The sequence below is a fragment of the Candidatus Poribacteria bacterium genome, assembly GCA_026702755.1.
Classification (GTDB): Bacteria; Poribacteria; WGA-4E; order WGA-4E; family WGA-3G; genus WGA-3G.
In genome coordinates, this window is the sequence record JAPPBX010000001.1 from 1 (window position 1) to 115,343 (window position 115,343).

Below are 115,343 nucleotides of genomic sequence, written 5' to 3' on the forward strand. Positions count from 1 at the left end.
AACCGCAGTCGCTACGAAGCCGAAGCCCCAACCTTTAGGTTGTGGGTGCTATCACATCCTTGGCAGCGAAAGAGAAAACGGAGAACGTTCTCTGGATGTTGAGGTATTTTATGCCGGTGGCATCACAGCAATCGACAAACTGCCGGTGCGTTGGGGTGAACTCAAAACAGAACACGCAACCCAACCTTAGCGTCAAATTTGGCAAAAGATATGGCTCGTGAGATGGAAGGCTATGAGAATTCCAAAAACATTTGCGTTCACTGTTTCTAACCTGATAAGTTTCACTGTTTCTCTGTTTGTGTCTTGGATTTCATTCTCTGCATTAGCTACGCTCTCAGACGATCCATTCATATATGGCACATGGCCAGATGTGATTGCGGCAGCCTCCGTTTGGACAGCTCTTGCACTCATCATTGGAGAAATTGTTTCCGATTTCGCATATGAGGTATATCCAATTGCCATATTCTCCGCCCTCCTTATCAGTTTCTGCAAGGTGCAGGGTCACTTAAAAGGAATTATCAAAGAACGCCAGATTTGGGTCCAATGGTATCACCAACAACGGGATTCAATAACACAAGGAAACATCCTTCAAGAGATGCCATTTGTATCCGAGAACATAGAGAGCATTTCCTATTTCAGGAAAGCACAAAGGATTCTGTTCCGCCTGATTCGACATCTGATGTCCTTTGTCGTTCACTTTTCATGCTGGTTTTCTGTTTTTTCTCTGTTAGCTACGATCATACAACCGAACAACGGAATTGTAGAAGCAGCACATTATCTCGTGAGGTCCTTTCCTGATATTGCCATCCCTGCTGTTATACACGCGTTTCTCTCCAGTTATCAAGGCACAAGAGGTAGTATAAAAGGAACTAACACGGAGCGACAAACGTGGATGGAGTGGTATGACATGTGGATGAAATGGCATCAGAGACAACACGGAGCGAAAGCATACGGATACACCCTCACCGAGGCACCCCCACTACCACCATTAAACGCTTACTAACCGCCATGGAAACAGCGTACGTTCGTAGGAGGCACATACCACGAAAATCCGACAAACGCTGCTATTCATGCTTTGGAATCCGATCCCTCTCATTGCTCATTTAACGTGGTGGTTTCTGTTTGCTGCTTGGGGAGTCGTGGCAGATGATCCATTCATAGAAGGAACGTGGCCCCATACAGAAGCATTTCTAATCCTATAAATCTCTGAATCCTGATTTTGACAACTGACAACCATCCCGCCAAAAAAGATTGACTTCTCAAACGGAATAGGATATGATAGGGCAAATTGTAAATTTAAAGGAGCCACAATTGAGCAGACCAAATATCCTATTCATTATGTCTGACGACCACGCATCACACGCTATCAGCAGCTACGGGAGTCGGATTAACCAAACACCAAATCTCGACCGTATCGCAGACGGCGGTATGATTCTTCAAAATTGTTTCTGTGTCAATTCCATCTGTACACCGAGCCGTGCGAACATTTTGACGGGTAAACACAGCCACCTCAACGGTGTTAAAACATTGTCGGATCCTATTGATGGTAGAAAACCGAACGTCGCGAAGATGCTCCAAGCGGATGGCTATCAAACAGCAATGGTCGGCAAATGGCATCTTGGGCATGGCGGTAATGCCGACCCAACCGGTTTCGACTATTGGAATGTCTTACCGGGACAAGGACTCTATCATGATCCAGTAATGATCGAGCCGGATGGCAGAAAAACACACCAAGGTTACACTACGGACATCATCACCGATTTCTCGTTGGAATGGCTACAGAATCGTGACAAAGAACGCCCGTTCTTTATGATGTGTCATCACAAGGCACCACACCGACCATGGGATTCCGATGAGAAGCACGCCGACATGTTCGAGGATGAAGATGTCCCGATGCCGGACAACTTTTTCGACGATTACGCGAACCGTTCAAACGCTGCAAAGGATGCGAAGATGCGCGTCTTCGGTCACATGAGCGAAAGAGATCTCAAGATAGACACACTCGGTCCACCACCTGAAGGGTTATCAGAGAAAGAGCTGGCGAACTGGCAGTATCAGCGGTACATCAAGGAGTATCTCCGCTGTGTCGCCTCGATTGACGATAACGTTGGACGGATGCTTGATTACCTCGACGAAGAAGGTATCGCAGATGACACGCTCGTCATCTACACCTCGGATCAGGGCTTCTTCTTAGGCGACCACGGTTGGTATGACAAGCGGTTCATGTATGAAGAATCCTTACGGATGCCCTTTCTCATCCGCTACCCCAGGGAAATTCAATCCGGTAGTTCATCCGACGCAATGGCGTTGAACATCGACTTCGCAGAGACCTGGCTCGACTACGCAGGATTATCGATTCCAGATGACATGCAAGGCACCAGCCTACGTCCAATTCTCAACGGTGAAACCCCAGACGATTGGCGAGCCTCAATGTATTACCGCTACTGGATGCACCTCACGCATCACTATGTTCCCGCGCACTACGGGATACGGACGCATCGTTATAAACTTATCTATTACTACGGCGAAGCACTCGGCACAACAGGCTCAATCGATGAGCCGAAAGAACCGGAATGGGAACTCTTCGATCTTGAAAAAGATCCGAATGAGATGTGCAGTGTCTACGACGATCCAACTTATGCAGACATCGTCACCGAATTGACAGCAGAGTTATACCGACTCAAAGCAGAAGCAGGCGATGAAGAATAGTTAGCATACATGTTTTCATTATTGGCAAGGGAGATAATCTTTGACTTTCAGCAGTCAATTGTCAATTACTTACTCGTTTTGGCGGTTAGGATCGTTCTATCCGCTACACAGAAATTCTGGCTGACCGCTGACTGCTAATGGCTGATTGCTACAAAAAATGGAGGCAGAAAATGGTAAACCAAAGTCCATTGAGCAAAATTGAACCCGGTATGAAAGTTACGGCGCAGATGTCGCCGGAACCGAGTGAGGCAGACCTGCAGCTCGCTAAGCAGATGGATGTTGAATATGTAGTCCTTTGGACAAACGGCGAAAATGCGAATTACGACTATTTCATGAGTCGCCGCGAGATTTTTGAGAACGCGGGACTCAAAATCTATGGGTTTGGCAATAGCGATGTTCACAATCAGGACGGGATCGTGCTGAACTTGGAGAACCGAGACGCGAAGATTGAACAGTACAAGCGGTATATCCGAGACCTCGGTAGAGCAGGGATTCCGTATACGACCTACGCGCACATGGGCAACGGTATCTGGAGCACGGAACGGGAGACAACTCGCGGCGGTGCAAGCGCGAGGGCATTTAACCTTGAGGCAGCACAAGAGGGGCATTGGGGAGGCAAACTGTATCCGATGCCGCTTTCACACGGTCGCGAATTCAGTGAGGAGGAGATCTGGGATAATTACACCTACTTCATTAAACAGGCAGCACCTGTCGCTGAGGAAGCCGGTGTAATGATCGGTATCCATCCCGATGATCCACCGGCGGTGCATCTCGCTGGAATTCCGAGGTGTATCTTTAGCAGTTTTGAAGGCTACAAACGCGCCCTTGAAATCGCTGATAGCCCAAATGTCGGCATGTGTTTCTGTGTCGGATGTTGGCTGGAAGGTGGCGAACTTATGGGCAAAGATGTCATTGAGTCTATTCGTTATTTCGGGGAACGGAACAAGATTTTCAAAGTCCATTTCCGTAACGTCGATCAACCGCTCCCGCATTTCGTTGAAACCTTCGTTGATAACGGCTATCAGGATATGTATCACGTGGCAAAGGCACTCCGCGAAGTTAATTTCAACGGTGTGCTGATTCCCGACCATATCCCATCAATGGGGGGTGATGGTCGTATCGGAACAGCCTATACGATCGCCTACATGAACGCGCTGGTGAAGCGAGCAAATGAGGAGGTCGCTGCGTGAGGGCACCTGCACGAGTCATTTTGCTATTGCTCAGCCTGCCGCTGATTGTGCTGGCAGACACGCTCGCTTCCGACTGGAACGATTTTCTCGGTCCAGAACGAAACGGCAAGTCTCAAGAAAAGATAGACATCGGCCCATGGGGAAAAACAGGTCCCGCAGTCGTCTGGCACAAGAAGATTGGTGTTAGCTACGGTGCACCTGTCGTTGCCGACGGACGACTGTTCATGTTCGCGCGTCATGGTAACATGGCGCGCCTCACTTGCATGGAAAGCGACACCGGTACAGAACTCTGGCGGTTTGAGTATCCAACGGACTACGAAGATATGTACGGCTACAACAACGGTCCGCGCTCTTGTCCTGTCGTTGATGAAGAACATGTTTATACTTTCGGTGCCGAGGGAATGTTGCACTGCTTACGTGTTTCGGATGGAAAATTGCTGTGGAAGATAGACACAGCAGCACGCTTCAACGTGGTCCAAAACTTTTTCGGTGCCGCCTCAACACCGGTTGTTGAAGGCGACTTACTCATTGCGCAAATCGGCGACTCTCCACCAGGAACTCCAAAGGACCCCTGGGCATCAAACGGCAAACCACCGCCGAACGGCACCGGGATCGTCGCTTTCAACAAAAAGACAGGCGAAGTGGTTTACGAAATCAGCGACGAATTAGCGAGCTACGCCAGCCCTATCATGGCAACAATCGACGGACGGCGTTGGGGATTCATGTTCGCGCGCGGTGGACTCGTCGGTTTTGAACCAGCAACGGGAAAAATCGATTTCTCCTATCCGTGGCGCTGCTCGAAGATCGAATCTGTCAATGCTTCGTCTCCAGTTGTTGCTGACGATCTCGTCTTCATCAGTGAATCTTATGAGATCGGCAGCTCCGTCCTCCAAGTGTATCCAGGTGGCTACAAAGTCATTTGGAAAGACTCACCGCGCAGCCGAAACAAATCAATGCGCTTGCACTGGAACACTGCTGTCCATCACGAGGGTTACCTCTATGGTTGTAGCGCAAGACATTCCAGTGGCGCGGATATTCGGTGCGTGGAATTCAAAACGGGTAAAGTCGTATGGGCACAACGCGTTAACGAACGTGCTTCGCTACTCTGGGTGAATGACCACTTCATCTACCTCGGTGAGCGCGGACGTTTGATGCTGCTCAAATGCACGCCAGAAAAGATGGACATCCTTTCTGAAACAATCCCAAGAGACAAAAATGGGAGACAATTTATAGAATATCCTGCCTGGGCGGGACCTGTGGTGTCAAACGGATTGCTATACGTCCGAGGCGATGATAGGTTAATCTGCTTTTCGCTCACTGCTCAAAAAGACTGAGGCTAAGGCTTCCACAAAGTCGCCTCAATGAACCGTTCACCGTCAGGTTCCTCATCAAAATAGTAGGCGGTCACTATGGTTCCATCAGGACGTTGAACCGTACGGGGATATCCGACATCATGATCACCACCATTATCGCGCAAGACAATCTCTTCCCCCCACGTCTCGCCAGCATCACTACTTAACTTCGCACATATCCGATGAGGTGCATCCCGATACCCGTAAATAAGACACAGCCGTCCATCGTGAAGGAGGGTGAGCGTTGGTGGATTCCCGCCGCGTCCTGTATTTTCCACAGGTCTATTCACATAATCCCACGTCTGCCCGTTATCATCTGAGACGTAGAGATCAATCCAGTTCTCCCATTTCTCCCAGTCGGATGGGGAATCACCACCAGCGCGGCAGCGAACCGCCACCAGAATCTTTGAATCAGATAACCGAACACTCGCAGGCATAATCGCGAACCCTTCGGGTTCCGGTCCAATCTGAGACAGCAATGAAAAGGATTCACCACCATCGGCTGTCTGAGCACAGAATACTAAGCCTTCCTCACCGTCCGATTTCGATGCCGTGAGAAACAGCATACATTCATCTGCGCTTGAAACGAGATAATCCGTCCGCGCAGCAATGCCTGTATAGTCGAACATCGGCAGTCGGAAGGGACCATTCCAACTCTGGCACCGATCCGTAGAGGTATAAAACCACGAGTATGAGCCAGCCCGCAGCCCGGACCTGCTGCACATCATCGCAAAATCTGGATGCGTGAAATTAACGCGATGCGGTGTATCGAACGCAGTCTCCGCTTCCGATCTATGCCGTTCTTCTACATGTTCATCTGCTGAGAGCGTGCCTCTCGCAGGCAGACGACACGGTGTTTCCGAAACACTCCATGTCTCACCACCATCGAAACTTCTCGCCTGCATCCCTATAAATGGCTTATCGCGGTCGCGGCGATGGAACCCCGCATCCGATTTATGATACCCCACAGTAAAACCGACAACGATCTCATTGTCCCATGCCCAAATGCCGTAATTCGCTGGCCAGCCAGCATAGCGGCCCGGTTCACGATAGATTGTAACCTGTTGCATCTTCGTTTTAATTCTCCCATCTTTATGATATAGATTTGCAAATGATACTTTAAAAAAAGTCTACAGATAAGTATAGCACCGATACACCTTTTTCACTACAAAAAACTTGACGTTTTTCGGCATTACGGTTAAAATTTAATATAGGAAGAAGTAAGCACAAGCAACGCGTCGTGCTGGATATACATAATGGATCTTTTTTGATAAGCCTTCCTGACTGAACCGCAAGGGAAAAGAAAAAAATGCGAAACTGGTTGAAAATTGTCATCATCCTCTGGTTCTGTTCGCCACTGTTGGGAATCACCGACGAAAAATCTGGTGACCACAGCACTTATATCCAACATGTAGAGCAAGCCTTCCTTTTCATGTTCCAAGGCGATAATCTCGGAGCTATCTCCGAGTTTGAAGCCGCATTGGTAATCGAACCCGATCACCCTGAAATTTTGCACTATCTCGGCATGGCAAATGCGCAAGAAGAATTCTGGAACAAAGCCGCCGAAAGCTGCCAACGCTCCTTAGCACTGGTGCCCGACAACATTGAGGCACTCTACTCACTCGGTGTTGTTTATTTTAAACTCGATCAGTGGGCAGACGCAGTAGAAACACTCCAACGAGTTATAGAACTTTCACCGAAACACGGACGCGGCTATGAAATGCTCGGCAAATCACTGGTAAAACTGCGTCAGTATGCGGAGGCTATTCCAATCTTGCTGCAAGCACTCGCACTGACACCGCGGTCCCCAGGACTCTATTATGAACTCGGCATGGCACATCTCAATTTAAAGGCATATCCAGAAGCAATAGAAAACTTCAAACAGGCGATAGCGTATGGACCCACCGGTTACGCTGAGCCGTACCATGGCCTCGGCACCGCGTATTTCCGCTTAGGCGACAGAGAAAAAAGCAGAGTCGCAATGCAAACCTATCAACAACTCCAAAAGGGATTTGCTGAATACGAACGCCTCACACGTCTCACACGTGCAGAACCGAAAAACCTTGAGGCATGGACGGCGTTAGCCACACTCCTAATGGACCAAAAAAGTTTTGCCAAAGCAGTTCCAATCTTTCAGAAATGCATCGAACTCTCGCCCGACAACGCCGACTTCTATCACGGACTGAGCCGTGCCTTCATGAATCTCAACTATCCGAAGCACGCAGCAGAAGCCGCCAGAAAAGCCATTCAATTGATGCCCAACCAAGCGATTCTCTATAACACCCTTGGTGGTGCTTATGCGATGCAAGGCGACTCACAAAAAGCAATTGGTGCCTTTCGAAAAGCGGTTGAACTCGACGGCGAGCAACCCTACTATCACCTCAACCTTTCAAGACTCTATCAGGGCATCGGCAACCAAAAACTCGCGCAGGAACACCAACGCGTCTATGAATACCTTTTATCTCAAAAGAAGAAGTAGCTACTTCGGCATTATCATCCTGCTCTTGAGTGTCGGTATCTGTTTCGGGGCATTCGCGCAGGACACAGAGGAACTCATATTAGTCTCCGCAGGTACCTTCACGATGGGCAGCGATACCCGCGCCGCTGATGAAAAACCGATGCACAAGGTCTACCTTGATGCCTATTACATCAGCAAATACGAGGTCACAAACGCCGAGTATTACGAATTCTGGAAACAGCAATTAGAGACCACCTCTCCAGAAAAAACGCCGCCACACACCCCAGAAAATTTCACACATCTTCCACAGATCGGCGACTGGCCCGCACGCGCAAAACAGTTCCCGAATCATCCTGTTGTCGGTGTGTCGTGGCACGACGCAAACGCTTACGCCGCTTGGAAAGGCATGCGACTCCCAACAGAAGCGGAGTGGGAGAAGGCTGCACGCGGCTATACCAATAGAACATGGCCCTGGGGAAACGCCTTAGAACCGTATGCGAATACCACTGCCAAGGATGACGGCTACGAGAACAGTCTCGCCCCTGTGGGCAGCTTCCCGAAAGGCAAAAGCTACTATGGCGCAATGGATATGGCGGGCAACGTCTGGGAGTGGACCGCCGATTGGTACAGCGATGTCTACTATTGGCACAGTTCACAAGCCGCGACGAAACGTCCCAAGCGGAATCCAACGGGACCGGCTGTCGGCAGCTGGCGCGTTATCCGCGGCGGTTCATGGATTGACACGATCGCCCGATGTAGCACCACGTTTCGGTTCTATCTCTATCCTAACCTAAAAACCTCCTTTGTCGGCTTCCGATTGGCAAAGACTGCCGAAAAAACGAAAAGTAAGCCATGAAACCTTGTCCAGTGATACAATGCGAATAAATCAAAATCTGAAGTCGTTTTTACCATCCCTTTTAATTTTTCTGCTAACCGCAGGCAGTGTCGTCTCGCAACCTCCTACCTTCGTGGATGTCACCGAAGAAGCAGGCATCCACTTCAAACACAACAGCGGCGCAACCGAGCACAAGCATATCATCGAAACAATGGGGTCAGGTGGGATCTTCTTTGATTACGACACCGACGGCGATGTTGACCTCTATTTTGTTGACAGTGGTAACGTCCCCTCAGAGAAACAGCAAGCATCTGGTAACGTCCTCTACCGAAACGAAGGTGATGGGCGTTTCACGGATGTTACTGAAATCTCAGGAACAGGGGATACAGGGTACGGGATGGCGGCATCTGCGGGGGATATCGACAATGACGGCCATCCCGACCTCTATGTCGCCAACTTTAGGCAGGACAAACTCTACCGAAACAATGGAGACGGCACCTTTACCGACATCACCGAAGCTGCAGGTATTGATAACACCCTCTGGAGTATTGGTGCTGTCTATCTCGATTTCGATGTCGATGGGGACTTGGATATCTTCATCGTCAATTATCTTGTGTATGAGACCTCAATGCCAGTGACAACCTACAAAGGTATTGTCGGTTACGGGCATCCGCGCAGCTACGAAGGCACTCCCGATGTGCTTTACCGAAACAACGGTGATGGCACCTTCACCAATATCTCGGAAATGGCGGGCGTGACAAACCCCGTCGAGGGCAGGGGTATGGCAGCCGTCGCTTGGGACTACGATCAAGATGGATTGCCTGATATTTACGTCGCCAATGATACCAACAGAAACTTTCTGTACCATAATAACGGTGATGGCACCTTCACGGATGAAAGTACTTTCATCGGCGTGGGATATGACGAGAGAGGTGTCGCCGAAGGTTCCATGGGAGTAGACAGTGCTGATTATGACGGCGATGGATGGTTCGATCTAATCGTTGCGAATTCGGAGAAGGCAACCCTCTATAAAAACGAGGAGGGACTTTTCTTTTTCGATGCAACAGCGGACAGCGGGTTGGAACAACCGACACTGCCGTTCATCGGTTTCAGTCCGCTCTTTCTGGATTACGATAACGACGGACACGTCGACATGTTCTGTGCGAATGGAAACCCACAAGATGTCGTTGAACTATTGGTGGACCATGACACCTACGCCCAACGCGACCAGATGTTTCAAAACAACGGCGACGGCACCTACAGCGATATATCAGAAGCCGCTGGGGATTACTTCTCAAAGGAATTCGTTGGTAGAGCCGCTGCGACCGCCGACTACGACAACGACGGCGATATGGATATCGTCATCATGAATTCCAATCAACGCGCGGTCCTGCTTCGGAACGACGGAGGAAATCGGAAAAACTGGTTGGGCATTAAACTGGTCGGCACACAGAACAACCGAGACGGGATTGGAACTAAGGTCACACTCACGACAGAGGACATGACACAGATAAGAGAAGTAAAAAGCGGTTCAAGCTACGCATCGGGCAGTGATACGCGCTTGTTGTTTGGCTTAGGCGAGAGTCAGCATGTTAAGAAGGTGTCCATCGTCTGGCAAAGCGGCACCTTACAAGAATTGGAAGACATATCCGCCAACCAGATATTGACGATTGTAGAATCGGAAGAGTAGGGCGATTTCAAAACACACTCACCAATAAACGTAGACAACAAAAAACCCGCATCCAGTCGGATACGGGTTCCTTGTTAAATAATAAAGATTACTGACGCTTGAGATCCGCCCACCGAACCGCCAGTTTACCTTTCGGTTCAACCGGTGTCAGGACATCCAAGAACTGGTTATCCAACGTGGGGGCGATGAGAAGGTCGGTATCAGCGGCATCAAAGCGGAGGTTGACGTAATCCGCGCCGCCCGATTCACCACATTTGAAGTGCAAGAAATTCTCACCCGCCTTAAAATTAACCTCTGTCGGTGTCAGGACTTCCCGAACACCGCCTGTCCATCTGGACTCATCATACACCTGCTCACCGTTAATCCAAATTTGGGCGTGATCGTCATGTGCGGGGTACATTGTCGCTGTCTGTGCCTCCGGTGCAATAACGACAATAATACCGTGCCACGTGATTTCCCCCCCATCAGCAAGACCGTGGCTTGTGGACATGTTCAGCTGGTCTTGTGTATTGATGTCAACAATCGACCAAGCGAGCGCGCCACCGTTGTCTGGAAGGTTCACGACAGCATTCGCTGTTTTTCCGGCACCGTCGCGCGTGGAAACGGAAGCGTTTGAAATCAAACCACCGCTGCCTTCAGCGAGGTAGTCGATACCTGCAGATGTGGTAAAACCACCGGTATTGGTGACGAGGTCGAGCCCCCACCATTTTGCAATCCAAGTATCACCTGCTGGCTGCCAATTTTGCGCAAACGCCATCGGCGAAATCATGACAACGCAGGCAAGTGCGATAAAGATTGTGAATTTTTTCATAGCTATGAAATCTCCTTCTTTAAAAAATATACACAAGGTTCAGAATTTTTGAGTAAGAAGCGCGCTTCTCAAAATCCCATCACCTCATCAAATTTTACTTTTGGTGATAGCAGTACTGCGTGCTAATCACGCATTTTAAGGCTGACGTTCCATCGGTAAACCGATACCGATGTCGGTTTTCGCCAGCGGTGCGATTCCTCTTTTGATCCTTCGCGAGGTAGTATACGTCACCCGGAAGAAGTTAATAGAAGGCACTTTAAATAAATTATAGCACTTTTCACATATAAATTGCAAGAAAAAAGTGCAAAGCAACCGATTTTCTATAAAGTTTAGCAGAAAACACCAATTCTGTCAACTTTAATTTGATCAACGCCGTTATGTATGATATAATAACTCGAATTCTGGAAAACACCAATTATCCCTTTCTCCACACATACTATGGAAACGTATTTTGATCTCTTGGGTTACGTTTTATGAAAACAATACGGTTGTTAGTTTTTGTCATACTGAATCTGTTCGTGCTAACCTTAAGCATTTCTCCGCTTTTTGCAAAAGCACCGACAACGCCTAAAATCCTGTTTACTTCTACACGTGATGGTGGTCAGCGCGATGTTTACATCATGAACCCGGATGGCACTGAACAGGTGAACTTGACACAACATCCCGCAGAGGACCTCGAAGCCGTCTGGTCCCCAACAGGCGAGAAGATTCTTTTTACCTCTGATCGTGGCCGTGCGCGTGATCTGTACGTGATGAATCCAGATGGCTCTAATATCCGACGCGTCTTCAAGTTTAAGACAACGAAGTGGAGAACAGACCCGACGTGGTCCCCCGATGGCAAACAGTTCGCTTATGAGTCTATAGATTGGGGTCGTCTCAAGTTCGCTCTCGACATTGCGATCCTTGGGGAACAAGACTCGGAAACTCTTGTGGAAGGTAGTTTTCCGGCATGGTCACCGGATGGAACGGAGATCGCCTGTTCTGTAGCGGAACGACTCACATTAATCAATGTCCGCACAGGAAAACAAAAACAACTCCTACCCAAAAATGTGGAGCCTTTCCAACGCTTCCCATCTTGGTCTGCTGCGGGCGACAAACTCGCCTTCGCTTGGAATAAACACCGGGTGCCGCCTCCCGATGCGGATAGGGCTGTGCACGCGGAATGGAAGGACAAAATAACAATCTATATCATCAACCGCGACGGCACTGGACTCCAGCAGCTTATCGAGGAAGCCGGTCCCTATGCCCAATATCCAGCACTATCGCCGGATGGAAATGAAGTCCTCTATACACAAGAAATTAAGGGAGATTTCCAAATTTTCAAACTTGATTTGAACAGCGGGGTTCGGACGCAGTTGACGCATATCATCGGGTGGAATACCGGTGGGGATTGGTTTGATCCGGCATACGCATTGCCCGTAGAGCCGCAACCAGATTTGTTAACAACGACCTGGGCAAAAGTGAAAAAGCAATAGACGTAAATAATTTGTAGGGGTAAGTTTTGTGCCTACTCCCTTGCGAAGGATGTCGTATGAAAATAACGCGATTGTTAGTTTTTGCTATATTGAATCTGGTCGTGCTGCCCCTAAGCATTTCTCCGCTTTTCGCAAAAGCACCGACAACCCCCAAAATCCTGTTTACCGCTGTCCCAGACGATAATTATGAAGTCTACATCATGAATCCGGACGGCAGCGAACAGGTGAATCTAACGCAGCATCCCGGAGCAGATTTGAGTGCTGTCTGGTCACCAACGGGTGAACAGATTCTTTTTATCTCCGATCGCGATGGTGTTCGAGACCTATATCTCATGGATCCCGATGGTGCCAATGTGCGCCGCGTTTTTAAGAAGGAAGCTTATAGAGGCAGACCGGCGTGGTCACCCGATGGCAAAAAGATTGCTTACATGCACCTACGTTGGGACCTTAACGAGTATCCTATCTATATCGCTACGCTCGGAGAACAAAAAGAGAAGGAACTCATTATGAATGCTCATGATCCATCGTGGTCTCCAGATGGGACTGAAATCCTCTGCTCTTATCTTGTCCGACTTACTATTATCAACGTCCGCACAGGAAAACAAAAACAACCTTTATCAAGGAAAGTAGCGGATTGGCAGCTCCAACCGTCTTGGTCGGCTACGGGTGACAAAATCGCTTTTACGGGACATAGGGATCCTCCATTACCACCGGACCGCAAGCCGGGAGATCCCTTCCCTCCTGGATGGGAGGAACCGCAGACAATCTACATCGTCAACAGCGACGGCACTGGATTCCGACAACTCGTTGATGAAGCGGGTCCGAAGGCAACACACCCCGTGATATCGCCAAATGGAGAAGAAGTCCTTTATACACAAGCAGTTAATGGCTTTTTACAAATCTTCAAAGTAGACGTAAACACCGGCGTTCGGACCCAGTTGACGATTGGGCAAAGGAATCTTGGCGGGGATTGGTTCGATCCGGAATATGCTTTGCCTGTAGAACCACAACCACACTTGCTAACAACAACCTGGGCAAAAGTAAAAATTAAACAGAATACCCAATAATGCGAATGGGATTGAGGGATAAACAGTGCTAAATCACAACGGAAAAAACACCATGAACCGTTCCTACAAACGACAACGTTCCATGCGCGCGCTGCTCTTTGCAGCCGTTATCCACCTTTGCCTCGCCATCGTTTTCACGTTCTCATTCTATACACAGAGACAGCATAGAAACGAAGACATGCTGGCGGTGGAGTTAATCGACCCGAAAGACGCACCGGAAAAACGTCGCACTCTCAAACCGCCGCCACCCAAAAAACTACGGACACCACAGCAGACAGATCCTTCTACCGAATCAAGCCAGCGACATCTCGACCTGATGGCTTCCGCGAATTTAATCGATGAAACCCTGCGCCAATCCGAGGAGGAGCTCCTCCACAGCGCAACCAAATCCGTGTCCGACACCGAGACGACACTTCCGGATGTCACAACAGCAGCGAAACAGTACAACAGCCGAGAGACACCGATCTCAGAAGAAGTAGCGAGTCCTTTTGAAACCACCGCCGGTGCAGGTGTAGATAGTCCACGGCAACGCGTCAAAGGGGACAGTAGCGGTGGATTTCATAAACTGGAATCCACGGGCACTTCTGAAATCGGCACGATTGGCGACGGAGATGGCACCGGTGACGGCGAAGGAACCGGTAAAGGTGATTCTACCAACCCCTTCGCTAAGGCACTCAAGCGCGTCGCTGACCATATCATTGGGACACGAGAACTCGATAAGGTGAACGTCGTCTTTGTTCTCGATACGAGCGCAAGCATGCGTGACAACATACAGCAAGTTGCAGCAAATCTGTACGCCATGACCGATGAGTTCGATCTCGTCAATTTAGAGTACCATCTCGGCATGTCGGAATTCAGTGTCCGACGGCAGGGTCAAAATCTGGAGATCCGTTCCCTACTGCCCGATGTTGGCATGCTCCGCAGACGGATGCAAAAAGCCACGCTCAGCGGGGACGAGCACGCGCTTGACGCGCTCGCAGATACGCCCTATCGTATCGACTTCCACGCCGATGCCGACAAATACATCATCCTCGTAACCGACGAACCCGCAAGCACCGCTTTTAAAAAGGATGGTGCTTATGACATGATGCGGGCAAAGGTCATCAAGGAATATCAACTGCAGGAGGTCCGCGTCAACGTGCTTGGGCATCCAGAACCGTTCCAGCAAGAGTTGGCGGAGCTGACGGGTGGACTCTGGCAGCGCATCCCGGGAGACATCGGTAGTGCAACGACGCTGCCAAGTGATCGGGTCGCCAACGCAGGATTTCTCAAGGTATTTCGGGATATTGTCACCGACCTTCGCCGAAACAGCGGCAAATTACTCTTTAGCATGGAGTCTCAATTCGAGGTGCTACTTGAGGACGGCGATATCCCCATGCAAAAGTTGCTACGCGAATTCAAGCGAAACGGCATCTCTTTATCCAACGGTGGAAGTCTGTTTAATAATGCCAAAGTCTGGGAGAAAGAAAAGGGCGATCTGTGGGTAATCACTGATTATGTAAACGGTCGCACTTATACCATCCGCAAAACCGGTGACAAATTGAACGTCTATGCCGGTGTCTTTCCTGAAAGTTGGAATACCTCTGAGAATCTCACCGCAATGCCACAACGGCACGGCAGGCGATGGCTCATAAACGACCAGCACAACAAACGCATGTACACCATCCGAAGCGAAAAGAACCGATTGAACATCTACGACGGTGCAGCACTCAGCGCATCGCCTGACAAGGCTGTAAGGGGATTTGAACCCATCGTGGACATCGTTGTTATGCTTGACTATAGCCGGAGTATGGGCGGCAAATCGCAAGCAATCATGCTCGGTTTGAGCACGCTTATCGGTAGATTAGACATCCTGCCCATCAAATATCGGATCGGACTTATCCGTTTCGCAGAGGCGACAGATGCCATCAAGGTCATCAACGGCGCAGTTGTGACGCAGATGCCACTCAACGAATCGATGCTGGAAAGCTACATGGAGGACCCATTTGGTGGAGACGAGCATCTCATTGACGCGATTGTGGAAGGTGTTCCGAAAGTGAAATTCAGTCCGTATGCAAGCCGATTCTTGCTCATTTTGACAGACGAACCGACGACAGGCAAATATCCACCCGAACGCGCAATCAGTCTATGTCAATCGTTAGGCATCCGTGCCTACGTTATCGGACATCCGCGGGCTACGGATTTCCAGAAAGCCCTCGTCGAACAGACAGGTGGACGTTTCTTCACAATGCCGAAACATCTAAGCAAAACCTATCCAAATCAATAAGTTGTCAGTCGTTAGTTGTCAGTTATCAGTTAAAGAGAATGTTGATGTCTTCAAAAACCACTATGAATACAACAATCCACACACACATAGAACACCTATCCAACCAACTCATAAAAAGATCCGATCTCCAATCCAGCACCGATTGGGTGAAACAGGCACTTTTCACCGTGCCGCGCCACCACTTCATCGAACAATACTACGACGACAAAGAGCCCGACGGAATCGTTCAAGTCGAATCCCCAAACCCGATGCCGGAACAACTGGAACAAATCTACTCCGACAGAGGCATGATGATCCGAGAGGAGCCACACAGTGCAGCGTCCCAACCCAGTCTTATCTTCGGCATGCTAAAGGACCTCCAACTGACCCACGGACATAAAGTCTTAGAAGTTGGAACCGGAAGCGGATGGAACGCAGGACTGATTGCGTTCAGCGTGGGAGACGAAAGCCTCGTCTACTCTGTTGACCTCCAAGCCGATTTGGTAGAGAAAGCGCGACAACATCTGAGCTCTATTGGATTTAATCGTGTCAACCTGAGAGCGGGTGATGGTGGACTTGGATGGGACGGCGAGACCTTCGATCGAATAATCGTTACAGTCGGTTCCGCCGATATTCCGCCAGCGTGGATTCAATCCTTGACAGACGACGGGATTTTGGTGATGCCACTTAAGACAAACGGGGTGGGAGACCCAATCCTTCAACTCCACAAACGGGGCGACAAATTGACAGGAAAATTCACACAATGGGCGGGTTTCATGAACCTACAAGGCAACTTCAAGTCCGATTCCGAGAACGCTCTGAAACCATCTTCGGATCCAGCCGTAGAAGCCTTATTGCGAGAGGAACCGACAACTGTTCCATTTCCGACAGCCTTTGGAACCGATTGCGCCTTTTGGCTCCGTTTAAACGGAGTCCCGATGCAAACGCTTTCGGAATACAAAGGGCAACACGGAATGCACGTTGCCCTGCTGGATAAAGAATTGCCTGCCTTGTATGTTCCTCAATCCGTATACTCCACTAAGACCGGAAAGCGTATGGATGTCTACGGCAATCCACAATTTGTGGACCGCTTCATCGAAGGAATAGAGGAATGGGTGAGTCTTGGAAGCCCCAAACTCACAGACTATCACATCGAACTCATTGATCCTGCCGAGTCAGACGACACGGCATCTTATCATTACATCAACCAGAGACCGAATGCAACACTGCGGTTCTCTTTGAAGAATGCTTCAATATCACGGGATTAAAACCGATCCAAAAGTTAATAACCGAAAGGAGATAACACTATAATGTCAACAACTTCTACAAGTACACAACAACACCGAGAAATGGCAACCGAAGAGGGACCTGTCGCCGTGGCGATCGTCACCGTCAGCGACACACGCACCCCCGAAACCGATAAAAACGCAGCATTCCTACGCGAACAACTCGCCGCAGAGGGAAACAGCGTCACCGCGTATCAAATCATCAAAGACGAACCCGACCAAGTCGCATCAGTATTAGACGAAATGGCGGAAAGCGATGCACAGGTCATCCTTTTCAACGGTGGCACCGGCATCGCCCCGCGCGACACCACATTCGATATTCTCAATCGGAAGTTGGAAAAGACACTTCCCGGATTCGGCGAACTCTTTCGGATGTTCAGTTACGATCAAGTCGGTGCAGCAGCGATGCTTTCACGAGCGACTGCAGGGGTCTACCGCGGAAAAGTGGTTATTTCTACACCCGGTTCAACCGCCGCGGTGCAATTGGCATGGGAAAAGCTGATTGGACCGGAACTGCAACATCTGGCATGGGAAGTCGGACGTTAACCCCATCCCTGCTCTTTGTAGGAGGGAACTCCGATTCCCGACTCTTGCTATAGGTGGGGAAACACCATAGCAAAAACACTCCGATTCCCGACTTTCCGTTTGTGTTACAAGCGTCCGGTGTGGACTCTGAACCTCGCCGAAGTTCAATCTAATTTGCTTCTGGTACGGCAGCTTCATCTATCAATTCACAGTATCCAGCACTGAAAAGGTAGCCGTCGTGGCGGATTGACCATGTGCGTTTCTGTTCATCCGCGCCGGTTTCGGGATTGGGCCACAAGTATTCAGTCCAGTGTCCTGTTCCAGTTGCCATAGCGATCTCCATCCCTAAAGGTCTTTTTCCATAGAGTAAATTCTCTGAAAAAACTCCATAATGTTGCGTTGAAAATAGATCTATGAACTTTCTTCCCTACGATTGGGTTGCTATTGGATATTTAGCACTTACAGGTGTACTTATCCTGATTTTCCACAAAAATGTCGCACACTACTCCCTCTATTTGCTCACACGTGTGCTCTGGATTGCTGGTATTGTATCACTAACGTTCGTCAATGAACAGATGCCGTTTCCCTTGCAATTTCTACGCGATTGGTACCCACTGTCCACCATCGCAATTTTCTATTTCGAGATGGGAAAATTGACACAGATGATGTTTCAACACTATTTCGATGAAACAGTGATCCACTGGGAAAAACGGGTCTTTAAAGGGATGCCAAGCCTTGAACTCAGCGATCGGTTTCCATCCATAATCCTATCGGAGATTTTACACCTCTGCTACTTTAGTTACTACGTCATTGCCGTGTTTTTAGCGGCATGGCTCTACTTCGGCGGGAGGATAGGTCCTTTTCAAGAAACAGTTTTCGCAGAGACACTAACCTTTAATCTGAGTCTGCTTTGCTATCCGTTTCTGCCTGCCACCGGTCCGCGCTACCTTTTTGAAAAGATTCAAGGGAAATTGTCCAAGGGTTTCTTCTTCAGACTCACACATTCAATTGTCTCAAGAGGTTCATCGAAAGGCACAGCATTTCCGAGTTCACACGTCTCGCTATCAGTGATTGTGCTGCTTTACGCCCTCCGTTACGATAGTACAGCGTTTCTGATTCTACTGCCAATGTGTATTGGATTAACCCTCGGCACCGTCTACGGTAGATTCCACTATGCGATTGATGCACTCGTCGGCGCAGCGTTGGCTGGCATCGTCTTTGGCATCACGACCACAATCATTTAGTCTTCATAGGAATTTTGGTATAAAAAACTTAAAGATGGCCTCTCAGAGCACTGATTTTTCCTTGACAGTTTTTTGGATAATATATAAACTTAACGCAGATAGTTGAATGCAAGTGCTCTTCACGGAAACACATCCTCCAAACATTCGACACCTTACTCAAGAAACCTTACTCAAGAAAAAGGGAAAAACCATGAAAAAATACGTTGTACGAATTACGCTACTCCTTCTCATTTTCGTAACCGTTTTTGTTGGGTGTCAGGCAATATCGAATCTCGAAATACGGAGAGAGTTGGGCTTTGAAACACCCATAGAGAAATATACCGGACCCCAAACCGTTGAAGGTCTTATGGAAGCGTTTGATGCGAGATACAGTTCACAAGCAACAAAATGGGCTACCGCTTCAGAGACATCTTCTGGCAAAAAACGCCACCTTGAGTTTACACTGGAACATATAGATGCCGAATACCCTCGTGAAGAATGGCTTCAGATGCTTCTCAATAAAGGGGGCACGATAGAGAATTTCGAGGCTTATAGTGGATACCTCAACGTCCGCTCGGATATGATCTTGAAAGAATTTCACACCGAAAATGACTGGGAGATCGTTAAAGCGAGTTATATTGACACCTTGATCCAAGAGTTCCAACATGAGCATCAACTCATCACTGAAGCGAACCGAGTCCATCCAGAAACAGAAGAGTGGGTTGTGATAGGTGAAAATGCGTTGCCCCAAATTCCGGGGAGAATCTACGTACAAAAAACGGAGTCAACGGCTAACATTTGGCATACGACGCGCACCACAACAAAATCGAAGAACGGAGAGCATATTTCGACTAAGGGGCCCGAACTCTCTGAGAAACAGAAGCTTGATCTTTTGAATACTGGTGTGCAACCAGCAGGCTGGGAAGTCGTGTACGTGGATGAAGATGGAAACCCCATCCGCTAAGACAGATAACTAACTGATAAATCGGAGATTTGCATGTCCAACCAACTGGCAATTTCAGGCGGTACACCTGTCCGCAACATAGAAAGCGAACCGTGGTCCTCATGGCCCCTCACAACAACTGAAGAGTGGGAGTCAAAAGTCGAACCGCTGCTTCGAGAGGTATACCTGAGTAGTAATGAAGGCTCAGGAGGCGCGATGATTGAACGTTTCAACGAACAATACGCCCAATATTCCGGAACAAACTACGCCCTCTTCATGCCGCACGGGACCGATTCAATCAGTGCTGCTTTAGCCGGAGCACTGGACCTCGACGGATTTAGCGATGGAGGTGAGGTCATCGTGCCAAATTATACGTTCGTAGCGACTGCGAGCGCAGTGTTGGAACGTCGATGCACCGTGGTGTTTGTGGACATTTCACCAGAAACGTTTACGATTGACCCAGCAGGTGTTGAAGCGGCTATTGGTCCTGAAACTCGTGCGATTCTCCCCGTCCATCTCGGCGGTCATCCAGCAGATATGGGGGCATTACGTGAAATTGCCCAACGCCACCAACTTGCGATTATTGAGGACTGCGCGCAGGCACACGGCGCAGAATATCAGACGAAAAAGGTTGGTTCTCTTAGTGATGTCGGTGCGTTTAGTTTCCAAGCCTCGAAGAATTTGACTTCCGGCGAAGGTGGCATGGTCACAACGAATGACAAAGACATCCACGACCGAGTCTGCGCCTTCATGAACGTCGGACGTGCTCCCGGTGGTGCAAGATGGGAATATCCACGACTCGGTTGGAACTACCGCCCCTCAGAATATCTTGCAGCGATATTGCAAGTGCGCTTGGAACTGTTGGAGGCACAAACCGATCTCCGCAACCGAAACGCTGCTTATCTCTCCAACGCTCTGGCGACAATTGAGGGTATCACACCGCCAGAACTCGCGCCATGGGTTACCAAACACGGGTATCACCTCTACTGCCTGCGGTACGATTCCAAAGGCTTCGGTGGCAAATCGCGACAGGAATTTGTGGACGCGCTCTCTGCTGAAGGCATTCCGTGTTCCATCGGTTACCGTTCTCCACTTTCACAGGAACCAGGAATGGCACACGTCGCGGAGAAATATCCTCACCTCATTCGATCGTTGCCTTGTCCAAATGCAGCATCAGTCTGTGAACAGAGCGTGTGGCTTTTCCAGAACCTCTTCCTCGGCTCGACAAGAGACATGGATCAGATTGCGGAAGCCATTGCTAAGATTCATCAGGCATGGCGTTAATCTTCTCCCTATGTTTAGCACAAAGCGTGAAGGATTGGGCAAATCTCGTCAGGGATTTTGATGCAACCACAAAGCAGCAAACCGCTCCTTGTCTACGATAACGCCTGCGATTTTTGCCGATACTGGATCGCTCAGTGGCAGCATATCACCGGCGATCGCGTTGAGTATGCGCCGTATCAAGAGGTGGCTGCGGAATTTCCCGATATACCCCTTTCAGCATTCGAGAGATCAGTTCAATTGATTTTCCAGAATGGAACAATTTTGAGCGGTGCAGAGGCTGTGCTGCGTGCCTTGAACAACGGCTTACTTCTCTGGTGCTACTATCACCTGCCCGGGTTCGCAGGCGTGTCGGAGTGGGCCTACCGCTTCGTCGCACAGCACCGCCTGTTTTTCTCGGCACTGACGCGCTGGTTTTGGGGGGCACACACTGAGAGAACAACGTTCTATCTGTCGCGTTGGCTGTTTCTGCGAGGACTCGGTTGTATCTACCTCATTGCCTTTTTGTCCTTGTGGGTACAGATTCACGGGCTTGTTGGCAGCAATGGCATCCTACCAGCAGGGCAGTATTTGGAGGTTGTCCGTCAGCAAATCGGGACAGAAGGTTACTATCTCGTTCCAACACTGTTCTGGTTGAACACGTCAGATGCCTTTCTCCATTTCCTGTGCGCTGGTGGCGTTGTTCTGTCTCTGGTCTTAATCGCAGGCTTTGTACCAACATTCGCCTTAGTCGGTTTGTGGGCGGTTTATCTGTCGCTCGTGACAGTCGGACAAGTTTTTCTGAGTTTCCAATGGGATGTCCTGCTCTTGGAGGCGGGCTTTCTGGCGATCTTTTTCGCGCCACTGCAACTGCGTGATACATTTACACGCACGTTCCAATCCTCCACTGCGTTTTTGTGGCTGTTACGTTGGCTCCTGTTCCGCCTGATGTTTGCCTCCGGGTTTGTTAAACTCGCGAGTGATGAGGTGTGGCGAAACCTCACTGCCCTCAACTTCCACTATGAAACACAACCCCTGCCGACGTGGCTCGGATGGTATACCCATCAGTTCCCGGAATGGTTTCACAAAGCCTCAACTATCGGTATGTTTGCGGCTGAGTTGGTCGTTCCGTTTCTGATTTTCGCCCCGCGACGTGCTCGAACTGTGGGATGCATCGGATTGATAGTGCTCCAAATACTCATCATCCTGACAGGAAATTACTGCTTCTTCAACCTACTGACAATTGTACTGTGCTTCTTGCTCATCGACGATGTGATGTGGAAAGCACTTCTTCCGAAACGGCTTATGCCGACCATCCACACAATTGAAAAACCGCTTCGTCAATATAGACGTATCGGTATAGCGGTAGCAGCAGTGCTTCTCTTTCTGTTGAGCAGTATCCGATTCGGCGGACAACTCTTTAGAGAGGCACAACTTCCAGATGTTGCATGGATCGCCCCATTTCGGAGTGTGAATACCTACGGACTGTTTGCGGACATGACGGAATCGCGTCCAGAAATTATCGTTGAGGGTAGCAATGATCGGATAACGTGGAAGCCTTACCAATTCCGATGGAAACCGGGAGACTTGACGGTTCCGCCTAAATGGGTTGCTCCACACCAACCACGACTCGATTGGCAGATGTGGTTTGCTGCCCTCCAAGGCAGCTATCGCAACACACCATGGTTTCTGAATTTCATGGGAGCGTTGCTACAAGGCAAATCTGAGGTGCTACGGCTATTAGCAGAAAATCCGTTTCCAGACTCACCGCCACGTTATGTCCGCGCGACCCTTTACGATTATAGATTCACGGACCTCACAACAAAACGTTCAGAAGGCACGTGGTGGTCCCGCGAATGGAAAAGGATTTATTGCCCAGCAATTTCACTCCGATAGGAAAGTAACAGACACACCAATGTGTTATCCAATTTCACGAATTAAATAGGAGAATTCATGCCCAGTCAATTTTTAACGGTTGCCTTAGAAGCAGCCAAAAACGCCGAAGAAATTATCACCGCTTACTACACCGGCGATGCCATGAAAGTTGAAATGAAAGCCGATGAAACGCCGGTTACACTCGCCGATAGAGGCGCGGAAAAAATCATCCGTGAAACCATCAAACAAGCGTTTCCAGACCACGGATTCTTAGGTGAAGAGTATGGAATCGAAGAAGGAGATTCCCCTTATGTCTGGATTATCGACCCGATTGATGCCACAAAAAACTACATCCGTAAAATCCCGATTTTCGGCACGCAGATTGCGTTGATGAAAGGCGAAGAACTTATCCTCGGCGTTTCCAATGCCCCACTTTTAAACGAACTCCTCTATGCGGAAGCAGGCGAGGGTGCTTTCCTGAATGGTGAACCGATAACCGTTTCCAATGTGACGCACCCCGAAGACGCAATGGTATGCCACGGTGGGCTGAAGTGGTTTGTAGAAAAAGGCACCTTTCCCGGCATCTACAACCTTATCAACGATGCTGCACGCTCCAGAGGATTCGGAGACTTCTACATGTACCACCTTGTGGCTTCTGCAAGAGCGGATGCTGTCGTTGAAGCGGCGATTAGTATTTGGGACATCGCTGCCATCACTGTTATCGTGCAGGAAGCCGGTGGAAAGGTAACCGATATACAAGGACAAGCGGTTACAAAGAATACTGCTTCATTGGTAGCGACAAATGGCATGCTGCATAACACCGTTTTGGACTATTTTAAAGATGCCTAACAGCGGACTTATGATAAGTTTATGTTCTTGTCAGTAGTGTTTAGCAATTGACTACCAAAAAGGGCGCGTTCGCGGAAGGCCGCTCCAATCAATTTCAGTACCAAAGGCCAATAACATCTCTACTTTTTCTGTCGGTTGGAGCATGCAACTGAGGGAACGGAGCGGATTTTCGTATCTACTCCCCTCAGCGGTTTTCCACGCGCGCGGGGCAGGAATCGCTGCTTGCACCGATGCAATAACCGCCATCGGGTCTTCATCTGGCACCATCGGGTCACGCACCAAGCCTTGCGGATGGTATTTTGAGGGTTTATCCCATTTCGCATAACCGACGATGCTTTTGCCGCGACGCAAAACACGATACTGCTTCATATTGAACTGATGCACCTCTGGATATTCAGGATTCCAATACACAGGAAAATTCTGGTCTGCCCATCTTTTTTTAATGTCATGCAGAACATCAAAGTCTTCAGGATTCACCGATGTCCATTTGAGTTCGGAAGCATCGGAACGTGGCGAGAGTTGCGTGCGTACCTCCCTTGTAACCTCTTGACATCCGACCTTCCGATATAATTGATACGCTTCTCTTGTGTCCGTATCAAGAATACACCCTCGATAATTTTTTCGCTCAAAATATGGATTCAGTTCCCGCATCAATCGGGTTGCGATACCTTGACGACGCATATCAGGGGCAACATACATAACTGTTACCATCCCAAAATCTTGCGGTTTACCCTCAAGATACATATAAGTTTCTGAGCCGAATACATGTCCAACAACTCTTTCATTGACGAATGCTAAACGAACGCCTTCTGGTTCGAGGTATCCGTCGTTAAACTTTTTTTGGTAGTAATCTCTGTTGATATTGAAGGGCCCTGTTGACAACAACTCCCAAACTGCGTCATCGTCACCGGGTTGCCAATGTCTGTAAGTAATCGGACTACGCATGTGTCTCCTTTATTTTTTATCATAAATGACTCTTTTACGAACTCTTCATCAATTTCACCACCAAGCGGCTCGGTGGTGTTCTGTCAAATCAATTTCCTGACCGAAGGATGAAAGCATTATAACGGTTGTTGTGGGTTCAAATGTGCAACCGTATGCACGAAGAGGTGCCTCATACCTTCCGCCTTCCGCTGTTTGCCAAGTGCGGGTTGTCGGTATTGCCGATTGAATTGATGCAATAACCTCCATCGGATCCATATCTGGTGCAATAGGGTCACGAATTAACCCATGTCGATAATATTCTGAGGGTTCATCCCATCTTGCATAACCGACAATGTTTTGATCCTGACGTAAAATACGGTACCCACTCATAGTATACTGATGTACTTTTATGCTTTGTTGATGGCAGCTAACAGGGAAATTCTGTTTTGCCCACATCTCATCTAACTGAGGTATAGCACTTAAATCGCTGAGATTCACTTCCGCCCATTTGAGTTGTGATGCATTCTGATTTGGTGGAAGTTGGGTTTGTAAATCTTGTGTCAATTGTTGGTAACCAACTTTCTGATACAATCGAATCGCTGCCTCTTCATCTGCATCAAGAATGCTGCCACGATACCCCTTTCTTTGGAAGTGTGTATGCAAATCCTGCATTAAGCGAGCAGCTATCCCTTGGCGACGCATATCTTGCGCAACAAAGACAGCACCTACACTTACAAACCTCTGGCACTTGTCTTCAATGAAAAATGAACAGGGCTCACCCCACACATGACCTACGACCCTTTCATTGATAAGTGCTAAACGTATCCCTTCTGCTTCAATATCCTTATTTCTATAGATGTTCTCATCAACTTGCTCAGCAGGTAACAATAATTCCAAAATAGCATCATCATCACCGAGCTGCCAATGTCTGTAAATAATCTTCTGCCGCATAGTCTTCCTTCCGGACGAAATAGTTTTCATTTATACACCAAAACGGATGCACTTTGCTGGAGGACGCGAGATATGATTTCCTTGAATAATTCAAGAGGATGTGTTATACTACATATCAAGCCTTGTGAAGGCGACATGTTTGTAGGAAGGAGAAACACACCAAAATGCACCTTGACTTTCAAAACGTGCTGGATCTGTCTTATGTGGTCGATGAAAATAGTCCATGTGAGCTGCCGATTGATCCTGCCAAAATTTATGACCAAGCGACGTTGGAAAAAGATGGTTATTTTGAAAGCCGTATTGACACGTCCGGACATTACTCTACGCACATGGATGCTCCCTGTTTAATGTATCCCGGTGGGGCAACTATCGCAGAAATTCCAAAGGAGAAACTGACCGGACACGCTGTGTTGATGGACTTTTCAGCGATTAAAAAACCGAACGACGCGGTGACCGCCGAAGATATTAAGGCGTGGATAGCCGAAAATGGTGAGATTCCAGAAGGCAGCATCGTCTTTATGCGGACAGGAATGGATAGATTCGTCTATCAGGACAACTTTAACCGAGAGTGGATCGGCTTCAGTGAAGACGCTGCTGAACTCCTCGTCGAAAAAGGCGTAAAGGTTATCGGGACAGACGCGTGTAGCATCGACTCGGTGGCAGGGCATCCACCCTTACACGACGGTTTACCTCCAGCACATCTCGTTTTTCTTGGAGCCGGTATCCCGCACGTTGAGGATTTGTGTAATCTAAGTCAACTGCCGACACATTTCTATGTTGTAATTGCACCCCTAAAGTTAGCACGGAGCTCCGGGGCACCGACACGTGTGTTCGCGTTTGTATAGGAAACTTAAAGATTAGATATATTTCTCCTTCAGACAGGATTACAACACGGGAACCTCATTTGATTCCAAAAGAAATGACACCTAATATCCCTGAACCGATCTTAAACCTGTTACATGAAATCGGTGAAGTAGGTGGAGAGGGAACCTACCTTGTCGGTGGATTCGTCCGAGACCTCCTGCTCAAACGACCGAGTCTTGATATCGACATCGTTATAGAAGGAGACGCAATCCGAGTCGCAAATGCGATATGTGACAGGTGGAACGGGACATTAGAGGTGCATCCACAATTCGGCACCGCAACCGTTACACCGGAAAATGTTAGCCTTCCGAAAGTGGACTTCGTGACGGCACGCCGTGAAACTTATCAAGACGCAGGCACGTTACCTATAGTGCAAAGCGGGACTATCACTGACGATTTACATCGGCGGGATTTTTCAATCAATGCGCTTGCAATGCGTTTAGATACAAGTGCCTTCGGTGCCATCGTCGATAAGACCGGTGGATTAGAAGACCTCAAATCCGGTATCGTTCGGGTACTCCACAAGCAGAGTTTCATAGACGATCCGACGCGTATTTTTCGTGCGGCTCGGTATGCCGGACGCTACGGTTTTCGGATCGCTGAAACTGACACAATTCTGATTCAGGAAGCACTACCCGTATTAGCACGACTTAGCGGTGAACGGATACGGAACGAGATTGACAGACTACTTCTTGAAAAGAATGCATCAGAGATTGTAGAACATCTCACACAACTCGACGTATGGAAAACTATCTCTGAAGGGTGGAATATATCAACGACGTTTGCATGCGATTTTAAGAAAGCCGAACGGGCGATAGCTTGGGCATCTACACACCTTACGGATGAAGAATTTCAACCCGAACTCGTGCGCTGGATGGCATTTTTGGGAACCGGAACGCCAATCTATCAGATCGAGGCACTCAGTTTAAAACTCGTATTGGAGCATCAACTTCAACGACTCATAAGCCGGGCGAAAGCTGCAAAACATCAGGTGTCGCTCGAAAAAGTGACACACGCTGCCTTTGCGAAACTCGGAATTCCACTATCAGAGAACGCGTTTATCGAATATCAAAAAGGAAAATGGTGCATTGTTGATACCGATAATACGATAACCTACGTATGCGGCGATGGGCATCTTTATCGAGTGCAAACGCCACTCACTGCTTACAGAGAGTTGGAACAAACACTCGCGCCTGTGAAGGAAACAGCAAGACCGAGTGAAATATACCAACTGCTAAAACCCTATCCAACTGAAGCACTGGCACTCGGCTGTGTAAATACGACCCTGCCAAAATGGAAACGGGAGAAAATAAAAGACTACCTTTTTGTTTTGCGAAAGACCGAACCCTTTATCACAGGAAAAGACTTGATTACTTTGGGGGAAAAACCGAGCAAGAATTTTGAAACTCAACTTTGGAAATTGTTCGCGGCACAATTAGACGGAGAAATAAACAAAAAAGAGGAGGCATATTCCCGCTTACGAACTTTTGTATAGCAAGATTTGGCTTGCAAGCGGTGCCAAATAGATAATGTCTAATTTCGATCCTTATGTAGCAATCCTTAGAGTTACCCAGTTCATTATTCTGTTAACCTTTCACGAGTGGGGCCACGCCAAATCAGCAGATATGTTAGGGGATCCGACAGCGCGCGATCAGGGACGGATGTCATTGAATCCGGGTGTACATATTGATATTATTGGCACCCTGATCCTCCCACTGCTCGGTACACTTTTTGGGGGCGGTTTCTTTGGTTGGGCAAAACCGGTGCCGGTTAACCCTTACAATTTGAAAAACCCAAGAAGAGACCTGATGCTTATCGCCGCTGCGGGCCCATTCATGAATATCGTTCTCACTTTTGTGATTTTGGGAGCACTCAGTATAGTATTGGAATTTACAGGTTTTAATCCGCGTCAATCTCCACTACATGATGAAATTAACAGGCAAGTCATTATTACAGCGTTGATTAGTGTGTTTCTCGCAGCATTCAATATGCTCCCACTTTTTCCGTTAGACGGTTTCAGTGTTGTGAGAGGTTTGCTCCCGAGAGAAGCAGCATTCCAATTTGAAAAATTGAGTCCGTATGGCATGCCGATTCTGATGTGCCTTATTTTTCTTCCGGGTATCTTCGGTATACCAAATATTGTATTTAATTTCCTTGGCGATGTCAGTTACGGCACGCTCAATTTGATAGCAGAAATCGTGGGTCTACGATAGGCAAAATTACCATTCTACCTTAAAATTCGGAAACACATATCCACAAATACCACAGAGACTACCTTCACTAAAAAAGATAAAAATGTTAACTGAAACGACTCCAACTTCTGACGCTACAGTCCCGATGTACTCCGTGAAATTAGATGGTTTTGAAGGACCATTAGATTTGCTCCTCCATCTGATTCAGAAGGAGGAGATGGATATCTATGATATTCAGATCGCGCAAATTACGGATCGGTATCTGGAGTATGTCAATTTAATGGAGCAGCTGGATCTTGATGTGGCATCCGAATTTTTGGTGATGGCAGCGACACTTCTGCATATTAAATCGCAGAGCATTCTTCCGCAACTCACTCCAAGTGCCGAACACGCAATCGGCGACCAAGAGCAACTCGTTAAACAGCTCTTAGAGTACAAACAATTCAAAGAGGCTGCTCAAGTCTTAGATGTCTACGCTGAACGACAGACATGGGTCTATAATAGAAGTCCTAAACTGCATGCCGATTTAGATGGCACACGTGAATTCGAGATTAAAGCGTCGCTGTTTGATCTGCTTACCGCTTTCAAGACGATAAATGACCGCGCTGCAGAGGTAGACCCCGAAGAGTTGTACGAAACAGTCGAAGAAGAAACAATCACCGTTGAAGACAAAATCGGCTTCATAGAGAGGCAGTTGGAGATCGCAGACCAACTTTTATTCGATGAACTGTTTCCGTTATCCGCAAGCAAAGCGGATTGGATTGTTACGTTCCTCGCCATTTTAGAACTTATTCGGATAGGGAAAATTGTCACCGTTCAAACCGACCACTTTGAGAGCATTTACATCGTTAAACAGGAACATCAAGCGTCTGCGCGCGAGGTCGCGCCGCCTCCGACCGTAGAAAATCCTCGTTCAGAAGAACGAGACTATTAGGAACTTTGTTTATGGATTCTGAATATGTTACCGCTGTCGATCCGGTAGAGGAACCGGGCCCAATATCGATGCCAAAACCTAAATCAATTTTGGAAGCGATTCTGTTCGCTGCGAGCGAACCGATTTCGGTGGACCAGTTTCAAGCAGTGCTGCCGGAGTTAGACAAGCGCGCTATCCGGAGAGAACTCGACGAACTGCGCCAAGACTATCAAGAAATGAGACGCAGTTTCCGCCTTGTTGAAATAGCAAACGGCTATCAAATTTGCACGCGTCCACAATACGCGGAGTGGATTCAGAAGTTTTATACTCGACAGGTTCGCGTTACGCTCTCTCCATCTGCCTTAGAGACGCTTGCAATTGTTGCCTACAAACAGCCTATCACACGTGCTGATGTCGCAGCACTCCGCGGCGTAAATAGCGATAGCGTCCTCAATTCACTCCTTGAAAAAGGGCTTGTTTGTATCGCTGGCAGAAAGGCGGGTCGCTCACTGCTCTTCTCAACCACAGACGAATTTCTCCAACAATTCGGATTGAAGGATGCATCTGAATTGCCTTCACTCGATGAAATTGACGAACTCCTCAATACACCTAACATGGGCGAACCTACCGAAAGCCTACTTCCAGAAATGATGGAGGAGCGCGCAGAATAATGAACTACAATTCATGGTTCCAGTGCAGCGAAGGATGTGATGAAACGTATCCGCTCACTGAAGTTATCTACCGGTGCAAAAACTGCGGCGGGCTTTTAGAAGTCCAACACGACATAGATGTGCTGAAACAGCGTAGTGCTGCGGACTGGAAATCGCTCTTTGAGCACCGCTACATGAGCACACAATATCCGTACGGTAGCGGTGTATGGGGAAAGAAGGAACTCGTTTGTCCGAACATTGATGATAAGAACATCATCTCTATGTGTGAGGGTGGCACCAATCTGTTCTGGGCAGAACGTTTCGGGGCACAACTCGGCTTAAGGGACCTGTGGATTAAGCAGTGTGGTAACAGTCATACCGGTTCTTTTAAAGACCTTGGTATGACCGTTCTGGTCTCAATGGTAAAACAGATTATGTCTGAGTCTGGAGACCTCCGCGCTGTTATGTGTGCTTCTACTGGTGATACCTCTGCCTCTTTGGCAGCGTACGCCTCCGCGGCAGGTATCCCAGCAATAATTCTCTTACCGAAAGAGAAGGTTACGCGTGAGCAGCTCATTCAACCCATCGCCAATGGTGCGTTGACCCTTTCGCTTGAGACGGATTTCGATGGATGTATGGAAATCGTCCAAAAACTCTCTGCCCGAAAAGATTTCTATCTTGCGAACTCCATTAATTCTATCCGCATTGAGGGGCAGAAAACGATTAGCATCGAAATCGTCCAACAGTTCGATTGGGAAGTGCCTGATTGGATTATCATCCCAGGGGGGAACCTCGGCAACGTTTCAGCACTCGGACTCGGTTTTCTAATGATGTTGGAACTCGGTATCATCGACAAACTTCCGCGGATTGCTTGTGCCCAAGCCGAACGCGCAAATCCGCTCTACCGAAGTTATCAGACAGATTTCACGGAGTTCCACGCCATCACAGCACAAGCGACACAAGCCACAGCAATCCAGATCGGCAATCCCGTCTCAATCCACCGTGCTATCCGAACCCTGCGACGGTTCGATGGAATTGTTGACCAAGCAACAGAAGCAGAATTAGCAGACGCTGCGGCGAAAGCCGATAGAACAGGGTTATTTAACTGCCCACATACCGGAGTAGCATTGGCTGTCCTTAAAAAAATGGTTGAGCAAAAGCAGATCCTCCCCGATGACAGGGTCATCGTTATCTCCACAGCCAACGGACTCAAGTTCCCGGATTTCAAGGTCGCATATCACAACTTCACACCTGATGAACCACCACCCCGTTACCTAAATGCCCCAGTTGAATTAGAAGCAGACTATGAAGGCGTTCTGAAACAGATTTCCACACACCTTGATGTATAATGTGCTGCTTACAGAAGTGTCCTTCTGCACTAAGACCGTAGGGGCGATCTCCTGAGGACGATAGCACGTCTTCTAATCAGCATCTGCGGACCTCAACGACACATCCAATAGAGCACCTTCTTTGAAACCAACGCAAGAGGTATTGGTCAGAATTTGCAAAAAATATGCCAAATATGGTATAATCTAAATGTTAGTTTACTAACTTAAGCCAAAATTAATAAACAATAGGAGTGAATGAATGTCAGAACAGTATCAGCCTAAGCCTGAACATAAATTTACCTTTGGATTGTGGACCGTCGGTAATCCAGGACGGGACCCATTTGGTGATGTTGTCAGGCCCCCCTTGAAACCCACATACACTGTCCAAAAATTGAGCGAATTGGGTGCTTATGGTGTCAATTTACACGATAACGACCTTGTTCCTTTCGATGCCACAGCTGTCGAACGCGATAACATTGTCAGCGAATTCAAAAAGGCACTCGCCGATCACGGCATGAAGGTGCCAATGGCGACAACGAATCTTTTCTACCACCCAATCTTCAAGGACGGCGCGTTTACCTCTAACGACCCGAAGGTCCGGGCGTTTGCAATCCAGAAAACCTTGAACGCTATTGACCTCGGCGTAGAATTAGGTGCGACCATTTACGTCTTTTGGGGTGGACGCGAAGGCGCAGAAGTAGATGCCTCTAAAAACGGACCGGATACCGTCAAATGGAACCGCGAGGCGATGAACTACTTCACGCACTACGTCAAAGACCAAGGGTATGATCTCCGATTTGCGCTTGAGGCGAAGCCGAATGAACCGCGCGGCGACATCTACCTACCCACGACAGGGCACATGCTTCACTTTATCGAAACGCTTGACCACCCGGAAATGGTCGGCGTTAATCCCGAATTCGCCCATGAAACGATGGCGGGGTTAAACTTTCTCCACGGTGTCGCACAAGCTTATGAAGCAGGCAAACTCTTCCACATCGACCTCAATGACCAGAAGATGAGCCGTTTCGACCAAGACCTGCGCTTCGGTTCCGAAAACATCAAAGGTGCGTTTTTCCTCGTTAAATTCCTTGAGGACATGAACTGGGATGGCAGCCGCCACTTTGATGCTCACGCGTATCGCACTGAAGATGAACAAGGGGTTTGGGACTTCGCTGCAGGATGCATGCGGAGCTACCTGATTTTGAAGGAAAAAGCACGCCGTTTCAACGAAGACGCGGAAATTCAGGGGATTCTTGCGGAACTGCAAGCACGCGATCCCGAACTTGAAGCACTCATGGCAAACTATAACGCTGAGAGCGTCGGGAAACTGAGAAAGATAGACTTTGAACCGGACACCCTTGCACAAAAAGGACTTGGATACGAGAAATTGGATCAACTCACATTTGAAGTTTTGACGGGAGTCAGGTAATCTAAGGCTCCCTGGAAAAAAGTTGGAGCTTCGCCTATGAATACGCTTATTATCGCTGTTTTGAGTTTTGTCGGCTTCATCGTCGCCTATCATACGTACGGTAAATGGTTAGCGAGAAAAATTTTCGGATTAGATGCCCAAGCAACGGTTCCGAGTCAAGAACTGAGAGATGATGTCGATTACGTCCCCACCAAAAAAGAGGTCATCTTCGGGCATCACTTCACAAGCATCGCTGGCACAGGTCCGATTGTTGGACCCGCAATTGCCGTTTTTTGGGGATGGTTACCGGCATTGCTGTGGGTCGTCCTTGGGTCCGTTTTTATAGGTGCTGTTCACGACTTTGGCGCGCTCGTGGTTTCGCTACGTAACCGTGGGCAGAGCGTTGGCGAAGTTGCGGGTCGAATGATAGGACCCCGCGCAAAATTTCTCTTCCTTTTCGTTCTCTTCATGGGCTTGACGATTGTCCTTGCTATCTTCGGTTTGGTCATCGCCCTCATTTTCTCCTATTATCCAGAATCTGTGCTGTCGGTCTGGGTGGAAATCCCGCTCGCTATCGCCATCGGTCTCTGGATCTATCGCAGGGGTGGCAATATCCTGATCCCATCTATCGTTGCACTCGGTATCATGTACATAGGGATGGCAGTTGGGGCATACATTTTACCGATCGACTTAAGTCAATGGCTCGGCATTCCACTCCTTGGACAAACCTATCTGAACGTTGTGGTGATCTGGACGCTGGTGCTTTTTGTCTACTGCTTTATCGCTTCCGTACTACCAGTCTGGACACTTCTACAACCCCGCGATTTTATTAATAGCCACGAACTTGTATTAGCACTGCTCCTACTGGTGCTTGGACTCGCCGTAGCAGGCTTAACCGGCAGAGCAGATTTAACGGCATCCGCCCCTGCTGTTGCCTCAGACATTCCACCGGATGCCCCACCGATCTGGCCCTTCCTCTTCATTACGATTGCGTGTGGTGCCGTCAGCGGTTTCCACTGTATGGTGAGTTCTGGGACCTCCAGCAAACAGGTTGCCTCTGAGAGCGACGCGCAATATGTAGGATACGGGGCAATGCTACTCGAAGGTGGACTTGCCGTTATCGTTATTCTCGCTTGTTGTGCTGGCATCGGTATGGGGATTTTTAATCGCGCTGGTACTGGTGCAAATTACAGGTTTGAACCTATTGTCAAAGCAGATAGTGCAGTCCCTGTTACGAATCATGATGCTTGGAAAGCGCGTTATGCTATCAAAACGGAAACGAATGCTGATGGAACTACCACGGTCGTCAGCGGTTGGGTAAGCCACGGACTCAAGGCAAAGGTAAGCGCGTTTGTTGATGGGGGTGGGAATTTCCTCGCCTCCCTCGGTATCCCGCTTAAGATGGGGATTGCGATTATGGCGGTCCTCGTTGCGAGTTTCGCTGCTACAACGTTAGACACAGCCACCCGACTCCAACGGTATGTTATCTATGAACTGGCACAAACGGTTAACTTCAAGCCTTTGATGAACCGTTATATAGCAACTGCGTTTGCATTAGTGCTCGCTGCTGCAGTTGCCCTGCTACAAGGACCGAGCGGTCCCGGCAGTGGTGGTTTGACGCTTTGGCCCCTCTTCGGCGCAACGAATCAACTCTTAGCAGGATTAGCCTTCATGGTCATCGTCTTCTACCTCGTCCGTCGGAATAAACCGATCTGGTTCGCAGCCCTTCCGATGATTGTCATGCTCATCATGCCTGCGTGGGCAATGCTACACCAGATGTTCAATCCGGAAACAGGTTGGCTCTTTGAAGGCAAGTATTTGCTCTTCGGATTCGGTGTTGTCGTGGAAGCCTTACAGATTTGGATGATCGCTGAAGGTGTCATCGCATGGAGAAACGCCCGCGGGAATTACCCGGAACTACCGCCGTTGGAAAGCGTTGCTGCCGATTAACTTGCCGATAAGTAGTACCGTCTCACTGGTCAAAACCTCTCACAAGGATAACTGAAACGAAGTGTTAACCAATCGAATTTCCGAAAGCCCTCTACTTTTACGAGAAGGCTGGAAAACGCTAATGTCCCTTCAAGGGGAAATTAAAAAAATAACGGACCAGTTGAAAAAAGGAAATATGAATCCCGGAATAGGAAATAAACCAATTGGCAACGGAATTACCGAATCACGAACCCGCGGCGGTGCGCGGGTCTACTGGAGAATCAGAGGCGGTCAGACTGAAATTTTAGGAATTTCTGGCAAAGACAATCAGCAGAAGGTAATCAACGAGGTTTTACAACATTTTGGAGATAAATAAAAATGGATAAACCTTACGTAACTATTCAGCGAAATAATTATAAACTAACGATCTATTGCGGAATCACACCTCTGGATCCCAACAATGATAACGTTGATGTTCAAGTCACTTTTCCGAACGGTGAAAGTTTTTCCGCAGTCTTTTTTACTCTTCAGAATATTGACACTTTGATGAAAGACTACGAAAAGACTGGAGAAGGTGCTAATGGCTTGTATTTTTGGACATCTGATATGCTGATTGTTCAAAGACTTACGGAACAAACTATCTGTGAAGCAATTGACAATTTGTTAGCAGAAGAAGAGTTTGAATCTGTTTTTTCAAAAGATCAGGACTCTACGATTATTTCTCCCAAAGACGGGGCTCGGCTCTTCAAGCAGTTCGATGAATCTTTATAGAACTCCTATTTCTCAGAAATCCACTGTTTTTATGTAATCGGTTTTTCAGCAGCATCAACGCCGGGAACAGCGTATCCGTGCTGCGCGAGTGCAAGGCATAATTGTCCTGACACACAACTGATGTCTAATTCACCGGTCAAACCTCTCAAACCAACTTACATGACAGATCAATTTTTATATTGAAGTCACGCTATGCCAAGTTCAACATTTTCCTTTAACGTGCCCAGCGAATTTGAATCCACAGAAGTTCCGATCTATTTCACAAGCGAAGACAATTCCCCCTCTGATGCCCACATTGACGTGTTTGTCAATAAAGTGAAACTCAGGCTTTTTATTGATACTGGACACGGGTATGGCACTGTGAGTCTACCACCATCTGTTTTGAACAGATTAGAGGTCATATACACAGGTGGCACCAAAGAAAACCACGATTTCAAAGGGCAGAAATATGAGTCACGCCAGTACCTTCTACCCAAAGTCGAAATCGGATCTCTCGTTTTGGACCAATTGCCAGGTTACGAATTCTTCTCAAGATACGATGACTTGGGCGGGCTTATCGGTTTAACGTTCCTAAATCAATTCAACGTCCTCATTGACTATCCAAACAGAAAATTCGGTCTGTATCGGAAAGATTTCTATCCAGATTACCTAAAATCGCAAGGTTGGACGAAAGTTCGGTTAGTTCCACCACTGAGCTTACCGGTTAAACTCAAAGACTATGAGGAAACCTTCATTTTCTGCTTAGATACGGGAGTTGTAGCTGTTGACGAGGAGAGGCATTCCTACGGGATGATCCGTTCTGCGTCGAAACTCGGTAAGTTGCTACAGCAAAACGAAACCCTTGAACCCGATCCAAGCGACGTTGAAGTATTGGGAAAATTTAGTTCAAATCAGTTCCGAACACCTTGCAATTACCCACTCGCGCCGATGGATTTTATGCTTGTGGACTATGAATATCCCAAGAGGGACGGTTTTTTAGGGCATAATTTCTTTTCCAAGTATTCAGTCTTTATCGATTTCACTCAGGATGAACTCCATCTCCGCCCACGTAATAACTAATTTGGAAAATCCGTTCTTACGGAAAATTTGGTTGATAGTAGCGGAGGGCACGTTGACGTAAAGCGGAGCAAAGGCTTACGAAGACTCAAAATGAGGAGGAAACTCTAATGAATGAACCTTGGATTAGCAATATGGGAATGGTAGGCGGCATACTCGATTCATTGCTGCCCCCTTTGCAACTCAGGATCGCCTTCTGGAGATTCCGACAAATGCTCATCAAACCAAGTAAGTACCCGCTGCCAATAGTCAACCACATTCGGATAACGTCCTCGTTGCGGTGTATGCCCTTCATTCTCATATCGTGCTAAAACTGCCTTTTTTCCGAGTCTACGTAAACCGGAGAACATTTCCCCTGCCTGCGGGACAGCATCGTCGTCTAATGCACCAACAATCAATAATAAGGGTGTTTCCACCTTGTCAAGGAAAAAGATCGGGGAGTTTTCAATATATCGTTCTCGGAATTCCCAAAGGGAACCCCCCATTTTGCCCTGACTCCTCTCCGCCCAAGTGATCCAAGGGCTATCTCCGCCTTCTGTTAAATATCCATATAAACTAATCAAATCGCTAACCGGTGCACTACTGACAGCAGCCGCAAACCGAGACGTTTGCGTAATCAATGCATTGACACAGTACCCTCCGTAACTGTGCCCCATCACTCCTAAACGTTTGGCATCAGCAATTCCCATGTCAACTACCGCATCTATACCAGAGAGAACACACTCGGTTAATTCCTGAATCGGTGCGTTGGTTTCCATAGGCATATCTGGGAGAAAGACAACGTAACCTTGCTTCGTGAGCAGAAAATTATGTCCCGTACCATCTGTTCCGAAATCGTTGCCCCTATGTGATAGAAAAGAACCACCATAAACCTGTGTGATTAACGGGTAACTCTGTCCTTCAACATAGTCTGCAGGGAACAACAATGCGCCTCTTAACTGTTTTCCAACGGGAGTCTGCCAAGTAATACTCTGAAAAGTACCGAGAGGTGTCTTTTCAATGCCGGAATTTAGGCGGGTAAGTTGTCTTGGGTTTTGAAAGTCAGCATCCGCTATCCACATCTCGGACGGATGACTTATATCTTCAACACTATAGAAAATATTACCCGTCTGAGGTGCAACATCCATATTTCCCTTCCTATTATACACCCGCGTTTCTTCAACCAACCTTGTGATTTTCCGAGTTTTCAGGTTGATGCGATGAAACCCATGTTCTGTCCCCCTCAATGTCTGAACGGACACCGACTCAGTATTGTCTGGTGACCAGACGGTATCTGCTTCAGCCTGTCGAACAAGCCGAACGACACGTCGGTCAAATCCATCTGTTAGTTTCTCAATGGCTCGACTGGCGACCTCAATGCGCCAAAGATGCCCTCGGGCAACACAGAACAGGTGTTGGCTATCTGTACTCCATAAAGGTGGGTGTGAACTGTTTGCCAGTTCAACATCGGTATCCTGAGTGAGGTTTACTTGACTACCATCAACCGTCGAAATGAGAAAAAGCTCCGATTTTGATGCTTCGGTTGAGCCGGGATACCCCTCTGTTGTATAAGCAATATAGCGACCATCTGGAGACCAACTAAACAAAAGTCCATGGAACTTAAGTGAATCCGCAATCAACTTTGGCGGAGTGCCATCAAGCGGAAAAAGATAAAACTCGTACATTCCTTGAGCGTTTTCTAATTTCTCAAATCCCCGAAAGTTCACAACCCCGACAGTTGCACCATCAGGTGAAAGACGAAGACCAAATGGATGGAATCCTTGCGCTAACGTCTGGACTTCACCCGTTCCGATTGTTATCACGCCTACATCTGAGCGAAACCAATGTCCCCATGAGGGCCACCATAGTTCAGATTCACCTTCGGGGTTTTCTTTGTTTATAGGTGTTTCCTCAGGAACACAACTCGCAAAAACTGTAACAGATACCGCTTCTCTGTCTGGTAGTGTTTCTTCCATCACCTCTGTTTCCGGTTGCAGCTTGACAACGATCCGCGTCCCATCAGGTGTCCAGAGCGGCGGTGGACCGCTCTGCGAAAACGGTCGAATTGTGACCTCACTCGCGAGTCGCGGCTCATCTTCGCCCCTTTCCCATACCCACAACTGTGCCTTCCCATGCTTATCCGAATAAAAAGCCAGTTTCTTTCCATCCGGTGACCATGCAGATCTATAACTTGTCCCCCAATTCGGTGTGAGATTTCGTGATTCTCCGTTCTTAACAGTAGCAAGCCAAATTTCACTTCCTTCAAACCCCTTGTTCAAACCTGAAGGTAGGAAACGTTCAGATATCCTCCTTGCTTGATGTCTACGATAATTCTGAACAACGACAGCAAGCTGATTGCCATCAGGCGAAACAGCAATTGAATGAGAATTAGAGAGAAGTTCCAGGCAAAGAATATCATTAATACTCTCCCGCATATCGTTATACTGCACCATTCCATCCTTGTCGATCAAATCAAATTCTCTAGCTCGGTGAGAAGTCCGTAATATCTGTTAATTCTGATTCTGCTATCAAGAGCGGCATACCTCGCAGTACACCACGGTTCGGCGTACATACAAGATAGGTCATCGACTCAAGTATCGCAACCACAAATTCTTTGTTACGCGGGTCCGGTTTCCCCACCTCCACATAATAGTCTTTGCCTCGTTTCTGATAGGCAATACTGAAAATACGTCGATCTGAGACATCCCAGTCCAGCGTCTCTTCCGCAAATTTCTTGACAGATTCCCAGACTTCCTCTGCTTGGGCATCGTCTTTCGCTTTAGGAATAAAAAATTTTGTTTCCGTCGTCATTTTGATTCCTCTCAAAAATCATCTGGTACAGGGAACATTGTGATTTAGAAATTCTGAAGTGATAGCACCTATGCCTCAGCTAAGCAGCTACTTTTTCGGAAAAGTAGCGATCTAACAATTCTTCCAAATCAAACAGAGAACCATTTAAATGGACAGGATCAATTGTTAATTCTGTTGCCTCAAGGACAAGATTATCTAACAACTCTGATGTAATAACAGTATTATCCAGATCAAACAGATAATGATTTAATTGGACAAAATCTGCGTTTATTTTCTCTGCAAATGTGGTTCCTCTTCGGTTCACTGCGCTAATGCGATCCTCAATTTGCGATGCAAGCAACCGCTTTCGCGTAGATTCCACTATTTCCTCAAAGATACCCTCCTCTTTGAGAAAATCATCAAAACTGTCTCCTTCATACTTATTCATAATCAACCTTTGTGGTAGTACGAAAGAAGGCGAGGCATAGAGACCCCGCCTAATAATAAATCTTGGAGCTACCAGAAGCAGGCACTATGCTGGCAATGCCTCAACCGCCTCAAAGAAATCAGCATTCGACGCACTAAACCCGTACTGCTGTTCCACCTCCCGAATAGCGATTTCCGTTGTGAACAGGTTATCGTAAGTATCCGGGAATTCCACGCCGGTTGTGGCATCACGAAACAGGATGATATTATACCCGTACCGTGCCATCGAACGGATACCGTAATCTCTCCCCAAGACACACCAATTCGTTGCGAAACCAGCGAAGAGCAGATGCAAGATACGCCGCTCCTCCAAGAGTTCATGCAACTGCTGCCCGGTTGCGATGACGAACTCTTCCGGTTTCACATCAATCGCAGGGGAGACAGCAAGTTGCGATGCGAGTTTGTCCCAATGGATGCCGATACCCGGCGGCTGGCTGCGAGGTCCCTGATAAACGGCGTAGTCCCCCGCACGGCTTCGGAAATCGGAGGGGGGCCATGCTGAAGGTGTAGACGGTTCAGGCGGTTTGTGCCGTTCGAGTTGCGGATATTGCTCCGCTACCGACGGAGAAGGGGCATGAACGATCGTCAAACCCGCTTCCCGTGCAGCATTTATCACAGGGACAACGCACTCCTTCGTTATCTGCGCCGCGCGTTCTATCCAGCTTTCAATGAAATGCACGTTCCACAAATCAACGAGGACCAAAGCGGTCTCATCAACCGGTAACGGCATCTCAAATTCGCGCCGGATGAAAGCAGTTTCACGGCACGGCACATCTGCTGGCGTACTATCCTGAAAATATCGGACGCGTAAATTTAGCGTTTTCACTTTGGCTCCTGAAATAGCGATTCGTCAAGTTCAGCGTTTATTGTGACACTACTTATACGAGTTTCAGTGAACTGTTCACCCTCTACATTCTGCACAACATGATAAGGGATTTTGACACCCTCAACATCGCGATAATCGTCCATGACGGCTTCCTTATTCAGTGCAACACCCTGTTCCGTCTCGCGGAATTCCATTTTCACTATATAGTGGGTCTCTTCACTGATAAAGACTTTGAGTGCTTCACCCGAAGGCTGTTTGACAAGCAGAATGGCAGTGGGTTTTCCCATTACCTCCTCCGTGCCAGCGTGTTGGACCGAACCATTGTCCTGTATCAGATTTGCAAGTAGCCAAATCGGCTCTCTGAAAATGCCGTCCTTCAAGGAAGCCGTCATTTCCGGAGGCAAGGGTTGCGGTCCCATAGGGGTCAGTGCAAATCCAGAAGTGCCATCAAAGGCAACACTCATTTCTCCTTGGGGCATCTTGATATCTTGACGCAATTTGTCCGGATAGACTTGGTATATTTTTACATCAAGGTTCATCGGTCCCATTGGTGAATTAGCCGCAGTGCGCCCCTCTACAACAATATTTTTCACTGCTTGCAACTTCTCAAGACCACCGTGTGCCTCGACTGCCATTGCGACGATCTCTTTGGCTTTCGCCATGTCGCCTTCACTCGCTTCAGGCATCGGTTCCGCAGGTGGTGGAGGTGCGGGTTGCTCTATCTCAATCACGTTAACTTCCCCGAACTCATCAAGCGGTCGGTCAAAATTGGCTTTGTTTCCGACAGTAACAATCGTGAGTGCGTCCGGATGGAGATACTTCTGTGCGACTGCCTGTACATCCTCCGCTGTGACCTTAGCAATGTTATCGGTAAAGGTTTCAAGGAAGCCTGGGGCATAACCGCGATAGTCGAGCATCATCTGCTGAAAGGCGATCTGTGCACTACTCTCAAACCCAAAGACAAACGAATTGATGAGTGAATCTTTGGTACGCTGCAACTCTGCTTCCGGTACAGGCGTATCTCGGAGACCTTTGACGACATCAACAATGAGTGAGATCGCTTCTGCCGTTTTCTCGGTACGGGTTTGCGAATAAGCGAACCATTCCCCCGGATTCGTGTAGTAACTCGTTTGCATTATGCTACCGACCATATAAGCGAGACCGTGTTTCTCGCGCACTTCCCTCATCAAGCGAGACGTGAATCCGCCTTCACCGAGTATATCGTTCATGACCCGAAGTGCAAAGAAGTCGGGAAAATCAGGTGTGCGCTTGATGCCGAAATGCCCGATTAACATCACTGACTGCGGGAGATTCTTGAAAATATAATTAACGGAGGGTTTCGGGGTAGGATCCACGGTTGGAACATCAGGAAATGCAATAGCTGCGGGTTCCCAACCCTTAAACACTTTTTCCAACTGTGCGATCAAGGTTTCCGTTTCAAAGTCACCGGTAATCGCGAGCATCATGTTATCGGGGTGGTAATATTTCGCATGAAAGGCTTTGAGATCATCAACAGTGATACTTTCTATGCCCGCCATTTCGGTATACCACCCGAAGGGATGGTCGATTCCGTAAAGCAGCGCAGAGAAGTTGCGCCACGCGAGTTGAATAGGGTTATCGTTGCGGCGACGGATACGTTCGATCGACTGCTGCTTGCGGAGTTCCAATTTGTCTTCACGAAACGCGGGATTCCTGAGCACATCCGCAAAGATTACCAATCCTTTCTCGATGTCTTCTGCGAGTGTTGAGAGATTAATCGTGCCATACTCGCGGGACATGCCGACTTCAACAGAAGCCGCCATTGATTCTAATTCCTCGTTCAGTGCGTCCGGTTCACGCGATACCGTGCCACCTGTTCGCATAACGGTTGCGAATATTGATGATAAACCCACCTTATCCGCAGGATCGTAGATGTCACCGGTTTTAATCAAGCCGCTGATGTTGAAAAGCGGTAACTCGTGGTCCTCAAGGAGGTAAAGCACCATCCCGTTCGAGAGCATCCGTTTCTCTGGAACAGGCGGTTTAAACTCAATCGGTTCAAAGGTAAGTTCTTCGTGTGGTTTCGCGAATGTAGACGGAATACCCCACACGATAAGGCAGGCAATCAGCGTCGCGATGCCCAATCCGGTAAAGGTTTGTTTCTTCATTATTCGCTGCCCTCCGTATCTTCACCGGCGGGTGCTTCTGCCTCTTTTTTAACGAGTGTACCGACGGTGCGGTTGCTTTTCGTGAAATAGGTTTTTGCGACTCTCATGATGTCCTCTGGCGTAACTTTGTATATGTTTTCACGCCATTGTAGAATATAACGCCAATCGCCAGCGATCGCTTCAAAGAAGGTGAGTTGACGTGCCATACCAGCGTTCGAGCTGAGCCCTCGGATGAAACTGGCATCCACCTGTTTGAGAATCCGTTTGAACTCTTTCTCAGCAACGGGTTCGGTTTTGAGCCTTTCAAGTTCGGCGTAAATCGCTTCTTCAAGGTCGACAGTTGTGTGTGGCGATCGTGGTGCACCATCTATGACGAAAAGATTGTCGTAGCGCGCCCCCGGATACCCGTTCAATGAATCAGCAGAGATGGCTATCCCCTTCTCAACAATGTTTTTGTAAAACCGAGAGGTGCGTCCATCGGAAAGGATCGCGCTGATAAAATCGAGTACATAGTCGTCGAAATGTGGAATTGTCGGTTTATGGTATCCAATCATGATTTGCGGTTCGGCATCAAATTCGACTTCCACACGACGTTCACCTTCCTGTGGCAGTTCCTTAGTTGTCACTTCAGGAGGGAGCGGCTGTGACGGTATATCACCGAAATGCTTCTCAATGAGCGAGATGGTCTCGTCTATGTCGATATTCCCGATAATAGCCATGACAGAGTTATTCGGGGCATAGTGGATACGAAAAAACTCTTCCGCCTTGCGCCGATTCAGCATGGCAATATCCGAGGGCCATCCGATAATTGGTATGCCGTAAGGGTGTGCAGTGAATGCAGTCGCCATAAACTGTTCATAGAGTTTACCACCCGGTTGGGTATCAACACGCATCCGGCGTTCCTCTTTGACCGCCTCGCGTTCTACATAAAATTCGCGTAGAACAGCGTTCTTAAGCCGATCTGACTCCAGGGTCGCCCATAACTCTAACTTGTTAGACGGCAACTCCACAGTGTAAATGGTATAGTCAACCGAAGTTCCAGCGTTGAAGCCCGTGCTACCGTGTTGCGTATATATTTCGGTGTATTCGCCGGTGACAATCCACTCTTTTGCGAGTTCCTGTTGTGTTTTGAGTGCCTCTTCTAACTCAGCTATCTTTTCTGCATCTGCTCTGGAGCCTTTTGCGCGTTCCATATCAAGTGCGTCGCCTATCCGATCAATTTCGGCAAGCACTACCTGTTCTTTTTCATAGTCTCTCGTGCCGATTGTTTTAGTGCCTTTGAACAGCATGTGTTCGAGCATGTGTGCGATACCGCGTGTATCATCTGATTCATCCACGGAACCGGCTTTAAAGAGGATGTATGGTGCGATCGTAGGAGACGTGTCGCGTTTGATCATCAATAACTTCAGACCGTTGGGGAAAATGTGCTCCACCACCCGATCTCCGAGGTCTTGCGCTGATGCTATCCCGTGTAAAGCAACGAAGAATAGAATCAGCAAATAACGTATCTGTTTCATTTTTTATTGCGGCACCTCGTCTCAGATAGAGACCCGATATTGGGCAGCGCCGCTTCCTTTCCTTTCAAAGCCCTCAGTTAGAAAACAGGGCTGTTGGCATTTTCAAGTATCAATTAAGAAAATAAAAAAATAAGGAATACAATAGAAAACGGAAAAGAAGCCTCAACTACGGAATTGAGGCTCCTCCAACGCTTTATTCTTTCGGCAAGTCACCGAGTAAGCCAACAAGGGCAAACCTGATGTGCGACGAGAGTGCAGAGTTCTCCGCGCGAAGGTCTGCTCCTTCTTCATCTGGATACATGACATGTGCTGCCACCGCACGTTTCACCCATCGCTCTGCTCTATCATCGTAAGGGATATACTTTTCTTTGGGTGCCGTGCACGCAGGACACTCTTCTGGTGGGCTATCTGCTTCCTTCCACAAATAACCACAGGCTACACAAACAAACATTGCAAAGTCCTTTCTCTATTTTGAAATAAATTGAAGTTATAGGTTTTAAAGTTACAATCAACGACTGCATTTTAGCAGATTACACTTTGAGATACAAGTTTTAAATTCCGAGATTTTATTTAAAGCCTCAAGCCGACTTTGCCGCCGATTGCTCCTTCAGTTCAGCAATCTGGTCACGTAAGGCGGCGGCTTCCTCATAATCAAGGTCCAACGCTGCTTTTCGCATCTGCCGTGTTAAGTCCGTAATTATCGCTTCAATATCTTGCGGTTCAATGGTTTCTGCCACAATAGGCGGCTTTTCAGACTTCTTGGTCTTATACTCGTCGCTCGATTCAGCGATAAGCTCCTGAATTGCCTTCTCAATTGTCGCGGGTGTGATGTTGTTATCGGTGTTATACTGGAGTTGAATATCACGTCGGCGCTGCGTCTCTTGTATCGCCTCTCCCATTGCCTCCGTAACGCTATCCCCGTACAAAAGCACCTCACCGTCAACGTTCCGTGCAGCACGTCCAGCAGTCTGAACGAGGGATCTAACAGAACGGAGGAAACCGGGTCGGTCAGCATCTAAGATCGCAACGAGAGAAACTTCAGGGAGATCAAGCCCTTCTCGAAGGAGGTTAATACCGACCAGCACATCAAAAACACCCTCACGAAGTTCGCGCAGAATACGCGCACGATCGAACACGTCAATCTCAGAGTGCATATAGTCAGCACGGATACCCGCTTCCGTTAAATACTCGGTCAAGTCTTCCGCCATCCGCTTGGTGAGCGTCGTGACGAGGATGCGTTGCTTATGACTGACACGCTCTTTAATCTTGCCGATGAGATGGTCGATCTGTCCTTTCACTGGATGGATCGTAATTTGGGGATCAATGAGTCCTGTCGGACGGATAATCTGCTCAACAATTTGCGTGCCGCTCTCCATTTCATAGGAACCGGGTGTCGCGGAGACAAAGATCACTTGGTTGACGCGCGCTTCAACCTCGTCGAAACGGAGCGGACGATTGTCCAGTGCGGAGGGCAGACGGAAACCATACTTGACAAGCGTTTCTTTTCGGGATCTGTCGCCACGATACATACCTCGTAGCTGCGGAATCGTCACATGGGATTCATCGATAAAGAGCAGAAAATCATCGGGGAAGTAGTGCATCAGGCAGTAGGGCGGATCTCCCGGTTGTAATCCAGAGAGATGTCGAGAGTAATTCTCAATACCGGAGCAGTAGCCGACCTCGCGCAACATCTCCAGATCGAAGCGAGTGCGTTGCTCAATGCGTTGCGCTTCGATCAATTTATTCTCTTTTTCAAATTTCAGAACCCGATCCTGAAGTTCAAGTTCAATATCAATCAACGCTTGGTCGAAGATTTCACCGTCGGTCATGAAATGCTTGGCGGGGTAGATTTCAAGGAAGTCCCGTTGTGCCAACACCTCTCCGGTTGTGGTATCAATTTCATTAATTCGATCAATTTCATCACCGAAGAGCTCAATACGATAGGCATTTTCGCTATAAGCGGGAAACACCTCAACCACATCGCCGCGGGCACGGAACACCCCTTGCCAGAACTCAACATCGTTGCGGACGTATTGAATATCAACCAAGGCTCGCAGGAGGGCATCGCGTCGGACGACCGCTCCGACCTCTATCTGAACTCTCTGATTCTCAAATTCATCAGGGGATCCGAGACCGTACAAACAAGAAACACTCGCAACGACGATAACATCGCGACGTGAGATTAAAGACGCTGTTGAGGCAAGCCGCATCCGTGTAATCTCCTCGTTGATGCGGACATCTTTTTCAATAAAAGTATCGGTCGCTGGAATGTATGCTTCCGGCTGATAGTACTCGTAGTCGCTGACGAAGTAGTGAACGGCGTTATTTGGGAAAAATGTTCGGAATTCGTTGTAAAGTTGTGCGGCAAGCGTCTTATTGGGTGAGATGACGAGTGTTGGCAATTGTACATTCTGAATCACATTCGCCATCGTGTAGGTTTTTCCTGAACCTGTCACGCCGAGGAGTGTTTGTGCTTTGTCTCCACGTTGGAGTCCTTCTGTGAGTTCGTCAATGGCTTGCGGTTGGTCGCCTTGGGGTGTGAAGTCTGAGATTAGTTCAAACTGCAGGGCATCCGATTCCGAGGCATCATCTTTTGGATCGTCAATCTTTGTCAGCAATTCCCAATTCTCTCTCATGTCTTGCTCCTTGTGAATTTTTCAATCGTCTTTACAATTCGGGCTTGCAAGCAGTGTCCATATTAAGGCTACAAGAAATTTGTATGGCAGATGTACGGCTTATATAGTATACCGTACTCCATCAAAAATGTGTAGAGAGATATTGGCTGTTTCAGAGGCATTCGGTTTTCAGCCACCAGCAGTCAGCAAAGAGTGATTGGTTGTCAGATGCGCAAAGGCGAGGATACAATCCTCGCCAGCGGCAGGAGAGGCACTTCTCCGAAACGAGCATCGAATCGCGCAACGGGCAAATACAATCCTCACCAGTGGCGGGAGAGGTGCTCCTCAAGGTCCCGGTGCGGTTAGGAGACCGCACCATAGGTGTCAATTTAGTGATTTTCACGGAAACCTTTTGAGGAACGTCTCCTCAAATGCCGCCCCTACGGGGAAACCTTATCTTTCTCTGATTCCCATTTCTACACAGATACCATCCCTACGGGATTCAAGAGGTTTTTGAAAACTTCAAGGTTGCTGTGTAAAATCCGGTTGGGTTAGGAAATCACACCATAACTGTCAATTTTAGGAAAATAGACGTGTTTTTTACGCTAAGGGAAGTGTTCTGAAGTGCGAACACCAACCCTATCGCGGAAAAAATCTTCAATGAAGACGTGTTCTTTAGTCCCGTAGGGACGGCATCTATGTAGAAATGCGTTTACCCCAATGCTTTAGCCCCGTAGGGGCGGCACCTGTTTAGATCCTGATCTGAAATGATGTGCGAAATCCTTAAATTGACACCCATGGTGCGGTTAGGAGACCGCACCTATCGATTTTAGAAAACGGATGGGCACCCACAAGGGATGCCCCTACAAAACAATCCTACATGTTATCTGTGAAGATGACAAAGTTCTTTTGGTTGTTGTCCTTCGATGAACGGCTCTCTGCTAATGTTCTCCTCCGGACACTTGCCTGCGCGTCTAAGACGACCACTCACTTTGTCAATCTCCGCGAAGACAATGCCTTCAGGAACAGGAAATTCCTTCTCGGGTCCGCGGGCTGCCTTAATCATGAATTCCGCCCAGATCGGCAGTGCCGCCCACGCCCCTTGTTGATTGTAATTCGGTCGATTCGCTCGATTTTTATCAAATCCGACCCAAACACCGACAATCAAATCCGTAGTATAACCGACGAACCAAGCGTCCACATATTCATTGGTTGTTCCTGTTTTGCCAGCGGCGGGTCGAGTCAGTCCCATTCTTATAGCGCGTCTGCCGGTCCCATGTTTAATCACATTTTCCAAACACGAGGTAATCTGGTACGCCACTTTTTCATCCAGCACGCGGTCACGTTGAACCTGAAGTTCATCGGAGGAATAGATAATGTTCCCGTCTGTGTCCACGACGTACTGAATGTATATCGGCTCCACACGGACACCACCGTTTGCGAAAATTCCATACGCCGAAGTTAACTCAAGAACTGTCATTTCAGCTGCACCTAAGGAGAGTGCAGGGAATGGATTCAGTGGACTTTTAATGCCCATCCTTTTTGCCAAATTTATGACGCGATTTAGCCCCTCCCATGTACCGTTCTCAGCTATAGGTGTCTCCAACACTGCCTTCGCCGTTGGCACGTTAATGGAACTCGTGAGAATGTCGCGTATGATGACCGGTCCTCTAAATCTCCCTTCCGTATAATTGTCTGGAGCCCACCATTGTCCAGGAAAAGGCACCATCCCCCACGGTTCATCAATAATAACCGTTCCGGGTGTTACAATTGAAGGTTCTTCTAACAAGGCAGCAAAAACAATCGGCTTAAAGGCGGAACCGGGTTGCCGCCTTGCAGTTCCAACGGCGCGATTATAGAAACTAATCTGATCTCCGGTGATGTTGTAATCTCTACCGCCTACCATCGCTTTAACGTGCCCCGTCCTCGGTTCAAACGCAATGAGTGCCCCTTGCAAGTAATCATCAATCAGATTAACGCCGTTTGGATTCTGTTTACTATCATCATAATCCGGTAGACTCGTTGGACCGTATGTCTCATCCATCACGCGGAGGTGCTTTGCTGTCCCTTTCTCTGCAACAACCTGCATGGTCATGTCTATAGTTGTGTAAACCTTCAATCCACCACTATACAAATTATCTTTGAGTTCAGGAAGGTCCCTGAGTTTTTCATGGACCTCCTGCAGAAAGTGTCCCGCTTCCTTGAATGCAGTTCTTGTCCCTCTTTGGTGCAGGTTTTGTGGAAAGAGCGGCGCGTCTCGGCTCGCGCGCCATTCAGATTCAGTAGGGATATAGTTTTGATCAAACATCGCGTCAAGCACGAGGTTACGTCGATTTCTGGCTCGTTCCGGGTTGAAAAACGGCGAAAACGCGTGGGGACCTTTCGGAAGTGCTGCGAGCAACGCGCACTCGTGATAGTCTAATTCCGAGACCTCTTTCCCGAAATAACCGAGTGCTGCTTGATGAACGCCGTGATACGTTTTCCCACCATACATGGATCTACCTAAATCAACATGGTTCAGATAGCGCTCAGAAATCTCATCCTTAGAGAAGGCTTTCTCAATTTTCACCGCCAGCAGTATCTCTCTCGCTTTTCGGACATAATCTCTTTTTGACCGCTGATTAAAGAGATAAATATTCCGTGCTAACTGTTGCGTTAGTGTGCTTGTACCAGACAAGCGTTCTCCATATAACACCGTATTTCTAAACGCGCCAGTGAGGCGTATAAGGTCAATTCCCCAATGTTCATAAAATCGTCGATCCTCAATTGCCGTGAATGCCCCTATAACCTTCTCAGACATTTGCAGGAGCGGAATTAGGCGGCGTGTGGAACCTTCATCGTCAGCAAATTCGTCTAACTTCTCCGGTTCAAGGTAGAAATTTTGGCGCACAGAACCATTTTCATTCCGGATAGCGGCAATTTCTCCGTTCTTAACTGAAATTTGAACGTGCCCTGCCTCTACATCAAGATGCGGATATTCAAAATCCCGTAGATGGATACGCACAGTTCCGTTCGGTTTTTTTTCAGCCTTTGGATCCCAAGATACAGGTGCATCCAAAGATACAGCATACGCCCCCGGTGGGCTCAACTTTGGAATGATTTCCGAGACCTTTTTATATTCCAAACGTTCTAACTTATCAAGCAAAAATACAACTTTATCTGTCTTTTGCACTTCACACACTGAAGAGTAAACCTCCAGATGTTGTCGCCACGTCTCAACATCAACATCGTATTCAAGTCGATCTAAGTCAATGTCGCGTACATCTTCCCAACACGCGAGTAGCATACCACCTGCAAACCCGATGCCAGCGAAAACCGCTATAAATATGAGAATGCATGCACTCCAGAAGAGGGTTAGCACTGCCTGAAAACAGTGGTATAAGAATCGAAGCATCTGTTTCTTGCTCCTTGTGTGATATTTAATAGAGAGATTGCGGCTTGAAGGTAGAATTTATTTTTTTAAGGTGTTCTATCCACGCTCGTCTTCCGAACGCGTTTAATTGTACACCCGATTGCTCTCGTTTTTTTCGATGCCTTCGGAATATCTTTTCCGGCGATGACTAAATCCAAAGCGTCTTTGAGATAGTGTCTCGTCGGTTCCTTTGGACTGTTGTCAATGGCACCAGCATAGCGTAGCACACGTTTCCCATCGAGAAGAAAGACTTCAGGGGTTCTTCTCGCCCCGAAATAGTCAGCAATTTTGTTTTCTGGATCTTTTAGCACAGGAAATTCAAAACCGTGCTTCTCGTTGTACGCCGAAATCTCCTCAATCTTCTCCTGTTTGTTTGAATTGATTCCAATAAACTGTACTTTCTTTTCGCCATAAGTTTTAACCAAGGCAACAATCCGCTCCACATAGTCTGTCGCTATTGGGCATTGTGTAGCGAGAAACAGGACAACTGTAGCAGGTTTATCCTCGCTCAGCTTATAGAGCGTATGAGATTCGCCATCAGCATCCTTGCGCGTAAAATCTGCAACGATGGTATCAAGCTTCACCTTCTCTGTTTTCTCTTTCGCCAAACCTACACCCAAGGTTCCGATAACGAAAGCAATGAGCAGACAGACATAACAAAAAGCAACGCGGTGCTTCGCGAAAAAATGTGTAACAAGATTTAGCCTTCGCATTTTGTAGATTTTCCTCTAATTAAGACGTTAATAGCACTGGTCGGTTTCAATTTTCTGATTGAAGGACACGCGAACATGCCGATAGAAAATATTTGATTTTTTTCTTGCTTTTTTAAACTAAATATAGGATAATATATAAATATAAACTGATATTCACTACGGGAGATCAATTCATGGCAAAGCATTTGACCGATAGACAACGCGAGATTTTTAACTATATCCAGCGGCGTATCAAAGAGGGCTATCCACCAACGATACGCGAGATTGGTAGCGAATTCGGCTTCTCTGAAAAGGCTGCACATGATCATCTCAATGCCCTTGAGAAAAAAAAGTATATCGAACGAGAAGATGGCAAGCCACGCGCGATTTCCATATTGAAGGAAGCGGACCCGAAACTCGCCACCAGTAAATGGTTAGAAGGACAAAACGCAAACCCAGTTTTGTCGGAAACGCAACGCGATATTACGGAGATTCCGATTTTTGGGCGCGTAGCAGCAGGCACCCCCCTCCTCGCATCACAGAATATTGAAGGCACCCTTCCGATGCCGACACGCATGCTAAACGATCACGAGTGCTTCGCACTCCGTATTATTGGATCCAGCATGATCGGCGTTGGAATCATGGAAGGTGACTTTGTGATTGTTAGAAGGCAGCCTGATGCCGACCCGGGCGATATTGTCGTAGCAATGGTTGAAGACGAGGCAACAGTGAAACGCTTCTTCGTTGACGGCGATCAAGTCCGGTTACAACCGGAAAATCCGATGATTGAACCAAGCGTCTTCAACACGAGGGACGTGATAATACTCGGTAAAGTTATCGCGCTTCACCGAGAAATGTAGCGACACACGCTTATTCCCGCAATCTTAATCCGATGGGCAGAACGTGATTTCTGCCCATTACCTTCCAAAAACTCTATTTCACATCCAAAAAATCGGTCAATTCGTGTAGATGAGAGAGTTGCACATCTACCATGGACGGATCCGGACACGCTCTGGGTTGATCTCCAACGAGCCACGCCGTCCACATCCCCGCGTTCTTGCCGCCAATCATATCTGCGGAGTAACTATCTCCAACGTAGATGGCATGTGCAGGCGCAACCTTCAATTCTGACAATGCCGCTTCAAAAATGCGAGCGTCCGGCTTTGCTATCCCTAAAACAGTTGAATCTACAATCACCTCAAGCAAAGGCGTGAGTCCATATTCATCACACCAACCGCGAGTATTCCCAAAGTTATTACTAATCACAGCAAGTTGATAGGTGCCGTAAAGCGTCTCGAACCACTGACGATTTGCTGCGAGGATCTCAGTGGCACCCGCGCAAAACCACTCAACGTACTCGTCTTTCATTTTCTCACTCAATCCGAGTCGTTGGTAAATCCCCGCTGCAATCGCATCGGCAGTCTCTCGCAACGAACAACGCGCCGCATGTTCAGACGCAACTGCACCGATCGGTAGCATTGAACCGTCTTGGTACGACCACTCAATAGACGAATCACCGAGTGCGAATTCTGTTATCGTCGCTCTATCGGCCTCGTCAAACGCTTCACGCGTAATTTCTGGATGCCGCTCTTCGATAAACTGATACGTTCGCTCCAACCAATGGATACCGTTTCCATCTAAGGTTCCGCCGAAATCAAATACTAGTGCGCGGATATCCTTCATTCAGTGTTCCTTTTTGTAATTTTGACGTTAGGTAACATGTGTCTTGTGCCGTAATTTTATCTCCAATGCATTTACGACTTCACCGATGCTAATTTCCTTCATGCAAAGATAAGGCACATCTGTTCGCTGACAGGTCCGTTTATAGCACGGGCGACACGAAACGGATTTCTCAATGACTTCATGCCCACTACTATAAGGACGATGCCGCACGGGATCGGTTGGACCGAAGAGTGCGACCGTCGGTGTTCCAACCGCTGCAGCGATGTGCATTGGACCGCTATCACACGTCAAACACACCTCACACCTCTCCAATAACGCTCCGAGTTGCAGAATCGATGTCTTGCCGACAAGATTAATTATCGGGAGTGATGCAGACACGCCTTCCGTGAACGACTCCTCCGTAGGTGATCCAGTTAATACAATTCTGGTCTCTGGTGCGAGATACCCGATCTGTCGGATAACCTCGGCGAAATTCGCCACATCCCACTGTTTTGTCTTCCATGTTGTGCCGAGATTGACGGCAATAAGCCGATCTTGGGGCGATACCCCCTCACGATCCAAGAGACTTTCAACAAACTGCCGGTCGGTATCTGTGTGCCAAAATTCTAAAACATCCGAAACAGCGTCAACATCCAGCAGCTGAAGCACCCGTAGATATCGACGCACCTCATGGACGGTAGTATCGTCTTTGAAGGATCTCGTCAGCAGCATGCCACGCCCACTAATACCCGTCCCCACGCGAATTGGTACTCGGGCAAGAAACGGTAGGAGCGCGTTTCGGAACGAAGTCGGATGCAACACAACAGCAACGTCAAAAGCCCTATCCCGTATCTGGAATACCGACCTTACTATCGATCGGTAGCGTCCCGTCGTCTTGTCATCAACAATGCAAGCGTCAACATAAGGATGGGTCTCCATCAAATCCACGACGCGAGGACGTAAGAGGAGTTCGAGATGGGATTCGGGATAGGCCTGCTTCAAGGCACGCAACGCGGGTGTCAGCAGTACCATATCACCGATCCAACCACCTGTTTGGCACACCAGAATGTTTTGCATTACAGCACCAACGAGAACGCCAAGATTTTGCCTTAGAAAAAGAACGGGTTCGACCAGGCTTTTTTACCGGTTTCGTCTGTCACTTCAACACGAACGTATTTCGCACCGTTCGGAATGCTATACGTCGCCTCAGTCAAGAGTTCACCGTCTGGCAGGAGGATTCGTCGACCGCGACTACACTCCGCTTTAAAAACAATCGATTGTGCTGGCGAACACTTAACCGTTAACTCGTTATCCTCTAACGCTAGATCTTCAATTTCGGGTCCGAGTGTAGAATAAAACGCGCCTGTTCGGAACGCTTTCATGATGCTCTCAATCGTCAACTCTTCCGCTTTCACCATGATCCACCCGTGAAAGCAGTCGTGTTCGGTTCCGTGTGCATCATCTGAAGCGATGCCGAGAACAGGTCCACCTCTATCCAACAAGTCATCCCATGCCTGTTCCGAGAAACCTTTGCCGATGCCCATACACGTGTCGTTGTAGACCTCAATGGCGAAGTACCCGCGTAACGGTAGGTAATCGGTAATCGTGTGTCCGGACCAATACGGATGACACAAAACGGCTTCACCGCCCTGCGCTTTAATCTCATCAAGCACTGCGTTCGGGTGCATCTTTGCGCAATTGATCGTCTCATGAATGTTAATCGCGACAAAATGATAGGTCGCACCGCCATAAGGGTTTGATGGATGAACTTCGCTCCCAGATATTGCCAAAAAGTCTGGTGTACTGTAAGCACTCACATCGTTTACCTTACGGTGATCTGTTAGGACTAAGAAATCGTAGTCCGCTTCACGGTAGGCTGCGAACCGGTCCGACATGGAAAGCTGCCCATCGGATTCCGTACTATGGCTATGTGTATTCCCTCGATACCATTGCCCCGGCTGGCGGAAAGGATTTGCGTTGAACATTGGTTGCTCCTTGTTCGGTGATGATGTGTTCACATCTTTACGGATGATGCATTACTCCACTGGATGGACTTCACACGTCCATATCTATTTTACCATATCCAAAATTCACTTGTCAATAATTGCTCAAATTTCACAGGGTTATTCAGTTTTCCAGAGAAAAAGCGTCAAGTCCCCCTGATAAGGGGGATTTAGGGGGTTAATATCAACGAAAAAACCGAAAACTAAAGAACCCTAAAATTTCACAGGATTATTCAGTTTTCCCGTAAAATATGCGAAAAGTCCCTGATAAGGGGATTTAGGGTTCTTTTGGACAAAAAACCAAAAAATAAATAGACCTACTTACCTTAGAAAAAAAATGGGTTCGACCAAGCTTTTTTACCGGTTTCGTCGGTTATTTCAACCCGAACATACTTGACACTTTCCGGAATGCTATAGGTTGCCTCCGTCAAGAGTTCACCGTCGGGTGGCAGAATTCGCTGACCTCGACTGCATTGTGCTTTAAAAACAATTGATTGTGCTGGCGAGCATTTGACTGTCAACGCTTTATCATCTAACGCCATATCCATAATTTCGGGTCCCATTGTAGAATAGAACGCGCCCGTCCTGAATGCTTCCATGATACTTTCAATCGTCAACTCCTGTGCCTTGACCATAATCCATCCGTGGAAGCAATCGTGATCGGTGCCGTGTGAATCATCAGAAGCGATGCCGAGAACGGGTCCGCCTCTATCCAGCAAATCGTCCCACGCTTGTTCTGAAAATCCTTTGCCGATCTCCATACAGCCATCATTGTAGACTTCAATCGCGAAATAACCCCGCAGCGGTAGATAATCCGTAATTGTGTGTCCAGACCAGTAGGGATGGCATAAAACGGCTTCGCCACCTTGCGCCTTAATCTCATCAAGCACAGCGTTCGGGGGCATCTTTGCGCAATTGATTGTCTCATGGATATTAATCGCGACAAAATGATACGTCGCACCACCATAGGGGTTTTCAGGATGCACCTCGCTTCCTGATATCGCCAGAAAGTCCGACGTGCTGTAAGCACTCACATCGTTTACCTTACGGTGATCTGTTAGGACTAAAAAATCGTAGCCTGCTTCACAGTAGGCTGCGAATCGATCCGACATGGAAAGTTGACCGTCGGATTCTGTGCTATGGCTATGTGTATTTCCTCGGTACCACTGTCCGGGTTGGCGGAAGGGATTTGCGTTGAACATCGATAACTCCTCATTCTGTGATGATATGTTCACGTCTTTAGGCGGTGATGTATGAATCTATTGGATGGATCTCGCATGTCCACATTTATTTTAGCGTGTCTATAGTCCATTGTCAATAATTGTCCGATTGGTAATCAGCCTATGCAATTTTCGATTTTCAATTATCAGCAGGTACGGATTGGTGAGGGGCAACCATAATTGTCTGAATCAGGATTTACAAGATTAGAGGATTTTCAGGATAGGGACGCTTCTTGATTGCCGGAAGCATTCAGTTTTCAGTTAGATTGATTTGTATTCCCGGTCCTCTTCTGTAGGAGCGATCTCTGGATCGCGACGCTTTTGTGGATTAGTAATTACCTCAGTTCCTCTTTTCTTTCCTCAGTCATTTCTTTTTCTTTCAATGTAGAAAGAATTATTGTTAAAAGACAAAAATATGCGAAAATTACTTGACATTATGCGTATAATGTAGTATTATATAATTGCCAGTGGACAAAATTCGGGTTCACCCGTGTGATTGGAAGGCCACGGCCCAGCACAATCCTATATCCCTGGCTTTTTTATTTTCTTTCCCTTAAGGTTTCTGCTGTGAGCGGCTTATTTTGTGTGTAATAGACACCATAATGTGTCTCGCGTGTGTCGTCCATATCGTGTACAAGTCCAAAAGCCTGCCATAGATATACCAAATATCGGTCTTCACCTCGCTCATAAAGCCTCTGTAACGCCCAGATGAAATAATCAACAGCCTGCAAACCGGCATGTTCTTTTGGAGTCGCTGCAGATACCTTCAAGGATACATTGGTTAGTATACTACTGGGTAAATTGATCTGATTTTGTAGCAAATCCGGTGCAAATTCAATTGCTCGACGCAAAGAATGCGTGCGCCCAGATTTGCCGCGTTTTGAGAAGATAATATCGTATCTACTACGCTGGCGTAACCTTTCCTTGAACAACCGACCTGTTAGATAATCATAAAGTTCATTCGGATGATAGCGATAAGCAAGTTCCCGTTTGTTGCGTTGGCGCACATATTCAAGGACACTCAATTTATCAGCAACAACAGCGAAAAAACGTAATCCTTCGGTGTCACGTAAAATCTGAAAAACATCCCTGCGGACTTCTGGTAAATCATCTTTAGCGTGGAATGCGAGTGCTGTTTTACGCTCGTCTGGTTGCATAGATGGTACACGCTTGAAATAAGAATCGCTCATAAGTTGTGCCCGCAGCTCATCAAAACGAACCTTTAATGCCACTGGATCCGGTACATCCAACAAACCAAGTATGAAAAATCGGGAACATCCTTCTGTCCCAACCAATACCTTCCCAGTTCTGGAAAAGAGAGTGCTGTCACCGCCTTCATCTACAAAGTAATGGCGGATCGAAGGATGTATTTCTGGGATTTGTTTACTTTCCATAAAATGTCTTATTCAACGCCCATCTTCCTCACTGACGGCAAAATCTGTGTCCCTTATTTCAGAACAGAGTATGTCGTAGAAATTGGCAAAGAAGTTCGGATTGGTTTTGCGGAGTGTGGTGGCTTAGAAATGGAGTTTCCAAGTTAAAACAATTTATTTTAAATTTACCATGCATCAGGCGAGAAATCAAGGAGATATCCCGTTTTGCTGGGGAAGAGTCCGCGATCGGGAGAGTGCTTCTACAAAAAATCGCGATCGGGAGGTCGCTCCTACAAGCGGATTGGATGCCTATAGCACTGAAAAATAAAAGATTGACAATATCACGTCTCTGTGATATAATTTTGCAAACGCAAGAGACTAAAATTCATAAAATAAGAATATGAAAGCGCAGACCTTCATATTCCATCTCTGCAGGAGAAAATCTTATGAAATCCTACAGGCAAATCGTTGAGGAAGCCAAAACAGAAATCCCAGAGGTAACCATCGACGACGTAAAAGCCGAACAGGAAAAAGACAGCGATTTCGTGTTACTGGATGTGCGTGATGAAGACGAATATCGCGCCGGTTATATCCCTAATGCGGTTCATGTCACACGTGGCATGCTGGAATTTTCGGTTGAAAACTATATTCCCGATCGCGACCAAAAGGTTGTCATTTACTGTGCGGCGGGACTCCGTTCTCTCCTCGCTGCCAAGTCGCTTCGTGAGATGGGTTACACGGACACCGTCTCCCTTGCTGGCGGATATCGCGATTGGTCAGCAGCGGGTTACCCCACTGCTCAAGATAAACCGATGTCGCACGAGCAGCTCGATCGTTACAGCCGACACTTTATGCTCACCGAAGTCGGAGAACAGGGACAAGCGAAACTATTGGATGCCAAGGTGCTACTCGTCGGAGCAGGTGGTTTAGGTTCACCTGCAGGGGTATATCTCGGTGCCGCTGGTGTCGGACACATGGGCATTATCGATTCCGATGTCGTAGAGTTAAGCAATCTACAGCGTCAGATACTTCACCGGACAGAAGCGGTCGGCACACCGAAGGTACAATCCGCGACGACAACAATTAAGTCGTTGAACCCGGATATCGACATCACGCCGTATAACCTTCGGTTAACTGCTGATAACGTTGAAGAAATCTTTTCGGAATACGATCTGATTGTCGATGGATGCGATAATTTCGCCACCCGTTTTCTCGTCAACGATGCCGCTGTGTTGATGAATAAACCGATTGTTCACGGCAGTATTTTCCAATTTGAGGGACAGGTATCACTCTTTAAACCGCACGAGGGACCTTGCTACCGATGCATGTATCCAACACCGCCGCCACCGGGTATGGTGCCCAGCTGAAGTGAAGCCGGTGTCCTGGGCGTGCTCCCAGGCGTGATTGGTGTCATGATGGCAACCGAAGCAATTAAATACATTATCGGTATCGGCGAACCCCTTATCGGTAGGCTCATCCTCTATGACGCACTCAGCATGACCTATCGCGAGATGAAAATTAACCGAGATGAGAATTGCCCACTTTGTGGCGACAACCCAACCGTTACCAAACTGATTGATGATTACGAAGCAGCGGCGGAAAATCCAGAAACTTTTGCCCCCGCCGCTGATTAACCCTTAGCAATCGATCTTGTGATCGAGAGGACTCCGAAGAGGCACGTATATGCTACCTTGCCCTGATTGTAATAATCCGTTGACGCAGTTTCCGATTGAACAAAACGACACAGATCTCGTCAGTTGCGACGGCTGCTACGGGGTCTGGCTTGTTTATCCGGGTGATGATCTTGAGCGTGTAGATAACGTCACTTTTGATGACCTTGTTGAAGCATACGGCACCGAGTATCCGATTGATGTTGACCCAAGCACGGTCGAACTCCCCGAAGAAGTCGAAGACGCGCTGATGTAACTGAGAGAATGCACGCTGCGTTCTACAACAGTAGAAGTAATCTTCAAATCGTTTAATGAATGCGCAGTTTGTCTCTGTTTGAGATTTTGCGCTCTTTCACGCAAAATGTAGAAAAATGTAGCACTTTTTTCTGCAATCTGCTATAATGGTTTTTAATCTACTTTTTAAGGAGGTTTGTTGTTAATGCGAACTACCATTCTACTGACAATGTTGATCCTTATTGTTTCGCCCGCATTCGCACAAAAATATATAAGTTGGGAAGCGGAAGACTTTAACGATTCAAACGGCACGAAATTTGAAGTCTTTGATGTTCCGTCCGATCAGCCGGGCAACGCAGGTGAAGGCGTAGACGATTACACCGTCGCCGAAGCGTCCGGCGGTGCTTTCATCGGCTCAGCGAACGGTACTGGAAACGATGGCGGTGATTGGGTAAAATATGAATTCTCAGTCGACGCAGGTGATTGGCACTTCTGGGGACGTGTTATCGCTCCGTCAGTTGCTGATAACTCTGCTTACTGGGCACTCGATGCCGCCGATGGTGATGTTGCTTCGACCAATAACGCCACCATGAATATCTGGGATTTCTTTGAAGCAGGGGAACTCCGGGAAAACTATACGACTGACTGGGTCTGGTTCCGATTGAATTCGCGCGACGGTCCATTTGAAGGATTCGAGCTTGTTCAACACAACGAGGATCCGGTTCCCGTGGAACTGGATGCCGGTGATCATACACTGCACATCGCCCATCGCGAAGATGGCACATATATCGACCAAATTTTCGCGACAACAGATGTCGAATTCGATCCGAATGAAACCGATCCACAGACTGCCGTTGAACCGCAAAACAAACTTACGACAACTTGGGGTGCGCTCAAAGGCGGATTCTAAGTAGAACAAACATTTAAAAGCACCCACGCGTTGGGTGCTTTTATTTTTTTTAAACTAACTGCTACCAACAGCGCGGGATATACGGAAACATTGAAAAACGACTGTTATTTCTCGCTGAGTGCCAAGACAGAAATCCTCCTATTCGCCTGCCTGATACTTATCAGCTGCACTGCGATACCGTCCGCGGCTGAAACAACACTCCACTTTACGGATCAGACGCAGCAAGCCGGTATCCACTTCAAACACACCAACGGCGCATCCGAACAGAAATACCTCCCAGAAACGATGGGATCCGGTGGACTCTTTTTCGACTACGACAACGATGGGCATCTCGACATCTATCTCGTCAACAGCGGTACTCTCAGTCGCACGCCACAGCCCCACAGACCTCCTGACCATACGAATGTTCTCTATCGCAATCAGGGGGATGGAACATTTGTCGATGTCCCAGTAGGTGCAGGACTTCAACAAAACAAGGGTTACGGGATGGGATGTCTCGCTGCAGATTACGACAACGACGGCGACGCTGACCTCTACCTCACCAATTTCGGTAAAAACCAGTTATACCGGAACAACGGTGACGGCACCTTTACCGACGTTACATCGCACGCGGGTGTCGGGGACGGCAACTGGAGTGTCAGTGCCTCCTTCGGCGATTTCAACCTTGACGGATACCTCGATCTTTACGTAGCGAACTATCTGGACTATCAACTTGAAGCAGCTCATGCCTGCTTTCTGGAAGGGGTTCACATCTACTGTGGTCCGCACGAATATCCGGGTGCACGTGATACGCTTTATCGAAACAACGGCGATGGCACTTTCACGGACGTTACAACTCGTGTGGGGGTTAACAACACCGGTAAAGGGTTAGGCGTACTCTTCACAGATTACAATGATGACGGTTATCCAGACATCTTCGTCGCTAATGATGCCGTTCCTGATTTTCTTTATCGCAACAACAGAGATGGCACCTTCACAGACATGGCTGGCACGGTAGGTGTCGCCTATAATTCAGAAGGGCGGGCAACCGCCAGCATGGGTATCGCCTCTGGTGACTACAATAACGACGCGATTGGAGACTTTTTTATTACCAATTTTTCCTTAGAAATTAACAGCCTCTTTCACAACGACGGTGATGGTTTCTACACGATGACAACATTTGAAGCGGGACTTGCCGATTCAAGTTTTTCACAACTCGGTTTCGGAACCCAGTTTCTCGACGCGGACAACAACGGTGCGCTTGATCTTTTCGTCGCAAACGGGCATGTATGGGACAACGTATCAGATATTACGCCATCGCTCTCCTACAAACAGAAGTGTCAGATTTTTAAGAACACAGGAGACGGGCAGTTCAAAGATGTATCCGAGACAGCAGGTCCATTCTTCAAGCGTCCTATTGTCGGGCGCGGTGTAGCCATCGGCGACTATAACAACGACGGTGCAATGGATATTCTCGTTACACGTTGCGGTGAAGTCCCCGTGTTACTGCGAAATGATTCCCGAACACACAACTGGGTAAAAATCCGACTCGTCGGGACTGAAAGCAATCGTGATGGTATCGGGGCGAAAGTCTGGGTCCAGACAAACGAAACAATGCAGTTCAGAGAAGCGATTTGTGGTGGAAGTTACGCCTCTGGTAGCGAACTCATGCTCCATTTTGGTATCGGCACACACGAAACAATCCAATCCATCAAAGTAAAATGGCAAAACAGGCACACCCAAACACTGGATTTCTCAGACAGTCCGGTAAATCAAACTATACACATCACTGAAAACCCACCGAATTAGATTTAATTCCTACTTAACAGGCAATAAACTTCGTCTTACAAGTGATGTGTTGTAGTAATGCGATTCATCGCACGTTCTAAAGGTATCTATAACGGGCAATAAATTGCCCTACTACGAGCGGGCGGACTTGAAGCGTGAAAAACTAAATAATCCTACATTTCGGTTGACATTATTTGACACCCGCGCGTATAATAGTAATACAATTAGATTTGATGATAGAGGCAGACTTGGAAGCCTCAATTTTTTGACTTTATTTAATATGTGAGGAATAATCGATTGGCTCAACAGAAAGCAACTAACATTACGTGGCACGACGCAGCTGTCACAGTAGAAGACAGAGAAAAATTGTTGAATCAGAAAGGCTGTGTGATTTGGTTTACAGGTCTTTCGGGTTCAGGGAAATCAACATTAGCGAACGCAGTCGAACAATTATTACACCAACAGCGGCACCACACCTATGTCTTGGATGGCGATAATGTCCGACACGGATTGAACAAGAATTTGGGATTTTCACCCGAAGACCGCGAGGAAAACATCCGGCGCATCGGTGAAGTGGCGAAACTTTTTGCGGATGCGGGAACCATCGTCATGACAGCCTTCATCTCACCTTATCGTGCCGACAGGGATCAAGCAAGGGAACTCATTGCTGAGGGCAGGTTTGTTGAAGTTTTTGTCGACTGTCCGCTTGAAGTCTGCGAAGAACGCGACACGAAGGGCTTATATAAAAAGGCACGCGCTGGAGAGATTAAGGAATTTACCGGTATCAGTGCACCTTATGAACCGCCTCCGAACCCTGAAATCACGGTGAATACAGCAGAACTTTCCCTTGAAGAATCCGCGCATGCAGTCGTTGCGTCCCTTGTAGAAGCTGGCTTAGTTCCGGCTGGAAACTAAAACGCGAGAAAAGGTATATCGCGCAACGCGAACGGTGCCGCACCGAGAACATAGAAATGGAAGCAATCATCAGGAACTTCAATGAAAATGGGTTCGCTATTCTACGCGGCATTTTGGAGCAGGAAACGCTTGACGCTATCAAACACGAATGCGAGGCGTTAGTTGCCGAACTCGCGTTGCAGCGGTCTGCTGAAGGTAAACTGACGAATACATATCCCGACACTCCTTTTGAAACCCGCCTGATTCGGCTCTACGAAAATTACCCAGATGAAAATCCGACGATCTTTCGTCCTGAACTGCATCGGGAAGGGTTTTTCGGCGTGTTCGCACATTCTACCCTACTTGAACTCGCGGGTATCATCCTCGGTCCAGAGATCCGATTGTATCCGAACTATTCCGTCCGTCCAAAGTTACCCGCAAACAAACGAACTGAGGTCCTATGGCATCAAGATGCTGGCTATACTTCAAAAGAAGCAGATGTCTTACGGATGATGAACGTCTGGACCCCTTTAGTACCCGTCAATGTTGAAAATGGGTGTATGGAATTCATTCCGCAGAGCCACAAGTGGGGCGTTGTTCCGCACGAACAAGACGAATACTATCTCCGCATCCACGATGATTATATCAAGCCGGTTGAAGGAGATGCGGTACGTATTGAGATTGAGCCGGGAGATGTCGTTATTTTCAGTAATCTCTTATTTCACCGCGGTTTGCCGAACCGTACTGAATACATACGCTGGAGCTTAGATTGGCGCTATCAAGATGCCAGGCAACCGACGCTCCGGACAACACAAGGACATTTACTGAGTTCACAACGGACACCGGACGCGGTCGTCAAAGACGCTAAGACGTGGGCAAAACTCGAATTTTCCTAAATTAAAAACGAGCGCGTGAAACTTGGAACGAAGTGGAAAGCGGGTGTACGAAGAAGAACGATCTCGTCTGAACTTGCCACACCGAACCGCAAGGAAAATTAAAAGCATGAAACTAATTCAATTTCATTTACCCAACTTAGGGAAGCGGGTTGGGATTGTCACCCGCGATGAGGAAGTGATCGACGTAACCAGCGAGGAATCACCGGGCGTATTAGAAGTCCTGGAACTCGCAGATAGGGAACAGGTGAGCATTGGGGTCATACTTGCCGATATCCAAGAGAGAGTAGCAACCCCCGCACCGATCCAACTCGGTACACTGCCAGGTACAGGAAATGAATCTACTGAATCCGACGGGCTTACGCTCAAGAAATTAGATGTTGCCCCCGACGAAAATGTTCCACACCTCTTATTCCCGATCGATTCCCCTGAAGTTTGGGGATGCGGAGTAACCTACAAACGCAGTGCGGATATGCGCGACGACGATAGCGAACAGGATATCTACAGCCGCGTCTATTACGCCGACCGTCCAGAGATATTTTTCAAAGCGACTCCGGCACGTTGTGTCGGACCGAACGGTTTCATTGGCATTCGGAGTGATTCCACGCTAACAGCAACCGAACCAGAACTCGCCTACGTCCTCGGCAGCGAAGGAGAAATCATCGGATACACCCTCTGTAATGACGTATCCGCATGGGACATTGAACGCGACAACCCACTCTATCTCCCACAATCCAAAGTCTTTTACGGATGCTGTGCACTTGGTCCTATGCTTGTTACACCATCTGAAATAGACGATCCGTACAATCTGGACATGCAGTGCACCGTCCTTCGCGATGGAGAGACACTCTATCAAGGTGATGTCAACACGTCTCAAATCAACTGGAAATTTGAAGAACTCACCGAATTCCTGATGCGTGATAATCCAATTCCGTTTGGGACCGTTGTTTCGACAGGCACTGGCATTATTGTTCCGAACGATCTACCGCTCGCCGCAGGGGATGTTGTCCAGATAGAAATCGACGGGTTCGGCACGCTGTCAAACCCCGTTAAGCAACTTTAGGAGACAAGACATAATGAACAACAGGACCGAACCTTTCATCGGTATGCACAAAACTGAATTAGACACACCGGCACTGCTGATCAACTTGGATAAAATGGAAGCTAACATACAGACGATGGCGGACTACTTCACCACAGTGAACGCGTCGCTGAGACCTCACATGAAGACGCACAAAACACCGATTATCACCCATAAACAGATCGCAGCTGGTGCCATCGGCGTTACCTGTGCGAAACTCGGTGAGGCAGAAGCAGCCATTCACGCTGGCATTCGAGACGTGCTGATCGCCAACCAAGTTGTCGGCGCACAAAAGATTGCACGCCTCATCAACCTCGCGAAGCACTCGGAGATCATGGTTGCAGTCGATAGCCCACAGAACGTGCAAGCCATTTCCGAGGCAGCTGCCGCCAAAGGTGCAACTATCAGAATGTTGGTGGAGGTGAACATCGGCATGGATCGGTGCGGGGTCGAACCCGGCAAACCGACGTTGGAACTTGCGGAATTGATATGCCAAAGTCCAAACCTGAAATTTGAAGGCTTAATGGGCTATGAAGGGCATACCGTCTCCAAACCGGACCGAGCGGAACGGGATGCTGCAGCACGGGAAGCCATGCAACGTTTGGTAGACGCGAAACACTATGTCGAAAAGCGGGGGGTGGAGGTACTCATCATGAGCGGTGGTGGCACTGGAACCTTTAACATCACGGGAAGTATCCCAGAAATGACAGAAGTTCAGGCAGGCTCTTACGTCTTCATGGATTCTACCTACGGAAATGTAGAAGGTGTTGGCGAACAGTTCGACTGCTCGTTGTCGGTTTTGGCAACCGTCGTGAGTCGTCCAGCCCCTGATCGAATGATTGTGGATACAGGCTTGAAAGTCCTCGCAAAAGAGTTCGGCGTTCCCCAGCCTCTCGGTATAACAGGCGTAGAGATGACAGGGCTTTCCGAGGAGCATGGAAAGATGCAGGTGTCCGATGTAAACGTTCCCCTCACACCGGGGGATAAAATTGAAATTCTACCATCCCACTGTTGTACGACAGTGAATCTTCACGACAGATATTACGGCATCCGTAACGGGATTGTTGAATCCGTTTGGGAAATCGCCGCGAGAGGAAAAGCACAATAATGATTACGACAACCACGAATACAATTGAAGGCAGACCGATTCGAGAATACTTCGGACTTGTTACAGGCGAAGCGATTATGGGGGCGAACGTTTTTCGCGATTTTATGGCAGGTCTCACGGATCTTGTCGGTGGACGTTCAGGCACTTACGAGAGTAAGTTTGCGGAAGCCCGTGAAACAGCCCTCCAAGAACTTGAAGATGAAGCGCGACGCAAAGGGGCTAATGCTGTCGTCGGTATTGACATTGACTATGAAGTACTAGGTGCCAGTAACGGCATGCTGATGGTGACGGCGACCGGAACCGCCGTTAAGATTGGATGAACTCGCTTCGGATCTACTTAAATATCTGGGAGGCTTGGCTTGTGGAATCCCATAAGCATATTCCACGATGAACACAGGAGGCAAAATTCAATGCGAACATCAACCTTAAATTGTAAATTACGCACCATTTGGAAACCCTACTCCCTGTTTAGCTTACTTGTTGCGAGTGCCCTCATACTGCTCCAGGTCCCTGCTGAAGGATACATCGCAAAACGATATACCGTCAGACAAATTGTTTCCGAAAGCACCAACGTCGTATTCGGAACCGTTACTGAGGTTAATACCAAGCGAAAAACAGCGAAAGTCAAGGTCGAAGAAAATCTCAAAGGCACCAGTGAATTTCAGGAGATTAAGATTCGACTTGATGTCTACAAAGGAAAAGTGGATCACAGAGAAGAGGCAATGCGTCTTATAAAACAGGATGCACCGATTATCATCTTTTATCTCCAAGCAGGCAGACGAATTGATAGCCTCGCACACATAAGTGGGAAATGGTTTCAAACCCAAACCACAAAACAGCGAAACGAATGGGGGTGGTGGCTGTTCACACACACTGAAAAATATCTCAATAACGACAAAGTCTCAAGACGCGATTCAACACAGGATTTTCAAGAAGAATTGCGTACGATGCTCAGTGGAGATGCCCTTCAACTCCTACTACTCAAAACAGACAGATATGAGTCAGAACCGCGTGCTATCGCTGAACTCGACGCTGTCGCGGATTTTGGTTTTGTTTATCACGCAACAACCGACCGAAATTTACCAACACTCCGTGAAGCAGACATCCTATGGCTCGGTTTCCGTGCACTCTCCGAAGGCAGATACCGACTCAACAGGGAACAAGAGAGAAAGATTAAAGAATTCGTAAAGAATGGAGGCATTGTCATAGCCTCTGGACAAGATAGCGATGACGACCGCCCATGTGAGACAGGGTGGCTACCTGAAGCCCTCAACGGTGTAGAAAGCCCACACCGAAACGATTTCAAACCGACGGACCATGCAGGCGACCTCTTTAAGGCACCTAATCGTATCCGCTCCGGGCAACTCGCGCTTGATGATACATGGAACGGATGGAACGAAAAATATCAAGTGCTGGCAACGACCAACAATGGGAAAGAAATTGTCGTCGCCAAACTGAAATACGGAAAAGGAATTTACCTCGTCACCAGTCTCCGCAACGATAGGAGCGCACAAGTCTCCAAAAATCGTCGGATGCTTGAAAATTTGGTACATTTCGCCACAGGATTTTTGGAAACGTCCAAGTAACACGCTGAGGTAATTACAGATGAGAAAAGCAGAATTAAAATGGCAGTCAGCCATCAGCAGCGCAGCGGTCGGTTTCCATCAGCAGTCAGCAGTCAGCAAGAAACTGGAATGGAAGGCGGGAAGGATGGAAGGGAGGAACGGAGAAAAGAATCTTCCAGTCTTCCAATCTTCCAACCAAATGCTGAAAGCCGAAAGCCGAAAACCGAGAGCCAATACAAAATTGCTGCTCATAGTAAGCCTCCCTCTTGTTTTTTTGGCTTCTGCAAACCCCGCGCATGCGGTTATCCCGCAGCTGCTGGGACCTCTTACAGCACTGTTGAGTATCGTCCCACAAATTCTTGCCTTCGTTGGGGTTGCGCTCATCACCGCACTTGTGTTTGCACGGGACACGACCAAAATGTTTTTTTACAAGTTCCGTGACTTCGCTATTGCTCACAAGGTTACCACCTCTATTTTCAGTGTAATTGTACTCGTGGGATTCCTATGGGGAACCTACAGCCTGATCAGGATAGCGACGAATCCGACAACACATTCCCTTGAGGCAACGGTTCAGAACACAGACGCGGGAAGTACACATCTCAACAAAACATGGGCAACTTTCCGAAGCGGAAAAAACCGGACAGGACATGCAGACACACTCCCGGGTCCAACAAATGAAACACCGGCATGGGTTTTCAGAGAGGAAGAAGCCATGGCGGTTGACTTTTCTTCGTCGCCAGCAGTTGTTGGGAATCGCCTCTATATCGGTTCATCACACGGTTCAATATTTTCGCTCGGTGGAGCAACCTACTGTATTGATACAGAAACACAGAAGGTCCTCTGGCGACACGCTTCATCTATCCCAATCTTTTCATCCCCTGCAGTCGCTGGCGGTAGGGTTTATATCGGTGAAGGCTATCACCAAGATAGCGATTGCCGCCTCCGATGCCTTGACGCGAAAACCGGTGAACTTATCTGGTCCTTCCAAACAGCAAGCCATGTCGAATCGACCCCTTTCATCAGTCAAGGCAAACTTTATTTTACAGCAGGAGCGGATGGTGTCTATTGTATCGACGCATTGGAGGGACAAGCAATATGGCACTATAAAGACGTTCATGCTGACATGTCCCCCGTTGTGCATAAAGACAAGGTTTACTTCGGCACAGGCTATGGGGATTATCGAATCTACGCTGTTGATGCCCAAACAGGTGCTGAAGCATGGTCAAAGCAGATGCCGTATCCCGTGTGGGGCAGTCCAAGTACCGATGAAAATCTCGTCTTTTTCGGACTTGGGAGAGGCAATTTTTCGGATAGCGCGCCCATCCCCGCCGGTAAGGTCGTCGCGCTTGACCCAGAAACCGGCGACATCGTATGGGAACATGAGGCAGAGGATGCAGTCATGACAGCGATTGCTGTTCAGGACGGTTCCGTCACCTTCGGTTCGCGCGATGGATACGTCTATTCTCTCCAATCAACAGACGGAAAACTCAACTGGAAAACGCATCTTGGTGGTCCCGTCGTCTCCTCACCGGCTGTGACGATGGACACCGTCTATGCCGCAACAAAAAACGGATATATCTATGCCCTCTCTATTGACGACGGAGAGGTGCAGTGGGAATTTAACACGAGGATTATTACCCGAAATATAGAAATCTATTCATCACCAGCGATTGCCAATGGACTGCTCTATATCGGTTCAAGCGATCGGTATATTTTCTGTTTGGGTAGTGGCGATGCAGGCAAAGTCATTGGTAATCGGTAACTGAGGAGAAAGAAAAATGAAAAAATATGTTTTGACTGCAACAACTCTATTCGTGCTGTTCGCAAGCACAATAGCAGATGCACAGTGGCGAAGTAAAACCCATGACGAATATAAAGCCCTCACAGGGGTTGATGTTAAAATCGATGGTGACCTTGGCGAATGGGACGGGGTCCTTGATACCGTCAAAGGTACTGATGGAAAACCTTTTTGTGGTGTTGAATATGAAGGCAACGTCTTTCAGGAACACGGCGGTGGAAAATGGAACGGTGCCAAGGATCACGAAACCTGTTTCATGATTGTATGGGATTCAAAAGCCGTCTATATCGCTCTTATTGTTACTGATGACGAGCATGAACACGCAGCAGCTGCAGCATGGAACGGCGATGGCGCACAACTCGCCTTTGAAATGAGTGGCAAACGGAGCGCCGGGCTGCAGATGTGGCTCTACAATGTCGGCTTAGATGACAAAGGAAAGGATATACTTCCTGGGGCTTTAAATGAAAAGCCAGGCGACGCAGGTGTCGTCCCAGGCGACGATATCGCTGTTGTCCGAAACGAAGGTGAAAAGAAAACCTACTACGAACTCAGATTCACTGCTAAAGAGTTGCAAGTAAAAGGTGATAAATTCAGTGCGGGAGATAAGTTCGGTCTTGGCATTTGTGTCAATGACGGGGACAAAGCCGCTGGACAAGGTGGTCAAAAGGGATGGAGCGGATGGTATACCCATTCCATTGTTCACGGAAAGAATTCCGAGAAAACTGGACTTGTCACGCTTACTGATGAAGTTCTCGCTGTTGAAGCAGGAAATAAATTAGCGACGACATGGGGTAAATTGAAATCCATCCGATAACAGGACAAGTCTACAAAAAAGCCTCCAAAAATTTTGGAGGCTTTTTTCTTGACCTGATTATAGTAGATTCTAAAAATAAGTTTACACTTCGCCACGACACAAACCCCCACTACTGCTGGCGAGGATTGTATCCTCGCCTTTGTGTTGGTGTATAAATAATTACGAGATCTACTATAACCTAATGATCATGGTCATGATGGTCCGATTTGTTATAGTGCAAGCGGAGCAGATCGACACCAAAATCGTCCTCAATGTGTCGCCACACGGAATGAATGTGGTTCGCATTGTTCTGGGTGTTGTCATACTCGACAAAGAAAAACGGACCGTGCAACCTATAATAGTGCGGTGTCTTCGGTGTTTCACCGCCTGCCCATGCGAAATGAATATCGTTGACGCTTCCCTCGCGTAGTTTGCGAAGCTCAATCTGTGCGATTTCGTCAGGGAGACGGTCAATGTATTCATGAACGAGATCCATCAAGAGTTGACGTTGGTGTGTCTCCATAGATTCTGCGGCTAATCCTTCAACAGCCTCAAACTCAACCTTAGGCACATCACGCGTTAAAATATCAGAGGGTGCCTCAGCATTGATGATCGTTTGTCCCTTCTGCGTGTTATTTAGACTCGTAAGCAGTTGGCGAGCCGCATCCTCTTCGGCGGAAAGGACTCTTAATCCCTTCTTCTCACCTTCGGGCACCTCTGCTGGGTTTGACCCAAAGAAAAATGGATTCGGCGAAATAAGTTCACGATTGACGACAGTAAAGTTAAGCGAGACGTGGTGTCCTTCAGCGCGCCATCCCCATGCCCCATTACCGGTTGGATCTCCGAACACAGTGAAAAAATATAAACTTGGGTCGCGCATAAGTCGGGCTTCCCCAGCGGCTTTCTCAATCTCACCAAGTGTCGTCTCCAAATTTATAATGGCGCGGGCTTTCTGGTATCCTTTCACGCTTAAGCCACTTTCCATGAGCGCGAACGCTGCTTCCTGTTGCTTCGAGTTTAGTTCTTTAAGAGATACGCCTTCCCGCTCCCACATTTCAATCGGAATATAGTGCCACCGGAACCGCTCGTTTCCGTCAAATGGGAGTGCCGCCTGTTCGCGTAACGGGGGTGTCAGTGTGTCCAGAAAGTTCCCCGCCGCTTGTGCCATCCGCGCTGCTGTTTCCGAAGCGGGGATGAACAAAGGCTTCCGTTCGGAATGAGTATGTGTGTGTGCCACAAAAAATACCTCCATTAGTGTAGGACTGCAGCATACAGACAGCATCCTACAATTTACAGGACTTACGCAGAAAGCGAATATTCGGATGGAAGGATGGAAGACAGGGAAGGATGGAACCCGCCATCCACGCTTCCACCCTTCCAATCTTCCGATGCTGCAGGAAAGGATTTTGCGTAAGTCTTGAATTTAGTTAATTCAGTTTATTTTACGAAAATTTATTTTAAACCAACTACACCTGAAAATCAAGCGTTTTAACCAGATGTTTTGGCACTGCCTGAATAAAAATTGAAAATTCTTGACAACGGTCCACAAATTCTGTAAACTTATTCAAACGACTCTCGTTTAAGAAAGTATTTAGCATGCTATCGTCTGCCTCTTGTATCAGGTAAGACACAACTTTCAAACCGATAGTCAAAAGTCGGGAATTATGGACAAATTGATTGACGATGAAATGTTAGTCTCTCAGTTCCAATCGGGTCGCCAAAACGCCTTTGATGAGTTGATGAAACGTTACAAATCAAAGATTTTCTCGTATCTTCTGCGCTCAGTCAGAAACTATGAGGACGCTGAAGATATCACCATCGAAGTCTTCTTTAAGGCGTACCGCGCGCTGGAGACTTGGCAACCGAAAGCCAAATTTTCAACGTGGCTTTACAAAATTGCGTCCAATCTCGCTATCGATTACCACCGTTCAAAAACGCGACACCCCGTCTATGCATTGGAAGACATGGAAGTTCCTGAAGCGAACCTCGTTGCGAACGATTTATACAGTGACCCGGTCAAACAATTGGAAGATCAGGAACGCGGGCGTATCATCCGCGAGGCAGTCGATCAACTCTCGCCGAAACAGAAAGCCGTCTTTATGCTAAGTCGATATGAAGGCTTGCAACTTAAAGAGGTCGCTGAAACCCTCGATATGGCAGAAGGGACCGTGAAGATTCACCTTCACCGAGCCGTTAAACGGCTGCAAACGTTATTACGACCCCTCTGGGAAAACAATGAAATCTAAATTAAAAAAGAAAGGAGAAGAACTTATGCCTAAATGTATAAAATCCGAAGGGCAAGCCATTGATTATGTTTACAAACTTCTGTCGCCAGAAGAAGAGGAGCCCTTCGAGGAACATCTCAAGAACTGCCCGGACTGTACCGAAGCAGTTCAATCCTACGACACTGTGCTTCAGCTGACAGATAAGGCACAGGCAGAAGTAAACGTGCCTGAACTTGCCCTCCAAGATATTGAAATGAATGTGTACAAACGGCTCGCAGCGACACACGAGCAGACGCTATTTTCACGCATTCGCTCCCACATTGCAAACATCAGGTCGCCCTTCGGTTGGTATAAAACCGCTGCGGCAAGCAGTATCGCCGTCGCTTTGATTGCCGCTGTCATATTCATTGGAAAACCATTTCAACCAGAACCGACGTTGCAACTGCCCGAAACGCAATCCGCTTATGCTCGGATTGAGCAATACCGTCAGCAGGACATCCAACGAAATCTGGAAGAGGCATTGATTACACACCACCTGCGAAATGATTCATGGGAAACAGAAAGCCGACTTCACCGAATGAAAGAACAAGCTCAGGGCACAAATTGGACGAAGGTTGCGGATGCACATCTTCAGAACCTCTCTTCAAACAATTAAATCTGGGCGTTACTCCAAATATAAATGCAGAAAGCCGAAGCCATCCGATAGCGAATAGCGGACGGCGGACAAATTATGCCATTCAAGGCATAATTTCATTCCGCAACGGTTTCCATTGAAGTTGAGAACTTGCTTTAGGTTCAAAAAGGTTTGAGACTTCACCGAAACCCATCGCGAAACGAAATGGAGAGATTTAACCATCAACTTGCCTCCGTTATAAATGTTAAAGCACGAGTTGATGGTTAACAGGAGGCAATAGTCAGAAAAAGATGGAAACGCGAAGTAGACTTATACTTCTCCCATACGTGCTTCTAATTCTTTTCTTGTGTCCGTTTGCTCACGCGCACCTTGACGAGGTGCACACCTTAGTTGAGGCGGGAGACTATGCGGAAGCCAACAAGAAACTTGAAGCACTTGCCGAATCGACGAAAGAGATTGAGGTGAAAAGTTGGTGCTACTACCATATCGGCGAAATCTATTATAATTATACGCACCAGTACACCAAGGCGGTTGAGGCTTACAACACAATTCTGAATCTTGAAGAGGAGGGACTTCCGCCAGAGGAAGTCTACCTCGCCATCATCAAAAAAGGCGATGTCCATAGCCGCATGGGCAACTATCAGGAGGCTATCCAAACCTACGATAAACTGATTAAACTTGCCCCAGCCTCACACTTTGTGCACAAAACCGGCTTGCAGAAAATTAGGGACATTAATACCGCGCTCGCTGACCTCAGGGAGCAGCAGCGCATTATGATCCAGTACAAAGGTACGCCACTCGCTGCTATCGCTCAATTCCAGATAGCTGAACTCTACCGGAACCCTTCCCAACTCAATCAACCCGAAAAGGCGATAGCAGAGTACGAGTCCCTTTTGGAAGCGCATCCCAACGCAATTATGGCACCAGAAGCCAGATGGCGCATCGCACACGTCCGGCATACCGTTCTCAACCAATCAGCCCGAGCGATGGCAACATACAGAAAAGTCATTGACGATTATCCGACCAGCAACTTCGCTGCGGAAGCACTCTTCCAAATGGCAAACATCCATCGTAAAACTGGGAAGTATTCGTTGGCGATTCCTATATTTGAGAAACTGAAACAGAAATATCCCAACTTCTGGAATATGCACGCTGTCCTCTACTGGACAGGTGTTTGCTATGAGAAAAGCCTGAACCATCCGAAAGCGATAGAGGCTTTTGAAACGTTCCTTCATGCCTATCTACCACAACTCGACCCAGGGTATTTAGGGCAGATCTCTATGCATGATAAGAGTATACCTGAAGTAAGCACAGAAATTGGTAAGAAGATTGAGCAACTCGCAGAACAGATGGCGGAAGTGGAATTAAAACGATTGGAGACTGCACACGCAGATCGAAACTTTCCCGAGGCGCTCAATATCGCACGAAACCTCATTGCGAGGGCACCGCATACACCTCAGGCAGAACAAGCGGCGGAACAACTCCCCACACTGCAACAACTCACAGCCATCGAAAATCTGCGTGAGCAACTTCAAAACCGAGAGCTTACCCCTATAGAAGCGGCACGCGCACGGTTGCAAATCGGTACCATCTACGAACGGAAACCCTTGCAGGACCATCCAAAAGCAATTGCGGCATACCAAGAGGTATCAGAACATCACCCCGATTCAATCCATGCTGCTGAGGCACTCTACCGTAGTGGGCTTATCTATGCGGATCAACTCTCTGTCCCCAACGAAGCGATCCAGTCTTACAAATGGGTTATCGAAAAGCATCCGAACACTTTGCAGGCGATGATGGCAAATTTCCAACTCGGTGAACTCTACAGAAGCCTGCACCGCTACAACGAAGCCCTACAAGCCTATGAAACCACGATTGGCTATCCAGAACGGGATCGGTATCTCGCAGGGGGATATAAGGACAGTTTCGCCGATAGAGCACAGTTTCGGATTGGACGCGTTCATTACGATGACAGACGTTACAACGAGGCTCGCTTTGCTTTCGAGGAGTTCATTCAAAATCGGCTCCAGTCCCCACGTCTCGCTGCTGCTTATGTCTACCTCGCCGCCATAAACGAAAATCAGGGTCAAACCGCGCAAGCTTCCTATTATTACGAAAGAGCGGAAGAGCACCTCACGGATAATTATATCCAAATGACGATGCTCATAGAGGAAGTCAGTGATCTCGGAAATCTGCAAACTACGGATCCAGATGCGGTGATGCGATCACTCGAAAGCAAGCGAAGACAGCTTAAATAATTATCAGTCGTCAGTGGTCAGTGTTAACGAACCCTCACGCCGCTGGCGAGGATTACTGAAAACTGCAACCAGTCCTCAGACACTCCTCAAAGCACGTGGTCGTCTTTAATAATCCCCTTCGCTTCCAAACCAGCAAGCACATTCTCAGCACATTCAAACGGGATGTCGAGTCTCTGGCTGAGACGCTCCGGGTCGAGCTGTCCGCCATAGGAGAGGTGGAGCCAAGCGAGTATCTCGTTGCGGGTGAGGTCCTCGTGCTTGGCGATTTCCACAAAATGCCCCATCTTCTTGAAGGCATCGCGTGTGCTGGTGACGATGATCTCAAGGTAAATCACGACCTGCTCTCTGTTGAGTTTGTATCGGATGGCTGCCTGGATGAAGCCGGGGATGTCAAGGTGATACCTGAGTCGACTGATTTCTCTGATAGGTAAAGCTGGCATAAGAAAAATAAAATCCTTTCGATTGGTTATCGGTTATCAGTTGGTTTTCCTCGCAGTGAGAGTTGCCGGTTCAGATACAGCACAACTGGAGCTACACTCACTTGAAAAGGGAGGTTATCTTCAAGAAAGCAGTGGAGGAAATACAATCTTTCGCAGACTCCAAGAGACTACAAAAAATTCCGAAATTGACACCTATGATTATCGGCGGTGCAACCCCCACTTTTTAGGATTTTTCAGGCGTGCGTCTCCGATATGGATCGGGTGCCCCTCGGATGTCTGCCATTCTGAAAGCAGATTGTTCTGATGGGGGACAGTGGCTTTCTTCGCGGGAGCAGTCGATGCGGGTATCCGCCCTTCTGAAAATCCTATCCTGCGATGTGTATCGGTGGTTTCCTTCGCAGTCGGTGCAGGAGACGGTCTTCTCACAGGGAACCGGTTCGCATGTGAGGTGTTCAACCAGAGTGTCGCGTTGAGTTTTAGTGTTCTTTGCTGCCCTTTTGTTGAAAGGATTACCTGTTTGAGTTGGATGTCAACAACTTCGGTATCGGTGTCAAGTTCCTCACCAATGGTGACGATGCGTGTTGTGTTTCCTACGGTTGTTTGTAGAATTGCCTGTGGCGGTGTGTCTACGTTTGGGGACAATATCGTGCCGAGTAAGCGATAGGGTTCTTTCGGACGTGGCGGTGTCCAACCGAGTGGACGGAACAGGTTGTTGTCTATGATAGTCCGGTAGAAATCCGATTGCAAGGGGGGAAGAGTGGAAGATGGCAAGCGGACGCGCGACGGCGTGCGGTGCTGATCACTGAGGCGCGGGGATGACTGTGGTGTTTCCTTGATGATAAAGGTTTCCGTCGGTGGCGAGGGAAAACTCACCACAACGACAATAATGCCGAGTAAAATGAACGCGCCAGTAATCAAAAGACCTCCGGCGCGTTTGTTGAAAGCGTAACGTTGTTTTTCTCTCATCGTTGCTAAGCAATCACAATCGACGGCACTGAACCCCGCCGCGATAGATGTCCGAGATAGAACGAAGGGTTCCGTCGCAAGGGACAGGGACTGCGGCACCTCTGCGGCGACCCGTCCACACGGGGTGCCAAGTGTCTGCTGTCGTGTGAACGGGATCATCCATATCTCCCGCAGTATAGGTAGCGGTCGTCGAATCCGAATCCCTGAATCCGTGTTGTTATTGTTACGGGCTACCGCTAGTAGGGTGCGCAACAGCAGTAGTTATGACCACAGTCGGGACCCGGAACACCCGATGACGATCTCGTCGAGCAGGAACCGGTGTCCGTGCAATAGTTATAGGTCTCATTGTTTGAACAACCGTAACCGCTACTACTACTTCCCGAACTGCTACTGCTGCTCGAAGACCCCTCACTACTACTCCCACCGTTGTTACTGCCGGTATTACCCCCGTTATAAGTCGGGCTCCCGGCGGGTGCGCAACAGCAGTAGTTATGTCCGCATTCACCGGGAACACCCGATGGTGATCTCGTCGTGCAGGTGCCATTGTCCGTGCAATAGTTGTAGAGCGGATTGTTTGAACACCCTGAACTGCTACCACTACTACTTCCCGAACTGCTACCGGTATTACCCCCATTATAAGTTGGACTCCCGGCGGGTGCGCAACAGCAGTAGTTATGACCGCATTCACCGGGAATACCCGATCCGCTGCGGGTCGTGCAAGAACCCGTGTCCGTGCAATAGTTGTAGAGCGGATTGTTTGAACAACCGGAGCCGCTACCCGAACCGCTACTTGGACTGCTACCACTACTACTACTCGAACCTATCGTAAAAGAGGTTGTATCGGTAATTGTCGATCCATCAAGGCTGATCCGTCCCGAACCCACACCCACACCAAAACTACCACCACTGAACGATAGGGAACTACCACCAGCAGAAACAGCCGCATGACCTCTGCCTGTCAGCGTCCGAGAACCGCTGCTTGATGTGGTATAAGTCCTGCGGGCTAATGCCGTAGTGAATTCCAGCTCTGGGAAAACGAGCAAGAAACGCACCCTTTCAACACTGATACTCGGGTTGAGTTGGAATCCTGTGTCCAGCGAACCTGACGCGCGGACACCTACCCAACCTTTTCCATACGTCTCAGTTTCCGCTTCTACCTTCAGATCATAGCTTGCAGTCTGCGTCGATGTACCTGAAGTAACGACATTAGCTCTTCCGGGATCCGCCGTCGCTGATGCAGTGACCTCGGGGCCCGTCATCCGTATATCGGCGACGGCAACAAGTGCGAAAAATAAAACAAACAGAAACAGAAAACTTCTATATTTCATGGGATTATCTCCTTGATAATGTTTCGCGGATTTCCGCGATGATTGTGTCAAAAACATCATAATCGATAGGGAACGATTTCGGCGGAGGCGGAACTAACTCGTCCTCACGGTCACGCATCCGCTGGTACACCGCCTCTTTTTCTTGGTCAGTTAACGGATTACTTGACGGATAACTCAAGTGCGCCGTTATCGTCGGTCTGGGACCTTTCGTCTTTTCGTAGAGTTCCTGTTGCCAAGCCAACCCTAAGTTCACTTCTTCCTGTGAAAGCCCGTAACGTTTGATGACAGATGGACGATCTATTGCGATTAAACAACCATACCTTGCCAACTCTATGTCGGTCAGTTGATGATAGTTGCCGTATCCTTCACCCCAGACAACATTGATGATGGGGTCCTTGTCTTTTACGAGTTGCGGAGAACCGTCTCCAATTTTCGCATAACGATAGCCGGGCGGCGGCGGTTCAAGTCCGTAGGACGCATAAAATTCGCGCTTGGCTTTCTCTTGCGCGTCTATTTCCTCCGCGGATATCAGCCCCATCTCGAGGGCGATCTGCTCGCGTTGCGAGAACGGTTTCGCTACGACTGTAGGGGGTGCGGCGTGTGATGCTCCATCGTTTTCATGTCCATCTTGTGCATTTTCGGTGGGAGTCACCGCGTTCTCGTTTTCCGCTGTTGTGGCGGTAGTGGAAGATACGAGTTGAGGTGCTTTTGGCAGTGATTCCTCAAATCGTTTGAGCTCCCGTTGCGTATAGAAATAGATACCGAGTCCAAAGAGGATACATCCGAGAAGCGAAAACCGGATAATCCTGGTTTTGAATAAGTCTTTGAGGACGTTTTTCATCGCTGTGTTCCTCCGCATCCACATCCGCTTTGTTGCGGGATTTCGATGTGTGTCGGTCCACAGTGCTGTATCGTGCCACAACACGCGCAGCCGCTTTTCTGTGTTTCGGCGTTCCGCTGTGCCGCGGCGATGGCACTGTGATGGTGTGTCAGTAGAAATGCTGTCGCTGCAAATGTGATGCAGATGATGACAGCGAGAGCGAGAGGTATTGGTTTAAACAAACTTCTCATCGTTGGCTCCTTTCGGTTACTTACCGCGTATATGTCTGTCTCCTGTCCGCGTCGGGACAAGTGATCGGTTGACACGGCGGTTGTATTCGAGGGTGACAGATTTCGGGGGTTGGACGACAAGGTTCATGCACAGCGCGCGTAAAGTGCAGCGCGACGCTGAGTGTCGCCACGACGAAGAAAAGCGCGATGGGGACCCACCGCAAGAGGCGTGTTTTCATGTTAGGCACTCCTTTTATAGGGGCTGGTCCCCATAAATAACACACAGCGGAAACCCGTTATTTGCTACGGAAACCGTTATCTGCTATAATAGAAACCAGCGCTGTCAAAAACATGTCTTTTGGCAGTGTTACGCGTGGCGGGTGCTCCTAACACCTGCTGCGCACCCCGGAAACGGGGAGCTGCCCCTGACGCGATTCACGCAGTAGTAGCAAATATATTTCAGCATGAAATCAGCGTCAATATAAAGTATACCATAAAATACAAAAATTGTCAATTTTTTTATAGAACCTTTAAAACCTTAAAATTTGACTCACTATAACTTACCGCACGGTAGGCGAAAGACTTTCCAAATCCTGCCGAATTTTACCATTTTTTCAGGGGTCCCTAATGAAGTTTGCGAACGTAAATCAGTCTTGCAGTGAAACCCAACGCTTTCCTGTGTGCCTTCTTGAGATGTAACAGATGACGTGGATTCATTGATAACCGATAACCGAAAACTATAGTAAAACCCAAAGGTAAGAGGGTACTTTGGAAAACACAAAACACCACACCGGACTCCATAGGAAATTACCGATTTTTAATCTTCATGTATCCTTGCCTTTTGGCTGGTGTAGAAATAATAAATATTGACCTCTACACGCGGATGTGATACAATACATTGAGATTTAGCCCCAACCTAATCGGAGAAAAGGAATGAGACGTTTTGGAACCGAAGGTCGCTTGTATCTTGAGGATAACTATATTGTCCCGCGCACGGAAGAAACTGCCGATTTCATCGACCGCGTCAAACAGGGCAAATACATCGTGCTTTTCGCGCCACGCCAGACGGGTAAGACTACCTTTTTTCGTCTGGCACTTGACGCACTCACGGCTGAAGATCCGACCTACTTCCCCATTCAACTGAATTTTGAGGAGTACGAAAACTCCGCACCTGCAGATTTTTATTCCTACTTCTATAGGGACGTTCGCAAAGAAATTGAAAACGTTTTTCAGAAACGCGGGGAGGTTCCTTCTGAAACGCTAATACAATTCTTAGATAACGTGAAGATAATAGATCACGTTTCAATGAGAATGTTTTTTGAAGAACTGGCAAGCTTTGTAAAAAATCAGAAGGTTGTCCTCCTGATTGACGAATTTGATGCTATTCCACGAGATGCTGTTACGGGGTTCCTGCGTTCGTTACGCCGTATCTATCTTTCGGGGCGGACGCGATGTCCGCACAGCGTCGGTATCAAGAATATCATCCAACTTAACTACGATAGGTCTGTCTCACCCTTCAATATTCAGCAGGAATTCCATTTACCTAACTTTACGCTTGAACAGGTGCAAGAACTCCTTGGTCAATACACCGACGAAGTTGGTCAAGCATTCGTGCCTGACGTCGTAACTGCTATCCACAAACAGACTGCCGGACAACCCGTGCTTGTCAATCGATTCGCGCAGATTCTCACCGAGGAATTGGACATCCCGAAAACCGAGCCGATTACGATGGAACACTTTACGACAGCACACACACAACTTCTCCACGCCAGGAACACCAACATCCAGCATCTGACAACCAATATCCGAAAAGACCCATGTTTTGAAAAAATCCTTATGCGGATTACCGCGCATGAGGATGGCGTGCCCTTCAACATAGATGACGACAATATCAGTGAACTCGCAAGTTATGGAGTCATCTCCAGAGGGACTGACGGCATGTGTGAAATTGCCAATCCGATTTATCTCTATAGAATTTTGCGTGCATTCAAGCCAGCAGTAAACGGATTAGAGGAGGAATACTTTCCTTCACGCAAAACCGAATCTATTTCAACAAGATAGGGTTTCGCTTCCGTTAAATGTTTATGCGAATCCGGTAACTTTTTGAGTTCGGCGGTCATCAAGGTCTGAATGTCATGCAGGCTTGGAAAATCGTATACCAATTCCCCGTCTCGGATAATCGGTATCAGGAGGGGTTGTCCATCAGAAATCGGTTCATCCCAAATTGTTACAACGTCTTTAGCATAATTCCCGTTAGCATCGGTGATACGATAGACCTGCTTCCTGCCCGGTAGCGTTGCCTTAGCAGGCTCATCATGCGATTGTTTTCCAACAGGCTTACCATCACGCTCGACCAACTTATAGACCCCACCCAAAGCAGAAGTCCCACCTTCGCCTGTGAATGAATTGAAGTTAGCTCCTGTAGCGAGACGCGTCCCCACCCCAAAACTATCAAGCGGTGCTCCGTTTTTGAGCAACGTGTCTATCTGGAATTCATCAAGTTCATGGCTTGCGATAATTTGGACATAGTCAAGTCCCTCGGCATCAAAGATGCCCCGAACCTCTTTGCTAAGTGCTAAGAGATCACCGCTATCCAGTCTGACTGCGCGTAATCGTTCACCTCGTGCTTCCATCTCCCTCGCGACGATGCACGCGTTTCTTGCCCCTTGAAGTGTATCGTACGTATCTATCAGGAGCGTTGTGCTGTTTGGAAAGGCTACGGCATAATCGCGGAACGCTTCCAATTCGGTAGGTCGTTCGGAGATGAACTTATGCGCCATTGTGCCGACGTAGGGAATATCGAAATAGTGCCCCGCAAGCACCAATGATGTCCCGCTTGCACCACCGATGAAGGACGCGCGGGCGGCGAGGATACCGGCATCCCTGCCGTGTGCCCGCCTTGCCCCAAAGTCAAACACGGGTCTACCGCGCGCGGCTTGCACAATCCGTGAGGCTTTTGTGGCAATCAAGGTCTGGAAATTCATCACACACAGCAGATAGGTTTCAAAGAGTTGGACATCGCGTGATCTGCCTGTGACGTTGATAATCGGTTCATTGGGAAAAACAGGTATGCCTTCAGGGACAGCGAAAACAGAACCATCAAAGCGGAAGTCTTTAAGGGAGGTAAGGTAGTCAGCGTGCAGGTCCCCCCGTTGTGCTAACCAGTCAAGTGCGGTATCGGTGAAGCGTAGATTTAAGATGTAGTGGATTACCTGCTCTAATCCAGCAGCAATGAGATATTGTCCTTGTGGAATCGTGCGGACGTAGTAGTTCGCTGTGATAACAGAATTATTCTGTGCATCGAAATCGGCTTGTCCCATCGTGAGTTGATAGTAATCAACGAAGAGTGCCATCTCATCGACTGTAAGTAAGACATCTTTTGGTGCATTCATAGACCTTTTCCCTCAGTGATGACCAATCTCTGGTTGACTGATAGATTCCGATGCGTATCCACTTGACCGGAGGGCCAGACGATTTCAAGCGTATCAACTTTTGTGTGCTTTCCAAGTCCGATCTCAAGAGGCAGACTATTCGTTGATCCGAAACCACATCCACCACTGACTTCTCTGTAAATCACACTGCTACCAACACGCAGCGTCACTTTAGCACCAATACCATCCCGATTACTTTTGACCCCGACCAGTTTCAAATTAAGATAGTTGTTCCCAGTCCCCGTATTTTGATAGAAAAGATTATGCCACTGGTCCCCAATAAACGCCCCCCCGACAGGCACGTAGATATCAACATCACCGTCCGTATCAATATCACCGAAAGTTACGCCGTGTCCTTTTCCAATGTTGCCTAACCCTAAAGCGAAAGTGGCATCGGTAAAAGTGCCATCGCCGTTGTTGCGGAAGAGCGCGTCGCGTTCAAGCCGTCCCATCTGTGGCGCGCCAGTGGCAAGATAGATGTCAAGGTAACCGTCGCTATTAATATCGCCGAAGTTTGCGCCCATCGCGCCGAAAGCGTGATAGAGTCCTGACTCACGGGTGACATCAGTGAATGTACCATCGCCGTTATTCCGATAAAGCACCTGCCGATCGCCATCGTGTGGCGCAGTTCCAGTTATTTGACCTGCGATGAAGGCTTGAAAAGATCCTGAGTTTGAGATGAAGATGTCCAGATCTGCATCGTTATCCACATCAAGAAAGAAGGTCACAAAGGCATCCGTAACGGGGAGATTCATACCGGTCATCGGCGTGACATCAGTGAACGTGCCATCGCCGTTGTTCCGATAAAGCACATTGGACTGTCCGAAATTGACGACATGCAGATCAATATACCCGTCTTTATCGTAATCCCCCCAAGCTGTTCCGAGAGAGTTACCAGTATCTGCAACACCGGCTGCTTCTGCGATATTCGTGAACGTGCCATCACCGTTGTTACGGTATAAGACGTTCGCGGCACCATCACCGATAATACCGTCCGCAACGTAGAGATCAATATAGCCATCGTTGTCATAATCTGCCCAAGCAGCACAGAAACTGCTCTGCGGGTCCGCAACACCTGCGGTGTGCGTGACATCGGTAAATGTGCCATCACCGTTGTTATGATAGAGCGTATTCTCCGCTGCCCCCGACCAACCCCCACGCGTGATATAGAGGTCAGGGTAACCGTCGTTATCGTAATCAGCGAAAAGCGAACCCCAACCGCCTCTCGGATCGGCGATGCCCGCTTGTACCGCTGTGTTAGTAAATGTGCCATCGCCGTTATTTCGGTAAAGCGCGTGTGGCTGGTACGTCCCGACAGCAACGATATCCAAATCCCCATCATTATCGTAATCGCCCCAAGCACTCCCGCGTCCGCCATCAATCTTGTCCATCTTTAAGTCGGGGGCAATGTCGGTGAATTGGCTATCGGCTATCGGGTGGAAGGATGGAAGGGTGGAAGATTGGGGGACACCCATCCTTCCATTCTTCCTTTCTTCCATCCAAACGCCACTGATGGCTATTTTAAACTCCTCCGGTAAGTCTGCTGGATAGCCACCGAGTTCATTAGATGCCGTCCATAGGTTCCATAAGGTTTCGGGATCGCGAGGTTTGAGCTGGAGCGACGCTTTGAAATTCTCAACAGCCTTTTCAGGCGCGCCGTGTCGGAGATGATAGACACCGAGATAGTAATACGCACCAGAATGACGGCGGTAATTTTGGATGATATTTTCAAATCGCTCAGCGGCTTTATCGGCTTCACCGAGACGGAATTCAGCTAAGCCGAGTTGGAGCATCGCTTCAAGATTATTCGGTTCAAGTTCCAGTACCTTTTCAAACTGCCGTTTGGATGCCGAGAGATCGGGGACAAGCATCTGTTGCGGCGCGCCTAAGAAATAGCCGAGCCTGATACGTGCCTCGGTATCATCAGGGTTTACCTCTAAAGCATTGGTGAGGGCAGTCGTAGAATCAGAAAAGCGTTGTTGATAACTGAAAACCTGCGCTAATGTTAGATACGCTCTCGAAAGTTTATCCTTCGCTTCCGGGACCTGTTTAAGTAGGTTTATCAGCGTTTGCAACGTCTCTTCGGCACGAGCAAACTTCTGCTGTCGGACATAGGTACGTGCAAGCAACATGCGTGCATCGTGGGCATTCGTATCAATTCGTAGGCACGACTGAAATGCTTCTTCCGCTTCGACGAAGTTGTTCCTGTCTAATGCGTCCATGCCCCTCTGATAGTGCGCGGTGACTTGCGGGTTCGCGTCATTTTGGGGTGAATCTGTATTGCAGCCGATGCTGATAAGGAAGATAAGGAAAATAGAAAAAGTTGCTCGCATATCTGTTTTCTTCTCTGAATCAGGATTTCGGGGTTAGAAACCCCTCTCACAGGTGTTACAGAGGATAACAGATTTACTGGGGAAAGTCAAGCGGAGGTCCGGGTTGTTCAATTTTACACAAGCCCTAGGGTTTATCCTTATGCAATGTGCGCTTGAGGTGATATTGAAAGAGCTTAGAATAAACAAGAAGTTTTGAAATAAGATATTCCTGTCCACGATCACCCTTGATCCTGTTACAGTGAGAACAGAGCAGTTGAAGATTTTCAATATGGTCAGTTCCCCCAACGGATTTCGCTATAATGTGATCAATTTCAAGGTGTTGTTTTTCAAAATGATAGCCGCATCCATTACAATTCCCAGCTTGCTCGCCGTAGAGTTGAATTTTGTTTTTAGATGCGTTGTATCGGGGAATATTGCCTAAATCCGTGCGTTTGGGAATATCCGTGCGTGCAATAATTTCCTGAAACAATCCTTGATCTGCTTTGATGCGTTCAACAACTAACTCGGCGGCTTTCGCTGATATATCAATACCTATCCAATCCCGTTGAAGTCTATCCGCTGCGACGAGGGTTGTGGCGCACCCACAGAACGGATCGAAAACGACATCACTTTCGTTAGATGAGGCTTCAATGATTCTATTGAGTAGAGCAACGGGCTTTTGGGTTGGGTAGCCTGTGCGTTCACCATCTCCAGAAGCAAGATACGGTATATCTGTCCAAATGTTCCCAACAGGTTCACCTGAGTATTCATCAGCATAAATCTTGTATCTTGGCTTTCCGGTTCTCGTCCAATAGATTAGGTATGGATTTTTGGCGATTCTTTCATCGAACGTTGATTGATTCCATCTCCACCCAATATCAGAGGTTACAGTTTTGTCTCCTATTTTACGAACTTCTCCGGCACTGGACCTATTTGAATTCTGTTCTAACGCTACATGCTGAAAACGACGACCCGTTTCGGTTTCTACATGCGGAAATTTCTTGTTTAATTTTTCTGTATCTAACTGTGAGGTTACCCTATTAGCGATAACACACATGTTGTCTTTGGCATAGTAAAGAAGATGATCCGATATAGTGTCAACGGCAGATTTTGATAGACTATGTGCCGCATAACGTTTCCATGTTATGTCTGCTAAAAAATTTTCCTTTCCAAACACCGCATCCATTGCCAACTTCAGATAATGGCTCATTGTCGGATCGCAGTGTAGGTAGATTGACCCCGTATCCTTGAGTATCCTCTCCATCTCCAGCAACCGAACCGCCATATAAATGAGATAAGATTTATCGGAGTCCGTCATTGCCGCGTGGATAACTCGGTTGAGTGCAGGATATTTCGTCTCAATTAAATCAAGCCAAGCAGCATCAACATCATTAAGCGTCCACGTATCTTTGAATTCAGCACCGGCAGCTACTGAACCTATGGGGGCTGCGTAGTTAGTCTTGCTATTAAATGGTGGGTCAAGGTAGATTAAATCCACTGATTCACTATTTATCCCACGCATTATAGGTAAATTGTCACCCGTGAATATCGTCTTCGACTTAATATTCATGGTTTCCATACAAAACAGCCTTTCATCATCGCATAGATTCATTCACAAACTTTGTGAAAATGCACTCACGGTTGAGGTTGCAGCCTCCCTTTTTAACTGCAATGATTATACCATTTTTCACGACTTAAAACAAGCGAACAGTCAATAAAATCAAGGGTTTAGTCCCGTAGGTTGGGCTAAGCGATAAAAAATTTAATCCTTCTTGTTATTCCTGAAACTCTAACTTGCCAATGTGCCTTTCTTGTAAGCCAATAGAGCAAAAACCCAACAAAACCACCGCTTTCAGAAAACAGTGTTGGGTTTCACTCGGGCTTTGGGACATTCGGGGATCCCCTAAGCCTTGAAGTTGATTTTCTATGTCCGATTTTTCGGAGGGATCCGTTCAACCCAACCTACAGTTGGTGCACTGATGACGGATCGTTTTCAATCTTCACTGGGGTGGCAACTTTTTCAAGAGTTCTTCTGCGGCTTTCCTATAATCTTGTTTCTTCCCATGTTCGACGACGCGCTGTAGAAACTCTCTCGCCCTTGGGGCGTTATCCTGATAGTAGTATACCAAACCGATATAGAAATGGTATACCTCGTTTCTGCTATAACGAGACAAAGTATTATACTGGTCCAGCAACAGCGTGAGGAAATCATCATTCTCGGCATAGAATCTTTCGTTATTCAAAACGTAATCGTTTCCATCCCACTCGTAGAAACTCATCCAATCCAGATATGACGCTGTCGGTCCCGTGTCGTTAGATATTTTGTCGGGAATCTTGATCTCGTAGATGCCATCATTATCCAGATCAACGTATTCTATGGGGTCCTCCCTTTTGTGGGAACTATACGCACTGCAAATTTCCTTGAACTCACCCTCTTGAAACGAAATCACAGCCATTCCGTAGGCATGCTCAGCCCATACGTCCAAAACGCCGTCGCCTGTCAAATCAACGAGTTTAAAGGAGACGGACTTGAAAGCCCCACTTCCGCTCCAATGGTCCCGGAAGATGAAAGGGGCGCTTTGAACTTCAATGGTTTTCACGGGGACATTCAAATCATGAGACGACCCGCCAAAAAGTCCGAACAATTCTTTTTTCTTGGGAAACCCGGTTATCTCGGTCTCAGCCTCAGCAATGAGGAGAAACGCTTCGCTCCATTGCCCCACTTCTACCCATTCTCCCTTTGGCTCAGCCACCATGAGAACAATCGTCTCTTTTTTGGCGGTATCATCAATATTTGCGATCGCTTTCAGCCGCGTCGTGTAAGAGCGTTTTTCCGAGGGCGGGTTTCCCAAAAAACGGTGATACTTTTGACCCCCAAGATCATAAGGCCAGTCATACCTTACGTACTCGACATCAAAAGCATCTGTGAGTTTCTCTCTGCTAACGGTATAATTGCTGAAGACTTCCTTGAACGCGCCATCCTGAAACGAGATGAGTGCCACCCCGTGTGCAGATTCCACCCAAACATCCAAAATGCCATCGTCCGTCCCATCTACGAGTCTAAAGGAGACATCCGTCGATTCTGTGAAGACCAATGGGGCGTTATGAAGTTCAATAGATTTCGTTGAGACATCTAACGGGTCGTTCCCTGTATCAAAAAGTTTGAATAAGGCTTTCCTCTCAAGTTTCCCTGCTTTTCTTTCAGCGATGATGAGAAATGCTTGTCTCCAATTGTTAAGGTCTGCGGGCCTGGTGGAGTTTGTATTACCAAGGATTAGCACAATGTTCTCTTTCCCGGGGGTGTCATCAATATTTTCGGTGACTCTCATCCTGCTATGGTAATGGAGTCCCTCGGGTGCGGGGGAAGGTAAAAAACCGTGATATTCTTCAAGATCGTAGAAGGGGGAATAACAACTATAGCTGATCCGAGACGTGGTTGCTTTCGGGGTATCCGCATTTACAGGAACCAAAACCGTAAGTATCAGCAAAATGCTGAGTCCAAGGCGTGTAGTTTTCATGTTTTTTGTCTCCGATTCGGTCTGTTGGATATCAGACGCGGAAGATTCGTTTTTCAATGAGATGTCAATTTTTTCAAGAGGTCTGCTGCGGCGTGAACATATCTATCGTTTTCGGCATTTTCGGCTACCCACTGTAGATACTTTCTTGCCATTGGAACGTCGCCGCGATAGTAGAAGACCAATCCTATGTAGAATCCGTATTCGTCGAATCTTCCATATTGAATCAACACATGATTATAAAGGTCCAATAACCCAATGAGGAACTCGTCATTCTCGGCATAGAATCTTTCATTATCCAAGACGTAGGTGTTTCCATCCCACTTGTAAAGACTCACCCATTGCGGATACGACGCGCGAGCACCACCACCGCTGACAGATATTCTGTCGGGAATCCTGATTTCATAGATGCCATCGTTATCAAGGTCAATGTATTCTATGGGGTCCTTTCTTCTGATAGAACTATAGGCACTGCAAACTTCCTTGAACTCGCCGTTTTGAAAAGAAATGACAACCGCGCCGTGGTGAGATTCCATCCATACGTCTAAAATGCCGTCACCCGTCAAATCCAAGAGTTTAAAGGAAACGGTGCGAGTGCCCCAAGAATGAACGCTGGTCAATTCTCGAAAGACGAAAGACGGGTTCTGAACTGCAAGGGTGAATAAGTTTTTTTTCTTTGGAACTCCATCTGCCTCGGTTGTCGTAATCAGGAGATACGCTTGGGACCACTCGCCGTAAATGTCGATTCCATCTCTATAAGCCGCCACTAAAACAATGGTTTCTTTTTCCTGGGTATCGTCAACATTTGCGATAGCTGCTCTCAGGGTCTCGTAACGATATCTTTTTGATGGGAGGGAGGGCAGAAACCGCTGATACATCTGCCCTTGAAATTCAAGTCCAAACTCCGACCAATGGTACTCAACATCAGGCGTTTCTGCGAGTTTTTTTCTGGTCACGGTGTAGTTGGTGAGGACTTCTTGGAATACACCGTTCTCAAAAGAGATGAGCGCAACCCCGTGGGCAGATTCCACCCAAACATCTAAAGTGCCATCGTCTGTCATATCCGCGAGTCTAAGCGAAACATCGGTCGGTAGCTTGAGGTTTCCGGAGGGTAGACTGTGAAGTTCGATGACCTCCGCTGCCGGGACCTCCAATGGATGTGCCCCTGTGTCAAAAAGTTTGAATAACGCTTTTTTCTTCGGAACCCCATCTGCAGTGTTCTCAGTAATGAGGAGAAACGCTTGGTGCCAGTTGCCGAAGGCTGCGTGAGGTTTTGTACCCACAACCATCAGAACAACGGTCTCTTTTTCGGGGGTGTCATCAACATTTGAGATGGCTGTTATCCGAGTATGGTAATAAAGTTCTTCAGGGACGGGGTTAGGCAAAAAACGGTGATACTTTTGCTCGTGATGATCATTGAGGTGATAGTAGTAGTTATACTTGACCTGAGAAGTCATCGTTTTAGCGGTATCCGCATTCACCGCAGAAGCAGTAAGTATCAGCGAAATAGCAAGCCCAAAAAGTATGGTTTGAATGTGTTGTTTCATATTTTTTCTCCGTTTCGGTGTGTCTGAGTAAGAGGTCGTTTTTCATCTTGGCGGTGGTGGCAGTTTTTTTAAGATAGATTCAGCGGCTTGAACGTAATCGTTCTGTCCTCCACGCTCGACGACCAGCTTCAGAACTGCTCGCGCTCCCATTGTGCTGCCGCGATAGTAGTATACCAACCCTAAGTAGAAACTGTATATCTGGCACTGTTTGGTAAACGTTCCGCGGCGAAGCATCTGATAATTATATTCGCTCAATAAGCGAATGAGGAAATCATCGTTCCCAGCATAGAATCTTTCGTTATTCAAGACGTAAGCGTTTCCATTCCACTCATAGAGGCTCATCCATGGCAGATAAGGGGCACCGGGAACCCCTTCAATTTGTATGCTATATGGAATCTTTATTTCATATCTACCATCGTTATCAAGGTCAATGTACTCAGGATCAGGCAGAGGTCCGGGAACCGTATAGGAACTGAAGGTTCCCTCAAATTCGCCGTTTTGAAAAGAAATGACAACCACAGCATAGCCGAATTCAACCCATACGTCTAAAATGCCATCACCCGTCAAATCAACGAGTCTAAAGACAGAGTCGCGAGACTTAAAAGCATCTTTCGGAGGTTGGGTGAAGACGAACGACGGGCTTTGAAGTTCAATGGAAGCCTTCGTTGGAACATCCAACGCATGTGTGCCGGCATCAAAAAGTTTGAAAACATGTTTCTTCGTCGGTGCCCCTACTTGGGAACCAGTTTCAGTAATCAAAAGAAACGCTTGAACGCAATCACTATCGTATGGGTATGAGGACACCTTTTTATCAATAGTGATTAGAACGATGGTCTCTTTTTCGGGTGTGTCGTTGATATTTGCAGTGGCTACCATCCGAGTAAAGTAATAAAGTCCTTTCGGTAACTGGGTCGCTAAAAAGCGATGATATGCGTGCCCCTCAAAATCATTATCATTTGTCCATTCGTATCTCTGATACTCGATATCAGAAATTTTGGGTGTTTGCGTGTCAGCATTTACTATTCCACAACCGAGTATCACCGAAATAGCAAGTCCAAAAAGTGTGGTTTGAATGTGTTGCTTCATGTTTTTTGTCTCCAAATTCGACCCATCTGATGACGGATCGTTTTCAATCCTCACTGGGGTGGCAATTTTTTCAAAAGAGATTCAGCGGCTTGGATGTAACTATCGTTTTCGGCATGTTCGGCGATCCATTGTAGATACTTACGCGCCATTGGAATGTCGCCACGATAGTAGAATACCAGTCCTATGTAGAAGCCATATTCGTCAAATCTTCCATATCGCATTAACACATGATTATAAAGGTTCAATAATCCAATGAGGAACTCGTCATTCTCGGCATAGAATCTTTCATTATCCAAGACGTAGGTGTTCCCATCCCACTTATAAAGGCTCATCCATTGCGGATCCGCCGCACCAGGGACACTGTCGATGCCTATGCAGTCGGGAATCCTGATTTCGTAGATGCCATCGTTATCCAAGTCAACGTATTCTATCGGGTCCTCCCTTCTGGCAGAACTATAGGCACCGCAGACTGCCTTGAATTCACCATCTTGGAAAGAAATCACAGCAACACCGTAGGCACATTTCACCCAGATGTCTAAAGTGCCATCGCCCGTCAGATCCACGAGTCTAAAGTGAGTAGCATTGATAAAATCCCAAGTGATCCTACTGAACCGTTCCCGAAAGACGAAGGGTGCACTCTGAAATTCAATCGTTTTCCCCGGCACATCAATATGATACATGCCACCATCGAAAAGTTTGAATAACTCTTTTTGCTTAGGAAACTCGCCTGCTTGGGTATCAGTAATGAGGAGAAATGCTTGGTTTCATTCATCTCCTTCATTAGCAATCATTAGAACAATGGTCTCTTTTTCGGGTGTGTCATCGATATTTGCAATGGCTTTCTTCACGGTAGTGTAACTGAGTCCTTCCGGTGGTGGGACACCCAAAAAACGGTGATACGTCCGTCCCTCACGGGAAGTCAGATTATCGTAAAAGTGATATTCATCAGGGGTTTCTGTGAATTTCTCTCTCGTAAGCGTGTAGTTGCTGAAGACTTCCCTGAATTCACCGTTCTCAAAAGAGATGAGCGCAACCCCGTGTTCAGATTCCACCCAAACGTCTAAAGTGCCATCACCCGTCAAATCCACGAGTCTAAAGGAGAGATTGATCGGTTCAGTGAAAACGGATGGTGGGTTATGAAGTGCAATCGCTTTCGCTGCTGGGACCTCCGACGCATAAGTTCCCGTATCAAAAAGTTTGAATAAGGCTTTTTTCTCGGGTTTCCTTGCCTTGATGTCCGTAATAAGGAGAAAGGCTTGGTGCCAGTTGCCGTAGTCTGCACCGTGTTTCCTATCGATAACGATTAGAGCAATGCTCTCTTTTTCGGATGTGTCATCAACATTTGTGAGGGCATCCATCCGGGTATAGTAATAGAGGTCTTCAGGTGCTGGATTAGGGAAAAAACGGTGATACCTTTTGGTAAAAGTATTTTCGCGATAGTAATAGCGATACACGACTTCTGAAGTCGTGGTTGTGGAGGTATCTGCATTCGCCGAAAAAGCAGTGAGTAGCATCATTGAAATAGTAAGTGCAAAAAGTGTGTTTTGAAGAAATTGTTTCATATTTTTTCTCAGCTTCGTTGTGTCTGCTGTCAGACAGGAGCGTCTGCTTTTTAATACGATGTCAATTTTTTCAAGAGTTCTTCGGCGGCTTTCCTATAATCATCGTTTTCTGCATTTCTGGCGACGCGCTGTAGTAGTTCTCTCGCCATTGATGTCTTGCCGCGATAGTAGTATACCAAGCCGATGTAGAAATGGTATATTTCCTCATTTCTTGAAAAAGGCTGCCAAAAAATATACTGCTCTAATAAGCGAATGAGGAATTCGTCGTTCTCAGCATAGAATCTTTTGTTATTCAAAACGTAAGTTGTGCCATCCCACTCGTAGAGGCTCATCCATTCCGGAGCCGCTGCGCCAGGGGCACCCTTGATATGTATGCTATCAGGAATTTTGATTTCATAGATACCATCCTTATCAAGATCAACGTATTCTATCGGGTTCTCGCTTCTTGGGGAACTATAACCGCCGCAGACTTCCACAAACTCGCCGTTCTGAAACGAAATCACAGCGACACCATAGGCACATTCAACCCAGATGTCTAAAATGCCATCGCCTGTCAAATCTACGACTTCAAAGGAGACACCGTAGTAAAACCAAGGTTGATCTTTCCGCACTTTCCAAAAGACGAAGGGAACACTCTGAAGTTCAATCGTTTTCCCTTGCACATCAAACGCATGTGTGCCAGCATCAAAAAGTTTGAAAAGCTCCTTTTTCTTTGAAACCCCATCTGCTTCGTCCTCCGCAATAACGAGAAACGCTTGAACCCATTCGCCCTGGGGGGCATCAACACCCGTATCAGCAGTCATTAGAACAATCGTCTCTTTTTCAGGCGTGTCATCAATATTTCCAATCGCTGTCTTCCGAGTGTTGTAATAGAGTCCTTCAGGTGCCGTAGCAGCCAAGAAGTCGTGATACTTCTGCCCCTTAGGATCAAACCGAACATTGTAACCGTAATACTCGATGTTAGTGGCTTCTGCAAGTCTCTGTTTGCTCACAGTGTAGTTTGTGAGGACTTCATTAAATACGCCGTTGGCAAAAGAGATCAGCGCAACCCCATAATCGGATTCCACCCAAATATCCAAAGTGCCATCACCCGTCAAATCTACAAGTCTAAAGGAAACACTGTCCGGTTTATGAGCAGCTTCATGTATTTCCGAGAAGATGACTGACCGGTTATGAAGTTCAATGGATTTCGCTGCTGGGACCTCCAACGGATGCCTGCCTGTATCAAAAAGTTTGAAGAACGCTTTTTTCTCCAGCTTCCTTGCCTTTGTGTTAGTAATGAGGAGAAACGCTTGGTGCCAGTTGCTGAAGCCTGCGCGAGGTTTTGAACCCACAACGATTAGCACAACGGTCTCTTTTCCAGACGTGGCATCGATATCTGCTGAAGCTATCATCCGGGTCTGGTAAAAGAGGGCTTCGGGTGCCGGATTCGGCAAAAAACGGTAATACTTTTTCTCGCTAAGATCATTAAACTCATAGTAATAGTGATATGTGACTTGAGAAGTCGTCGTTTTGGCGGTATCCGCATTCACCACAAAAGCAGTGAATATCAGTGAAAGAGTAAGTCCAAAAAGTGGGATTTGAAGAGGTTGCTTCATATTTTTTTCTCCGATTCGGTTTGTCAGATGCCAGGTGCTTCGGAAGATAGGAAAGGTAGAAGCATGGAAAGTGATTCGCCAGCCCTCATTCCTTCCATCCTTCTATTCAACCGAAAGCGGGTGGGAATGGCAGTAGATTTCCTCCAGCCTTCCGATATTCTTGAATAGGTGAGTTGTGGTTCATCCTACTATAATTAAACCACACTTTTGCGGAGAATACAAATAGAAGAGGTTAGCGGTCAGCGTTCGGTAGGACGAGGTCGCGATCGGGAAATCGGTGTTTACGGCATGACGGCGTGTGTCTACTACTTTATAAGCTACAAGCCTGCCAATCTCGCTTTCAGTTCTTCTTGTTGGACAGGTTGCGTCAAATCCATAAGATAGATCCGCATGTGGTCCGAACGGTCGGAACTAAACACAAGTCTCTTTCCGTCCCGTGAGAGGCTCGGTTCAAAATGGGCACCGACGTGGTTCGTCAGCTGCGTTTTATTTGTGCCATCGGCGTTCATCATCCAGAGCGTATAATGGTTATGCGCGTTTGACACATAGATAATTCGCTTGCCATCCGGACTGAAAATCGGATGATAATGGCTTGCGTTCGTGAATGTCAATTGTTTCGCCGTGCCGCCTGCTGCGCTAACGCTGAAAATCTGGTAGATGTCTCCCACCATTGCGGTGAAGGCGATCTGCTTTCCATTGGGTGCCCACGTTGGATGTCCGTCGTCCACATCGTTATGTGTCAGCTGCTTCTTGTTTGTGCCATCACTATGAATGACGTAGATTTCTAAGGTATCATTATTCTCGGTGCTTCCCGGACCACCACCTGTCTCTTGCGCAGGAGCCTTGGATTCAAAGGCGATCTTTTGCCCGTCAGGTGAAAAGACAGGCGCACGTTGTGCCCCCTCTATATCAATCAATGGACGCTGGTTTTTCCCATCAACGTCCATAAGATAGATCGTCGCACTCTTCGGATCAGAGCCGCTCGCTTGAACAGGTGGGAGCATCATACCACCGCGGGTGCGCTCTGTAACAAAGGCAATCGACTTCCCATCTGGAGAAAAAGCAGGCATATATTCATCAAGTTCCTCGGTATGCGTCAATTGGTGGAGTGAACGCGTCGTGAGATCCATGAGATACAATTCGGCGTTCTGGAGGCGATTGGAGGCGAAGGCAAGCCATTTTCCATCAGGCGAGATTGCGGGACTATAATCGTCCGTGTACTTGGCAGTAAACGTCATCATATTCCCTTTTTCGGTAAAGGTCTGCTCGTAATCGTCACTGCCTTCGGTGCGGAGACGTTGGACATGGTAGGCATCACCGGTGAGTCCAGCCAATTGAAGGAGCACTTCTTTTTTTCGAGAACCCCTTAGCAGATTTTGAAACTGAACAAGCGCAAGGGAACGGTCATTATTGTGCCAATAAACGCGCCCGAGTGCCAAAGTGATTTCTGCCCGTTTCGGTGCCAACTTCACAGCATTTCTGAAGGCATCGCTCGCTTGTGTCGCATCCTCTAACTTTTCATACACCAAACCGAGCTGATAGTAAGCCTCGGCATTGGAAGGGTTCTGCTTAATTGCCGCTTCAAACTGCTGAATGGCAGCAGTCGTGTCGCCTGTTTCAAGAAATGCTTTGCCGCGCTCAAGGGTAGGATCTCCACCACATGCGAGTAGCACTAAAAATATAGAAATGAATAGATAGAAAGAGTTTCTCATTTGACAGTATTGGCTTTCGGTTTTCGGCTTTCTTGCTGACAGCCGACGGCTGATTGCTGATGGCTATTCTTGCCTTATCTGGATTCGCTGATTTACCGGTATATTATGGCGTGTTTGCGTCTCTCCATTCTGCCAAGTAATCTGTAACGTCTCAATACGGGAGGCGTTCCCTACGCCGAATTCAGCGACGAGACTGTTAAAAGACATGTAGCTATCACCGGCATAAATTTCCCGTATCTGCGTCTGATCTGCCGTTTTCACTTGGATCTTTGCACCAATAGCATCTCGATTTCCGCCTGTTCCAATTAATTTAACATGCAGCCAATTGTTTTGCCCTGTTAATATACTGCGGTCGCCCTCATTGCGCAACAGAGTCGGTGGTGCATGGTTATTGACGATGAAAATATCAACATCGCCATCGTTGTCATAGTCGCCAAACGTCGCCCCGCGACCAACTCGGAGAGGGAGTGCGGCAATCCCCGTGCTCTCACTAACATCGGTAAACACTCCATCCCCATCGTTTCGGAACAACGCATCAGGTTGAGGGATAAGCACCTCCGGTTGTTTAAGCTCCTGAAAAGTGCTGCCGTTTGTTACAAAGATATCCAAATCACCATCGTTGTCGTAGTCAAAGAAAGCAGTCCCCCATCCGATCTGCTTGATACTCTCCTCAGCAAGCATCGCCGTATAGGATTCATCTACAAACCTGATACGTTCAGCGATTCCATCCTCTTTGAACAAATTTCTATAGAGTGCGTTTTCCTCGTCAACCCAGTGACTCATAAAGAGGTCAATATCGCCGTCAGCATCATAATCACCGGCAGTGAGTCCCATAGAACCTCGAAAATCCGCTGCCCACGATTCATCGCTTACATCGGCAAACGTTCCGTCACCATTGTTGCGATAGACATGGTTCGTGGAGGTATCATTTGCAACATAGAGGTCCAGGTCGTTATCATTATCAAAGTCGCTAAAAACGGCTTGCATACTTCTACCACCTGTCGCCGCTACTCCTATCTCAGCGGTTGTGTCGGTAAAAGTGCCATCTCCGTTATTCCGATAAAAAACGTTATCTTGAGGTTCAAAAACATGTGGATTCAGCGCACTCGGCACCGGTTTTCCAGATTGTACCGATTCCTCCTTCATCTGTTCCAGCTGTTCCAAATCGTAGGTGACATAGTTGCAAACGTAGAGATCGAGGTAGGTGTCCCCGTCCACATCCGCGAAGGCAGCACCGGTACTCCACAATTCACAATTGACACCGGCTATCTCCGTCACATCGGTAAAGGTGCTATCCCCGTTGTTTCGATAGAGCACGTTCGCGCCATAATTGGTTAAGTAAAGGTCAAGGTCGGCATCCGCGTCGTAATCGGCGAAAACACACCCCATGCCGTATCCTTGATGCCCAACACCTGCAGGACGCGTGATGTCCGTAAACGTGCCATCACCGTTGTTACGATATAACGCATTGGCGTTTCCTTTATTACCACCGCCATCTTGTGTGAAGGGACCGGGGGTATTGACAATATAGAGGTCAATGTCCCCGTCGTTGTCTATATCGGCGAAACCTGCGCCAGATCCCATGTCCTCTGGAAGTAGACTGGAACGGGTTCCGCTTGAATGCTGGAAATCGATACCGGCTTCGTTGGTGACATCCGTAAAGGTAACCGCGTTTAGCGTCATAGCTGTTAGCATAGAGATTGCAAACGCGAGAATGGCTATCGGCTTTCGGCTTTCGGCAAAGAGAAGTAGGTTTTCTTTTACACTATTTGCCGACTGCTGACTGCCGAAAGATTTTCTGAAAGAAAATCGCCCTGACTGCCATTCTTGATGACTATTTTTCATGTTTCTAAGAAATTCGTAAAAACTGCTCTACCGAGAAAGCGGTCATCGTCGAGAATATCCTGATAAAGCGGAATTGTAGTCTTTATGCCCTCAATTTTGAACTCAGACAATGCGCGTTTCAACCGTGCAATCGCCTCATCCCGATCCCGACCAGTTGCGATGAGTTTCGCCACGAGTGAGTCGTAGTGCGAAGGAACGGTATAGCCGGTGTAGATATATCCATCAAGCCGGATGCCAATGCCGCCCGGAGGATCGTAGGTTGTGACGAGTCCCGGTGAAGGCATGAAGTTGTTTGCTGGGTCCTCAGCATTAATCCTGCATTCAATAGCATGCCCTTGGATCTGAACATCAGATTGATTGTATCCGAGTTCATCGCCCATCGCGAGTCGGATCTGCTCTTTAATGAGATCAATACCGGTGATACTCTCAGTAATAGTGTGCTCAACTTGAATCCGAGTATTCATTTCAAGGAAATAGAAATTCTCATCCTTATCGACAACGAATTCAATGGTTCCAGCATTCGTGTAACCGATTGATTTTGCGGCTTTCGCGGCGGCTTTACAGATATCAGAACGAAGTTTAGGTGAAATTGAGGCAGCGGGTGCTTCTTCCAAAAGTTTCTGCTGTTTACGCTGGATAGAGCATTCACGTTCACCTAAATGGACAACGTTGCCGTGGGTATCTCCCAGAATTTGGACTTCAATATGTCGCGCTTCTTCAATCCATTTCTCAATGTAGACATCACCGTTACCAAACGCTGCTTCACCCTCCGCTTTTGCAGTGTGAAAAAGATTAAAAAGGCTCGGACGGTTCTCCGCGATTCGGATACCACGACCACCACCGCCTGCCACGGCTTTGATTCCAACAGGATAACCGATTTTCTCAGCGAGCTCTGCAGCATCCTCGGCGGTTTCAACTGTCGCTTTTTTGCTGTTTCTGCGCCTACCACTCTGGCTACCGGGCACAAGCTTCAAGCCGGCTTTTGCCACAGTCTCGCGTGCCTTCACCTTATCGCCCATCGTCTGGATGTCTGTAACAGAGGGTCCGATGAACTTTATTTCGTGCGCCTCACACATCTCCGCAAACTGTGCATCCTCAGCGAGGAAGCCTGCTCCGGGATGGATCGCGTTGACATTTGCATAATCCGCGACAGTGATAATACTTGAGTATTTAAGATAACTTGCTGCTGAGGGGGGCGGACCGATGCAGTATTTCTCGTCAGCATATTTAACGTGCAGGGCATCTTCGTCAGCGGTTGAGTAAATCGCTACCGTCTTAATCCCCATGTCTTTACATGCACGGATGATGCGGACGGCGATTTCACCACGATTTGCTATCAGTATCTTTTTCATCATGTTCTTTATTGGCTATCGGCGGGAATGGCTTTCAGCAGTCGGCTATCGGCTATCAGCACTTATTTTGTCGTATCAAATTTTGTTGTGGCAGCCACAAGAGAATTAACGACCACAAGAGATATGCTGACGGCTGAAGGCTGATTGCTAATGGCTATTCTGCTGACAGCTATTCCTATGCTTGCTTCACTCGGAACAGAGGCTGTCCATATTCAACCGCCTCGCCATCTTCAGCGAGAATTTCCAATATCTCGCAGTTAAATGGTGCTTCCACTGGATTGTAAGTCTTCATGACTTCGAGAACAGCCACAGGTTCACCCGTGGCGACCACATCTCCGACATCCACGAAGGGCGGTTCATCAGGTGCAGGAGAACGATAAAAGCGTGAGGGCATTGGGGCACTGATGAATCCATTATCCGCCTGCGCGCCTGCCTCCACATTTTCATTTTTTGCAGGCAGCTGCGGTGTCCCCACCGCGATACCTGTCTCTACCGGTTGCAGCGGCTGCTGCTCATATCCACCTGGACTACTCCGGTGTCGAGAAACTTGCACCTCGAATTCGTTGTCCCGGATACGGACCTCTGTGAGACCAGTGCGGTCAAGGATTTCTGCCAACTGTTCAACAATTTCCAGAACCTCACTGTAGTCCTGTTCCGCAGATTGAGGCTTATCCTTGGATTTGTTTTGACGCATTTCTACTTTCGTGGCTATCAGCAATTGGCAAAGAGGGTTTCGGTATATCTATCCATCTTGCCGACGGCTGATGGCTAACAGCCGATAGCCACTATATCCTTTCTACATATTTTCCGGTGCGTGTGTCAACTTTGATACGCGTTTGATTCTGAACAAACAAAGGAACGTTAACAACACCACCTGTCTCAAGTGTAGCACGTTTTGAACCGCCGCTGACAGTATCGCCCCGTAATCCGGGATCGGTCTCAACGATTTGAAGTTCAACGAAGTTCGGAAGTTCAACCGCAAGTGGTACTGCCCCTTCCATTTTGACGGTGACAGTTTCACCCTCCTTTAGGAATTTCAGGTCCTCTCCAATAAGATTTACAGGAAGTGTATATTGTTCAAATGTTTCATTGTCCATAAACCACAGTACATCACTCTCTCGGTACATATACTGCATCTGGTGATCCATGAGCCTGACGGTTTCGACGTTTTCATTGGCACGAAACGTCCTGTCCAAAACGGCACCGTCGGAAACACGTTTGATTTTTGTTCGTGCGAAGGCACCGCCTTTCCCCGGCTTGACATGCTCACAACTGACTATGGTGTAAATAGTATCATTGAGTCGGATAACCAACCCGTTTCGTAAATCGTTAAGTGCTGCCATTTTCTCCTCTATTTTTTAATGGTTGTTGGTTATCGGTTAAGAGGGTTCTTGTGGAATACCACCACACCTCTTGTAACTGAAGACCGAAGACCGACAACTATTCCAGCGAATAGCGATGAAGCAAGACAATCGCTTGTTCCAACGCTTTTGCTCTGTGACTAATCTGGTTTTTTATTTTTTCTCCCAATTCTGCGAAGGTCTGATCGTAACCATCAGGCACAAACACAGGATCATAACCGAAACCACTCTCTCCTACAGGCGCGTGCCTGATGTGTCCTTCACAAACACCGAGAACCGTCTCAGGAGCGGAATCGGGGTGTACGACTGCGATCACAGCGACGAAACGTGCACGTCTATCTGTGACACCTTCAAGTGCCTGAAGGAGTTTCTCGATTCGGATAGCATCGGTTGCGTCTTCACCAGCCCAGCGTTTAGAATTGACCCCCGGTGCACCGTTGAGAGCATCTACCTCCAATCCAGCATCATCAGCAAGGGTGAGCTGGGACGTATGTTCAGCGATAACGGATGCTTTTTTGGCTGCGTTCTCTGTATACGTTTTGCCATCCTCAACCACCTCTGGCGCATCTGGATAACTGTCCAAGGAGATAACCTCAATCTGCTGCTTGGTATCTTCCTCGACGCGGAGCATCTCTGTGAGTTCCCTCACCTTCCCTTGGTTACGCGTCGCCAATACGAGCTTCATCTAAGTTCTCCAACATCATCCGATTCTGAAGGCGGATGAGCTGCTGTATACCGCCCACAGCGAGATCGAGCATCTGATCGTAGTCTTCACGCGAAAAAGGCTTCTCCTCTGCCGTGCCCTGTATCTCTATAAACTTCCCGCTTCCCGTCATAACAATGTTCATATCAACATCTGCTGTTGAGTCTTCGGAATAGCAGAGATCCAACATCGGTTCACCCTTGATAAGCCCGACACTCGTTGCGGCAATGTTGTCAACAATAGGGAAATTTTTGATTCTCTTGCTTTTGACGAGTTCTTGACAGGCATCCCAGAGGGCAATGAAGGCACCCGTAATCGATGCAGTACGTGTTCCGCCATCCGCTTGAATGACATCACAATCAATCCAAACTGTCTGCTCTTCTAAAGCTTCCAAATCAACAGCGGCACGTAGGGAACGCCCGATAAGACGTTGAATTTCCTGTGTTCTACCACCGACGCTTCCGCGGGTTACCTCACGTTGCATCCGTTCAGAGGTAGAACGCGGTAACATAGAGTATTCAGCCGTTACCCATCCCCTATTTTTGATACGCTGGTCGCGCATGAAGCGCGGCTGCTGGTCAATCACAGACGCGGTGCATATAATATGAGTATCACCTGTTGCCACGAGAACTGAGCCTTCGGCATGTTTGATGTAGTGTCGTTTAATTGTGACCGGGCGCAACTCATCTAACCCGCGCCCATCTGCTCTTGCCATCTTTCTCCTTCCTATGAATTATGTCGGTAGGGGCGAAGTCACCTCGACCCGACTGGGCAGCCACAGGAGCCACCCTTACAGCGTCTTAAGTAAATCCAACGCCTTTGTATAACTTTTCCGCTCAAGATAGTGCTGTAGCATTTTGGGGGCTGCCGGAGTGAGGTCTTGGGACAACGCGTCAATTCGTTCCAACTGCTCCAATATATCCTCACCGGTTTCAATCCGCGACAACATTGTCTCTAACGCTTGCCTGAGTTCGGCAATTTGAACAGCAAGTTTTGACTTGCGAGCTGCGTCAAAAGGCTTAACTTTCATCTGATGTCTCCAACTGCTCAACGGCTTTGCAGGTTCGCAGAGAAACGGTTTTAGGAGGCGCGTCGTACCCCTTCCATGCATAGGGATCAACACCAGAAACTGGAATGATGCATCGTCGGTCAGCACTCGCGGGACGTTCTCCCTCTCTAAGCGACCAAGGTAACAATGACCATGCATTACAGTAATGGCTCACCAAAACTCTGCGATACGTATCACCACGGTTTTTACGCGACCGATGGAGCAGATAGCCGTTGAAGAAAACCAAAGTGCCGGTTTTAACTTCAACAGGGACCTCATCTGTATCATCAAAACCGTAACTCTCCTCCGCAAAGTCGAACTCATCTGGATTTTCATGAGCTCTCTGCGGATAGAGGTAGCCGCGACGGTGCGACCCCGGTAGAATCCATAAGCACCCATTTTCCACGGTAGCGTCGTCCATTGCAATCCAAGCACCAATCAAGGAGCGATCGCGTGTCGGAATGTAAATCTCGTCCTGATGCCACGCTTGCCCTTGGAAATTCGGTGGTTTCACGAATAGCATAGACTGCATGCACTTGACGCTCCCATCCCAATGCGGGAGATGTGCAGCGGCGATCTGACTCAAGATACCGCAGATTTTCGGGTGCTTAACGTACTTCTCAATAACTGGACTGACAAAATGCGGTTGATGAATACAAAGGATACGGCTGATGACTTCGTTATCACTGACATCCTCAGGAAGCGGTTTGAGGTTATCACACGGATGACCCCCTTTAGCGATTGTAACGGTGTCCTGCCGCAACTCCTCTATTTCATCAAGCGAAAGCAGATCTGGAACAACAAGATACCCGTTGTCCACAAAAAATTGGACCTGCTCATCAGATACGACTTGTGGCACCTCAATCGGTGCGCTTGATTCAAAGTTCATTTTTTTATTTTTTATGTCTGAAATAGTTATCGGTTATCGGTTAAGAGGTTTCAGATTCAATTAAACACCTCTTTACTGATAACTGAAAGGTTTTCTGAAAGAAAACCGTACTGAAAACTGATAACCCTCTTATAGTTAAACGCGGTTAGCAAAGAACATCTCCGTTACTGCCAAAGCGAAAACTGCTAACATGAGATAGATCCACACGTCTTGACTCTTTTCAACATCCTCACGGTATTGCGCCACCAGTTCCGCTGCAGGCGTATCCTCAATCGACTCGTCTGCAGTACCCTTTAGCATACTCGAAAGCTCTTCTACATCGCGCGCCGCAAGGTTGGACTCAGTCGCATCACCGTTGACGACAAAGTAATAAGGCTCTGCACCGGATGTATGAACCGAGTAGATACCCGGTATTGATGTGTCTGCATAAAAGAGACTGCCTTGTCCAACCTCTCCCGTTGTGGTCCCTTCGCTTCGCTGTAAGCGCGTCTCAACATTGTTCGGATTGAAGACAGCGACCTCTCTGTCACCGGTTCTGTTCTCATCTTCAGTTTCAAAAGCCTTCAATTCCACATTGTCCCCGACGCGGTAATCGGGGGTAGCCTCTACGTCCTTGAGCGCAAGATACTTAATAGACTCATGCAAGAACGGCAGATAGACGGCTCGGATCGGTAGATCGTTCCATTCCCTATCTATCGTTGAGGTAAAGCAGAGCACACGTCCTAGCTGTCCATAAGGTTTCTCAAAGAGCGCGGGGCTGCCATCATCATAAGTCGCAATGACGGTAGCATCTTTTGTTGGCACCGCCTGAAAAAGTCTATAGAATCGCGCCTTACCGAAATCCCCGTGATTCGGCTCTTTGAATGGAGCAAAAATAGGATGTTCATACTTCACCGTAGCAAGCACACGGAACTGCTGCCGATCAAACGCATCACCAACGGGTTGAACAAATTTACAGGGCATCACCCCTATCTCGCCGCCAAGATTTTGTTCATAGGCATTAATATCTATGTTATCACCGACCGTCACAATCAAACCGCCGCCAGCAGCAACGTAAGCTGCCACACGTCCAGCCTCACTGGAAGAGAATTGCGCGACATTGGCAAGAACCAGAACATCAACGCGATCGAGTGTTGCTGTATTCGGCACCGAACTCGATTCGGTGAAATTAATCGGTACAGCATCACTACCTACTGCAAACGCCATTTTCATGAAAAACGTTTCTGCCGTTTGATAAGTGCTTTGTGTTCGAGGTCCATCGCTGACGGCATGGACTTTGATTGACTGCAAACTCTGTAAAGTGAAATAGCGTTTGTTGTCAGCACCGAGTGCGTCTTCTGGTAGTTCAACCCAACCTGTATGCGTTGCTTCGTCCTGAAAGTCAACTTTGAAGACAGCATCTCCAAGATCGTCCGGTTCAATGTCAAGTTGGACGGTGTGTATCATATTGCCATCTATGAAAAGACGAACCGGTAGATTTTCAACGGCTTCATCACCGAAATTACGGACACGGGCAACAAGATATGACGCTTTTTGTTCTTTCAGTACAACAGGTGGCACACTGAGGTCTGTTATCGCGAGATTGCGTGGTTGTTCAGCACGCACATCAGCGAACTGGATTTGGACATCGGGGTTGAGTTTATCCGTTTCAATGAAGTTCTCCCATCCCCGCTTTTGCATATCAGCGATTAGATAAACCTGTTTTTCACCAATAGGAATAGGCTCAAGTATTTCATTTGCAGTCTGTAGCGCATCCAAGTAATCCGTAGGTTTATAAGTTGCTTCGGCATTGCTCAAAGCGGTCCTAATGTGTGCGAATTCTGAACCGAGCGGCGCAACGACACGGGCACTATCGGACGAAAGAATAAGGCACGCGGCATCGGCTGTATCCAAGCCATCGAGAATCTTGAGTCCTTCTTTCTTAGCGTTCTCGAATACCTTCTCATAGCGCATACTATAGGAGGTATCCAGAATAATAACAGCGTTCCGTTTACCCCCTGTTTTCTGTGCAATGACAAAGGTTTGAGCGAAGAACGGACGCGCAAACGCGAAACCGAGCAGTGCTAACATCAGAATACGCATCAATAGCAGCAGCAGCCGTTTCAGTTTATGTCGTCGCACATTCGTCTGATGCGACATCTGTATGAAACGGATAGTGCTGAATACCAACCGCCTCGCACGCTCTCGGTTCAGCAGATGCAAGATAAGAGGAATTGAGGCACCTACCGCACCAGCAACCGCGAATAAAGGTGCTAAAATATCTAATCCAAAAAACATAGAAATAGTTGTCAGTTGTCAGTACGGTTTTTCTGCGAAAAACCTTTCAGTTTTCAGTTAAACGCCTGTGTTCGGTTACTTTTATTGTTACTAACCCAAGACACCTCTTAACTGATAACTATTAACTCGTAACTATCGTCATAGGTACCCACTACCTAAAGGTAGGGGCTTGTGCTTCCTCGCGACTGCGGTTTTCTCAGAGAGTCCACCGTCTTACTGTCGCTCCACTTTAGGCAGCCAAGCCTGCCCGTTTTATTTTTTTCGCGACGTCGTGGGCTGGCTCTGTTTCCACCCATTTTACAGCTTCTCTTTCTACCAAGAACGCCGTGCGACAAGTCCGTAGACTCCGGGGGATACGGTTTTCCGCATACCCGCTCGCCCATTCCAGTCTGCAGCAATGCTACATTGGCTTGGTATGGAGGCTATCCACCAACTTTGTAGGATTACGATGCGTTTTTACCCGTCTTTCGTTGAGCAGTCTGTGTTGCTCTGCACATGTTTATTTTTTATTCGTTCTTTGCCGTCTACATCCCGCAAGCTAAAGCAGGGGGATTTGACGGAATGCGTTAAATATGGAATTCGCTTAGAAAACGCCTTGCCGCTTCGCGAGATAGGAGGCAAGAGCGAAATCAATCGGTGTTGTTGTTGTTATGACGTTATAATCAATATCCGCTCGCCGCAATGCGAGTCTATAGGTATCAAGAAACTCGTTGAAATTACTTAAGTAACTTTCCTGAATCGCTTGCGGTGTTGTGATAATCTCAGTGTCACTTTCCGAATCGATAAAACGGATAAGTGCTTCTGCGCTTCGTCCCGCCTCAAAGTTAACAAACTCAAGTTCCTGTTGTGCGAGGACATGAAAAACAATAACCTCATGTCCCTCATAACGCAGATGCTCCAAACCACTAATAACCTCTTCATGATTTTCATCGTAGAGATCCGAAACGAAGAGGACTAAGCCGCGTTTGGTTAAACGCTCAGCGATTTGATGCAAGGGTGTTCCCATCCGTGTGCTTTTCGTGGTTTTCAGCGTCTCCAACGTGAGCAAGATCGAGTGCAGATGTGATGTACTACTTCGGGCAGGGAGGTACTGGTGAAGGGTCTCATCAAAGTACGCAAACCCAATAGCATCCCGCTGTTTCGCCATAAAATAGGCGAGCGATGCAATGAGGAAACTTGAATACTGCAGCTTTGTCAGTCTTTGCGCTGTTCCACTATCTTCTGTATCTGGATCATCCACCTGTGTGTCGTCCATCGGATGCAGCATAGATTCGCTTGTATCCAAGAGAAGGTAGCAATTGAGATTCGTTTCCTCTTCAAATTGCTTGATATAGTACCGATCCGTACGGGCGTAGGCTTTCCAATCTATATGCTTGGTGTCATCCCCAGGCATATATTGCCGGTATTGTGAGAACTCAACACTGAACCCATGGTATGGACTTTTATGAAGTCCAGAGATAAAACCCTCAACCACGAATTTCGCAATCAGCTCAAGGTTCCCGATTCGTGCGAGGATTTCTGGATTTAAAAATGTGCGTCCTACCGCTGGACTCTGTTGCATACGTGTCCTCTCAAGTAGTGGGAATAGTTATCAGTTGTCAGTTAAAGAGGTTGACTGTGGCAGTAAACCGAAAAGCAACCGCCACAAGGTTTCTTAACTGAAAACTGAAAGCGCAGCGTACTGACGACTGACAACTATTTGATGGCTGACTGCCGTTCTTACTGCTTCCTCAAAATAAGTAAAGTAAGATCGTCAAACTGATCTGCCTCACCCTGAAATCCCATGACCGAGTCGTAAAGATATTTTCGGATAGCCTCAGCATCTGAATCCTTGCATGCTTTGGATGCCTCTACGAGTCGATCTTCTTCATAATACTCGTCTTCGATATTCACGGTTTCTGTAACACCATCTGTATAATACACAACAACATCGCCACTGGCGAGTTGGATATGTTCCGCTTCATATTCAGCAATGTTTGCAACCATATCGTTTGGAAACATTCCCAATGGGATACCTCCAACCTCCTCGCCTAACCATTTATAGGTGCCATCCGCTCTGACAAGCAGTGGAGGATTATGTCCAGCGTTGAGGGTCGTCAGTATATCCGTTTCTGGGTTGAGATGGCTATAAAAAAAGGTGGCGTATTTCTCTTCTGTCCCGCTGGCGTAAAGGAGCGAGTTGAGTGTCAAGGCCATGTCAGCAAGTTCGGTGTATAAAACAGCCGGATCAGATGTCCCTTGTTCCCCGTTTTCCCCTACGGTGGTGTCCGTGCGGGACAACTCAGAGATAAGTCCAGCGCGTAGGGTCGCCATGAGTAGAGCAGCTTGCATCCCTTTTCCAGAAACATCCGCAATCGCAAGTCCCCAATGTCCAGTAGACAAGGCGAGACAATCATAATAATCGCCACCGACTGGACCCCGCGGCTCATAATGTCCAGCGATTTCGTATCCCGGAATGTCAGGCAGCATGTCTGGAATAAGGTTCACCTGAATCTTGCGAGCCTCTTCCATTTCCGCCTGTAACTGACGTGCCTCAAGTGCTTCTTGATGCAGGTGTGCGTTCTCAATTGCAACACCTGCCTGTTTGGCAAAGGAATCGAGCAGAATTACATCCTCATCAGTAAAGGGTGCAATACTACCGCCGCGCTCCTCTTTGTCTCCAACAACCAAGACCCCAAGGACATCTCCATCACGCCCCGGAATAGGAACTGCCATTAAATTCTTGCCGCCGAAGAGGGTGTCGGATTTTGGTGGACAGTGACCTGGAATGCCCTCATTTACAACGGATTTCAAAACATCAAACGATGTCGGTGTTGCAGGTACGGGTATCTCTTCGCCGTAAGAGATAACAAGCCCGTTATGCTTCTCGATATCCTCAACCAGTGTTTCTGGAAAGGTGAAGTGCATTTCAAGCTGCTGTTGTTCTGGACGCGTGAGCATCAGCGCCCCAGCATTTGCGTCCAGAAGTGAAACGGCTTGATGCACGACCTGCTCCGCGGCTGCCTCAGGTTGCAAGAGTTGGCAGATTTGTGGTGCACTTTCCGCAAGCATGAACAACCGGAACTTTTCGCTCTGGATACCCTCCACCATCTGTGAATAAGCGATGGCGATTGAAATTTGGTGTGCAAGGGTTGTTAGCAATTCCTTCTCCCATGCTTCTAACGCTTCCCTGCCCAAAAATTTCCCCAAACCAATCATCCCAAGAAATTCATCTTGAATTTTCAGAGGGACCCAAAGATGTATATCAATAGTCTCAATAAGCTTGGTACTTCGAGCAAAGAACTCTTCAAGGGACTCAGGGATGGCGGTGCGTTCAATGAACGGATGTTGTAGCAAATTCGCTACTTCGTCCGGTTCAAGAGCGAGTGGGGAAAAGGTTTCATCAGGTGCTGATGCAACGACCTCAAGATTCTGCCTTGTCGGATGGTAACGTAGTATTGTACCGCGTGTGACTTGCAAAGTGCCGAGCGTGATACGGAGATAGGTTTTACTTGAATGATTAAAATTGCTGTGTCCAGAGATTACCGTTTGACCTAAATGCTCCAACTCAGACAAACTGAAGATGAGCCGCTCCATAGTCTGCTCTGCAGTGTTTTGTGTCTTATCGGCTTGCAAACTGTCTCCGGAAGTGGGCTTGCTCGGATCTTTCATAATATTGCATCCAGGTGTTGTTGGTTCCAATTTTTTGTTTTATCCGCCGCTACCGCATATACCTAAGACAGTGGCGTACAATTTTCTCAAAAAGCATCCGTAAATGTTAAAGGGAAATAAATCTCAATCTCTTGTCAGACCGAGATTCGCGCTTAAGGAAAGGCTATAGGTTGGCAATAGCGGACTCTTCATCTGGAAAGATACCTGCGTATTTGGCAATTGCCATCATGCGGAATGTCCGTTCTTGTGTAGCGGATAGCCCACAGAAATTCAGGGTGCCCTCGTGCTCCGTAAGTGCTTCTATGATCTCAATAAGTATCGATATACCAATGCTGTTAATGAGTGATGTTTTGTCAAGGTTAATCACCAACCGTGTACAGCCATTCTGAATGAGTGCTTGTGCCTTCTCGGCAAGTTGCTCTCCGAGAGCATCATTCAGGTATCCCTCTGTTTCAATTACCGCGTGTTCTTGTTCTTCGCGGATTTGAATATCGAATTTGTCTAACAAGTCGCTTACCTCCTTAAATTCTCAAAATGGACTTGCGAGATGCCTTAAAACAGAAAAGTGATTTATCAGAAAAAGGTGTCGTTCAACAGCACATTTGAACCTAAGTTTGTGAATAAACCACAACGGATTCAAAATTGTGTTGCCGACCTATTGTCCCGCAAGCTTCTATAGGCTTGCGTAATAACGACACAGAAACCTATTCGGTTGTCTTCTTCTTTGTAAAACTAACAGTTGTGCCGTCAGGGCTGCTCTCTATAACCACTTCATCCATTAGTGCTTTAATAATTTGCAAGCCCCTTCCGCGCTTACGCAGATCGGGGAATACCCCTGGGCGACCGAGTAAGCGACTGCCGTCCAATGTATCCGCAGTTATACCAACCCCGCGATCAGTAATTTTGACCTGCAACTCATCGTCCTTAACTAAGAATTGAATATGCACTTCTTTATCATCGCTTTTGCTGTGTTCAGAAGCGTTGATACAAGTTTCGATGATCGCGAGTTGAATCTCTTCAATCGCTTCTTCATTGAAATCCTTCAATTCAGCAAGGACAGAGCCAGTTTTCGCTGCGGCAAGTTCCATATCAGGATACATCGGTATAGTGAGGAGTACTTTGTGTTCAGATGACACTCTATTTTTCCCTCCTTGCTATGGCTTATATTTATTTTAGGACACCTATAAAATCTGTTTACCTAAGTTGACACTTTCCGTAAATTATAAGGTTCACGAAAAACCTGATTAAACATAATACTATATTTTTTCAAATTATGTCAAGAATTTTATCCGATTCATTCCTCAGGGTCTTTTAATAGTGCAATCGTAGCACGAAAATCGGTTTACAGAACAGAAGATTTTGTTTCATCAACAATCCAGCGAGCGTCTGCGACCCGTGCGGACGCTTCGGCGAGTTCCGGCTGATAGGTTGCAAACTTCACCTTATCACAATTGGCGAGCAACTGCTGGACACGTTCCACATAGGCGGCATCTATCTGCGCTCTTAACATTGCGTGAAGCAAAGCGGTCGTCGTCAACTCCAATGCGGGAATTCTATAGCGCGCTCGAATGTATTCGCGGAGCACATAAGCGACTTGGGTATGATACGTTTCCATATCCCCGAGCGCGAGCCAATCTGCTGCCTCAATCGCTGCCAGCCTTTCATAAGCTACCTCATGCGCCAACGGGGCATCATCCACTTCTGTTGCAGGAACCGGCTGGACCTGACGCAGCCTTCGGATATAGGACCACACCAAGATCGCCACGAAGCCGAGTATCATTACGCCACCGATGAAATAAGGCAGCAGACTTTGCGACACTTCCACTGGCGGTTTGATATCGCGCAGGCTTTGCCTATCCACAACACCCTGCATCAGAATTTGTGTAAGTACAGACATATTTCTCGCGGAAAGGTGCGAAACAAAATCAGAGAGATACACCCAAAATCTACGAGCGACATCTTAGACCCTATAGGGTTCCACGACTATCGATTTTGGTGAAGTTGGGCAGGCGTACTGGCAGACCCCGCATCCTGTGCATCCAGGGTCAAGAACCTCTATAAAACCATCTGGCGTGAGACGAATCGCGTCATCACCTATAGGACATGTGTCAACACAGTAAGTGCAATCCACCTCTTTTGTCCGTAAGCAGGTTTCGGCACTGAAAACTGCCAACCCCATCCGAATGTCTTCGGCATAAACGGTTTGCAAGGCACCGCTCGGACAGACGTACATGCACGCCAGCGAATCACAGATAACACACGGTTGCTCATCAGGATCGATATAAGGTGTATTCGTGAGGTCAGATTGCGTGCTCTGTAAAGGGAGAATCGCGTTTGCCGGGCAGTTCTTGACGCAGTTACCACACCGATGGCATGTCTCCAAAAATTCCGCTTCAGGCAACGCTCCGGGAGGACGCAAAATAGCACGTTCGCTCGGCTCTTCAGTTAGCAGATGGTCGCCTACCCGGTCATCAAGAAACTCCGCGACCGGTTGGATGAGTTGGTTCAAGGCTTCCTTGAAAAAGCCACGTCTCCCCGTTTCATCAGACATTTTTATGTTCATCCCTGAGAATTAAACTGCCCAGCAGCCCCGCACAGGGCGTGGGACCTTACTCTTCGTCGGCTTTAGGAATCCGGTAGCAACATTTATGGCTTCCCTGCATGATATGTTCCACCCGAACAACTTTCGCATCCAAGGATTGCCGGAAGAGTGCCGTCTCAATTTCGCAGACGTGCGGGTATTCTTGCGCGATCAAAGCGATAGGACAGTTATGTTCGGTTAAGACGTAGTCGTTCTCATTCTCGTCAAAGCGTGCCATGTATCCCTCTTCATCACGGATACGTGCAAGTTCTTTGACCCGTTCGGACAACGTTTTGCCTTTGAGCCGTAATTGATAAGTCTCCAACTGTGATTTCATCCGCCCACGGAAGACTTTGTTGATGAAACCGGGACCATTAAACTTTGCAACCTCATGCATCAGACCAACAGCAAAGTTAGCATAGGTTGTGGGGAAAAGGCTGTTTGCTTCATCGGTTAAGTGATACACGTAAGGCGGACGCCCTCGTCCCTGCTTTTCTCGGTAGCGTTCAACCAACCCCTCTGTTTCAAGGATCGCGAGGTGTTGTCGGACCCCCATCTGGCTGATGTGCAAAGCCTCTGTCAGTTGACCGATCGTCATGCCCGCGCGCATTTTCAGCAGCTGCAGGATTCGCATTCGGGTTTCGCTCATTTCGCAATTCACGGGATTTCCTCGTAATATGGGTAAATTCTATGAGGCTAACAACAATGTTTTACATTCTTTTACAACACTATAAAACATTATATCACAATAGCATATTACAATTCAACACATTTTATAATTATTAGTTGTCAATTCGCTCCGCTTTCAGTTATCAGAAGAATGGTTATCGGTTTTCGGGTAAGGTCTTGTGTCGCGAACATTTTCTGTCACTGCCACAGGAAATCTCTTTAACCGATAACTGATAACTGACAACTGATAACTAATCTACCATTTTTCTTTTGTCTATTTATCGCTTATATGATACAATTTTGTAATAGGTGGCTCGCAAGCCTACAATCAAAAGAACATGGAGGAGAGCGTGTAAAATGCAGCACGAACTCACTGAATCACAAATTAATTTCTATCAAGAAAATGGATTTCTTGTCATTGAAAACTTTTTGGATGCTGAAGAATTAAAGGAATGGCGACGATGCACGGATGAATCTGTTGAAGAACGGCTCGGCACCTCCGTTGAACACATGACAAACCAGTTGGATCCGTCTAACTTTTATGCGCGGGTCTTTACGCAATGCCTTCGATTGGCAGATTCACATCCGGGCATGCGAAAACTCGTACACGACCCAAAAATCGGAAAGATGGCAACACTGCTTGCAGGTGTTGACGGGATGCGGATATGGCACGACCAAGCCTTGATTAAGCCGCCGTCCGGGAACCCCACGGCATGGCACCTCGATGTCCCCTACTGGTCATTTGACTCACGGGACGCGGTTTCGTTTTGGGTCGCGTTAGACGATGCCACCCTCGCAAACGGTTGTATGTGGTATCTACCCGGCACCCATAAAACTGCACGCTTTGATAACGTCGGCATCGGTGAAAACATAGGTGCTTTGTTTAATGTGTACCCGGAATGGAAGGAATTTGAACCCCAATCCGCACCGTGTCCCGCAGGCTCTATGGTATGGCACAATGGATTGACAGCACACGGGGCAGGTGCGAACATGACATTTTCCCATCGCCGAGCAATGACGTGTGGGTTCATGCCTGACGGATGTACCTTCAACGGTAAGCGCAACATCCTACCGGAACCTTACTTTAACTCGTTAGAAATCGGTGATCCGCTTAACGACGATGTCCAGAATACGCTCATTTGGCACAAAGACTGGGACGCTTAAAGAAATTGTCAGTTGTCAGAAAAAGGCATTTGATTCACCCAAAGACGCTTTGTGAACCTAAGTCCTCTTAACCGAAAACTGACAACCGATAACTGATAACTATTAAAAAGGAGAATTCGGATATGGCAAAACAGCCAAATATTGTATTGATGGGAGTTGATTCCCTTCTCGCAACACACATGAGTTGTTACGGGTATCATAGACTGACGACACCGCATATCGATAGGTTTGCAGAGGGTGCCACCCTTTTTGAGAAAACCTATAGCGCGCACATTCCAACAACGAGTGCTTATGCCTCAATGCTCACCGGCTTAGATACCTTCAGCACACAAGTCGTTGCTTTGCGGCACCAAGGACCGCTCCGTGAAGAGGTCAAAACGTTGCCGGAAATCCTTCGGGACGCAGGCTACGATACCACCTGTGTCGGATTCGGTGGTCCAAGTGCACGTGGGTTTGATACCTATCTCGACTTCTCTGGATGGGGTCCCGATGAAAGCGGACGTAGTCCGAAAGCGGAAAATCTGAACAAAACCACACTCCCAGAACTGAATAGACTCATAGATCAGAGCGACGAGAAACCGTTCTTCCTATTCCTACGCCACATGGACCCTCACTCCCCGTATCTACCGCCCGCACCTTATGAACGGACATTTTACCACGGCGATGAGTGCGATCCGAGCAACAAATCAATGGAGCCGGTGATGGCGTTTAAACCGTTTTGCGACTATTTTGCTTCTTGGATGCCACCCGGAATCACCGACAAGGATTACGTCATCGCGCAATACGACGGCGCAATCGCTTATATGGACGCGTGCATTCAGACGCTCTTTAATGCCCTCGAAACGCGCGGGGTGATGGACGAAACTATTGTCGTTATCAACGGTGATCACGGCGAAACCCTCTACGATCACGAGTGCTGGTTCGATCATCATGGACTCTACGATGTCACCTTGCATGTACCGCTTATCATCCGTTATCCAGGGCGCGTGCCCGCCGGAAAACGGGTCGCTGGATACAACCAACACAAAGACCTCGTGCCGACGCTCCTTGAATTAGCGGATATTCAAACAGACATCGCATTCGATGGAGAGAGCCTTACCCCCTTAATGAACGGTGAGATAACCTCCTACGAGAGTGAGTTTTATATCACAGAATGCACATGGATGCGCAAACATGGCTGGCGGACCCCCGAATGGAAACTCATCGTCGCACTTGAACCGGACTTCCACTTCAAGCCCCCTGTTGAACTCTATAACCTTATCCAAGATCCTGACGAAAACAACAATCTCGTCGATGAACATCCGGATATCGTCAATACACTTGAAACACGGATGAAGAGCTGGATTCTCCAGCGAGAACAGGAAACAGGTTTGACGAACCCGATCATGACACAGGGCGATTGGCACGGACATAAAGGGGTCGGCCCCTTCAAGTCATCCGAACAGGCATACGACACAATGCACATCGGGAATCCGGGTGAAGCCGCACGTTTACAAGCGAAATCTCGCGATGAATAGCCAAATAGCCGTCGGCTGTCAGCTGTCAGTAGTCGGCGGTCAGCAAGAGGTCTCTGATTAAATCAGACATCTCTTTACTGATTGCTGACAACTGATGGTTTCCGATAGCCATTAGAAAAGGAACATCGAATGCCAGATTATAGACGAGATCAGGTTTTAGAACGACTGAAAACAGAATTAGATAGAGACAATCATCTACTTGCTGTCGGTGCTGGGACGGGTATCACGGCAAAATTCGCTGAACAGGGTGGAGCAGACCTGATTGTAATTTACAACTCTGGTCGCTATCGGATGTCAGGGTTCGGATCCTGCGCTGGACTGTTGGCTTACGGCGATGCAAACGCCATCGTCATGGAGATGGGTGAACGCGAGGTCCTACCTGTTGTCAAAGAGACACCTGTCATCGCT

General features: G+C 47.8%; 102 protein-coding genes (1 of these 102 running past the window's edge). 49 read left to right on the top strand and 53 right to left on the bottom strand.

Annotated features, from left to right (window positions below; all coding sequences use genetic code 11):
* From OXH39_00005 to OXH39_00025, 5 genes are all read left to right on the top strand, one after another.
* Positions 1–190, top strand: a 190-nt coding sequence (locus OXH39_00005) for a hypothetical protein (protein ID MCY3548811.1), incomplete at its 5' end; no start/stop codon positions are given.
* A gap of 42 nt (positions 191–232) precedes the next feature.
* On the top strand, positions 233–1,003 hold the full coding sequence (locus tag OXH39_00010; protein MCY3548812.1) for a hypothetical protein: 771 nt from the start codon (positions 233–235) through the stop codon (positions 1,001–1,003).
* Between the two features lie 308 nt (positions 1,004–1,311).
* Positions 1,312–2,709 (top strand): sulfatase, encoded by a 1,398-nt coding sequence (locus OXH39_00015; GenBank protein ID MCY3548813.1) that lies wholly within the window; start codon positions 1,312–1,314, stop codon positions 2,707–2,709.
* A gap of 170 nt (positions 2,710–2,879) precedes the next feature.
* Positions 2,880–3,899 carry a mannonate dehydratase gene (locus OXH39_00020; protein MCY3548814.1) on the top strand — a complete coding sequence of 340 codons (1,020 nt, stop codon included), beginning with the start codon at positions 2,880–2,882 and terminating at the stop codon, positions 3,897–3,899.
* Positions 3,896–5,233, top strand: a complete 1,338-nt coding sequence (locus OXH39_00025) for a PQQ-like beta-propeller repeat protein (protein MCY3548815.1) — start codon at positions 3,896–3,898, stop codon at positions 5,231–5,233. Before OXH39_00020 ends, OXH39_00025 begins: the two co-directional genes overlap by 4 nt.
* A gap of 2 nt (positions 5,234–5,235) precedes the next feature.
* Here the strand turns inward: OXH39_00025 and OXH39_00030 are convergent, their stop codons facing one another.
* Positions 5,236–6,321, bottom strand: a complete 1,086-nt coding sequence (locus OXH39_00030) for a sialidase family protein (protein ID MCY3548816.1) — start codon at positions 6,319–6,321, stop codon at positions 5,236–5,238.
* Between the two features lie 239 nt (positions 6,322–6,560).
* On the opposite strand from OXH39_00030, the gene OXH39_00035 reads away from it, so the two are divergent.
* The 3 genes from OXH39_00035 to OXH39_00045 are packed head-to-tail and all read left to right on the top strand — an operon-like array spanning position 6,561 to position 10,234.
* Positions 6,561–7,730: a tetratricopeptide repeat protein gene (locus OXH39_00035; GenBank protein MCY3548817.1), complete on the top strand. Its 1,170-nt coding sequence runs from the start codon at positions 6,561–6,563 to the stop codon at positions 7,728–7,730.
* Positions 7,699–8,565 carry a formylglycine-generating enzyme family protein gene (locus tag OXH39_00040; GenBank protein ID MCY3548818.1) on the top strand — a complete coding sequence of 289 codons (867 nt, stop codon included), beginning with the start codon at positions 7,699–7,701 and terminating at the stop codon, positions 8,563–8,565. Before OXH39_00035 ends, OXH39_00040 begins: the two co-directional genes overlap by 32 nt.
* A gap of 19 nt (positions 8,566–8,584) precedes the next feature.
* Complete coding sequence (locus OXH39_00045; protein MCY3548819.1) at positions 8,585–10,234, top strand: CRTAC1 family protein; 1,650 nt, start codon at positions 8,585–8,587, stop codon at positions 10,232–10,234.
* 88 nt (positions 10,235–10,322) lie between these two features.
* Here OXH39_00045 and OXH39_00050 read toward each other — a convergent pair whose 3' ends face one another.
* Positions 10,323–11,045: a hypothetical protein gene (locus OXH39_00050; protein MCY3548820.1), complete on the bottom strand. Its 723-nt coding sequence runs from the start codon at positions 11,043–11,045 to the stop codon at positions 10,323–10,325.
* A 473-nt stretch (positions 11,046–11,518) separates the two neighbouring features.
* On the opposite strand from OXH39_00050, the gene OXH39_00055 reads away from it, so the two are divergent.
* Genes OXH39_00055 through OXH39_00075 form a run of 5 tightly spaced genes read left to right on the top strand, consistent with a single transcriptional unit; the run spans position 11,519 to position 17,664 of the window.
* A complete protein-coding gene (locus OXH39_00055; GenBank protein MCY3548821.1) occupies positions 11,519–12,520 on the top strand; it encodes a hypothetical protein in 1,002 nt (333 codons plus the stop codon).
* Positions 12,521–12,576: 56 nt separating this feature from the next.
* On the top strand, positions 12,577–13,587 hold the full coding sequence (locus OXH39_00060) for a hypothetical protein (GenBank protein ID MCY3548822.1): 1,011 nt from the start codon (positions 12,577–12,579) through the stop codon (positions 13,585–13,587).
* Positions 13,588–13,639: 52 nt separating this feature from the next.
* Complete coding sequence (locus OXH39_00065) at positions 13,640–15,853, top strand: VWA domain-containing protein (GenBank protein MCY3548823.1); 2,214 nt, start codon at positions 13,640–13,642, stop codon at positions 15,851–15,853.
* Positions 15,854–15,897: 44 nt separating this feature from the next.
* Complete coding sequence (locus OXH39_00070) at positions 15,898–17,100, top strand: methyltransferase domain-containing protein (GenBank protein ID MCY3548824.1); 1,203 nt, start codon at positions 15,898–15,900, stop codon at positions 17,098–17,100.
* Positions 17,101–17,142: 42 nt separating this feature from the next.
* Positions 17,143–17,664: a molybdenum cofactor biosynthesis protein MoaB gene (locus tag OXH39_00075; GenBank protein MCY3548825.1), complete on the top strand. Its 522-nt coding sequence runs from the start codon at positions 17,143–17,145 to the stop codon at positions 17,662–17,664.
* Between the two features lie 148 nt (positions 17,665–17,812).
* Here OXH39_00075 and OXH39_00080 read toward each other — a convergent pair whose 3' ends face one another.
* Positions 17,813–17,974, bottom strand: a complete 162-nt coding sequence (locus OXH39_00080; GenBank protein ID MCY3548826.1) for a hypothetical protein — start codon at positions 17,972–17,974, stop codon at positions 17,813–17,815.
* 82 nt (positions 17,975–18,056) lie between these two features.
* Between OXH39_00080 and OXH39_00085 the strand changes: the two genes are divergently transcribed.
* From OXH39_00085 to OXH39_00105, 5 genes are all read left to right on the top strand, one after another.
* On the top strand, positions 18,057–18,887 hold the full coding sequence (locus OXH39_00085) for a phosphatase PAP2 family protein (GenBank protein ID MCY3548827.1): 831 nt from the start codon (positions 18,057–18,059) through the stop codon (positions 18,885–18,887).
* Between the two features lie 190 nt (positions 18,888–19,077).
* The gene (locus OXH39_00090; GenBank protein ID MCY3548828.1) at positions 19,078–19,830 is read left to right on the top strand and encodes a hypothetical protein; all 753 of its coding nucleotides are present in this window, start codon (positions 19,078–19,080) and stop codon (positions 19,828–19,830) included.
* A gap of 33 nt (positions 19,831–19,863) precedes the next feature.
* Positions 19,864–21,093: a DegT/DnrJ/EryC1/StrS family aminotransferase gene (locus tag OXH39_00095; protein MCY3548829.1), complete on the top strand. Its 1,230-nt coding sequence runs from the start codon at positions 19,864–19,866 to the stop codon at positions 21,091–21,093.
* Positions 21,094–21,153: 60 nt separating this feature from the next.
* Positions 21,154–22,965 (top strand): lipase maturation factor family protein, encoded by a 1,812-nt coding sequence (locus tag OXH39_00100; GenBank protein MCY3548830.1) that lies wholly within the window; start codon positions 21,154–21,156, stop codon positions 22,963–22,965.
* A 57-nt stretch (positions 22,966–23,022) separates the two neighbouring features.
* Positions 23,023–23,793 carry an inositol-phosphate phosphatase gene (locus OXH39_00105; GenBank protein MCY3548831.1) on the top strand — a complete coding sequence of 257 codons (771 nt, stop codon included), beginning with the start codon at positions 23,023–23,025 and terminating at the stop codon, positions 23,791–23,793.
* 51 nt (positions 23,794–23,844) lie between these two features.
* Here OXH39_00105 and OXH39_00110 read toward each other — a convergent pair whose 3' ends face one another.
* A complete protein-coding gene (locus tag OXH39_00110) occupies positions 23,845–24,738 on the bottom strand; it encodes a GNAT family N-acetyltransferase (GenBank protein ID MCY3548832.1) in 894 nt (297 codons plus the stop codon).
* Positions 24,739–24,792: 54 nt separating this feature from the next.
* Positions 24,793–25,668, bottom strand: a complete 876-nt coding sequence (locus OXH39_00115) for a GNAT family N-acetyltransferase (GenBank protein MCY3548833.1) — start codon at positions 25,666–25,668, stop codon at positions 24,793–24,795.
* 164 nt (positions 25,669–25,832) lie between these two features.
* Between OXH39_00115 and OXH39_00120 the strand changes: the two genes are divergently transcribed.
* The 11 genes from OXH39_00120 (at position 25,833) to OXH39_00170 (ending at position 36,782) form a co-directional block, all read left to right on the top strand.
* Positions 25,833–26,513, top strand: coding sequence for a cyclase family protein (locus tag OXH39_00120; protein ID MCY3548834.1), 681 nt, complete (start codon positions 25,833–25,835; stop codon positions 26,511–26,513).
* A gap of 59 nt (positions 26,514–26,572) precedes the next feature.
* Positions 26,573–28,027: a CCA tRNA nucleotidyltransferase gene (locus OXH39_00125; protein ID MCY3548835.1), complete on the top strand. Its 1,455-nt coding sequence runs from the start codon at positions 26,573–26,575 to the stop codon at positions 28,025–28,027.
* Between the two features lie 34 nt (positions 28,028–28,061).
* Positions 28,062–28,745, top strand: coding sequence for a site-2 protease family protein (locus OXH39_00130; GenBank protein MCY3548836.1), 684 nt, complete (start codon positions 28,062–28,064; stop codon positions 28,743–28,745).
* A gap of 82 nt (positions 28,746–28,827) precedes the next feature.
* Positions 28,828–29,658 carry a segregation/condensation protein A gene (locus tag OXH39_00135; protein ID MCY3548837.1) on the top strand — a complete coding sequence of 277 codons (831 nt, stop codon included), beginning with the start codon at positions 28,828–28,830 and terminating at the stop codon, positions 29,656–29,658.
* Positions 29,659–29,669: 11 nt separating this feature from the next.
* On the top strand, positions 29,670–30,308 hold the full coding sequence (scpB, locus tag OXH39_00140) for an SMC-Scp complex subunit ScpB (GenBank protein ID MCY3548838.1): 639 nt from the start codon (positions 29,670–29,672) through the stop codon (positions 30,306–30,308).
* A complete protein-coding gene (thrC, locus tag OXH39_00145) occupies positions 30,308–31,636 on the top strand; it encodes a threonine synthase (GenBank protein MCY3548839.1) in 1,329 nt (442 codons plus the stop codon). Before scpB ends, thrC begins: the two co-directional genes overlap by 1 nt.
* 238 nt (positions 31,637–31,874) lie before the next feature.
* Positions 31,875–33,044, top strand: coding sequence for a xylose isomerase (gene xylA, locus OXH39_00150; protein MCY3548840.1), 1,170 nt, complete (start codon positions 31,875–31,877; stop codon positions 33,042–33,044).
* A gap of 36 nt (positions 33,045–33,080) precedes the next feature.
* A complete protein-coding gene (locus OXH39_00155) occupies positions 33,081–34,973 on the top strand; it encodes a carbon starvation protein A (GenBank protein ID MCY3548841.1) in 1,893 nt (630 codons plus the stop codon).
* A 61-nt stretch (positions 34,974–35,034) separates the two neighbouring features.
* Positions 35,035–35,328, top strand: coding sequence for a hypothetical protein (locus OXH39_00160; GenBank protein ID MCY3548842.1), 294 nt, complete (start codon positions 35,035–35,037; stop codon positions 35,326–35,328).
* A gap of 2 nt (positions 35,329–35,330) precedes the next feature.
* Positions 35,331–35,723 carry a hypothetical protein gene (locus tag OXH39_00165; GenBank protein MCY3548843.1) on the top strand — a complete coding sequence of 131 codons (393 nt, stop codon included), beginning with the start codon at positions 35,331–35,333 and terminating at the stop codon, positions 35,721–35,723.
* Positions 35,724–35,915: 192 nt separating this feature from the next.
* A complete protein-coding gene (locus OXH39_00170) occupies positions 35,916–36,782 on the top strand; it encodes a hypothetical protein (protein MCY3548844.1) in 867 nt (288 codons plus the stop codon).
* A gap of 158 nt (positions 36,783–36,940) precedes the next feature.
* On the opposite strand, the gene OXH39_00175 is transcribed toward OXH39_00170, so the two are convergent.
* The 10 genes from OXH39_00175 to OXH39_00220 all read right to left on the bottom strand — a co-directional run bounded on the left by OXH39_00175 (position 36,941) and on the right by OXH39_00220 (position 51,264).
* On the bottom strand, positions 36,941–39,211 hold the full coding sequence (locus OXH39_00175; protein ID MCY3548845.1) for a prolyl oligopeptidase family serine peptidase: 2,271 nt from the start codon (positions 39,209–39,211) through the stop codon (positions 36,941–36,943).
* 28 nt (positions 39,212–39,239) lie between these two features.
* Complete coding sequence (locus OXH39_00180) at positions 39,240–39,569, bottom strand: hypothetical protein (protein MCY3548846.1); 330 nt, start codon at positions 39,567–39,569, stop codon at positions 39,240–39,242.
* 79 nt (positions 39,570–39,648) lie between these two features.
* Positions 39,649–39,996, bottom strand: coding sequence for a hypothetical protein (locus OXH39_00185; protein MCY3548847.1), 348 nt, complete (start codon positions 39,994–39,996; stop codon positions 39,649–39,651).
* An 84-nt stretch (positions 39,997–40,080) separates the two neighbouring features.
* The gene (locus OXH39_00190) at positions 40,081–40,860 is read right to left on the bottom strand and encodes an isochorismatase family protein (protein ID MCY3548848.1); all 780 of its coding nucleotides are present in this window, start codon (positions 40,858–40,860) and stop codon (positions 40,081–40,083) included.
* On the bottom strand, positions 40,857–43,007 hold the full coding sequence (locus tag OXH39_00195) for an insulinase family protein (GenBank protein ID MCY3548849.1): 2,151 nt from the start codon (positions 43,005–43,007) through the stop codon (positions 40,857–40,859). The genes OXH39_00190 and OXH39_00195 overlap by 4 nt, the downstream gene beginning before the upstream one ends.
* The gene (locus OXH39_00200) at positions 43,007–44,524 is read right to left on the bottom strand and encodes a pitrilysin family protein (GenBank protein MCY3548850.1); all 1,518 of its coding nucleotides are present in this window, start codon (positions 44,522–44,524) and stop codon (positions 43,007–43,009) included. The genes OXH39_00195 and OXH39_00200 overlap by 1 nt, the downstream gene beginning before the upstream one ends.
* Positions 44,525–44,717: 193 nt before the next feature.
* Positions 44,718–44,975, bottom strand: a complete 258-nt coding sequence (locus OXH39_00205; protein MCY3548851.1) for a hypothetical protein — start codon at positions 44,973–44,975, stop codon at positions 44,718–44,720.
* A gap of 127 nt (positions 44,976–45,102) precedes the next feature.
* The gene (gene uvrB, locus OXH39_00210) at positions 45,103–47,160 is read right to left on the bottom strand and encodes an excinuclease ABC subunit UvrB (protein MCY3548852.1); all 2,058 of its coding nucleotides are present in this window, start codon (positions 47,158–47,160) and stop codon (positions 45,103–45,105) included.
* Positions 47,161–48,022: 862 nt separating this feature from the next.
* Positions 48,023–50,533, bottom strand: coding sequence for a transglycosylase domain-containing protein (locus tag OXH39_00215; protein MCY3548853.1), 2,511 nt, complete (start codon positions 50,531–50,533; stop codon positions 48,023–48,025).
* 65 nt (positions 50,534–50,598) lie between these two features.
* Positions 50,599–51,264 (bottom strand): thioredoxin family protein, encoded by a 666-nt coding sequence (locus OXH39_00220; GenBank protein ID MCY3548854.1) that lies wholly within the window; start codon positions 51,262–51,264, stop codon positions 50,599–50,601.
* Between the two features lie 173 nt (positions 51,265–51,437).
* On the opposite strand from OXH39_00220, the gene lexA reads away from it, so the two are divergent.
* Positions 51,438–52,103: a transcriptional repressor LexA gene (lexA, locus tag OXH39_00225; protein MCY3548855.1), complete on the top strand. Its 666-nt coding sequence runs from the start codon at positions 51,438–51,440 to the stop codon at positions 52,101–52,103.
* 73 nt (positions 52,104–52,176) lie between these two features.
* On the opposite strand, the gene OXH39_00230 is transcribed toward lexA, so the two are convergent.
* The 5 genes from OXH39_00230 to OXH39_00250 form a co-directional block, all read right to left on the bottom strand.
* Complete coding sequence (locus OXH39_00230; protein ID MCY3548856.1) at positions 52,177–52,926, bottom strand: HAD family hydrolase; 750 nt, start codon at positions 52,924–52,926, stop codon at positions 52,177–52,179.
* A gap of 27 nt (positions 52,927–52,953) precedes the next feature.
* Positions 52,954–53,982, bottom strand: a complete 1,029-nt coding sequence (gene waaF, locus OXH39_00235) for a lipopolysaccharide heptosyltransferase II (protein MCY3548857.1) — start codon at positions 53,980–53,982, stop codon at positions 52,954–52,956.
* Between the two features lie 32 nt (positions 53,983–54,014).
* Positions 54,015–54,890: a CehA/McbA family metallohydrolase gene (locus OXH39_00240; protein ID MCY3548858.1), complete on the bottom strand. Its 876-nt coding sequence runs from the start codon at positions 54,888–54,890 to the stop codon at positions 54,015–54,017.
* A gap of 344 nt (positions 54,891–55,234) precedes the next feature.
* A complete protein-coding gene (locus OXH39_00245; protein MCY3548859.1) occupies positions 55,235–56,110 on the bottom strand; it encodes a CehA/McbA family metallohydrolase in 876 nt (291 codons plus the stop codon).
* Positions 56,111–56,667: 557 nt separating this feature from the next.
* Complete coding sequence (locus OXH39_00250; GenBank protein MCY3548860.1) at positions 56,668–57,522, bottom strand: DUF3800 domain-containing protein; 855 nt, start codon at positions 57,520–57,522, stop codon at positions 56,668–56,670.
* Between the two features lie 425 nt (positions 57,523–57,947).
* On the opposite strand from OXH39_00250, the gene moeB reads away from it, so the two are divergent.
* The 12 genes from moeB to OXH39_00310 all read left to right on the top strand — a co-directional run bounded on the left by moeB (position 57,948) and on the right by OXH39_00310 (position 70,235).
* On the top strand, positions 57,948–59,135 hold the full coding sequence (moeB, locus tag OXH39_00255) for a molybdopterin-synthase adenylyltransferase MoeB (GenBank protein MCY3548861.1): 1,188 nt from the start codon (positions 57,948–57,950) through the stop codon (positions 59,133–59,135).
* A 49-nt stretch (positions 59,136–59,184) separates the two neighbouring features.
* Positions 59,185–59,427 (top strand): zf-TFIIB domain-containing protein, encoded by a 243-nt coding sequence (locus OXH39_00260; GenBank protein MCY3548862.1) that lies wholly within the window; start codon positions 59,185–59,187, stop codon positions 59,425–59,427.
* Positions 59,428–59,610: 183 nt separating this feature from the next.
* Positions 59,611–60,315, top strand: a complete 705-nt coding sequence (locus tag OXH39_00265; protein MCY3548863.1) for a hypothetical protein — start codon at positions 59,611–59,613, stop codon at positions 60,313–60,315.
* Between the two features lie 90 nt (positions 60,316–60,405).
* Positions 60,406–62,103 (top strand): CRTAC1 family protein, encoded by a 1,698-nt coding sequence (locus OXH39_00270; protein MCY3548864.1) that lies wholly within the window; start codon positions 60,406–60,408, stop codon positions 62,101–62,103.
* Positions 62,104–62,379: 276 nt separating this feature from the next.
* Positions 62,380–62,997 (top strand): adenylyl-sulfate kinase, encoded by a 618-nt coding sequence (gene cysC, locus OXH39_00275; protein ID MCY3548865.1) that lies wholly within the window; start codon positions 62,380–62,382, stop codon positions 62,995–62,997.
* A 56-nt stretch (positions 62,998–63,053) separates the two neighbouring features.
* On the top strand, positions 63,054–63,872 hold the full coding sequence (locus tag OXH39_00280; GenBank protein MCY3548866.1) for a phytanoyl-CoA dioxygenase family protein: 819 nt from the start codon (positions 63,054–63,056) through the stop codon (positions 63,870–63,872).
* Between the two features lie 106 nt (positions 63,873–63,978).
* A complete protein-coding gene (locus OXH39_00285) occupies positions 63,979–64,932 on the top strand; it encodes a fumarylacetoacetate hydrolase family protein (protein MCY3548867.1) in 954 nt (317 codons plus the stop codon).
* Between the two features lie 13 nt (positions 64,933–64,945).
* Positions 64,946–66,058, top strand: a complete 1,113-nt coding sequence (locus OXH39_00290; protein MCY3548868.1) for a DSD1 family PLP-dependent enzyme — start codon at positions 64,946–64,948, stop codon at positions 66,056–66,058.
* Entirely contained in the window at positions 66,058–66,378 is a 321-nt protein-coding gene (locus OXH39_00295) for a heavy metal-binding domain-containing protein (GenBank protein MCY3548869.1), read from the top strand. Before OXH39_00290 ends, OXH39_00295 begins: the two co-directional genes overlap by 1 nt.
* 90 nt (positions 66,379–66,468) lie before the next feature.
* On the top strand, positions 66,469–67,644 hold the full coding sequence (locus OXH39_00300) for a hypothetical protein (GenBank protein ID MCY3548870.1): 1,176 nt from the start codon (positions 66,469–66,471) through the stop codon (positions 67,642–67,644).
* A 19-nt stretch (positions 67,645–67,663) separates the two neighbouring features.
* Complete coding sequence (locus OXH39_00305) at positions 67,664–69,385, top strand: PQQ-binding-like beta-propeller repeat protein (GenBank protein MCY3548871.1); 1,722 nt, start codon at positions 67,664–67,666, stop codon at positions 69,383–69,385.
* A 16-nt stretch (positions 69,386–69,401) separates the two neighbouring features.
* On the top strand, positions 69,402–70,235 hold the full coding sequence (locus OXH39_00310) for a hypothetical protein (GenBank protein MCY3548872.1): 834 nt from the start codon (positions 69,402–69,404) through the stop codon (positions 70,233–70,235).
* 178 nt (positions 70,236–70,413) lie between these two features.
* Here OXH39_00310 and OXH39_00315 read toward each other — a convergent pair whose 3' ends face one another.
* Complete coding sequence (locus OXH39_00315) at positions 70,414–71,451, bottom strand: DUF3500 domain-containing protein (protein MCY3548873.1); 1,038 nt, start codon at positions 71,449–71,451, stop codon at positions 70,414–70,416.
* Between the two features lie 427 nt (positions 71,452–71,878).
* On the opposite strand from OXH39_00315, the gene OXH39_00320 reads away from it, so the two are divergent.
* From OXH39_00320 to OXH39_00330, 3 genes are all read left to right on the top strand, one after another.
* Complete coding sequence (locus OXH39_00320; GenBank protein ID MCY3548874.1) at positions 71,879–72,460, top strand: sigma-70 family RNA polymerase sigma factor; 582 nt, start codon at positions 71,879–71,881, stop codon at positions 72,458–72,460.
* A gap of 25 nt (positions 72,461–72,485) precedes the next feature.
* The gene (locus tag OXH39_00325; GenBank protein ID MCY3548875.1) at positions 72,486–73,094 is read left to right on the top strand and encodes a zf-HC2 domain-containing protein; all 609 of its coding nucleotides are present in this window, start codon (positions 72,486–72,488) and stop codon (positions 73,092–73,094) included.
* Positions 73,095–73,363: 269 nt separating this feature from the next.
* Positions 73,364–75,331, top strand: a complete 1,968-nt coding sequence (locus OXH39_00330) for a tetratricopeptide repeat protein (protein MCY3548876.1) — start codon at positions 73,364–73,366, stop codon at positions 75,329–75,331.
* Positions 75,332–75,417: 86 nt separating this feature from the next.
* Here OXH39_00330 and OXH39_00335 read toward each other — a convergent pair whose 3' ends face one another.
* The 6 genes from OXH39_00335 to OXH39_00360 all read right to left on the bottom strand — a co-directional run bounded on the left by OXH39_00335 (position 75,418) and on the right by OXH39_00360 (position 79,354).
* Entirely contained in the window at positions 75,418–75,771 is a 354-nt protein-coding gene (locus tag OXH39_00335) for a hypothetical protein (protein ID MCY3548877.1), read from the bottom strand.
* Between the two features lie 198 nt (positions 75,772–75,969).
* On the bottom strand, positions 75,970–76,896 hold the full coding sequence (locus OXH39_00340) for a hypothetical protein (GenBank protein MCY3548878.1): 927 nt from the start codon (positions 76,894–76,896) through the stop codon (positions 75,970–75,972).
* Positions 76,897–76,973: 77 nt separating this feature from the next.
* Positions 76,974–78,065, bottom strand: coding sequence for a hypothetical protein (locus OXH39_00345; protein MCY3548879.1), 1,092 nt, complete (start codon positions 78,063–78,065; stop codon positions 76,974–76,976).
* A 4-nt stretch (positions 78,066–78,069) separates the two neighbouring features.
* A complete protein-coding gene (locus tag OXH39_00350; GenBank protein ID MCY3548880.1) occupies positions 78,070–78,906 on the bottom strand; it encodes a hypothetical protein in 837 nt (278 codons plus the stop codon).
* Positions 78,903–79,136 carry a hypothetical protein gene (locus OXH39_00355; GenBank protein MCY3548881.1) on the bottom strand — a complete coding sequence of 78 codons (234 nt, stop codon included), beginning with the start codon at positions 79,134–79,136 and terminating at the stop codon, positions 78,903–78,905. The genes OXH39_00350 and OXH39_00355 overlap by 4 nt, the downstream gene beginning before the upstream one ends.
* 20 nt (positions 79,137–79,156) lie before the next feature.
* Positions 79,157–79,354 carry a hypothetical protein gene (locus tag OXH39_00360; protein MCY3548882.1) on the bottom strand — a complete coding sequence of 66 codons (198 nt, stop codon included), beginning with the start codon at positions 79,352–79,354 and terminating at the stop codon, positions 79,157–79,159.
* Positions 79,355–80,048: 694 nt separating this feature from the next.
* Here OXH39_00360 and OXH39_00365 point away from each other — a divergent pair.
* The gene (locus tag OXH39_00365) at positions 80,049–81,176 is read left to right on the top strand and encodes an AAA-like domain-containing protein (protein ID MCY3548883.1); all 1,128 of its coding nucleotides are present in this window, start codon (positions 80,049–80,051) and stop codon (positions 81,174–81,176) included.
* Here the strand turns inward: OXH39_00365 and pncB are convergent.
* The 26 genes from pncB to OXH39_00495 all read right to left on the bottom strand — a co-directional run bounded on the left by pncB (position 81,083) and on the right by OXH39_00495 (position 112,246).
* On the bottom strand, positions 81,083–82,507 hold the full coding sequence (pncB, locus tag OXH39_00370; protein MCY3548884.1) for a nicotinate phosphoribosyltransferase: 1,425 nt from the start codon (positions 82,505–82,507) through the stop codon (positions 81,083–81,085). The genes OXH39_00365 and pncB overlap by 94 nt on opposite strands.
* A complete protein-coding gene (locus OXH39_00375; GenBank protein MCY3548885.1) occupies positions 82,504–84,879 on the bottom strand; it encodes an FG-GAP-like repeat-containing protein in 2,376 nt (791 codons plus the stop codon). The genes pncB and OXH39_00375 overlap by 4 nt, the downstream gene beginning before the upstream one ends.
* Before the next feature lie 124 nt (positions 84,880–85,003).
* Positions 85,004–86,437, bottom strand: coding sequence for a DNA methyltransferase (locus tag OXH39_00380; protein ID MCY3548886.1), 1,434 nt, complete (start codon positions 86,435–86,437; stop codon positions 85,004–85,006).
* 421 nt (positions 86,438–86,858) lie between these two features.
* Positions 86,859–88,376, bottom strand: coding sequence for a hypothetical protein (locus OXH39_00385; protein MCY3548887.1), 1,518 nt, complete (start codon positions 88,374–88,376; stop codon positions 86,859–86,861).
* A 53-nt stretch (positions 88,377–88,429) separates the two neighbouring features.
* Positions 88,430–89,920, bottom strand: coding sequence for a hypothetical protein (locus OXH39_00390; GenBank protein MCY3548888.1), 1,491 nt, complete (start codon positions 89,918–89,920; stop codon positions 88,430–88,432).
* A 42-nt stretch (positions 89,921–89,962) separates the two neighbouring features.
* Positions 89,963–91,006 carry a VCBS repeat-containing protein gene (locus tag OXH39_00395; protein ID MCY3548889.1) on the bottom strand — a complete coding sequence of 348 codons (1,044 nt, stop codon included), beginning with the start codon at positions 91,004–91,006 and terminating at the stop codon, positions 89,963–89,965.
* A gap of 50 nt (positions 91,007–91,056) precedes the next feature.
* Positions 91,057–91,686, bottom strand: a complete 630-nt coding sequence (locus OXH39_00400; protein ID MCY3548890.1) for a hypothetical protein — start codon at positions 91,684–91,686, stop codon at positions 91,057–91,059.
* Between the two features lie 84 nt (positions 91,687–91,770).
* The gene (locus OXH39_00405) at positions 91,771–92,568 is read right to left on the bottom strand and encodes a hypothetical protein (GenBank protein MCY3548891.1); all 798 of its coding nucleotides are present in this window, start codon (positions 92,566–92,568) and stop codon (positions 91,771–91,773) included.
* Between the two features lie 50 nt (positions 92,569–92,618).
* Positions 92,619–94,166 (bottom strand): hypothetical protein, encoded by a 1,548-nt coding sequence (locus OXH39_00410; protein MCY3548892.1) that lies wholly within the window; start codon positions 94,164–94,166, stop codon positions 92,619–92,621.
* Positions 94,167–94,483: 317 nt separating this feature from the next.
* On the bottom strand, positions 94,484–95,878 hold the full coding sequence (locus OXH39_00415) for a tetratricopeptide repeat protein (GenBank protein ID MCY3548893.1): 1,395 nt from the start codon (positions 95,876–95,878) through the stop codon (positions 94,484–94,486).
* A gap of 63 nt (positions 95,879–95,941) precedes the next feature.
* A complete protein-coding gene (locus OXH39_00420) occupies positions 95,942–97,723 on the bottom strand; it encodes a CRTAC1 family protein (protein MCY3548894.1) in 1,782 nt (593 codons plus the stop codon).
* Positions 97,720–99,078, bottom strand: coding sequence for an acetyl-CoA carboxylase biotin carboxylase subunit (gene accC, locus OXH39_00425; GenBank protein MCY3548895.1), 1,359 nt, complete (start codon positions 99,076–99,078; stop codon positions 97,720–97,722). Before accC ends, OXH39_00420 begins: the two co-directional genes overlap by 4 nt.
* A 172-nt stretch (positions 99,079–99,250) precedes the next feature.
* Positions 99,251–99,769, bottom strand: a complete 519-nt coding sequence (locus OXH39_00430) for an acetyl-CoA carboxylase, biotin carboxyl carrier protein (GenBank protein MCY3548896.1) — start codon at positions 99,767–99,769, stop codon at positions 99,251–99,253.
* 91 nt (positions 99,770–99,860) lie between these two features.
* On the bottom strand, positions 99,861–100,418 hold the full coding sequence (efp, locus tag OXH39_00435) for an elongation factor P (protein ID MCY3548897.1): 558 nt from the start codon (positions 100,416–100,418) through the stop codon (positions 99,861–99,863).
* A 97-nt stretch (positions 100,419–100,515) separates the two neighbouring features.
* Positions 100,516–101,121 (bottom strand): RdgB/HAM1 family non-canonical purine NTP pyrophosphatase, encoded by a 606-nt coding sequence (rdgB, locus tag OXH39_00440; GenBank protein MCY3548898.1) that lies wholly within the window; start codon positions 101,119–101,121, stop codon positions 100,516–100,518.
* Positions 101,096–101,854 carry a ribonuclease PH gene (gene rph, locus OXH39_00445; GenBank protein MCY3548899.1) on the bottom strand — a complete coding sequence of 253 codons (759 nt, stop codon included), beginning with the start codon at positions 101,852–101,854 and terminating at the stop codon, positions 101,096–101,098. Before rph ends, rdgB begins: the two co-directional genes overlap by 26 nt.
* Before the next feature lie 75 nt (positions 101,855–101,929).
* Positions 101,930–102,169 (bottom strand): hypothetical protein, encoded by a 240-nt coding sequence (locus tag OXH39_00450; protein ID MCY3548900.1) that lies wholly within the window; start codon positions 102,167–102,169, stop codon positions 101,930–101,932.
* Positions 102,159–103,076 (bottom strand): phytanoyl-CoA dioxygenase family protein, encoded by a 918-nt coding sequence (locus OXH39_00455; GenBank protein ID MCY3548901.1) that lies wholly within the window; start codon positions 103,074–103,076, stop codon positions 102,159–102,161. Before OXH39_00455 ends, OXH39_00450 begins: the two co-directional genes overlap by 11 nt.
* A gap of 135 nt (positions 103,077–103,211) precedes the next feature.
* Positions 103,212–105,353 carry a BatA domain-containing protein gene (locus OXH39_00460; GenBank protein ID MCY3548902.1) on the bottom strand — a complete coding sequence of 714 codons (2,142 nt, stop codon included), beginning with the start codon at positions 105,351–105,353 and terminating at the stop codon, positions 103,212–103,214.
* 583 nt (positions 105,354–105,936) lie between these two features.
* Positions 105,937–106,914, bottom strand: coding sequence for a DUF58 domain-containing protein (locus tag OXH39_00465; protein MCY3548903.1), 978 nt, complete (start codon positions 106,912–106,914; stop codon positions 105,937–105,939).
* 158 nt (positions 106,915–107,072) lie between these two features.
* Positions 107,073–109,004 (bottom strand): SpoIIE family protein phosphatase, encoded by a 1,932-nt coding sequence (locus OXH39_00470; protein ID MCY3548904.1) that lies wholly within the window; start codon positions 109,002–109,004, stop codon positions 107,073–107,075.
* A 163-nt stretch (positions 109,005–109,167) separates the two neighbouring features.
* Complete coding sequence (locus OXH39_00475) at positions 109,168–109,512, bottom strand: STAS domain-containing protein (protein MCY3548905.1); 345 nt, start codon at positions 109,510–109,512, stop codon at positions 109,168–109,170.
* A gap of 196 nt (positions 109,513–109,708) precedes the next feature.
* A complete protein-coding gene (locus OXH39_00480; protein MCY3548906.1) occupies positions 109,709–110,140 on the bottom strand; it encodes an ATP-binding protein in 432 nt (143 codons plus the stop codon).
* Positions 110,141–110,346: 206 nt separating this feature from the next.
* Positions 110,347–110,901 carry a hypothetical protein gene (locus OXH39_00485; protein MCY3548907.1) on the bottom strand — a complete coding sequence of 185 codons (555 nt, stop codon included), beginning with the start codon at positions 110,899–110,901 and terminating at the stop codon, positions 110,347–110,349.
* 63 nt (positions 110,902–110,964) lie between these two features.
* The gene (locus tag OXH39_00490; protein MCY3548908.1) at positions 110,965–111,555 is read right to left on the bottom strand and encodes a 4Fe-4S dicluster domain-containing protein; all 591 of its coding nucleotides are present in this window, start codon (positions 111,553–111,555) and stop codon (positions 110,965–110,967) included.
* A 58-nt stretch (positions 111,556–111,613) separates the two neighbouring features.
* On the bottom strand, positions 111,614–112,246 hold the full coding sequence (locus OXH39_00495; protein ID MCY3548909.1) for a transcriptional regulator: 633 nt from the start codon (positions 112,244–112,246) through the stop codon (positions 111,614–111,616).
* Between the two features lie 365 nt (positions 112,247–112,611).
* Here OXH39_00495 and OXH39_00500 point away from each other — a divergent pair, with 365 nt between their 5' ends.
* The 3 genes from OXH39_00500 to OXH39_00510 all read left to right on the top strand — a co-directional run.
* Positions 112,612–113,418, top strand: a complete 807-nt coding sequence (locus tag OXH39_00500; protein ID MCY3548910.1) for a phytanoyl-CoA dioxygenase family protein — start codon at positions 112,612–112,614, stop codon at positions 113,416–113,418.
* Between the two features lie 122 nt (positions 113,419–113,540).
* Positions 113,541–114,935 carry a sulfatase gene (locus tag OXH39_00505; protein MCY3548911.1) on the top strand — a complete coding sequence of 465 codons (1,395 nt, stop codon included), beginning with the start codon at positions 113,541–113,543 and terminating at the stop codon, positions 114,933–114,935.
* A gap of 129 nt (positions 114,936–115,064) precedes the next feature.
* Positions 115,065–115,343: the 5' end (the start) of a phosphoenolpyruvate hydrolase family protein gene (locus OXH39_00510; protein MCY3548912.1), read on the top strand. Its footprint extends 543 nt past the window's final position; only the first 279 of its 822 coding nucleotides appear in the window; it begins with the start codon at positions 115,065–115,067; its stop codon lies beyond the right edge, outside the window.

Excerpts from the sequence above, each read along its gene's own strand:
- OXH39_00095 (MCY3548829.1), top strand. The coding sequence starts at position 19,864 with ATGTCCAACCAACTGGCAATTTCAGGCGGTACACCTGTCCGCAACATA.
- OXH39_00175 (MCY3548845.1), bottom strand. The coding sequence starts at position 39,211 with ATGGTGCAGTATAACGATATGCGGGAGAGTATTAATGATATTCTTTGC.
- OXH39_00245 (MCY3548859.1), bottom strand. The coding sequence starts at position 56,110 with ATGTTCAACGCAAATCCCTTCCGCCAACCCGGACAGTGGTACCGAGGA.
- OXH39_00390 (MCY3548888.1), bottom strand. The coding sequence starts at position 89,920 with ATGAAACAACACATTCAAACCATACTTTTTGGGCTTGCTATTTCGCTG.
- OXH39_00050 (MCY3548820.1), bottom strand. The coding sequence starts at position 11,045 with ATGAAAAAATTCACAATCTTTATCGCACTTGCCTGCGTTGTCATGATT.
- OXH39_00135 (MCY3548837.1), top strand. The coding sequence starts at position 28,828 with ATGTTAACTGAAACGACTCCAACTTCTGACGCTACAGTCCCGATGTAC.
- OXH39_00345 (MCY3548879.1), bottom strand. The coding sequence starts at position 78,065 with ATGAAATATAGAAGTTTTCTGTTTCTGTTTGTTTTATTTTTCGCACTT.
- OXH39_00195 (MCY3548849.1), bottom strand. The coding sequence starts at position 43,007 with ATGAAGAAACAAACCTTTACCGGATTGGGCATCGCGACGCTGATTGCC.
- OXH39_00155 (MCY3548841.1), top strand. The coding sequence starts at position 33,081 with ATGAATACGCTTATTATCGCTGTTTTGAGTTTTGTCGGCTTCATCGTC.
- accC (MCY3548895.1), bottom strand. The coding sequence starts at position 99,078 with ATGATGAAAAAGATACTGATAGCAAATCGTGGTGAAATCGCCGTCCGC.
- OXH39_00280 (MCY3548866.1), top strand. The coding sequence starts at position 63,054 with ATGGAAGCAATCATCAGGAACTTCAATGAAAATGGGTTCGCTATTCTA.
- OXH39_00455 (MCY3548901.1), bottom strand. The coding sequence starts at position 103,076 with ATGAACTTTGAATCAAGCGCACCGATTGAGGTGCCACAAGTCGTATCT.
- OXH39_00505 (MCY3548911.1), top strand. The coding sequence starts at position 113,541 with ATGGCAAAACAGCCAAATATTGTATTGATGGGAGTTGATTCCCTTCTC.
- OXH39_00490 (MCY3548908.1), bottom strand. The coding sequence starts at position 111,555 with ATGTCTGATGAAACGGGGAGACGTGGCTTTTTCAAGGAAGCCTTGAAC.
- OXH39_00395 (MCY3548889.1), bottom strand. The coding sequence starts at position 91,006 with ATGAAGCAACACATTCAAACCACACTTTTTGGACTTGCTATTTCGGTG.
- OXH39_00215 (MCY3548853.1), bottom strand. The coding sequence starts at position 50,533 with ATGCTTCGATTCTTATACCACTGTTTTCAGGCAGTGCTAACCCTCTTC.
- OXH39_00180 (MCY3548846.1), bottom strand. The coding sequence starts at position 39,569 with ATGACGACGGAAACAAAATTTTTTATTCCTAAAGCGAAAGACGATGCC.
- OXH39_00220 (MCY3548854.1), bottom strand. The coding sequence starts at position 51,264 with ATGCGAAGGCTAAATCTTGTTACACATTTTTTCGCGAAGCACCGCGTT.
- OXH39_00405 (MCY3548891.1), bottom strand. The coding sequence starts at position 92,568 with ATGAAACAATTTCTTCAAAACACACTTTTTGCACTTACTATTTCAATG.
- lexA (MCY3548855.1), top strand. The coding sequence starts at position 51,438 with ATGGCAAAGCATTTGACCGATAGACAACGCGAGATTTTTAACTATATC.
- OXH39_00030 (MCY3548816.1), bottom strand. The coding sequence starts at position 6,321 with ATGCAACAGGTTACAATCTATCGTGAACCGGGCCGCTATGCTGGCTGG.
- OXH39_00115 (MCY3548833.1), bottom strand. The coding sequence starts at position 25,668 with ATGCGGCAGAAGATTATTTACAGACATTGGCAGCTCGGTGATGATGAT.
- OXH39_00165 (MCY3548843.1), top strand. The coding sequence starts at position 35,331 with ATGGATAAACCTTACGTAACTATTCAGCGAAATAATTATAAACTAACG.
- OXH39_00350 (MCY3548880.1), bottom strand. The coding sequence starts at position 78,906 with ATGAAAAACGTCCTCAAAGACTTATTCAAAACCAGGATTATCCGGTTT.
- OXH39_00105 (MCY3548831.1), top strand. The coding sequence starts at position 23,023 with ATGCCCAGTCAATTTTTAACGGTTGCCTTAGAAGCAGCCAAAAACGCC.
- OXH39_00450 (MCY3548900.1), bottom strand. The coding sequence starts at position 102,169 with ATGAAAGTTAAGCCTTTTGACGCAGCTCGCAAGTCAAAACTTGCTGTT.
- OXH39_00325 (MCY3548875.1), top strand. The coding sequence starts at position 72,486 with ATGCCTAAATGTATAAAATCCGAAGGGCAAGCCATTGATTATGTTTAC.
- OXH39_00020 (MCY3548814.1), top strand. The coding sequence starts at position 2,880 with ATGGTAAACCAAAGTCCATTGAGCAAAATTGAACCCGGTATGAAAGTT.
- OXH39_00300 (MCY3548870.1), top strand. The coding sequence starts at position 66,469 with ATGCGAACATCAACCTTAAATTGTAAATTACGCACCATTTGGAAACCC.
- OXH39_00320 (MCY3548874.1), top strand. The coding sequence starts at position 71,879 with ATGGACAAATTGATTGACGATGAAATGTTAGTCTCTCAGTTCCAATCG.
- OXH39_00310 (MCY3548872.1), top strand. The coding sequence starts at position 69,402 with ATGAAAAAATATGTTTTGACTGCAACAACTCTATTCGTGCTGTTCGCA.
- OXH39_00285 (MCY3548867.1), top strand. The coding sequence starts at position 63,979 with ATGAAACTAATTCAATTTCATTTACCCAACTTAGGGAAGCGGGTTGGG.
- OXH39_00045 (MCY3548819.1), top strand. The coding sequence starts at position 8,585 with ATGCGAATAAATCAAAATCTGAAGTCGTTTTTACCATCCCTTTTAATT.
- OXH39_00365 (MCY3548883.1), top strand. The coding sequence starts at position 80,049 with ATGAGACGTTTTGGAACCGAAGGTCGCTTGTATCTTGAGGATAACTAT.
- OXH39_00375 (MCY3548885.1), bottom strand. The coding sequence starts at position 84,879 with ATGCGAGCAACTTTTTCTATTTTCCTTATCTTCCTTATCAGCATCGGC.
- OXH39_00130 (MCY3548836.1), top strand. The coding sequence starts at position 28,062 with ATGTCTAATTTCGATCCTTATGTAGCAATCCTTAGAGTTACCCAGTTC.
- OXH39_00295 (MCY3548869.1), top strand. The coding sequence starts at position 66,058 with ATGATTACGACAACCACGAATACAATTGAAGGCAGACCGATTCGAGAA.
- OXH39_00065 (MCY3548823.1), top strand. The coding sequence starts at position 13,640 with ATGAACCGTTCCTACAAACGACAACGTTCCATGCGCGCGCTGCTCTTT.
- xylA (MCY3548840.1), top strand. The coding sequence starts at position 31,875 with ATGTCAGAACAGTATCAGCCTAAGCCTGAACATAAATTTACCTTTGGA.
- uvrB (MCY3548852.1), bottom strand. The coding sequence starts at position 47,160 with ATGAGAGAGAATTGGGAATTGCTGACAAAGATTGACGATCCAAAAGAT.
- OXH39_00430 (MCY3548896.1), bottom strand. The coding sequence starts at position 99,769 with ATGCGTCAAAACAAATCCAAGGATAAGCCTCAATCTGCGGAACAGGAC.
- rph (MCY3548899.1), bottom strand. The coding sequence starts at position 101,854 with ATGGCAAGAGCAGATGGGCGCGGGTTAGATGAGTTGCGCCCGGTCACA.
- OXH39_00240 (MCY3548858.1), bottom strand. The coding sequence starts at position 54,890 with ATGTTCAACGCAAATCCTTTCCGCCAGCCGGGGCAATGGTATCGAGGG.
- OXH39_00185 (MCY3548847.1), bottom strand. The coding sequence starts at position 39,996 with ATGAATAAGTATGAAGGAGACAGTTTTGATGATTTTCTCAAAGAGGAG.
- OXH39_00410 (MCY3548892.1), bottom strand. The coding sequence starts at position 94,166 with ATGAAGCAACCTCTTCAAATCCCACTTTTTGGACTTACTCTTTCACTG.
- OXH39_00080 (MCY3548826.1), bottom strand. The coding sequence starts at position 17,974 with ATGGCAACTGGAACAGGACACTGGACTGAATACTTGTGGCCCAATCCC.
- OXH39_00260 (MCY3548862.1), top strand. The coding sequence starts at position 59,185 with ATGCTACCTTGCCCTGATTGTAATAATCCGTTGACGCAGTTTCCGATT.
- OXH39_00200 (MCY3548850.1), bottom strand. The coding sequence starts at position 44,524 with ATGAAACAGATACGTTATTTGCTGATTCTATTCTTCGTTGCTTTACAC.
- OXH39_00500 (MCY3548910.1), top strand. The coding sequence starts at position 112,612 with ATGCAGCACGAACTCACTGAATCACAAATTAATTTCTATCAAGAAAAT.
- OXH39_00485 (MCY3548907.1), bottom strand. The coding sequence starts at position 110,901 with ATGTCTGTACTTACACAAATTCTGATGCAGGGTGTTGTGGATAGGCAA.
- OXH39_00070 (MCY3548824.1), top strand. The coding sequence starts at position 15,898 with ATGTCTTCAAAAACCACTATGAATACAACAATCCACACACACATAGAA.
- OXH39_00420 (MCY3548894.1), bottom strand. The coding sequence starts at position 97,723 with ATGAAAAATAGTCATCAAGAATGGCAGTCAGGGCGATTTTCTTTCAGA.
- OXH39_00110 (MCY3548832.1), bottom strand. The coding sequence starts at position 24,738 with ATGCGTAGTCCGATTACTTACAGACATTGGCAACCCGGTGACGATGAC.
- OXH39_00340 (MCY3548878.1), bottom strand. The coding sequence starts at position 76,896 with ATGATCCCGTTCACACGACAGCAGACACTTGGCACCCCGTGTGGACGG.
- OXH39_00290 (MCY3548868.1), top strand. The coding sequence starts at position 64,946 with ATGAACAACAGGACCGAACCTTTCATCGGTATGCACAAAACTGAATTA.
- OXH39_00170 (MCY3548844.1), top strand. The coding sequence starts at position 35,916 with ATGCCAAGTTCAACATTTTCCTTTAACGTGCCCAGCGAATTTGAATCC.
- OXH39_00100 (MCY3548830.1), top strand. The coding sequence starts at position 21,154 with ATGCAACCACAAAGCAGCAAACCGCTCCTTGTCTACGATAACGCCTGC.
- OXH39_00355 (MCY3548881.1), bottom strand. The coding sequence starts at position 79,136 with ATGAGAAGTTTGTTTAAACCAATACCTCTCGCTCTCGCTGTCATCATC.
- OXH39_00330 (MCY3548876.1), top strand. The coding sequence starts at position 73,364 with ATGGAAACGCGAAGTAGACTTATACTTCTCCCATACGTGCTTCTAATT.
- OXH39_00470 (MCY3548904.1), bottom strand. The coding sequence starts at position 109,004 with ATGAAAGATCCGAGCAAGCCCACTTCCGGAGACAGTTTGCAAGCCGAT.
- OXH39_00120 (MCY3548834.1), top strand. The coding sequence starts at position 25,833 with ATGCACCTTGACTTTCAAAACGTGCTGGATCTGTCTTATGTGGTCGAT.
- pncB (MCY3548884.1), bottom strand. The coding sequence starts at position 82,507 with ATGAATGCACCAAAAGATGTCTTACTTACAGTCGATGAGATGGCACTC.
- OXH39_00230 (MCY3548856.1), bottom strand. The coding sequence starts at position 52,926 with ATGAAGGATATCCGCGCACTAGTATTTGATTTCGGCGGAACCTTAGAT.
- OXH39_00415 (MCY3548893.1), bottom strand. The coding sequence starts at position 95,878 with ATGAGAAACTCTTTCTATCTATTCATTTCTATATTTTTAGTGCTACTC.
- OXH39_00360 (MCY3548882.1), bottom strand. The coding sequence starts at position 79,354 with ATGAAAACACGCCTCTTGCGGTGGGTCCCCATCGCGCTTTTCTTCGTC.
- OXH39_00205 (MCY3548851.1), bottom strand. The coding sequence starts at position 44,975 with ATGTTTGTTTGTGTAGCCTGTGGTTATTTGTGGAAGGAAGCAGATAGC.
- OXH39_00250 (MCY3548860.1), bottom strand. The coding sequence starts at position 57,522 with ATGGAAAGTAAACAAATCCCAGAAATACATCCTTCGATCCGCCATTAC.
- rdgB (MCY3548898.1), bottom strand. The coding sequence starts at position 101,121 with ATGAAGCTCGTATTGGCGACGCGTAACCAAGGGAAGGTGAGGGAACTC.
- OXH39_00335 (MCY3548877.1), bottom strand. The coding sequence starts at position 75,771 with ATGCCAGCTTTACCTATCAGAGAAATCAGTCGACTCAGGTATCACCTT.
- OXH39_00060 (MCY3548822.1), top strand. The coding sequence starts at position 12,577 with ATGAAAATAACGCGATTGTTAGTTTTTGCTATATTGAATCTGGTCGTG.
- OXH39_00040 (MCY3548818.1), top strand. The coding sequence starts at position 7,699 with ATGAATACCTTTTATCTCAAAAGAAGAAGTAGCTACTTCGGCATTATC.
- scpB (MCY3548838.1), top strand. The coding sequence starts at position 29,670 with ATGGATTCTGAATATGTTACCGCTGTCGATCCGGTAGAGGAACCGGGC.
- thrC (MCY3548839.1), top strand. The coding sequence starts at position 30,308 with ATGAACTACAATTCATGGTTCCAGTGCAGCGAAGGATGTGATGAAACG.
- OXH39_00075 (MCY3548825.1), top strand. The coding sequence starts at position 17,143 with ATGTCAACAACTTCTACAAGTACACAACAACACCGAGAAATGGCAACC.
- OXH39_00085 (MCY3548827.1), top strand. The coding sequence starts at position 18,057 with ATGAACTTTCTTCCCTACGATTGGGTTGCTATTGGATATTTAGCACTT.
- efp (MCY3548897.1), bottom strand. The coding sequence starts at position 100,418 with ATGGCAGCACTTAACGATTTACGAAACGGGTTGGTTATCCGACTCAAT.
- OXH39_00380 (MCY3548886.1), bottom strand. The coding sequence starts at position 86,437 with ATGGAAACCATGAATATTAAGTCGAAGACGATATTCACGGGTGACAAT.
- OXH39_00265 (MCY3548863.1), top strand. The coding sequence starts at position 59,611 with ATGCGAACTACCATTCTACTGACAATGTTGATCCTTATTGTTTCGCCC.
- OXH39_00385 (MCY3548887.1), bottom strand. The coding sequence starts at position 88,376 with ATGAAAACTACACGCCTTGGACTCAGCATTTTGCTGATACTTACGGTT.
- OXH39_00460 (MCY3548902.1), bottom strand. The coding sequence starts at position 105,353 with ATGTTTTTTGGATTAGATATTTTAGCACCTTTATTCGCGGTTGCTGGT.
- waaF (MCY3548857.1), bottom strand. The coding sequence starts at position 53,982 with ATGCAAAACATTCTGGTGTGCCAAACAGGTGGTTGGATCGGTGATATG.
- OXH39_00055 (MCY3548821.1), top strand. The coding sequence starts at position 11,519 with ATGAAAACAATACGGTTGTTAGTTTTTGTCATACTGAATCTGTTCGTG.
- OXH39_00400 (MCY3548890.1), bottom strand. The coding sequence starts at position 91,686 with ATGTATCATATTGATGTGCCGGGGAAAACGATTGAATTTCAGAGTGCA.
- OXH39_00465 (MCY3548903.1), bottom strand. The coding sequence starts at position 106,914 with ATGCAACAGAGTCCAGCGGTAGGACGCACATTTTTAAATCCAGAAATC.
- OXH39_00090 (MCY3548828.1), top strand. The coding sequence starts at position 19,078 with ATGAAAAAATACGTTGTACGAATTACGCTACTCCTTCTCATTTTCGTA.
- OXH39_00010 (MCY3548812.1), top strand. The coding sequence starts at position 233 with ATGAGAATTCCAAAAACATTTGCGTTCACTGTTTCTAACCTGATAAGT.
- OXH39_00305 (MCY3548871.1), top strand. The coding sequence starts at position 67,664 with ATGAGAAAAGCAGAATTAAAATGGCAGTCAGCCATCAGCAGCGCAGCG.
- OXH39_00035 (MCY3548817.1), top strand. The coding sequence starts at position 6,561 with ATGCGAAACTGGTTGAAAATTGTCATCATCCTCTGGTTCTGTTCGCCA.